General features: G+C 64.0%; 117 protein-coding genes and 2 tRNA genes (2 of these 119 only partly in view). 59 read left to right on the top strand and 60 right to left on the bottom strand.

Features of this window, described 5'->3' with window-relative positions; all coding sequences use genetic code 11:
- From P2T57_RS07295 to P2T57_RS07265, 7 genes are all read left to right on the top strand, one after another.
- Positions 1–432, top strand: the 3' end of a protein-coding gene (locus P2T57_RS07295; protein ID WP_276301824.1) for a Cdc6/Cdc18 family protein. It extends 798 nt beyond the left edge of the window; only the last 432 of its 1,230 coding nucleotides appear in the window; its start codon lies off the left edge, out of view; the stop codon is at positions 430–432.
- A 102-nt stretch (positions 433–534) separates the two neighbouring features.
- Positions 535–717, top strand: a complete 183-nt coding sequence (locus P2T57_RS07290) for a DUF7501 family protein (protein ID WP_420028515.1) — start codon at positions 535–537, stop codon at positions 715–717.
- A 578-nt stretch (positions 718–1,295) separates the two neighbouring features.
- Entirely contained in the window at positions 1,296–4,028 is a 2,733-nt protein-coding gene (locus tag P2T57_RS07285) for an AAA domain-containing protein (RefSeq protein WP_276301822.1), read from the top strand.
- Between the two features lie 467 nt (positions 4,029–4,495).
- Entirely contained in the window at positions 4,496–4,687 is a 192-nt protein-coding gene (locus P2T57_RS07280; RefSeq protein ID WP_135824321.1) for an LSM domain-containing protein, read from the top strand.
- Complete coding sequence (locus tag P2T57_RS07275) at positions 4,684–4,857, top strand: 50S ribosomal protein L37e (RefSeq protein ID WP_128476151.1); 174 nt, start codon at positions 4,684–4,686, stop codon at positions 4,855–4,857. Before P2T57_RS07280 ends, P2T57_RS07275 begins: the two co-directional genes overlap by 4 nt.
- A 466-nt stretch (positions 4,858–5,323) precedes the next feature.
- Positions 5,324–6,925 (top strand): amidophosphoribosyltransferase, encoded by a 1,602-nt coding sequence (purF, locus tag P2T57_RS07270; RefSeq protein WP_276301821.1) that lies wholly within the window; start codon positions 5,324–5,326, stop codon positions 6,923–6,925.
- A gap of 76 nt (positions 6,926–7,001) precedes the next feature.
- Positions 7,002–7,268 (top strand): hypothetical protein, encoded by a 267-nt coding sequence (locus tag P2T57_RS07265; protein ID WP_276301820.1) that lies wholly within the window; start codon positions 7,002–7,004, stop codon positions 7,266–7,268.
- A 187-nt stretch (positions 7,269–7,455) separates the two neighbouring features.
- Here the strand turns inward: P2T57_RS07265 and P2T57_RS07260 are convergent, their stop codons facing one another.
- On the bottom strand, positions 7,456–8,013 hold the full coding sequence (locus tag P2T57_RS07260; protein WP_276301819.1) for a DUF420 domain-containing protein: 558 nt from the start codon (positions 8,011–8,013) through the stop codon (positions 7,456–7,458).
- A gap of 219 nt (positions 8,014–8,232) precedes the next feature.
- Here P2T57_RS07260 and P2T57_RS07255 point away from each other — a divergent pair.
- Positions 8,233–8,317 (top strand) — tRNA-Leu (locus tag P2T57_RS07255).
- 362 nt (positions 8,318–8,679) lie between these two features.
- Here P2T57_RS07255 and P2T57_RS07250 read toward each other — a convergent pair.
- From P2T57_RS07250 to P2T57_RS07240, 3 genes are all read right to left on the bottom strand, one after another.
- Complete coding sequence (locus tag P2T57_RS07250) at positions 8,680–9,081, bottom strand: acyl-CoA thioesterase (RefSeq protein WP_276301818.1); 402 nt, start codon at positions 9,079–9,081, stop codon at positions 8,680–8,682.
- 72 nt (positions 9,082–9,153) lie between these two features.
- A complete protein-coding gene (locus P2T57_RS07245) occupies positions 9,154–9,930 on the bottom strand; it encodes a DICT sensory domain-containing protein (protein WP_276301817.1) in 777 nt (258 codons plus the stop codon).
- Positions 9,912–10,328, bottom strand: a complete 417-nt coding sequence (locus tag P2T57_RS07240; protein WP_276301816.1) for a DUF7344 domain-containing protein — start codon at positions 10,326–10,328, stop codon at positions 9,912–9,914. Before P2T57_RS07240 ends, P2T57_RS07245 begins: the two co-directional genes overlap by 19 nt.
- 122 nt (positions 10,329–10,450) lie before the next feature.
- Here P2T57_RS07240 and P2T57_RS07235 point away from each other — a divergent pair, with 122 nt between their 5' ends.
- The 8 genes from P2T57_RS07235 (at position 10,451) to P2T57_RS07200 (ending at position 17,194) form a co-directional block, all read left to right on the top strand.
- Positions 10,451–10,951 (top strand): helix-turn-helix domain-containing protein, encoded by a 501-nt coding sequence (locus P2T57_RS07235; RefSeq protein ID WP_276301815.1) that lies wholly within the window; start codon positions 10,451–10,453, stop codon positions 10,949–10,951.
- 137 nt (positions 10,952–11,088) lie between these two features.
- On the top strand, positions 11,089–11,283 hold the full coding sequence (locus tag P2T57_RS07230; RefSeq protein WP_276301814.1) for a hypothetical protein: 195 nt from the start codon (positions 11,089–11,091) through the stop codon (positions 11,281–11,283).
- 50 nt (positions 11,284–11,333) lie between these two features.
- Positions 11,334–12,302 (top strand): sugar phosphate isomerase/epimerase family protein, encoded by a 969-nt coding sequence (locus P2T57_RS07225; RefSeq protein ID WP_276301813.1) that lies wholly within the window; start codon positions 11,334–11,336, stop codon positions 12,300–12,302.
- 257 nt (positions 12,303–12,559) lie between these two features.
- The gene (locus P2T57_RS07220; RefSeq protein WP_276301812.1) at positions 12,560–13,732 is read left to right on the top strand and encodes a hypothetical protein; all 1,173 of its coding nucleotides are present in this window, start codon (positions 12,560–12,562) and stop codon (positions 13,730–13,732) included.
- A 230-nt stretch (positions 13,733–13,962) separates the two neighbouring features.
- Positions 13,963–14,742 (top strand): hypothetical protein, encoded by a 780-nt coding sequence (locus P2T57_RS07215; protein ID WP_276301811.1) that lies wholly within the window; start codon positions 13,963–13,965, stop codon positions 14,740–14,742.
- 30 nt (positions 14,743–14,772) lie between these two features.
- Positions 14,773–14,937: a hypothetical protein gene (locus tag P2T57_RS07210; RefSeq protein ID WP_276301810.1), complete on the top strand. Its 165-nt coding sequence runs from the start codon at positions 14,773–14,775 to the stop codon at positions 14,935–14,937.
- Positions 14,938–15,617: 680 nt separating this feature from the next.
- Positions 15,618–16,001, top strand: a complete 384-nt coding sequence (locus P2T57_RS07205) for a DUF7522 family protein (protein WP_276301809.1) — start codon at positions 15,618–15,620, stop codon at positions 15,999–16,001.
- Positions 16,002–16,069: 68 nt separating this feature from the next.
- Positions 16,070–17,194: a Gfo/Idh/MocA family protein gene (locus tag P2T57_RS07200; protein ID WP_276301808.1), complete on the top strand. Its 1,125-nt coding sequence runs from the start codon at positions 16,070–16,072 to the stop codon at positions 17,192–17,194.
- A 14-nt stretch (positions 17,195–17,208) separates the two neighbouring features.
- Here the strand turns inward: P2T57_RS07200 and P2T57_RS07195 are convergent, their stop codons facing one another.
- Both P2T57_RS07195 and P2T57_RS07190 read right to left on the bottom strand, forming a co-directional pair.
- Positions 17,209–17,664 carry a hypothetical protein gene (locus tag P2T57_RS07195; RefSeq protein ID WP_276301807.1) on the bottom strand — a complete coding sequence of 152 codons (456 nt, stop codon included), beginning with the start codon at positions 17,662–17,664 and terminating at the stop codon, positions 17,209–17,211.
- Positions 17,665–17,713: 49 nt separating this feature from the next.
- Positions 17,714–18,565: an eIF2B alpha/beta/delta subunit family protein gene (locus P2T57_RS07190; protein WP_276301806.1), complete on the bottom strand. Its 852-nt coding sequence runs from the start codon at positions 18,563–18,565 to the stop codon at positions 17,714–17,716.
- 120 nt (positions 18,566–18,685) lie between these two features.
- On the opposite strand from P2T57_RS07190, the gene P2T57_RS07185 reads away from it, so the two are divergent.
- Positions 18,686–19,027, top strand: a complete 342-nt coding sequence (locus P2T57_RS07185; protein WP_276301805.1) for a DUF7969 family protein — start codon at positions 18,686–18,688, stop codon at positions 19,025–19,027.
- 1 nt (position 19,028) lies between these two features.
- Here the strand turns inward: P2T57_RS07185 and P2T57_RS07180 are convergent, their stop codons facing one another.
- The 3 genes from P2T57_RS07180 to P2T57_RS07170 form a co-directional block, all read right to left on the bottom strand.
- Entirely contained in the window at positions 19,029–19,220 is a 192-nt protein-coding gene (locus P2T57_RS07180; RefSeq protein ID WP_276301804.1) for a ribbon-helix-helix protein, CopG family, read from the bottom strand.
- 120 nt (positions 19,221–19,340) lie between these two features.
- Positions 19,341–19,535 (bottom strand): DUF8015 family protein, encoded by a 195-nt coding sequence (locus P2T57_RS07175; protein WP_276301803.1) that lies wholly within the window; start codon positions 19,533–19,535, stop codon positions 19,341–19,343.
- Between the two features lie 223 nt (positions 19,536–19,758).
- Positions 19,759–20,019, bottom strand: coding sequence for a hypothetical protein (locus P2T57_RS07170; protein ID WP_276301802.1), 261 nt, complete (start codon positions 20,017–20,019; stop codon positions 19,759–19,761).
- Between the two features lie 125 nt (positions 20,020–20,144).
- Between P2T57_RS07170 and P2T57_RS07165 the strand changes: the two genes are divergently transcribed.
- Complete coding sequence (locus P2T57_RS07165) at positions 20,145–20,456, top strand: HalOD1 output domain-containing protein (protein WP_276301801.1); 312 nt, start codon at positions 20,145–20,147, stop codon at positions 20,454–20,456.
- Between the two features lie 270 nt (positions 20,457–20,726).
- Here P2T57_RS07165 and P2T57_RS07160 read toward each other — a convergent pair whose 3' ends face one another.
- Positions 20,727–22,205 (bottom strand): RtcB family protein, encoded by a 1,479-nt coding sequence (locus P2T57_RS07160; protein WP_276301800.1) that lies wholly within the window; start codon positions 22,203–22,205, stop codon positions 20,727–20,729.
- A 63-nt stretch (positions 22,206–22,268) separates the two neighbouring features.
- The gene (locus tag P2T57_RS07155; protein WP_276301799.1) at positions 22,269–22,682 is read right to left on the bottom strand and encodes an archease; all 414 of its coding nucleotides are present in this window, start codon (positions 22,680–22,682) and stop codon (positions 22,269–22,271) included.
- Between the two features lie 111 nt (positions 22,683–22,793).
- Here P2T57_RS07155 and P2T57_RS07150 point away from each other — a divergent pair, with 111 nt between their 5' ends.
- The 3 genes from P2T57_RS07150 to P2T57_RS07140 all read left to right on the top strand — a co-directional run bounded on the left by P2T57_RS07150 (position 22,794) and on the right by P2T57_RS07140 (position 25,560).
- Positions 22,794–23,297: a GNAT family N-acetyltransferase gene (locus tag P2T57_RS07150; RefSeq protein WP_276301798.1), complete on the top strand. Its 504-nt coding sequence runs from the start codon at positions 22,794–22,796 to the stop codon at positions 23,295–23,297.
- A gap of 151 nt (positions 23,298–23,448) precedes the next feature.
- Complete coding sequence (priS, locus tag P2T57_RS07145) at positions 23,449–24,606, top strand: DNA primase small subunit PriS (RefSeq protein ID WP_276301797.1); 1,158 nt, start codon at positions 23,449–23,451, stop codon at positions 24,604–24,606.
- 27 nt (positions 24,607–24,633) lie between these two features.
- Entirely contained in the window at positions 24,634–25,560 is a 927-nt protein-coding gene (locus P2T57_RS07140; RefSeq protein ID WP_276301796.1) for a hypothetical protein, read from the top strand.
- A gap of 205 nt (positions 25,561–25,765) precedes the next feature.
- Here the strand turns inward: P2T57_RS07140 and P2T57_RS07135 are convergent, their stop codons facing one another.
- Both P2T57_RS07135 and P2T57_RS07130 read right to left on the bottom strand, forming a co-directional pair.
- Complete coding sequence (locus P2T57_RS07135; RefSeq protein WP_276301795.1) at positions 25,766–28,033, bottom strand: CDC48 family AAA ATPase; 2,268 nt, start codon at positions 28,031–28,033, stop codon at positions 25,766–25,768.
- Positions 28,030–28,275 carry a DUF7127 family protein gene (locus P2T57_RS07130; protein ID WP_276301794.1) on the bottom strand — a complete coding sequence of 82 codons (246 nt, stop codon included), beginning with the start codon at positions 28,273–28,275 and terminating at the stop codon, positions 28,030–28,032. The genes P2T57_RS07135 and P2T57_RS07130 overlap by 4 nt, the downstream gene beginning before the upstream one ends.
- A 194-nt stretch (positions 28,276–28,469) precedes the next feature.
- On the opposite strand from P2T57_RS07130, the gene P2T57_RS07125 reads away from it, so the two are divergent.
- Both P2T57_RS07125 and P2T57_RS07120 read left to right on the top strand, forming a co-directional pair.
- Positions 28,470–29,249, top strand: coding sequence for an alpha/beta fold hydrolase (locus P2T57_RS07125; protein WP_276301793.1), 780 nt, complete (start codon positions 28,470–28,472; stop codon positions 29,247–29,249).
- 327 nt (positions 29,250–29,576) lie between these two features.
- The gene (locus tag P2T57_RS07120; RefSeq protein WP_276301792.1) at positions 29,577–30,179 is read left to right on the top strand and encodes a hypothetical protein; all 603 of its coding nucleotides are present in this window, start codon (positions 29,577–29,579) and stop codon (positions 30,177–30,179) included.
- An 11-nt stretch (positions 30,180–30,190) separates the two neighbouring features.
- Here P2T57_RS07120 and panB read toward each other — a convergent pair whose 3' ends face one another.
- Positions 30,191–31,003, bottom strand: a complete 813-nt coding sequence (panB, locus tag P2T57_RS07115) for a 3-methyl-2-oxobutanoate hydroxymethyltransferase (protein ID WP_276301791.1) — start codon at positions 31,001–31,003, stop codon at positions 30,191–30,193.
- Between the two features lie 444 nt (positions 31,004–31,447).
- Between panB and P2T57_RS07110 the strand changes: the two genes are divergently transcribed.
- Both P2T57_RS07110 and P2T57_RS07105 read left to right on the top strand, forming a co-directional pair.
- A complete protein-coding gene (locus P2T57_RS07110; protein WP_276301790.1) occupies positions 31,448–32,155 on the top strand; it encodes a hypothetical protein in 708 nt (235 codons plus the stop codon).
- Positions 32,156–32,236: 81 nt separating this feature from the next.
- Positions 32,237–32,473, top strand: coding sequence for a DUF5822 domain-containing protein (locus P2T57_RS07105; RefSeq protein ID WP_276301789.1), 237 nt, complete (start codon positions 32,237–32,239; stop codon positions 32,471–32,473).
- A 232-nt stretch (positions 32,474–32,705) separates the two neighbouring features.
- Here P2T57_RS07105 and P2T57_RS07100 read toward each other — a convergent pair whose 3' ends face one another.
- The 9 genes from P2T57_RS07100 to P2T57_RS07060 all read right to left on the bottom strand — a co-directional run bounded on the left by P2T57_RS07100 (position 32,706) and on the right by P2T57_RS07060 (position 42,454).
- Entirely contained in the window at positions 32,706–33,242 is a 537-nt protein-coding gene (locus tag P2T57_RS07100; RefSeq protein WP_276301788.1) for an HAD family hydrolase, read from the bottom strand.
- 41 nt (positions 33,243–33,283) lie between these two features.
- Positions 33,284–33,688: a DUF7522 family protein gene (locus tag P2T57_RS07095; protein ID WP_276301787.1), complete on the bottom strand. Its 405-nt coding sequence runs from the start codon at positions 33,686–33,688 to the stop codon at positions 33,284–33,286.
- 71 nt (positions 33,689–33,759) lie between these two features.
- Positions 33,760–34,887, bottom strand: a complete 1,128-nt coding sequence (locus P2T57_RS07090) for an acyl-CoA dehydrogenase family protein (protein ID WP_276301786.1) — start codon at positions 34,885–34,887, stop codon at positions 33,760–33,762.
- Between the two features lie 179 nt (positions 34,888–35,066).
- Positions 35,067–35,480 (bottom strand): DUF8215 family protein, encoded by a 414-nt coding sequence (locus P2T57_RS07085; RefSeq protein ID WP_276301785.1) that lies wholly within the window; start codon positions 35,478–35,480, stop codon positions 35,067–35,069.
- A 21-nt stretch (positions 35,481–35,501) separates the two neighbouring features.
- Positions 35,502–36,569, bottom strand: a complete 1,068-nt coding sequence (locus tag P2T57_RS07080; protein ID WP_276301784.1) for an mRNA surveillance protein pelota — start codon at positions 36,567–36,569, stop codon at positions 35,502–35,504.
- 274 nt (positions 36,570–36,843) lie between these two features.
- Positions 36,844–37,530 (bottom strand): DUF4013 domain-containing protein, encoded by a 687-nt coding sequence (locus tag P2T57_RS07075; RefSeq protein WP_276301783.1) that lies wholly within the window; start codon positions 37,528–37,530, stop codon positions 36,844–36,846.
- Positions 37,531–37,675: 145 nt separating this feature from the next.
- The gene (locus P2T57_RS07070; protein ID WP_276301782.1) at positions 37,676–38,431 is read right to left on the bottom strand and encodes a DUF4013 domain-containing protein; all 756 of its coding nucleotides are present in this window, start codon (positions 38,429–38,431) and stop codon (positions 37,676–37,678) included.
- Between the two features lie 152 nt (positions 38,432–38,583).
- On the bottom strand, positions 38,584–40,704 hold the full coding sequence (gene rqcH / locus P2T57_RS07065) for a ribosome rescue protein RqcH (RefSeq protein ID WP_276301781.1): 2,121 nt from the start codon (positions 40,702–40,704) through the stop codon (positions 38,584–38,586).
- 94 nt (positions 40,705–40,798) lie between these two features.
- Positions 40,799–42,454, bottom strand: a complete 1,656-nt coding sequence (locus P2T57_RS07060) for a tRNA uridine(34) 5-carboxymethylaminomethyl modification radical SAM/GNAT enzyme Elp3 (protein WP_276301780.1) — start codon at positions 42,452–42,454, stop codon at positions 40,799–40,801.
- Positions 42,455–42,872: 418 nt separating this feature from the next.
- Between P2T57_RS07060 and P2T57_RS07055 the strand changes: the two genes are divergently transcribed.
- The gene (locus P2T57_RS07055; RefSeq protein WP_276301779.1) at positions 42,873–44,207 is read left to right on the top strand and encodes an MFS transporter; all 1,335 of its coding nucleotides are present in this window, start codon (positions 42,873–42,875) and stop codon (positions 44,205–44,207) included.
- Between the two features lie 168 nt (positions 44,208–44,375).
- Complete coding sequence (locus tag P2T57_RS07050) at positions 44,376–44,510, top strand: hypothetical protein (RefSeq protein WP_276301778.1); 135 nt, start codon at positions 44,376–44,378, stop codon at positions 44,508–44,510.
- Between the two features lie 76 nt (positions 44,511–44,586).
- On the opposite strand, the gene P2T57_RS07045 is transcribed toward P2T57_RS07050, so the two are convergent.
- From P2T57_RS07045 to P2T57_RS07025, 5 genes are all read right to left on the bottom strand, one after another.
- Positions 44,587–46,668: a DHH family phosphoesterase gene (locus tag P2T57_RS07045; protein ID WP_276301777.1), complete on the bottom strand. Its 2,082-nt coding sequence runs from the start codon at positions 46,666–46,668 to the stop codon at positions 44,587–44,589.
- Positions 46,669–46,722: 54 nt separating this feature from the next.
- A complete protein-coding gene (locus P2T57_RS07040; RefSeq protein WP_276301776.1) occupies positions 46,723–46,965 on the bottom strand; it encodes a hypothetical protein in 243 nt (80 codons plus the stop codon).
- Positions 46,966–47,292: 327 nt separating this feature from the next.
- Positions 47,293–47,556 carry a hypothetical protein gene (locus P2T57_RS07035; protein WP_276301775.1) on the bottom strand — a complete coding sequence of 88 codons (264 nt, stop codon included), beginning with the start codon at positions 47,554–47,556 and terminating at the stop codon, positions 47,293–47,295.
- Between the two features lie 88 nt (positions 47,557–47,644).
- Positions 47,645–48,265: a YIP1 family protein gene (locus P2T57_RS07030; RefSeq protein ID WP_276301774.1), complete on the bottom strand. Its 621-nt coding sequence runs from the start codon at positions 48,263–48,265 to the stop codon at positions 47,645–47,647.
- Between the two features lie 9 nt (positions 48,266–48,274).
- Positions 48,275–48,859: a thymidine kinase gene (locus tag P2T57_RS07025; RefSeq protein ID WP_276301773.1), complete on the bottom strand. Its 585-nt coding sequence runs from the start codon at positions 48,857–48,859 to the stop codon at positions 48,275–48,277.
- Positions 48,860–49,234: 375 nt separating this feature from the next.
- Between P2T57_RS07025 and P2T57_RS07020 the strand changes: the two genes are divergently transcribed.
- Entirely contained in the window at positions 49,235–49,969 is a 735-nt protein-coding gene (locus P2T57_RS07020; RefSeq protein WP_276301772.1) for a competence/damage-inducible protein A, read from the top strand.
- Between the two features lie 26 nt (positions 49,970–49,995).
- Here P2T57_RS07020 and P2T57_RS07015 read toward each other — a convergent pair whose 3' ends face one another.
- Together P2T57_RS07015 and P2T57_RS07010 are read right to left on the bottom strand one after the other, a co-directional pair.
- Positions 49,996–51,015, bottom strand: a complete 1,020-nt coding sequence (locus tag P2T57_RS07015) for an NADP-dependent oxidoreductase (protein WP_276301771.1) — start codon at positions 51,013–51,015, stop codon at positions 49,996–49,998.
- A gap of 65 nt (positions 51,016–51,080) precedes the next feature.
- Entirely contained in the window at positions 51,081–51,668 is a 588-nt protein-coding gene (locus P2T57_RS07010) for an NADPH-dependent FMN reductase (RefSeq protein ID WP_276301770.1), read from the bottom strand.
- Positions 51,669–52,066: 398 nt separating this feature from the next.
- Here P2T57_RS07010 and P2T57_RS07005 point away from each other — a divergent pair, with 398 nt between their 5' ends.
- From P2T57_RS07005 to gdhB, 4 genes are all read left to right on the top strand, one after another.
- On the top strand, positions 52,067–53,182 hold the full coding sequence (locus P2T57_RS07005) for a PstS family phosphate ABC transporter substrate-binding protein (protein ID WP_276301769.1): 1,116 nt from the start codon (positions 52,067–52,069) through the stop codon (positions 53,180–53,182).
- Between the two features lie 126 nt (positions 53,183–53,308).
- Positions 53,309–56,203 carry a bacterio-opsin activator domain-containing protein gene (locus tag P2T57_RS07000; RefSeq protein ID WP_276301768.1) on the top strand — a complete coding sequence of 965 codons (2,895 nt, stop codon included), beginning with the start codon at positions 53,309–53,311 and terminating at the stop codon, positions 56,201–56,203.
- Between the two features lie 80 nt (positions 56,204–56,283).
- Positions 56,284–56,433, top strand: a complete 150-nt coding sequence (locus P2T57_RS06995; protein ID WP_276301767.1) for a rubrerythrin-like domain-containing protein — start codon at positions 56,284–56,286, stop codon at positions 56,431–56,433.
- A 3-nt stretch (positions 56,434–56,436) separates the two neighbouring features.
- Positions 56,437–57,726 (top strand): glutamate dehydrogenase GdhB, encoded by a 1,290-nt coding sequence (gene gdhB / locus P2T57_RS06990; protein WP_276301766.1) that lies wholly within the window; start codon positions 56,437–56,439, stop codon positions 57,724–57,726.
- Between the two features lie 148 nt (positions 57,727–57,874).
- Here the strand turns inward: gdhB and P2T57_RS06985 are convergent, their stop codons facing one another.
- Positions 57,875–58,882, bottom strand: a complete 1,008-nt coding sequence (locus P2T57_RS06985) for a sodium:calcium antiporter (RefSeq protein ID WP_276301765.1) — start codon at positions 58,880–58,882, stop codon at positions 57,875–57,877.
- 72 nt (positions 58,883–58,954) lie between these two features.
- Positions 58,955–59,899 (bottom strand): HhH-GPD family protein, encoded by a 945-nt coding sequence (locus P2T57_RS06980; protein ID WP_276301764.1) that lies wholly within the window; start codon positions 59,897–59,899, stop codon positions 58,955–58,957.
- 84 nt (positions 59,900–59,983) lie between these two features.
- Here P2T57_RS06980 and P2T57_RS06975 point away from each other — a divergent pair, with 84 nt between their 5' ends.
- Positions 59,984–60,229, top strand: a complete 246-nt coding sequence (locus tag P2T57_RS06975; RefSeq protein ID WP_276301763.1) for a hypothetical protein — start codon at positions 59,984–59,986, stop codon at positions 60,227–60,229.
- On the opposite strand, the gene P2T57_RS06970 is transcribed toward P2T57_RS06975, so the two are convergent.
- On the bottom strand, positions 60,226–60,480 hold the full coding sequence (locus tag P2T57_RS06970) for a YgaP family membrane protein (protein ID WP_276301762.1): 255 nt from the start codon (positions 60,478–60,480) through the stop codon (positions 60,226–60,228). The genes P2T57_RS06975 and P2T57_RS06970 overlap by 4 nt on opposite strands.
- Before the next feature lie 114 nt (positions 60,481–60,594).
- On the opposite strand from P2T57_RS06970, the gene P2T57_RS06965 reads away from it, so the two are divergent.
- Together P2T57_RS06965 and P2T57_RS06960 are read left to right on the top strand one after the other, a co-directional pair.
- Complete coding sequence (locus P2T57_RS06965) at positions 60,595–60,930, top strand: ribbon-helix-helix protein (RefSeq protein WP_276301761.1); 336 nt, start codon at positions 60,595–60,597, stop codon at positions 60,928–60,930.
- Between the two features lies 1 nt (position 60,931).
- Complete coding sequence (locus tag P2T57_RS06960) at positions 60,932–62,170, top strand: lactate racemase domain-containing protein (protein WP_276301760.1); 1,239 nt, start codon at positions 60,932–60,934, stop codon at positions 62,168–62,170.
- Between the two features lie 10 nt (positions 62,171–62,180).
- Here the strand turns inward: P2T57_RS06960 and P2T57_RS06955 are convergent, their stop codons facing one another.
- The 4 genes from P2T57_RS06955 to P2T57_RS06940 all read right to left on the bottom strand — a co-directional run bounded on the left by P2T57_RS06955 (position 62,181) and on the right by P2T57_RS06940 (position 67,163).
- Positions 62,181–62,348, bottom strand: coding sequence for a hypothetical protein (locus P2T57_RS06955; RefSeq protein ID WP_276301759.1), 168 nt, complete (start codon positions 62,346–62,348; stop codon positions 62,181–62,183).
- A 169-nt stretch (positions 62,349–62,517) separates the two neighbouring features.
- Positions 62,518–63,303 carry a helix-turn-helix transcriptional regulator gene (locus P2T57_RS06950; RefSeq protein ID WP_276301758.1) on the bottom strand — a complete coding sequence of 262 codons (786 nt, stop codon included), beginning with the start codon at positions 63,301–63,303 and terminating at the stop codon, positions 62,518–62,520.
- Positions 63,304–63,710: 407 nt separating this feature from the next.
- Positions 63,711–66,470: an ATP-dependent helicase gene (locus P2T57_RS06945; RefSeq protein ID WP_276301757.1), complete on the bottom strand. Its 2,760-nt coding sequence runs from the start codon at positions 66,468–66,470 to the stop codon at positions 63,711–63,713.
- 291 nt (positions 66,471–66,761) lie between these two features.
- Positions 66,762–67,163, bottom strand: coding sequence for an SRPBCC family protein (locus tag P2T57_RS06940; RefSeq protein ID WP_276301756.1), 402 nt, complete (start codon positions 67,161–67,163; stop codon positions 66,762–66,764).
- Positions 67,164–67,463: 300 nt separating this feature from the next.
- On the opposite strand from P2T57_RS06940, the gene P2T57_RS06935 reads away from it, so the two are divergent.
- Together P2T57_RS06935 and P2T57_RS06930 are read left to right on the top strand one after the other, a co-directional pair.
- Positions 67,464–68,201 (top strand): MBL fold metallo-hydrolase, encoded by a 738-nt coding sequence (locus P2T57_RS06935; protein WP_276302090.1) that lies wholly within the window; start codon positions 67,464–67,466, stop codon positions 68,199–68,201.
- A gap of 262 nt (positions 68,202–68,463) precedes the next feature.
- Positions 68,464–69,135: an alpha/beta hydrolase gene (locus P2T57_RS06930; protein WP_276301755.1), complete on the top strand. Its 672-nt coding sequence runs from the start codon at positions 68,464–68,466 to the stop codon at positions 69,133–69,135.
- 162 nt (positions 69,136–69,297) lie between these two features.
- Here P2T57_RS06930 and P2T57_RS06925 read toward each other — a convergent pair whose 3' ends face one another.
- From P2T57_RS06925 to P2T57_RS06910, 4 genes are all read right to left on the bottom strand, one after another.
- Positions 69,298–70,506, bottom strand: coding sequence for an alanyl-tRNA editing protein (locus tag P2T57_RS06925; RefSeq protein ID WP_276301754.1), 1,209 nt, complete (start codon positions 70,504–70,506; stop codon positions 69,298–69,300).
- A 58-nt stretch (positions 70,507–70,564) separates the two neighbouring features.
- Complete coding sequence (locus P2T57_RS06920) at positions 70,565–71,011, bottom strand: hypothetical protein (protein ID WP_276301753.1); 447 nt, start codon at positions 71,009–71,011, stop codon at positions 70,565–70,567.
- 325 nt (positions 71,012–71,336) lie between these two features.
- Complete coding sequence (locus P2T57_RS06915) at positions 71,337–72,668, bottom strand: aminotransferase class III-fold pyridoxal phosphate-dependent enzyme (RefSeq protein ID WP_276301752.1); 1,332 nt, start codon at positions 72,666–72,668, stop codon at positions 71,337–71,339.
- Positions 72,669–72,759: 91 nt separating this feature from the next.
- Positions 72,760–74,025, bottom strand: a complete 1,266-nt coding sequence (locus tag P2T57_RS06910) for an MgtC/SapB family protein (RefSeq protein WP_276301751.1) — start codon at positions 74,023–74,025, stop codon at positions 72,760–72,762.
- A 212-nt stretch (positions 74,026–74,237) separates the two neighbouring features.
- Here P2T57_RS06910 and P2T57_RS06905 point away from each other — a divergent pair, with 212 nt between their 5' ends.
- The 3 genes from P2T57_RS06905 to P2T57_RS06895 all read left to right on the top strand — a co-directional run bounded on the left by P2T57_RS06905 (position 74,238) and on the right by P2T57_RS06895 (position 75,988).
- On the top strand, positions 74,238–74,636 hold the full coding sequence (locus P2T57_RS06905) for a DUF7528 family protein (protein ID WP_276301750.1): 399 nt from the start codon (positions 74,238–74,240) through the stop codon (positions 74,634–74,636).
- Between the two features lie 69 nt (positions 74,637–74,705).
- Entirely contained in the window at positions 74,706–75,632 is a 927-nt protein-coding gene (locus P2T57_RS06900) for a DUF1028 domain-containing protein (RefSeq protein WP_276301749.1), read from the top strand.
- Positions 75,633–75,841: 209 nt separating this feature from the next.
- Positions 75,842–75,988 (top strand): hypothetical protein, encoded by a 147-nt coding sequence (locus P2T57_RS06895; RefSeq protein WP_168215828.1) that lies wholly within the window; start codon positions 75,842–75,844, stop codon positions 75,986–75,988.
- 671 nt (positions 75,989–76,659) lie between these two features.
- On the opposite strand, the gene P2T57_RS06890 is transcribed toward P2T57_RS06895, so the two are convergent.
- On the bottom strand, positions 76,660–76,944 hold the full coding sequence (locus tag P2T57_RS06890) for an amphi-Trp domain-containing protein (protein ID WP_276301748.1): 285 nt from the start codon (positions 76,942–76,944) through the stop codon (positions 76,660–76,662).
- 181 nt (positions 76,945–77,125) lie between these two features.
- On the opposite strand from P2T57_RS06890, the gene P2T57_RS06885 reads away from it, so the two are divergent.
- Positions 77,126–77,413 (top strand): PadR family transcriptional regulator, encoded by a 288-nt coding sequence (locus P2T57_RS06885; protein WP_135824403.1) that lies wholly within the window; start codon positions 77,126–77,128, stop codon positions 77,411–77,413.
- Between the two features lie 30 nt (positions 77,414–77,443).
- Here the strand turns inward: P2T57_RS06885 and P2T57_RS06880 are convergent, their stop codons facing one another.
- The gene (locus P2T57_RS06880; RefSeq protein ID WP_276301747.1) at positions 77,444–78,691 is read right to left on the bottom strand and encodes an AI-2E family transporter; all 1,248 of its coding nucleotides are present in this window, start codon (positions 78,689–78,691) and stop codon (positions 77,444–77,446) included.
- 136 nt (positions 78,692–78,827) lie between these two features.
- On the opposite strand from P2T57_RS06880, the gene P2T57_RS06875 reads away from it, so the two are divergent.
- From P2T57_RS06875 to P2T57_RS06865, 3 genes are all read left to right on the top strand, one after another.
- Positions 78,828–79,568, top strand: a complete 741-nt coding sequence (locus tag P2T57_RS06875; protein WP_276301746.1) for a DUF7117 family protein — start codon at positions 78,828–78,830, stop codon at positions 79,566–79,568.
- A 124-nt stretch (positions 79,569–79,692) separates the two neighbouring features.
- On the top strand, positions 79,693–80,049 hold the full coding sequence (locus P2T57_RS06870; RefSeq protein ID WP_276301745.1) for a hypothetical protein: 357 nt from the start codon (positions 79,693–79,695) through the stop codon (positions 80,047–80,049).
- 97 nt (positions 80,050–80,146) lie between these two features.
- Entirely contained in the window at positions 80,147–80,464 is a 318-nt protein-coding gene (locus tag P2T57_RS06865; protein WP_276301744.1) for an RPA12/RPB9/RPC11 RNA polymerase family protein, read from the top strand.
- Between the two features lie 69 nt (positions 80,465–80,533).
- Here P2T57_RS06865 and P2T57_RS06860 read toward each other — a convergent pair whose 3' ends face one another.
- Positions 80,534–81,427 carry a bifunctional methylenetetrahydrofolate dehydrogenase/methenyltetrahydrofolate cyclohydrolase gene (locus P2T57_RS06860; protein ID WP_276301743.1) on the bottom strand — a complete coding sequence of 298 codons (894 nt, stop codon included), beginning with the start codon at positions 81,425–81,427 and terminating at the stop codon, positions 80,534–80,536.
- Positions 81,428–81,628: 201 nt separating this feature from the next.
- Here P2T57_RS06860 and P2T57_RS06855 point away from each other — a divergent pair, with 201 nt between their 5' ends.
- The gene (locus P2T57_RS06855) at positions 81,629–82,279 is read left to right on the top strand and encodes a PKD domain-containing protein (protein WP_276301742.1); all 651 of its coding nucleotides are present in this window, start codon (positions 81,629–81,631) and stop codon (positions 82,277–82,279) included.
- A gap of 27 nt (positions 82,280–82,306) precedes the next feature.
- Here the strand turns inward: P2T57_RS06855 and glyA are convergent, their stop codons facing one another.
- Positions 82,307–83,554 (bottom strand): serine hydroxymethyltransferase, encoded by a 1,248-nt coding sequence (gene glyA / locus P2T57_RS06850; protein ID WP_276301741.1) that lies wholly within the window; start codon positions 83,552–83,554, stop codon positions 82,307–82,309.
- A 103-nt stretch (positions 83,555–83,657) separates the two neighbouring features.
- On the opposite strand from glyA, the gene P2T57_RS06845 reads away from it, so the two are divergent.
- On the top strand, positions 83,658–85,751 hold the full coding sequence (locus P2T57_RS06845) for a hypothetical protein (protein ID WP_276301740.1): 2,094 nt from the start codon (positions 83,658–83,660) through the stop codon (positions 85,749–85,751).
- A gap of 11 nt (positions 85,752–85,762) precedes the next feature.
- Here P2T57_RS06845 and P2T57_RS06840 read toward each other — a convergent pair whose 3' ends face one another.
- A complete protein-coding gene (locus tag P2T57_RS06840; RefSeq protein ID WP_276301739.1) occupies positions 85,763–85,897 on the bottom strand; it encodes a hypothetical protein in 135 nt (44 codons plus the stop codon).
- A 321-nt stretch (positions 85,898–86,218) separates the two neighbouring features.
- On the opposite strand from P2T57_RS06840, the gene tbsP reads away from it, so the two are divergent.
- The 4 genes from tbsP to P2T57_RS06820 all read left to right on the top strand — a co-directional run bounded on the left by tbsP (position 86,219) and on the right by P2T57_RS06820 (position 90,588).
- Positions 86,219–87,043 carry a transcriptional regulator TbsP gene (gene tbsP, locus P2T57_RS06835; RefSeq protein ID WP_276301738.1) on the top strand — a complete coding sequence of 275 codons (825 nt, stop codon included), beginning with the start codon at positions 86,219–86,221 and terminating at the stop codon, positions 87,041–87,043.
- 81 nt (positions 87,044–87,124) lie between these two features.
- A complete protein-coding gene (locus tag P2T57_RS06830) occupies positions 87,125–88,897 on the top strand; it encodes a YcaO-like family protein (protein WP_276301737.1) in 1,773 nt (590 codons plus the stop codon).
- A 239-nt stretch (positions 88,898–89,136) separates the two neighbouring features.
- Positions 89,137–90,093, top strand: coding sequence for a hypothetical protein (locus tag P2T57_RS06825; protein WP_276301736.1), 957 nt, complete (start codon positions 89,137–89,139; stop codon positions 90,091–90,093).
- Positions 90,094–90,414: 321 nt separating this feature from the next.
- The gene (locus P2T57_RS06820) at positions 90,415–90,588 is read left to right on the top strand and encodes a zf-TFIIB domain-containing protein (RefSeq protein WP_276301735.1); all 174 of its coding nucleotides are present in this window, start codon (positions 90,415–90,417) and stop codon (positions 90,586–90,588) included.
- A gap of 21 nt (positions 90,589–90,609) precedes the next feature.
- On the opposite strand, the gene P2T57_RS06815 is transcribed toward P2T57_RS06820, so the two are convergent.
- From P2T57_RS06815 to P2T57_RS06805, 3 genes are all read right to left on the bottom strand, one after another.
- Positions 90,610–91,737 carry a DUF63 family protein gene (locus P2T57_RS06815; protein ID WP_276301734.1) on the bottom strand — a complete coding sequence of 376 codons (1,128 nt, stop codon included), beginning with the start codon at positions 91,735–91,737 and terminating at the stop codon, positions 90,610–90,612.
- A gap of 66 nt (positions 91,738–91,803) precedes the next feature.
- Complete coding sequence (locus P2T57_RS06810; RefSeq protein WP_276301733.1) at positions 91,804–92,268, bottom strand: Lrp/AsnC family transcriptional regulator; 465 nt, start codon at positions 92,266–92,268, stop codon at positions 91,804–91,806.
- 74 nt (positions 92,269–92,342) lie between these two features.
- The gene (locus P2T57_RS06805; protein WP_276301732.1) at positions 92,343–93,137 is read right to left on the bottom strand and encodes an inositol monophosphatase family protein; all 795 of its coding nucleotides are present in this window, start codon (positions 93,135–93,137) and stop codon (positions 92,343–92,345) included.
- A gap of 100 nt (positions 93,138–93,237) precedes the next feature.
- Here P2T57_RS06805 and P2T57_RS06800 point away from each other — a divergent pair, with 100 nt between their 5' ends.
- From P2T57_RS06800 to P2T57_RS06790, 3 genes are all read left to right on the top strand, one after another.
- Positions 93,238–94,728, top strand: a complete 1,491-nt coding sequence (locus P2T57_RS06800; protein WP_276301731.1) for a GAF domain-containing sensor histidine kinase — start codon at positions 93,238–93,240, stop codon at positions 94,726–94,728.
- Positions 94,729–94,795: 67 nt separating this feature from the next.
- Positions 94,796–94,880: transfer RNA gene (locus P2T57_RS06795), tRNA-Leu, on the top strand.
- Between the two features lie 545 nt (positions 94,881–95,425).
- A complete protein-coding gene (locus P2T57_RS06790) occupies positions 95,426–95,692 on the top strand; it encodes a hypothetical protein (protein ID WP_276301730.1) in 267 nt (88 codons plus the stop codon).
- Here the strand turns inward: P2T57_RS06790 and P2T57_RS06785 are convergent.
- The 4 genes from P2T57_RS06785 to P2T57_RS06770 form a co-directional block, all read right to left on the bottom strand.
- Complete coding sequence (locus tag P2T57_RS06785; RefSeq protein WP_276301729.1) at positions 95,689–97,110, bottom strand: MATE family efflux transporter; 1,422 nt, start codon at positions 97,108–97,110, stop codon at positions 95,689–95,691. The two genes, P2T57_RS06790 and P2T57_RS06785, sit on opposite strands and share 4 nt — an antisense overlap.
- On the bottom strand, positions 97,107–97,754 hold the full coding sequence (locus P2T57_RS06780) for a TetR/AcrR family transcriptional regulator (RefSeq protein ID WP_276301728.1): 648 nt from the start codon (positions 97,752–97,754) through the stop codon (positions 97,107–97,109). Before P2T57_RS06780 ends, P2T57_RS06785 begins: the two co-directional genes overlap by 4 nt.
- A gap of 80 nt (positions 97,755–97,834) precedes the next feature.
- Complete coding sequence (locus tag P2T57_RS06775) at positions 97,835–98,614, bottom strand: PHP domain-containing protein (RefSeq protein ID WP_420028534.1); 780 nt, start codon at positions 98,612–98,614, stop codon at positions 97,835–97,837.
- Positions 98,615–98,760: 146 nt separating this feature from the next.
- Positions 98,761–99,432: a helix-turn-helix domain-containing protein gene (locus P2T57_RS06770; RefSeq protein ID WP_276301726.1), complete on the bottom strand. Its 672-nt coding sequence runs from the start codon at positions 99,430–99,432 to the stop codon at positions 98,761–98,763.
- A gap of 138 nt (positions 99,433–99,570) precedes the next feature.
- Between P2T57_RS06770 and P2T57_RS06765 the strand changes: the two genes are divergently transcribed.
- The 3 genes from P2T57_RS06765 to P2T57_RS06755 all read left to right on the top strand — a co-directional run bounded on the left by P2T57_RS06765 (position 99,571) and on the right by P2T57_RS06755 (position 101,765).
- A complete protein-coding gene (locus tag P2T57_RS06765) occupies positions 99,571–100,056 on the top strand; it encodes a DUF309 domain-containing protein (RefSeq protein ID WP_276301725.1) in 486 nt (161 codons plus the stop codon).
- A 169-nt stretch (positions 100,057–100,225) separates the two neighbouring features.
- Entirely contained in the window at positions 100,226–100,921 is a 696-nt protein-coding gene (locus P2T57_RS06760; protein ID WP_276301724.1) for a DUF7344 domain-containing protein, read from the top strand.
- Positions 100,922–100,964: 43 nt separating this feature from the next.
- Entirely contained in the window at positions 100,965–101,765 is an 801-nt protein-coding gene (locus P2T57_RS06755) for a M14 family metallopeptidase (protein WP_276301723.1), read from the top strand.
- A gap of 101 nt (positions 101,766–101,866) precedes the next feature.
- Here P2T57_RS06755 and psmA read toward each other — a convergent pair whose 3' ends face one another.
- Both psmA and P2T57_RS06745 read right to left on the bottom strand, forming a co-directional pair.
- Positions 101,867–102,610, bottom strand: a complete 744-nt coding sequence (gene psmA, locus P2T57_RS06750) for an archaeal proteasome endopeptidase complex subunit alpha (protein WP_276301722.1) — start codon at positions 102,608–102,610, stop codon at positions 101,867–101,869.
- 4 nt (positions 102,611–102,614) lie between these two features.
- On the bottom strand, positions 102,615–103,094 hold the full coding sequence (locus P2T57_RS06745; RefSeq protein WP_276301721.1) for an Rpp14/Pop5 family protein: 480 nt from the start codon (positions 103,092–103,094) through the stop codon (positions 102,615–102,617).
- Positions 103,095–103,224: 130 nt separating this feature from the next.
- On the opposite strand from P2T57_RS06745, the gene P2T57_RS06740 reads away from it, so the two are divergent.
- Positions 103,225–104,304 carry a Shedu immune nuclease family protein gene (locus tag P2T57_RS06740; RefSeq protein ID WP_276301720.1) on the top strand — a complete coding sequence of 360 codons (1,080 nt, stop codon included), beginning with the start codon at positions 103,225–103,227 and terminating at the stop codon, positions 104,302–104,304.
- Between the two features lie 125 nt (positions 104,305–104,429).
- On the opposite strand, the gene P2T57_RS06735 is transcribed toward P2T57_RS06740, so the two are convergent.
- The 4 genes from P2T57_RS06735 to P2T57_RS06720 all read right to left on the bottom strand — a co-directional run bounded on the left by P2T57_RS06735 (position 104,430) and on the right by P2T57_RS06720 (position 108,369).
- The gene (locus P2T57_RS06735) at positions 104,430–105,545 is read right to left on the bottom strand and encodes an MBL fold metallo-hydrolase (protein WP_276301719.1); all 1,116 of its coding nucleotides are present in this window, start codon (positions 105,543–105,545) and stop codon (positions 104,430–104,432) included.
- Between the two features lie 363 nt (positions 105,546–105,908).
- Complete coding sequence (locus P2T57_RS06730) at positions 105,909–106,523, bottom strand: class I SAM-dependent methyltransferase (RefSeq protein ID WP_276301718.1); 615 nt, start codon at positions 106,521–106,523, stop codon at positions 105,909–105,911.
- Positions 106,507–107,220, bottom strand: coding sequence for an RNase P subunit p30 family protein (locus P2T57_RS06725; protein WP_276301717.1), 714 nt, complete (start codon positions 107,218–107,220; stop codon positions 106,507–106,509). The genes P2T57_RS06730 and P2T57_RS06725 overlap by 17 nt, the downstream gene beginning before the upstream one ends.
- Positions 107,221–107,304: 84 nt before the next feature.
- Complete coding sequence (locus P2T57_RS06720) at positions 107,305–108,369, bottom strand: M20/M25/M40 family metallo-hydrolase (RefSeq protein ID WP_276301716.1); 1,065 nt, start codon at positions 108,367–108,369, stop codon at positions 107,305–107,307.
- A 323-nt stretch (positions 108,370–108,692) separates the two neighbouring features.
- Here P2T57_RS06720 and P2T57_RS06715 point away from each other — a divergent pair, with 323 nt between their 5' ends.
- Together P2T57_RS06715 and P2T57_RS06710 are read left to right on the top strand one after the other, a co-directional pair.
- Complete coding sequence (locus P2T57_RS06715) at positions 108,693–108,989, top strand: hypothetical protein (protein WP_276301715.1); 297 nt, start codon at positions 108,693–108,695, stop codon at positions 108,987–108,989.
- Between the two features lie 238 nt (positions 108,990–109,227).
- Positions 109,228–109,491 carry a hypothetical protein gene (locus tag P2T57_RS06710; protein WP_276301714.1) on the top strand — a complete coding sequence of 88 codons (264 nt, stop codon included), beginning with the start codon at positions 109,228–109,230 and terminating at the stop codon, positions 109,489–109,491.
- An 18-nt stretch (positions 109,492–109,509) separates the two neighbouring features.
- Here the strand turns inward: P2T57_RS06710 and P2T57_RS06705 are convergent, their stop codons facing one another.
- A protein-coding gene (locus tag P2T57_RS06705) for an adenine deaminase C-terminal domain-containing protein (RefSeq protein WP_276301713.1) crosses the window boundary here: on the bottom strand, positions 109,510–109,599 show its 3' end. The gene runs 1,647 nt beyond the window's last position; only the last 90 of its 1,737 coding nucleotides appear in the window; its start codon lies beyond the right edge, outside the window; its stop codon occupies positions 109,510–109,512.

Genomic DNA, 109,599 nt, shown 5'->3' with positions numbered 1-109,599 from the left:
CTCCGGAACGCGGGCCGAATCGCCACCAAGCAGGAGGACGAGGAGGTAACCGAAAAACACGTCTACGCCGCCAAGGAGAAGACCGAGGCCGACCGCTTCGCCGAACTCATCGAGGGTGCGCCCACCCAAGCCAAGGCAATCCTGCTGGCGCTCACCCTGCTGACCGAGAACAAGCCCCGCGACCAGTTCCCGACCCAGCAGATTTACCGCCAGTACCAGACCATCGCCTCGGACCTCGACATGGACGCCCTCTCGGAGCGCCGAGTGCAGGAAATCTTGCAGGAACAGGACTTCCTCAACGTCATCAACTCCGAGACGAAGGGGCGGGGTCGGGGCAGGGGTGTCCACACCAAACACCGCCTCCTCGAAGAACCCGAAATCGTCAAGAAGGTCCTGCATCGGGATTCGCGCATCGCTGACCTCGGTATCTGAAGCCGACCGCGCTATTGATGGAGGGATATTAGGAATATATTACCACAACAAAGGTATTTTAGAAATATTCGGGCAGAACTTATCAGTCAGAACGTCGCGCTAGTGGCTATGTCAACGACAGCGACGTGGAGCGACCCGAACGATTGCCCGTTCTGCGGGAACGAACTCCGGAATCCCGGCGCAGGCTTCATCGACCACATCCACGAGAATCCGGACTGCGAAGACGGCTTCGAGACGTGGCGGAGCAACGTCAACGACGACATCTGCGCTGGCTGGTCCGGATAGCCCGGAGCCGAAAGCCGATTTTTCGAGGGGAGTCACATGCTCTCTCGACCCACGTCAATATTAGGCGTCCTTATATGTGATACGAGAAATTAGTTCATCTTATAGGAAGGCTCTTACGTCCGTTTGGGCTACCGACGCTCACGATGAGATGCCCCCAATGTAGCGGCGAACTCGTCGCCGCGCGAGGCTACGAGACGTGTTCGAAGTGCGGTCACATTCCGCCCCGCGGTGCCGACTGACGGACCCGAACTCGGGCGTCGCTGAGTCGGAGATTCGGTCGGACCCGACTGCGACCTGACCGACACACTTCGCCACCGAAACCAGTATCGCTCGCCAACTGTTCCACATTTTCCATTCCGTGTTTTTCCTTCCGAGTTTCCCGTTCCGCGTTTTCTATTCCGTGTTTTCCATTCCGCGTTTTCTATTCCGTGTTTTCCATTCCGCGTTTTCCATTCCGCGTTTTCCATTCCGCGCTTCCCATTCCGCGTTTTCTACCCCGAGTTTTCCATACCACGTTTCCGTCGAACACCGAGTTCGACTGCGATGGTTTTTCTACCATCGGGCGCTACGATGCGTTCGTGAACGTTCGGGGAGAAGTCGTCGAGGTCGAGGACGTTCGGACCGTCAGCACCCAGTACGGCGAGAGCGACCTCGCCGAGGTCACGGTCAACGAGGACGAAGGTGCAAAGCGGGTCACGCTCTGGGGCAAGTGGACCGAGAGCGCAGACCTCCTCGAACCGGGGATGGAACTCCTCGTGACCGACGTAGAGGAGGATACGTATCAAGGCGAAACCACCTACCAGACGAGCAAGGATTCGTACGTCGTGGTCGAACCCTCCTTCCTCGTGGACGTGACCGACATCCGGTCGTGGGTCCAGTGTCCGCGGATGTACTACCTCAACAAGCTTTCCGGAATCCCCCTCGAATACCCCGTGGTCAAGGGGACAATCGTCCACGAGGTGTTCGGCGACCTGCTCCGGGGCCGCGATTTGGACGAGTCCATCGAGGAGCGCGTCGAGGAGGCCGGCCTCGAACTCGGCTTGCTCGGCCGAGAGCGCGACGAGGTGGCCGAGGAGGTCCGCCAGAACGCCGCCGCAATCGAGGGCTGGCTCGCCCAAGGCGCGCTCACGGAGGAGGATAACTGGCGAAGCGAGCAGACGCTCATCAGCGAGCGATTCGGCATCAAGGGTCGGGCCGACGCGCTCCGGCGCGGGATGCCGGTCGAACTCAAGACCGGCAAGAACCTCAAGCGCGACCCCCGGTTTCAGGACAAGATTCAGGCGGCGTGCTACGGTCTGGTCCTTCAGGAGAAGGGCGTCCCGGCCGACACCGGCACCCTGCTGTACACCAAGAACTCGGCGCTCGACCGGACCGAGGAGGACGGCGACCTCTCGCCCGCCAAGGAGTTCACCATCGGCGACGGTCTCCTCGATTTCGTGGTCCGAACCCGGAACGAAATCGCGGCGATGGAGTACCACGTCACGGAGTCCGACCACGACCCCGCCGAGAGAGGTGACGAGGGCGAACCGGACGAGTATCCGGGCGTCCCGACCGGCTACGAGGCCGACGCCACGTGCGAGTACTGCTTCGAGCAGGACACCTGCATGGTGGTCTCGGGCCGACTGAATCAGGAGTCGAAGGCGGGCCAAATCGGCACCGCGATTCCGAAGGCGGAGCGAACCTACTTCGACCGCAACTACCGACTCGTCGAGGAGGAACGCCGGGCGACCCACGCCGAGTACGCCAAACTCTGGGAGCAGACCGCCGCGGAACGGGCCGACGACGACCGGGCGCTCCTCGGTCTCGAACCCACCGACAGGCGTCAACTCGACGGCGGCCGATGGGAGATGCGCGCCGAGCGTTCGGGCGGGGCCGTGTCGAAAATCCGAGAGGGAGACGTGGTGCTAGCCAGCGACGGCGACCCGGTGAACGGCCACGCAGAACTGGCCAGAGTCGAGCGACTGGGCGAACAAGTCGTCGTCACGGCCGACGAACCGGTCGAACTTCGCCGTCTCGACGTCTACCCCTCGGAACTCTCCGCGGACCGGATGCTCACCGCGCTCCACGATTTCCTGCTGAAGGGCGACCAGCGCCGGAAGAACGTCCTGTTCGGTCACGAGGACGACGACGGCGAGGCCCCCGAACCCGCGTTCCGCGACGACCGCCGGACCTACATCGACAACAACGAGGCCCAGAACGACGCGGTGAACCTCGCGGTGAACGCCGAGGACTTCGCGCTGGTCCACGGCCCGCCCGGCACGGGCAAGACCTACACCATCGCCCGGACCATCCGAGCGATGGTCGAGCGAGGCGAGCGCGTCCTCCTGTCGGCGTTCACCAACCGCGCGGTGGACAACGCGCTGGAAGCCCTGCGGGACCAAGGTTTCGAGGACATCGTGAGGGTCGGCACCGAGAGCGGCGTCCGCGAGGACATGCAGGATTTGCGACTCGAACAGGCGGGCGACCCGAACGACCGCGTGGCGGAACTGCGGAACGCGAGCGTCGTCGCCGCCACGACGGCGACCTGCGGGTCCCGAATCATGCGCGAGCAGTCCTTCGACGCCGCGCTGGTGGACGAGGCCTCGCAACTCACCGAACCCGAAACCCTCTCGGCGGTAAATCTGGCCGACCGGTTCGTGCTGGTCGGCGACCACCAGCAGTTGCCGCCGGTCGTGCGGACCGAAAACGCCCTCTCGACCTCGCTGTTCGAGCGCCTCATCGAGGAGCATCCCGACGCGGGCGTGATGCTCGACCGCCAGTACCGAATGCGCCAGCGGATTCAGGCGTTCTCCTCGCGGGAGTTCTACGACGGCGACCTTCGGCCGGCCAGTGGCGAAGTCGCGGGCCAGCGACTCGCCGACCTCCCCGAGGTTACAGCGGACGACCTGCCCGACGACTTGCGGGGCAACGGCGGCGTCTCGTTCGTGGACCCCGGCGGGCACACCGACGGCAACACCAACCCCGTCGAGGCCGAGCGCGTGGCCGAGATAGTCGAGTCCTTCCTCGCGGTGGGCGTCGAACCCGCCGAAATCGGCGTCATCGCGCCCTTCCGTGCGCAGGTCGCCGAAATCGGCAGACGGGTCGGCGACGAGGTGACGGTAGACACGGTGGACCGCTTTCAGGGGTCGAGCAAGGAGGTCATCGTGGTCTCGTTCGTCGCCACCGAAAATCTCGAAAGCCCGATTTTCGAGGACTACCGCCGGGTGAACGTGGCGCTCACTCGCGCGAAGAAGTCGCTCGTGCTGGTCGGCGACGACGAGGCCCTGCGGAGCGACAACCTCTACTCGCGGATGGTCGAGTGGGCGCAGTAGCGGGGCCTTCACGGCGAGGACGCGGCCCGGCGCACCTGTCACTGCGAGCGCGCGGAGATTTCTGCCCGGAACGTCGCGGGTCGCCGAGCGACCGGTGAGGAGCGGCCTCGTGGTCGCGGACCGCCAACGAAACATAGCAGAACAAATCTTAGATAACTGTAAATATTGCTCTAAGAATTATTTTGTTTACTACGCTGTTCGGATGGTCTCCCGCAAGTGGTCCCAGCGCAAGACGGCGCTCGGTGGGGGACGAACCGCCGGTTCTCCTCGGTCCACAGCGCACTCCGCGTCGTCCGCTGGCCGGTGGTGGCGCTATTCGTCAGCGTTCGTCGCTGTTCGGGGGATTTGTGACGGTCCTCCGACTCGTCCGGTGTGGGACCGACTTCCATCCGCGGTTCGGTTCCAGAAACTTTCCTCGTTGAGCATCTTCCGGTACGTTTAAGCCGTTGACGGGTGCCGCTAATGATATGAGTGGACGACCGCTCGACGTGCTGGAAGCCTCCCTCGACGAGGAGGTTACAGTGCAGTTGAAAGGCGGCGACGAGTACGAGGGTATTCTCACGGGCTACGACCAGCACATGAATCTGGTCTTGGAGGACACCGAGGAGGAAGACACAACCATTATACGCGGCGATAACCTCGTGTCGATAAGCCCATGACTGGAGCAGGCACCCCGAGCCAAGGGAAGAAGAACACGACGACGCACACGAAGTGTCGTCGCTGTGGCGAGAAGTCGTATCACACGAAAAAGAAGGAGTGCTCGAGTTGCGGCTTCGGCAAGTCCGCCAAGCGCCGCGACTACGAGTGGCAGAGCAAGTCCGGCGAGTAAGCCGCGACGTATCTGCGGTTCTCCCTTCTCTCTGGAAATTTCGCCTCTTAGAGGTGAGTTTATCGGTCGGGACAGTCGAATTTTCGGTTCGATGAGATTCGATTTAGAGTCCGCGGAGACAGTCGTGGCGGTGAACGCTTCTGAAGCCCCCGGCCGCTCCTTCGAGCTAACGTGACCGTAACCGTGAACAGCAAAACCGAAGGGCGAATCTTTCTTGAAGCCCCCGCCCTGTGGTTTGGTCAACTGAGCCTTTGCGGGCGGTTGGTCAGTCGAGCGCACGCTGGTGGAAAATCCGCCGAGCGAGGAACCGCCGCGTTCCGACGCGGGCGTCGGAGTGCGGCAGAGATGCGAGTGTCCGGCGCGCTGGGATGATTTTATACACGAACGAGCATACTTTCAGCTTCTCTCGGAGAGAAGTCGGCACGATAGCGAGGGTTTTTACTACGGTGGCGCAGTACCCCGGAGTATGCCAGACGGCCGGGACGCGGCCCCCAGTGGTCCGACCGAGAACGCGAATCCGGGACGCTCCGAGAGTTCTTCGGAATCCCCCGAATCTCCCTCTGAACGCCCCGAGGAGGCCCTTTCGGGGCCGACCGAGAAGTGCGGCGTCGTCGGCGTCTCGCTCGCAGAGCGGGACGCCGCGCGACCGCTCTACTACTCGCTGTACGCGCTCCAACACCGCGGGCAGGAGTCGGCGGGCATCGTCACCCACGACGGGTTCCAACAGCACAGCCACGTCGAGATGGGTCTCGTCGGCGACGCCTTCAACCAGTCCGACATCGAGGAACTCCGCGGGAGCGCCGGCATCGGCCACGTTCGCTACCCGACTGCCGGGAGCGTGGACAAGTCCTGCGCGCAACCGTTCACCGTCTCCTTCCGGAGCGGTGCCCTCGGCCTGAGCCACAACGGCAACCTCGTCAACGCCGAGGAGGTCCGCGACGAGTTGGCCGCGCAGGGTCACGCCTTCACCTCGGACGGCGACACCGAGGTCATCGCTCACGACCTCGCCCGGAATCTCCTCGAAGCGGACCTCGTGCGGGCGGTCAAGCGAACGATGGGCCGGATTCACGGTTCGTACTCGCTGACCATCATGCACGACGACACCGTGCTGGGCGTCCGGGACCCGGAGGGCAACCGCCCGCTTTGCATCGGCGAAGTGGACGACGGCTACGTCCTCGCCAGCGAGAGTTCGGCCATCGACACGCTCGACGGCGAACTCGTCCGGGACGTGCGCCCCGGCGAACTCGTCGTCCTCCAACCCGGCGGCGAGGGCTTCGACTCCTACCAACTGTTCGAGCGCGAGAACACCGCCCACTGCTTTTTCGAACACGTCTACTTCGCCCGGCCGGACAGCGTTATCGACAGCAAACTGGTCTACGAGGCCCGCCGTGATTTGGGCAGAAAGCTCTGGGAGGAGAGCGGCATCGACACCGACGTGGTGATGCCGGTGCCCGACTCCGGCCGGGCGTTCGCCTCCGGATACGCCGACGCCGCCCAAGAAGATAGCGAGGCGCGAAGCGCCTCGGAAAACGCGAGCGGTGAAACCGCGAGCGCCAGCGTCGAGTTCGCCGAGGGCCTGATGAAGAACCGGTACGTGGGCCGTACCTTCATCATGCCGACCCAAGACGAGCGAGAGCGCGCGGTCCGCCTGAAACTCAACCCCATCAAGTCCACTGTCGAGGGGAAAACGGTCACGCTCATCGACGACTCCATCGTCCGCGGGACCACCTCGACCCAGTTGGTCCAACTCCTCAAAGACTGCGGTGCCGAGGAGGTCCACATGCGAATCGGTGCCCCGCCAATCGTCGCACCCTGCTACATGGGCATCGACATGGCGACCCGCGAGGAACTCATCGCGGCCGACAAGTCGGTCGAAGAAATCGGCGAGGAAATCGAGGCCGACAGCCTCGCGTACCTCTCGACCGAGGCGGTCGCACAGGCCCTCGATTCCGAGCAGTCGGACCTCTGCATGGGATGCGTGACCGGCGAGTACCCCTACGACATCGACGGCGAGGAGACCGACCGCGACGTGTCCCGGCCCGAAATCGGGTCCCCGGCCGACGACTGAATTTCTCTGCTGTTCGGCTTTTCGACGGTCGAGACGGGCAAAACGGTTAATCTACCCGACACCGTGAGTCACGAGGATGGCCGAGAGTCACGACCACCGGGACCGCCGCGCGACCCGCGAGGAGGACGGCGAGGCCGACTCCGAGAAAGAGACCGACCCCGAGAGAGAAACCGGGGACGAAAACGAGAAATCTCGCCCGCAGGCCCACCTCCGATGGGTGCAACTCCGAACGCCGAGACACGCCGTCGAAATCGGGCAGAACGGCCGGGTCCTCGATAGCTACTTTCACGAGGGGCACGATGCGTGGGCGGTCCTGCTGGAGACCTACGAGGGCGAGGTCTGATTTCGTTCGCGAACGGGTCGTTCGGACACCCGACCGGCGGTCCGGTCACGCCTGTTCGAGACGGACGCCCGCGAAGCAAACGTGCGTATTCCTTTGGAAATTGTATATGCTTCTTTAAGACTCCTTTAGTTTGCTGGAGTCAGCTGTCTCCGACTGTCGAGACCGAGCGGCCCGAATCCTACCCGCCTCAGAACAGGTACAGCATCGCGTAGACCACCACGCCGAGGCCGAACGAGGTCAGCCATAGCGTGGCCGCGACCCGGCCCACCGTCGGGTGCTTGGTCTCGCCCAACTCCGACGCCGGGCGGGTCAGCCCCAACAGCAGGACGTAGTAGAGCAGGGGGATGCAGACCACGGCGAGGAGGATGTGAATCGCCAGAATCGGGTAGTAGATAAACTGCTCCACGAACGCCGGTCCCTCGAAGGGGGTCGGCCCGAGGAGCGCGACGCGGTAGAGGTACAGCACCAGAAACACGGCGAACAGGCCGACGCCAGCGAGCATCCCGGTGCGGTGGCGCTCGACCTTCCCCTGTCGAATCCACCGCCACGAGGCCCCAATCGTTCCGAACGCCACGACGCTGACGACGGCGTTGACGTGCGGGATGGCCGCGAGGACGGCATCGGGAGCGCGCGGGAGCGTGCCGGCGGGCACCACCCGGAGCGCCGCGGCGAACACCAGTGCGAGCGAAACGACGGTCAACAGCCCGGTTACTGCGGGGACGTGACGCTCGACGAATCGTTGCATGGTCGGGGGTAGGGAGCGAACCGAAATACGCCTTGCTGTGTCGTCGCCCTGCGGCGCGTCAAGTACGGTCCTCTGCTCGGCGATAGCACCGAGTCGAGTTGGCCGTAATACATATACCGGCTCGCTCGTCCCGTGTTGGCCCGTGCCGTCCCGGAGTTGAAACGAAAGGCATTTTATTCGGGTAGCGTCTACGTGTGAGTGCAGAGAAAGACACCGCGAGCGTGGGTAGCCAAGCTAGGCCAACGGCGCAGCGTTGAGGGCGCTGTCCCGTAGGGGTCCGCCGGTTCAAATCCGGTCCCACGCATCGCAAGATGCTAGGTGATTTCCCTTCGCGGACATCACCCACGCACAATTCCTTCCGAACGCTAATCTTCGAGCGATGGCTTCATTCTCTGGTGCCTAGGGGTCCGCCGGTGAGCAGTCGCTACGCGACTGCGAACGTCGTCACGGAGCGAAGCGGAGTGACGGAAGTTCAAATCCGGTCCCACGCATCGCAAGATGCTAGGTGATTTCCCTTCGCGGACATCACCCACGCACAATTCCTTCCGAACGCTAATCTTCGAGCAGTAGCTATGTCCTCGTCTCTTTCGGGGACGTAGCATCTCAGCGGCTAAATCGGCGAGCTACTGCTGTAGACTGATTCTCGAAAAATCGGGCGAAAAGCGATTAGAGTCCCTCAAACTCTCGAATGTCCTCGCGCCAGTCGTCGGGAATCGGCCGCGAGGACTTGGTTTCCCTATCGACCGCGACCTGCACCGTCTCGCCGGTCGCCGCCACGGTATCGTCGGCGCGGACCTCGTACTCCATCGGGAGCGAGGAGTCGCCCAGTTCCGGGACGCGCACCGCCACCGTCACGTCGTGGTCGATTTCGACCGGTCGCCGGAACTCGATTTCGAGGGTCGCCAGCACCGACTCGATTTCCCGGAGGGGCACGTCAAGCACCTCGTCGAAGTAGGCCACGCGGGCCTGCTCGAAGTAGGAGGCGTAGACCGCGTTGTTCACGTGGCCCATCGTGTCGAGGTCCCGGTAGCGAACGTCCACGTCGGTCGCAAAGGAGTAGTCGCTCATCGTCCCCACTCGTCGGTCGCGGTAGTTCGGTCTGTCGTTTCCGGCCGGGTTTGTCCCTTCGAGACCACCGGGTCACTTCTCGCCGTAGGTCTCCCGGAGGTAGGCGTCGATGTCGCCGACCAGTTCGGCGTCGTAAGTCCAGAACCCTCGGAACGCCTCCGAATCGGGTTCGTTCTCCTCGGCGAGGAGCGCGCAGGCCTGCCGGGTGTCGCCCCCGCCGTCGAACACCACGAACCAGAACGCGCCGATTTCGTCGCCGACTGCTTCGGGGTCGCCGACTGCCTCCGGGTCGCTGACTGCCTCGTCGTGGACCGTCACGCCGGGCAGGTCCGGCGACCAGTCGCGCTCGCCGTAGACGTGAACGTCGAGGTCGGTCTCTCCGGCGAGGGCCTCGTACACGTCTCGCTGGGGCTTCAGCGCCGTCAGTGTCTGGAATCCGGTTCGGAGCGTGCCCCGGCCCTGCCGGTAGGCCCGGTCCTCGATTTCGCGGGCCATCACCAGCAGTTGGCGCTTGTCGAACGAGACGAAGGTGGTGTCGGCCAGCAGGTCGAGGAGGGCGCGAGTGGCCTCGTCCGGGCCGGTGTCCGCCTCGGAGAACGTCGGCGAGACGAGGTTGCGGACTGCTGATGCGCCGACGCTCCCGACGAACTCGCCGTCTTCGGTCACGACGACGAACCCGCCGGACCCGTCATCGGGGAGGGCCTCCTGTTCGACCGCCACGTTCCGGGTCTCGAAGTGGGATTCGAGCGCGTCGTAGTACTCGGGCGCGAACACCGTGACCGTCTTCCGGCGGTCGGACACCCGGTCGAAGAACTCGCGGAGGCCCATCGTCACCGCCCGGCGCGCCAACCGAAACGCCGCTTCTCGGGTCTGCCGGGCGCTTCGCGTTGCTGTGCGAGCGAGAGGTTGAGTGCGGTCTCGACGACCTCGGGGAGCGAGTTGAGAGACACGTCGCCGGTTACCGAGTCGTACCTGACGAGGCCCGCCGCGTCGAGGTCCGGGAGGTGAGCGTGGTGGAGTGCCACCAGCAGTCGCTCGCGCTCCTCGGGGGTTATCACCGTGTTGGCGTCGTCGCGCGCGCCGAGCCAACTGGCGAGGACAGTGGCCAACTCCTCGAGGTTCGTGGTCTCTCTGTCCCGCAGGTAGTAGAGCGCGTACCGCCGGTGAACGTCTGAGAGGACGCGGAACGCCGAATCGACCTCGGACGGGTCGGTCGAAGGGTCGGCGTCCGGTCCGTCGCTGGACATCGTATCTCTCTCCGATAAGCGACGAACGATTATTAACTATTCGGCAGTGGCGAGCGGTCGGCCGACGGGATGTGAACGACAAGCGGGGTATTCAAATGCGTCGTGCCCTAACTGGTTCCCATATGGCTAAGTACTCGACCGGCGGGTCGTCCGGCGGCGGTGGCGGCGGCGCGTGCGAACTCTGCGGGAAGTCGAGCGACTCACTGACCGAGGCCAACGTGGCCGGCGCGCAGTTACAGGTCTGCTCGGAATGCGCCTCGCACAACGACAACGCCGAGACCGACTCCGAGTCCGACCGGGAACGAGAGCGCAACCGCAAGGCGGCCCAGAACACCGCCAAGGCGAGTGGCGTCTACGACGGCGATTCGAGTCGCTGGGAGGAGGAGGGCACCAACTACGACGACGACCCGCTTCCGTATCTGGTCGCGGACTACGGCGAGACTGTCGAACAGGCCCGCCAAGACGCCGGCCTCCAGCGCGACGAACTCGCCGAGGAACTGGACGTGCCGGAGAACGACCTGCTGGCGGTCGAACAGGGTCGCGCGAATCAGGCCAACGTCGCCGGGTCGCTTGTGGAAGCGCTCGAAGACCACCTCGGCGTGGACCTCGCCGAGGACCGGTGAGGGGCCGAACGAACCACGCGACTCTCCTCGGCGAGAGCTACGAATCGACGGCGTATTACCGAATCGAATACTACGATTCGGATTCATAATCCGTTCGCTATACAACTTTTTTACGTGATTGGGGCGTCCCGTCGAACATGGTCGCCAACGACTCGCCGCCGATTGGCCTCAGTCATCCGACGGTAGACCCCCGGTCCGACGCCGGGCAGGTCGAGCGCACGGAGTCGGGACGTTGCGAGTGCAACGACTGCGGGTACACCGTCGAAATCGGCGGGGACTTGCCGCCGACGTGTCCCGACTGCGGCGGGGCGCTGACCCGAGTCCCGTCGTAGCGCATCTACCGCCCCACAATCTTATTCACGCCGTCCGTGGTGGAGGGGATATGGACATCGGTGTACTCACAGTCCCGCTCGGCGGACAGTCGCTCGACGACGCGCTGGCGTACCTCCACGGCATCGGCGTGGACGCGGTCGAACTCGGGTGCGGCGGCCACCCCGGCGACGACCACCTTCCCCGCGACGAGTACCTGAACGACGACGAGGCCCAGAATCACCTGTTCGACCTGCTGGACGAGTACGAGATGGAGATTTCGGCGCTGGCGACCCACAACAACCCGCTCCATCCCGACGAGGAGGTCGCCGACGAGGCCGACACCGAACTCCGGGAGGCCATCGAACTCGCCGACCAGTTGGACGTGGACGCCGTGACCTGTTTCTCGGGGCTTCCCGCCGGGAGTCCGAACGACGAGACGCCCAACTGGGTGACGGCCCCGTGGCCCGGCGAACACGCCGAGGCCCACCAGTACCAGTGGGAGGAGGTCGCCATCCCCTACTGGTCGGACATCGCCGACCACGCGGCGAACCACGGCGTCAACGTCGCCATCGAGATGCACCCCAACATGCTGGTCTACGAACCCTCGGGGATGCTCCGCCTCCGCGAGGAGACCAACCACCACATCGGCGCGAACTTCGACCCCTCGCACCTCTACTGGCAGAACATCGAGATTACCGACGCCATCCGATTCTTGGGCGAACACGACGCCATCCACCACTTCCACGCCAAGGACACCAAGGTCTACGACGCCAACGCGCGGTACAAGGGGGTCCTCGATACGGTGCCCTACGACGAGGAGGCCGACCGCTCGTGGCTGTTCCGGTCGGTCGGCTACGGCCACGGCGAAGAACACTGGAAGGACATCGTGAGTACGCTCCGCATGGTGGGCTACGACGGTGCGCTGTCCATCGAACACGAGGACTCGCTGACCAGTTCCAACGAGGGACTGGAGAAGGCGGTGGCGATGCTCCAGCGCGCCGTCTTCCGCGAGCAACCGGGAGAAGCCTACTGGGCCTGACAGGAGGCACTTAGAACAGAATTCAGATACCGCGCCTCGCTGTTTCTCCGAGTTCAACAATCGGCTCTCTCTGTCAGCGATTCGGACCACTTCACTCGTTTCTGACTCCGAAACCTCCGTCTTCCGGGCCTCAACTCGATTTAAGTTCTTTAACTATTCCACTCACAAGATACATGTTAGAAGGACTCCACTCGTATAAAATTTATATATGATAAAATTAGAAAAGTATAAGCTAAGATAGTAAAATTTTATATTTGATGTCTGGAAACAACCGGCCATTGAACCGAAGAACAGTATTAAAGACACTCGGTATCGGTGCGGCCAGTCTCACGACGACTGCCGGAACAACGATCGGCGCGAAAGGGTCCATCCCTCACCAGTCACTCCGGGGGACGGTCAACAACCCGGTTAAAATCGGTCAGATTGCGGCCCTACGAAAGCGATTCTCGAAAAAGCATTCTTCAAAGGAAGAGAGGGAACAGGCCTTCCTCGGAGCCGGAGAGGCTTTTGGTGACGATCAGGTTCTCGCGTATAACGTTGTGGTCGGCGCAGACGGAACTCCACGAGAGCAGTACGTGACACGAGGTGGTTCGAGTGCAACCATGCCGGAACGAGCCGAGAACCCGCGTGCAGTCACGAACCGTCTGCACAAGAAAGCCGACGAACTCCTTGCGCAGGTGACCACCGACCAGACCGCTTCCACCGACGGTGTGACTACGCAGGGTAGCTACGACATCGACTGGGCCAACTGGAACAAGTACGGGAGTACTGACGTGTATCACGAGTTCGCTCCCGACCCCGAATACGACACGCGACCGGGCGCAGTGAAGTTCGTCAACGAAGTTCGACGCTCGCCGGACGACCCGCGAATGGGGGCACGGTCGAAGGTACGGATGGAACCCGGTCGGCAACTCTGCAACGACGGGTTCGATGAGTACTGCACTCCGACAGTCCAGACCGGTTGGACGAACCGCAGTGCTACCGTCAATATCGACTGGGACCAGTACGTGAACGAAACCGCGACGGAAGAACTTATCGTCGGAACCGACCCCGCAGGTCAGATTAGCGATGTGAACACGACGCGGACTGCGTCGATTGGCCTCGAACTCTCTAGAGACCCCTCGCTGTCGGTCGGCTATAGCAGTAGCGTTACGCTCCCCGGTGCGGAACTCGTGGATAAGACATCCTTGAAAAGTGGTCGTTCCGAACACGAGTTCTCGGTTAACACTCCGTCGAGCAACTCCTCGAAGAATAATGCGATCTTCGAGGTCGGTAGCGCGGCTACGTACCAGACGACCTGTGGTAGCTTCAACAAGTCCCGAATCGTGGATATTAGCGTTGACCTCGCTTGGGGACTGGATTCCCCCATTGGAGGGTGGGCGAACAAGACTACTAACAATAAAACGTTTTATTACTACACCTACTGCTAGCTAAGAACGTGTCGCCTAACCAACTCTCCCGCCGGTCTGCCCTCGCTTCGGGTGGGGCCCTAATCGGCCTCGGAATAACCGGCGTTTCGGCCGTCAAACTCAGAGCAGACGACGACCAAACGCCCGGTGCCGACGGTTTCACGGCCAAGACAGTACCCGCAGGGAGCGACCCGCTCGTGTTGATTAATCCTGACAGCACAGCGCAGAACGATGTAGCACGGGACGTGGCTATGACGTTGCTCGGCGCACGGCAGTTTGAGGACCTTCCCGAGGCACTCGTCGGAGCGTTCGAGAGCGAGTCGAAATCCGTCGTGGATTTGGACAGCGTCGGGAAGTTGGTACTCGCTGGCTCGAAAGTAACCGAAGGCGGCGGCGCAGTCGTCTGGGCCGACTGGACCGACGACGAACTCGTCGCTGTCCTTAAGTCGTCCGGCAAGACCGAGATTACGACGGAGTCGTACGAGGAGCGGACGTTGTACACAACCGGCAAAATAAGTGCCGCGGTACTCGGGGACGACCAGTTTGCGCTCGGCACACCCGAGGTAGTTAGAGATATCGTGGATGTCTGGTACGGCGATGCCGAACCAGTCGGAGGAACGACGCTTGACTCATTCGAACGAACACCTCAAGAGGCATGCGTCCGGTTCTCGTTCGAGAAACTACGATTGGCATGTGACGGTCTCGCGGCACAGTCGGAGGTGTACGATTCTGTAACACAGATTTACGGGTCGGTTCCTCCCGAGGGCGACGAAGTCCGATTACGTCTCCGAGTGGAGTCGAGCGCCGCCACCACCGAGGTGGCGACTGCCGTGAGCGACGCCCTCGGACTCGGTAATAGAGACGGGTCCGAAGTCAACACGATACTTCCGCCGAAGGCCCGCGACGACGTTACCGTCGGGCACGAACACGACTTTGTCTCCGTCGAGTACACTCAGAACGCCGATGAAGATGTCACGTCTGCTGGCGGCATCATCGAAACAATCGTCTGTATGACCGGGCATTCGAGATAACGTTAATTCCCGGCGCGAGTCGCCTCCCGCATGGCCGGTCCGAACCCCGTGGCGTTTTTCGTCCCGATGCTCGCGCTCGGTGGATTCGGGTCCGTCCTCCTCGGCCCCTTCGGGGGCGTGATGGGTGTCGTCGTCGGCATGCTCCTCGGCGCAGTCGCCAACGTCACGGGCACGGACGAGGCAGACGGCGAGTGAACGGGCTCCGGCGACTACTTAGACAACTTTATATTTATTAGATATTTATATGTGTTTCTTTAGAGTATGTAGAGGATTCTATCCGTTCACATTGCCGTCACGGCTTCGCTTTCGTCGCTAGCTCCTCGGATTTTCTGAGTTTTGCGACGAAGTTACGCCGACAACCTCGGATTCTACGTCATGCGGGTTTCAATTCCGGTGTGGGTTTTCTGAGTTCTGCAACCGAGGTGCCGGTGTCGTGTTTCGTCGGCGGAGACGAGTTTCAATCCCGATGTGGGTTTTCTGGGTCCTGCAACAGTGCTCTCGGCGTCGGTCTCGTCCGCGGTCTCCGTGTTTCAATCCCGATGTGGGTTTTCTGGGTCCTGCAACCTTCCTCGCTGTTGGCGGTTGCCACGTACTGCCACGGTTTCAATCCCGATGTGGGTTTTCTGGGTCCTGCAACAGGGGGTGAAAATCCGGCCACAGCCCAAATAAACCTTTCTCCATCGTTCGTTTGGTACACTCGATTCGTGGACCGGGGCCGTACAGAGACTTTAAAAAGGTCCACGAAGATAGTGCCGGAATTTGATTACTCCTCTCCAGTCGCGCGTTCGGTCGCCGCCGTCAAAACAATCTAGGTCGGTTCCCGAACCCCTGTGACGCCAGTAGCACTTTTCCCTTAGTCCGTGGTAGTGGTCCCCATGTCCGAGTCAGCACCCGCAGACCTCGCCGACCAACTCGTCAGCGCCTGCCGGACCGCCGTGGGCGACGAACTCCGGAGCGTGACCTACTTCACTGACGACGTAGAGGACCAAATCTACCTCCGCGAGGACCTCGAATCCGACGCCGACCTTGTGGGGTTCGCCGACAACGAGCGGTTGGGATTCCACTCCCAGTCGCTGTATCAGGAGACCGAACTCGGCCAGTACCACTTCACCATCCGGGTGTTCGACCGGGGGTACCTCACGCGGGTCATCGTCGGCGACCACGGCGCGTTCGTGACCACCGACGCGATGGAGATGGACCGATTCAAGGAACTGGCCTCGGCGGTGGAGTCAGTCCTTGAAGAGGAGCAACCGGTCTGACCCGTCCCGACCTCGCAATTTTTCTCGCCGCCTGAAACACTAAACCCTTCGCCGGAGTACGTCCCACGATGTCACTCAAAGTCGGAGTCCTCGGCTACCGGTTCATGGGCAAGGCCCACGCCAACGCGATGGCGCGATTACCGATGTTCTTCCCCGACGCGCCCGAAATCGAGCGCCACGTCCTCGTCGGACGCGACGAGGAGGCCCTCGCCGACGCGGCCGACCGCCTCGGATTCGAGACCACCGCGACCGACTGGGAGGACGTGGTAGACGAGGTAGACGCCTTCTACAACCTCGGGCCGAACCACGTCCACGCCGAACCCTCGATTGCGGCGCTCGACGCCGGAACTCCCGTCCTCTCGGAGAAACCCCTCGCAAACGACCTCCAGTCGGCCGAGCGCATGGCCGAGGCCGCCGAGGAGGCCGGCGTCCCGACCGCGACCGCGTTCAACTACCGGTTCGTCCCGGCGCTCCGGTACGCGAAGAACCTCATCGACGACGGCGAACTCGGGGAGATTCGCCACTTTCGAGGGACCTACATGCAGGACTGGCTGGCCGACCCCGAGGCCCCGTGGTCGTGGCGCAACTCCGAGGAGATGGCCGGAAGCGGCGCGCTCGGGGACCTCGGCGCTCACACCATCGACCTCGCCAGATTCCTCGTCGGCGACGTAGAGCGCGTCTCGGGCCACCTCCGGACCTTCGTGGACGAGCGCCCCGTCGAGGGAGACGGCGGCGAGGCCGAAATGCGCGAGGTCACGGTGGACGACGCCTACTCCGCGCAGGCCGAGTTGGCAGGCGGCGCGATGGCCACCTTCGAGGCCTCGCGGTTCGCCACCGGGCACAAGAACGACCACAGCATCGAGGTTCACGGCTCGAAGGGCAGTCTGAAGTTCTCGCTAGAGCGCCTGAACGAACTCGAAGTACTTCGGGAGGACAACCGGGGCTACGAGACGATTCTGGTGACCGACCCAGACGACCCCTACGTCGAACACTGGTGGCCGCCGGGCCACGTCCTCGGGTGGGAACACACCTTCGTCCACGAGAACTACGAGTTCCTGCGCGCGGTCGATTCCGCGGCGTCGGGACGAGGGTGGGAGTACCATCCCGACTTCGAGGACGGCCTCGCGGTCCAGCAGGCGCTGGCGGCGATTCAAGAGAGCGACGAGACGGGGGAGTGGGTCGCGGTGGAGTAGGGGCCGGGAACCAGTCAGTCCGACTCGTCTAACCCCTCGCCGAACCGGGTCGCTCGCACGAATCGCTCCGAGAGAAAGTCCTCCAGTAGGAGCAAGACGTTGTACAGAACCGTCGCCTGAAACCCGACCAGCGGGAACGCGAGCCATCCCGGCGTCGAGGAGGTAACGACGAACCGGACCAGCAGGTAGGCGAAGACCAGATTCCCGAGCGTCGAGACGACGTGAACCATCGAGGTCACGACGAGGTGGGTGTCGTCCTCGGTGGGTTCCCGCACTATCTGTTGGAAGGCGATAGCTCCGAGGACTGCGAAGCCGAGTATCGCGCCGAACGCCAGCAGGAGGATGTGAAACAGGTCCGGCGTCTGGACCTTGTAGATGAGCATCGCACCCGACCCCCAGATGGTGAGGGTGTAGCCGTAGGCCTCCGACTCGGCGGTGAGGTTGTGCGCGAGTCGGTGTTTCGGGTCCATCGAGAAGGATAACGACGGCGAGGCCCTTCGGCCTGCTGGCTGAGACGCCTCAGAACTCCCGGACGCCTTCGTCGGTCACGACCGAATCCAGCAGGTCGGTCGGCGTGGCGTCGTAGGCCGGGTTCTCCACAGAGAAGCCCTCGGCGGGTTCCCGGAGGACCTCGCTGGGCGACCGGAAGTCGTTCTCGAATCGGAAGCCCTCGCCGACCAACTTCGCCGACGACCCGACCACCGTGACGGGCACGTCGGTCTGGTCGGCGGCCGCGGCCAGCGGGAAGGTCCCGATTCGGTTGTAGAGGGTGTCGTCCACGATGCAGTCCATCCCCAGCAGAACCCGGTCGCACTCGGGCAGGTAGTGACCGGACGCCCCGTCAACGACGAGGTGGGCGTCCACGCGGTCCATCTCGGCGAGGGCGCGGGCGGTCTTGCGACCCAAATACCGGGGCCGGGCCTCGGTGACGTAGACGGTGACGTACCGCCCGTCGGAGACCGCCTGCTCGATGGCCTCCAACACCGTCGAGGAGTAGTCGTGGGTCAGGATGGTCGCGCCGTCCTCCACGAAGTCCACGGCGTTCTCGGCGGCCCGGCGCTTGGCCGTCTCGACCTGTTCGACCACGTTGTCGATGGCCTCCGAGAGACCGGCCTTGGCCTCCTCGGCCGTTCCGGCGTCGGCGTCCTCGACCATCGAGACGATGGCGCGCTGAGTCGTGACCAGCGAGGCGTGTGAGGGGTTGGCACGCCGGAGCGCCGACGAGTTGCGTTCGAGGTCACGCTCGAAGTCCTCGACCGAGGCGAAGTCGCGTTCGAGCAGGTCCTCCAGCGCGCGGGCGGCCTTCACCGCGACGACTGAGGAGCTATGGGTCTGCATCTCGCGTATCTCCTCGACCGTCTCGTCTATCATACCCGAAGGGTCTCCTCGGCGGGCCAAATGTCTTGCTTATCTGGGCGCGAACCGGGAGTTCAGCGTCGAAACGACCACGTAGTCGTTAGTGGAAAGTACGCCCGCCCCTTACAGCGGACCATGACCGCAGTTCGCTACTACTGCCCGCGGTGCGGTGCCATCGCCACCCTCGACCGCGAGGGCTATCTCGCCGACAAGTGCGTGACGCCCACGCCGCTCGACGGGTGGGAGTACGCCGACGCCTACGACGACTACGAGGAGGCCGACGGCGTGAAACTCGTCTGCGGGGCCGACGAAACCGAGGGCGAGGGCTGTGGCGAAGTCTACTACCTGAGCTTCGTGAAATACGAGGAAGGCAGAGAAATCGACCCCAAAGACCGGTCGTTCGTGCCGCCGTCGGTCGAGGGACCGTCGATAGACGATTCGGACGACGACGGCCCGCGGTTCGACTTCAAGCCGTAGGTCACTCGCCGCCTGATTCGTCGGCCTTGGCGTCCGCTCGCTCGCGGTCTTTCAGCCACTGGTCGAGGAGTTCCCGAATCGCGGCCTCGCGGTTGTCCCGGTGGTCCGCGAACGCGATGTCGTCGATGCGCTCGAGTTCCTCCTCGGAGAGTTCGAGCGTGACCGACTCCATATCGAGGTGGTCTTGGTGCATATTGAAAACTCACCACGGAGCAAACACAAATAGATACGTCAGACGAGCGGCCGACGCCCGTCGAAGGTGTCAGAAAAAGCCAAAACGAAACGAGGGGTATTGAGAAAAGAACTAGTCTATTTACTGCTGGACGACGGGCGCGGCGGGCGCGTCGGTCGGCGTGCGGACGAACATCGCGTGGCCGATCATGCCGGCCGAAATCGTGCCAGCGAGCGGGACGGCGGTGGTGAGTGCGAGGCCAGCGGTAGTGAGGACACCGGTCAGACCGAGGAGAGCGAGCGGGATGAGACCGAGAACAAGGTCGTAGTAATTCATACTATATACTATGCACTATAGGTATATAAATATGCACCATATCTAATCTACATGGTGTGTGAATAATACGCATATGTTTTATTGCCTCCTATTTGGAATATCCCTTCCAGCCGAGAACGGTGCGTATCCACCTACTCAAACCCTATACAAATGAAATTCTATATTAAACATATAATTACAATTCTCTATCAGTCGCGCGCGTTCGCTCGGAGTGTCGGCGCACTCAGTCGCTCGCTCCTCGGCGCTCGACCACCGCTTTGGTCTGTTCGGCGTCGATGCCGAACAAAAATCCCGAGATGAACAGGAGTTCGTTGCCGACGTAGTACTGCTGGAGGACGTGGTTGAGGAGACCAATCTGGACCGTAGTGACACCGAGGACCACCAGAACTAGCGCGACGAGCGCCGCGAGGCCGGCGAACCACCGGACGACGGTGCCCGAGACGAATCCGACGACGAACACCGCGAGAATTTCGAGGAGGGCCATCGCCTCGGAGTTCGGCGGGGGAGTACATCAAAGCCCGTCTACACCGACGTCTCTACCTCGACAGAAATATTAAAGAATTGACAAACTGAGCAATGTATATTACGCTTCAGGTTGCATAATCAGGTATGAGTGAGGAGGGTGGGAAGACTCCGCCGGACGCCGATGATTTCATCGTCCATCGCGAACTTTTCGAGGGCGACGAACCCGACGCTACCGACGAACCGGAAATCGACATCGCCAAAATCGTCGCTGACCTCGAAGGCAAGGAGGCGACGGACATCTCGTCGCTGTACGACACCATCGACCACGTGGTCGAACATCTCTACTCGAATCCGCCGCCAATCGAGGCCCAAGCCGAACTGGAGTTCACTTACGAGGGCTACCGCATCGAACTCTCACAGGATGGGAGGGCGACGTTCATGAAAATCGCCGACTAGGCGCATACGTTATTTTTCGCTCACGTTTCGTCGCGGCAGTCGAGACTTGTCAGAAACTTCGACCCGCGAAAGCGATTGCGACGGTGAACGTCTATTGAAGCCCCCGCCTGCTCGCGGCCGCTGGCCGACATATCCGACGGACATCGTTGCGACGGATAGGGGCCGACCACCGGCCGCGACCCGGCGGCCCCTTCACCCCACCCACGGAGGCTGTGTCATCGAGCGTTCGCTGGTGGTCTGTTCCCCCGAGCGAAGTCGGGCGCTTCGGCGCTATCCCTTGATGTTGCAGACCGGGAAGGTCCGGGCCACCTTGTCGCCGATGCCGAGGGCGTCCGAGACCCGGACCACCTCGTCTACGTCCTTGTAGACGCCGGGGGCCTCCTCGGCCACCGTGGCACCGCTCTGGGCCTTGACGTAGATGTGTTCCTGTTCGAGTTCGTCCTGCACGTCGCCGCCCCAGTAGTCCTGCTTGGCCTGCGTGCGACTCATCGTCCGGCCCGCGCCGTGGGCCGTCGAACCGAACGTGAGGTCCATCGAGTCCTCGCCGCCCCGGAGGACGTAGCTTCCCGCGCCCATGCTTCCGGGGATGATGATTGGCTGGCCCACGTCGAGGTACGCGCCGGGGACCTCCTCGTGGCCCGCCGGGAAGGCTCTGGTCGCGCCCTTCCGGTGGACGTATAGTTCGCGCTCGTCGCCGCCTTCGACCGTGTGGGTCTCCTTCTTGGCGATGTTGTGCGCCACGTCGTACAGCAGGTCCATGCCCATCGACTCCCAGTCCGACCCGAAGACCTTCTCGAACACCTGCCGCGTGCGGTGCATGATGAGTTGGCGGTTGACCCACGCGAAGTTGATGGAGGCACACATCGCGTCGTAGTAGTCTTCCGCCAACTGGCTTCCGGCGGGGGCGGCCGCGAGTTCCTTGTCCGGTAGTTGCGAGAGGAGGCCCGCGTGAGCCTTCTCGATGTCTCGCAGGTAGTCGTTGCAGACCTGATGGCCCAACCCGCGACTCCCGCAGTGGATGAGAACCACGATTTGGCCCTCCTCCAGTCCGTAGGCGTCGGCCACGTCGTCCAGATACGTGTCGGTCACGCGCTGGACTTCGAGGAAGTGGTTGCCCGACCCGAGGCTTCCGATTTGGTTCTTGCCCCTGTCTTTGGCCTTCTGGGACACTTTCGAGGGGTCGCTATCGTGGCGCACGCCCTCGTCCTCGCAGTGGGCCAAGTCCTCCTCGACGGCCCACCCTTCTTCGAGCGCCCACTCCATCCCCCGGTCGAGGATGGCCTCCACGGTGTCGATGTCGCCTTCGACCACGCCGCCCCCACCGAGGCCCGAGGGAATGTTGGCGAACAGGGCGTCGAGAAGTTCCTCCTCGCGGCCTCGGACCTTCTCGTAGGTCAGGTCGGTCTTCATCATTCTTACGCCGCAATTGATGTCGTAACCAACTGCTCCCGGCGAGATACAGCCCTCCTCGGCGTCGATTCCGGCCACGCCGCCGACCGGGAAGCCGTACCCCTGATGGCCGTCGGGCATGCAGACGTTGTACTTGCGGACGCCCGGCAGGTGGGTCGAGTTCTTCAACTGTTCGAGTGTCTTGTCGTCGGCGATTTGGTCCAGCAGGTCCTCGCTGGCCAGCACTCTGGCCGGGACGCGCATGTCGCCTTGCTTGGGAATCTCCCAGACGTACTCGCGGACCTTTTCGAGCGTGACATCGCCCGCCTCGTAGGTATCTCCCGCGTCGTTGTCGGTCATACTCGTCAGTTGGTCGTCCTGCCGGAATACGTTTCGCCATTCGTCTCTGGGCGTGACGTGTCGTCACACGTCGAAGACGACGTAGGCCCGCCACCCCGAATCGGTCTCCTCAAGCGCCATCTCGGAGTAGGTCACCGCCTTGATTTCGCGGGCCGAAACGTCTGCCAGTGGGACGCCGCGGGCGCTCGCTTCGAGTACCCATTCGCCGCCCTCCTCTCGAATCTCGACCTCGTTGTCTACTGGGAGAACCGACCGAACGTCTCGCTCGTAGATGAGTTGGTCCAGATAATCGAACAGCAGGGCCTCGCGGGCCTCGGCGCGGACCTCGAAGTCGAAGCGGTCGCCGACCGATTCGGGAATCTCGTCGCACATCGCGCCGGCGAGTCCGTCGCCCGCCCCGGCAAACACCGATTCGAGGGTCGGCCCGGTCACTTCGACGGCCACGTCGGCGGTGTGGTCCCGGAGTTCGTAGCTCATACCGAGTCCTCACGGAGCGACGGCGGAAACCGTTTCGCCATCGCTTCGAAGTACCGTCGCCGACGCGCGCGGGCGGTGGAATTATATTGACCACGGGCCTACGGCAAACTAGTGAGCGTCAACGTCGATTTCGAAATCGCCCGGCCCGGCGACGACAGCTACGTCGAGCCGGCGTGGAAGCTCAAAGAGCGCATCCGGAGCGAGGAGGACGTGCTGAAACAGCGCAAGGGCTTTTTCACCGACGCCTACCGGCGCTCGACGGTCCATCTCCTCGTGACGCGGGAGGCCCACTCGGGGGGCGAGAGCGACGAGAAACTGATGGGGTTCGCGGCGGTCCGGCGCGACGGCTACATCCTCTTTCTCGCCGTCAGTCCGGAGTTCCGCGGCGAGGGGGTCGGCAAGCGCCTCGTCGGACAGGTCGCCGAGAACCACGATAGCGTCACCTGCCACGCTCGCGCCAGCAACCAGAACGCCCTCGGATTCTACGAGCATCTCGGGTTCGAGGTCGAGCGTCACATCGAGAACTACTACGAGGACGGCGGCGACGCCTACTACCTCAAACTCGGCGGGAACGGCGGCCTGACCCAGAAGATTTCGGACTTCATGCGGGGGTGAGGCGGGGGCGAGGGCGAGACTGAAGCGGGGCCGAGCGAGACTGAGGAGGGCGCTTCGACTGGTCCTGTAGCGCGTCCGAAATGTGGGGCAGGCTCCCGACCGAGGCTTCGATAGGTAGCATTTTAGTGTCGCACCGAGACCCACCAACAGCATGGAAGAGCGCACCCGAGCGTACCTCCGCGGTCGGTTCCGCGACCACTACCGGCGGAGCGAACTGACGCCGCCGCCCTACCCCCAGTCGCGGGAGTGGGGATACATCCCGTGGAGTTCCGGGCCGACGACGATGGTCCGCCACCAGTCGCTGTTGGAACTCGGGGAAATCGGCGACTTCCTCCGGCGAGAGCGCCCGCGCCACGTCTACTTCTCGGCCGGGCGCTACGATGACCCCGGCGCGGACGACATGGACGCGAAGGGGTGGCGCGACTCGGACTTGGTGTTCGACATCGACGCCGACCACCTGACCGGCGTGGACCCCCAACGGGACTCCTACGGTGAGATGCTCGCTGAGGGGAAAGGCGAGGTCCTGAACCTCGTGGCCCTGCTGGAAGACGACTTCGGCTTCTCGGACCTGACGGTCGTCTTCTCGGGCGGTCGGGGCTACCACGTCCACGTCCGCGACGAGGACGTTCGGGACCTGAACCGGGACGAGCGCCGGGAAATCGTGGACTACATCCGGGCCGACGGCATCGAACTCGACGCCATCCAGCGCACCGAGATGGGCGGCACCGCGACCCGGCGCGTGCTGAAGAAGGACGGCGGGTGGGGTCGGCGCGTGCATCGGGAACTCCTCTCGCTGGCCGACGAACTGCTGGAACTGGACGACGAGGACGCCCTCGACCGACTCAAAGAGTTCGACCGCATCGGCGACGGGCGGGCGAAAACCATCCTCGGGGCGGTGTCGGAGGACTACGAGAAGTTGGAGAGCGGGAACATCGAGCGGGGCGGGCCGGGCATCCGCCAACTGGCGAAGGTGATGACCCGGAAGGTGGTCGAAGAGCAGTCGGCCGCCATCGACGAACCCGTCACGACCGACCTCCGGCGACTCATCCGCCTGCCGGGGAGTCTCCACGGGGGGACCGGCCTCGAAGTCACCCGAATCCCGCGAGACGAAATCGAGGCCTTCGACCCACTCAGCGACCCGGTTCCGGCGACCTTCGAGGGCAACGAGGTCGCAATCGAAGTGACCGACCCCGGCCCGGTCGAACTGAACGACGAAACCTTTAGGCTCCCTGACGGTGACGTATCGGTTCCCGAATACGTGGCCGTCTTCCTGATGGCCCGCGGCCGGGCCGAGAAGGGGCGCGAATGACGACGAGACAACGATGACAGGACGACGATGAATCTGGACGAACTCCGCACGGTACAGAGCAAGGAGCGGTCGAAAGACAGCCTCCAGCACCTGCGGGAGTCGTTTTACGCCGACGTGGCCGACTACATCGCCGACCTGAAAGACCAGCGCGAGGAGGCGGCCGACCGGGCAGAAAGCCCATTCGACGACCCCGAGGTCAACCGCCTGACCGACGAAATCAACACCGCCGAGGACGTGGTGGAGGCGATTTACGAGCGCCGCGTCGGCAAAATCGTCAAGCGCGCGAGTCTCTCTGCGGCGGGAATGCCCGCCGACGAGGAGGGCCTGACAAGCGAGGAGCAGGACCTGTTCGAGGGACTGGTAGAGCGCATCGAGTCCAACAAAGACGAGGTGCTGGACATCCTCGCGGGCGAGACCCAACCCGAATCGCCGACGCCCACGCCCGCCGACGAGACGACAGCGAGCGCAGGCAGAGACGCGACGCCCACAGCAACCCCCAATCCCGGCGACCCGCCGAGTTCCAGCGACTCGACCGCTCCCACTGCGAGCGAGGGCGACTCCGGCGAGGTCAGCGCCGCGGACGTGATGGGTGAGACCGGCGGTAGTCCGGCGACTTCGGACTCGGCGGGGTCGCCCGCCGCGGAGTCGTCCGGGAATTCCGACGGCGCTCGCCCGGCGGCCGCCGAGGCCGCCGCCATCGCAGACGCTCCCGGCGAGGGGTCGTCCGAGGCGGACGCTGGGACCGACGACGAGTCGAGCGCCGAGGGTGGCGAAGACGACGGCCTCGTCGCTGGTCTGGACGAGCGCACGACCATCCGCATCACCGACGACGTGGGCGAGATTTTCGGCGTGGACGAGCGAACCTACGACTTGGCCAGCGAGGACGTGGTGACGCTCCCCGAGGCCAACGCCGCACCCCTCGTAGAACGGGGCGCGGCCGAGAAATTGGAGTAGCGCTGTGCAATCCGGGCAATTTTCCTGTCGGAGTCGGACTGCGTAGCGGCCCCTTCGAGAAATATTTAGAAGTGTCTAGGAAATATGAATACTGTCTAAAGAACGGAAATTGGTCTTCTGCCGAATCGTACTCGGGAAGCCCTTCCACCGTTTTGCCAGCGGATGAATCGCGGCGTGGCCGCGATTCACCGCACAGCAGACGCTTCTACTGGAACGTGCGTCCCAGCGTGTCTTCGTCCGTCGCGGGTTCCGCGGAGTCGAACTGCTCTTCGATTTCCTCGTAGCGTTCCTTGGTGTCCTCGGTGACGCTCGGGGTCACCTCGTCCAAGGCCTGCTCGAAGTGGTCCTTGCTGATGCGGACGTTGCCCACGCTGTCGCCTATCTCCTCGGGGTCCACGCTGTTGATGAACTCCCGACTCGCGGCCATCGACGCCTCGCGCGTGACGGCTTCGATGTCGGCACCGACGTAACCCTCGGTCTCGCTGGCTAGCCAGTCGAGGTCAACGTCGTCGGCGACGGGCTTGTCGCGGGTGTGGACCTCGAAGATGGCCTTGCGGGCGTCCTCGTCGGGCACCGGGACGTGGACGTGGCGGTCCAAGCGTCCGGGCCGCAGGAGCGCCGAGTCGATGAGGTCCGGCCGGTTCGAGGTGGCGACGACCACGACGTCCTCCAGTTCTTCGAGGCCGTCCAACTCGGTCAACAGTTGGGAGACGACGCGCTCGCTGACCTGCGTGCCGCCACCGCCGCCGCTTCCGCGCTCGGTGGCGATGGAGTCGATTTCGTCGAAGAACACCACTGTCGGGGCGTTCTCCCGAGCCTTGCTGAACACCTCGCGGACGCCCTTCTCGGACTCGCCGACCCACTTCGACAGGAGTTCGGGACCCTTGATCGAGATGAAGTTACTGTCGCTCTCGTTGGCGACGGCCTTCGCCATCAGGGTCTTGCCGGTGCCGGGCGGGCCGTACATCAGGACGCCCTTGGCGGCCTGCATGTCGAGTTCATCGAAGACCTCGGGGTAGTCCAGCGGCCACTGGATGGTCTCGCGGAGGCGTTCTTTGGTGTCCTCCAAACCGCCGACTTGGTCCCACGTCACGTCGGGGACTTCCACGAAGACCTCGCGGAGCGCCGAGGGTTCGATGCCCTTCAGCGCCTCCTTGAGGTCTCGCTCGGTGACCTTCAGCGACTCCAGCACGTCGGCCGGTATCTCCTCTTCTTCGAGGTCGATTTCGGGCCGGATGCGCCGGAGCGCGTTCATCGCGCCCTCCTTGGCGAGGTTTTCGAGGTCAGCGCCGACGAAGCCGTGGGTGTTGTCGGCGTACTCCGCTAAGTCCACGCCGTCCGAGAGGGGCATCCCGCGAGTGTGGACCTGCATGATTTCGAGTCGGCCCTCGCGGTCCGGCACGCCGATTTCGATTTCGCGGTCGAATCGGCCGGGACGCCGGAGCGCCGGGTCGATGGCATCGACGCGGTTCGTGGCCGCGATGACGGTGACCTCGCCGCGGGATTCGAGGCCGTCCATCAGCGAGAGGAGTTGGGCAACGACGCGGCGTTCCACGTCGCCGCCGGCCTCGTCGCGCTTCGGCGCGATGGAGTCCAACTCGTCGATGAAGATGATGGCCGGGGCGTTCTCCTCGGCGTCCTCGAACACCTCACGCAGTTTCTCCTCGGACTCCCCGTAGTACTTCGACATGATTTCGGGGCCCGAGATGGTCTGGAAGTGGGCGTCGATTTCGTTGGCGACGGCCTTCGCCATCAGGGTCTTGCCGGTCCCCGGCGGACCGTGGAGCAGGACGCCCTTCGGCGGGTCGATGCCGAGCCGGCTGAACAGCTCGGGGTGGCGCATCGGCAACTCTATCATCTCGCGGACCTGCTCTAACTCGCTTTCGAGGCCGCCGATGTCCTCGTAGGTCACGCTGGGCGTGCCCTCAGGACCGCCGGCACCGCCGCCCTGCGCTATCTCCTCGGCGGCGCGTTCGCTGATGTTGATTTCGGTCGAATCGGTCACGACCACCGTCCCCTCGGGGTCGGTGCTGGCGACCTTCAGCGGGATGGACTGGCCCGAACCCATCCCCATCAGCCCGAAGCCGAACGGGACGTTCTGGCCCTTGGTGATGGCCTGTCCGCTAAGCTTGTCCCGGACGTGCGGCGTGATGTCGCCCCGAATCTGGAGATTCTGGGGGAGCGCGATGGTGACGGAGCTGGCGGGCTTGACGTCCGCCTTCTCGATTGTCACCTTGTCGTCAATGCCGACGCCGGCCTCTTGGCGTAGCTGTCCGTCGATTCGGACGACTCCTCGGCCCTCGTCCTCGGGGTAGCCCGGCCAGACGCGGGCGACGGCCCGACCCTGACTCTTGCCCTCGATGACGATGTAGTCGCCGTTCTCGACGCCGAGTTCGTGCATCGACTGGCGGTCGATGGCGGCGAGTCCGCGACCGGCGTCCTTCTGCTTTAACGGCTTGACAGTAAGCTTCATAGTCCCACCTCGATAGTGAGGACGCCGTTGGTGATAAACGCTTGTGCCCCGCCGTCTGGCAGTTCGAGTTCGAGCTGGCGAGCGCCCTCGTCGTCCTCGAAAACGACGATTGCCGTGTCGTCCAAGAGGTCCACGGAGGCATCGCCCGCGACGCCGAGGTCAGCGACGAGGACCTCCTCGTCGCCGTAGTCGTAGCGTCGGGCGAACACGTCGTCTCTGTCGGCGATGTGCTTCAATGACATTTTGATGCTAACTATAGGTTAGGGATTATAGTATATAAATCTTTCTCCAAATAATCGCATGAGGGCGTCGGGATACCCTGATTAGAGCTGAATTGCGGTTCAGGAAGTGGTCGGTCGAACGTCTCGACTCCGGGGTCTGCTCGACTGCGATTCCGACCGGAGGTTTGTTGTCTCGCGCACGCGAACGACCGGTCATGCAAACGGTCACGCACCACGGCAGGACCACGGCCTACCGCGTCGCCGACCGAGGAGCAGAGGGGTCAGCGCTCCTCTGCGTCCACGGTTCGGGCGGTACCCACGAGGTCTGGAAGGGACAACTCGGTCGGTTGGCGGGCCAGCGCCCGGTCGTCGCGCTGGACTTGAGCGGCCACGGCGACTCGGCGGACTTCGACGCCGACCTCGGGTGGGAGACCATCTCGGCCTACGCCGACGACGTGCTGGCGGTCGCAGACGAGACCGACGCGGGCGTGCTGGTCGGCAACTCGCTCGGCGGCGCTGTCGCGCTCCACATCGCCATCGAGCGCGACCACGACTTCGACGGACTGGTTCTGACCGGCACGGGCGCGAAACTCCCCGTGCTGGCCGACCTCCGGGAGTGGCTCGAATCCGATTTCGACCGGGCGGTCGAGTTCCTCCACGGCGAAAATCGGCTGTTTCACGACGCCGACTCGCGGTACACCCGACTCTCGACCGAGGCGATGAAGGCGGTCGGCCAGCGCGTGACTCGCCGGGACTTCGAGTCCTGCCACGTCTTCGACGTGCGCGACAAACTCGGCGACGTGGACGTGCCGACCCTCGCGCTCGTCGGCGAACACGACCACCTCACGCCGCCGGACTACCACGAGGAGCTAGCCGACGCGATTCCGGACGCGCGCTACCGCGAGGTGCTGGGCGCGGCCCACCTCGCCATGCTGGAGGAGCCTGAGGGTTTCAACGCGGCGGTTCGGGACTTTCTGGACGAGACGGGCATCTGACTTCGCCGCGGCACTTCCGGAGGCGACGGACGCAAATCTCGAACTTCAATCGGCGCGCGCCGGCGAGCGTTCATCGCTCGCCATACCGCGCGAGGGAGTCGGCCACCGGCGGTGGCCGACGAGGTTGGGGAGGTGTGAGGCCCGCGGTAGCGGTGCGGTTGCGGGGCGGTTGCGGTAGACGGCGTTGTTCAAGCCTGTAGCTAGCTCCTTCCCACTTTTAACCATACTGAAGATTGCTTGAGAAACGCATAAATTGCTTAGGAAAACAAAAACACGTCTTTCCTGCCGAACCCAACGCTCATATCCCCGGCGTGAGCGACACTCGACATGAACGATTCAGGACACGAGCGGTTCGCCTACGCCCTCGCGCTGTTCGCGCTCGGGGTGGCCCTCCTCGGGCACGGCATCGCGGCGACGGTGTACGCCGACGGACCGACGCCCGTGACCCTCGCGCTCCCGCTGGTCGGGTCGATAGTCGCCTACCGGAGTTTCGTGACCCTCCTGCCCCCGGAGTCGTCGCTGTCGGACGCCGGGTTCCTCGGCCTTCTGGGCGCGCTGACGACCGGACTCGTGAATCTGGCCGTTCCGGCGGCGACGGCGGCCGCGAATCTGGGGCCGGCCTCGGTGACGCCGCCGAACCATTGGACCGGCCTCCTCGTCGGGTTCGCGGGGTTCACGACCCTCGGCGTCTACGAACTGCTGACCGACCGCGTTCCGGGCCAGTCGGGAGGACACGCGCTGGCGAAGTCGGTCGGGGCGGGTCTCGTCGCTGGCGCAGTCGGGGTCGGCCTCCTCGTCGCTCCGGCCCGACCCGCGGGATTTCTCACCCCGGTCGAAGCGATGGCGGGCCTCGGCGGGGCGCTGGTCGCCGTCGCGCTGTTCGACTACGTGAAGGCCGACGAGACCACCGACGCCATCGAAAGGGCCTGAAACTCCGAAAATCAGTAAATGTCGTCGATTTCGGCTTCCTCGTAACTGTGCTTCTCGGCGGGGAACTCTCCTGACTCCACCGCGTCGCGGAACCCCTCGACCGCTTGCTCCATCTCACTGCGCACGTCGCCGAACTGCTCGGAGAAGGAGGGACTGCGCTCGCTCATGCCGAACACGTCGTTCAGCACGAGGACCTGCCCGTCGGTGTCGGGGCCAGCGCCGATGCCGATGGTCGGGATGTCGAGGGCGTCGGTAATCTGGCCCGCGACGTTCGAGGGGACGTGTTCCAGTACCAGCGAGAAGGCCCCGGCGTCCTCGTGGGCCTTCGCCAGTTCCAGCATCTCGCCCGCGCTCTCCTCGTCGGTTCCCTGCCGGAAGTAGCCGCCCAACTGGTTGACGCGCTGAGGAGTAAGCCCGAGGTGGGCCATCACGGGAATCCCCAAGTCCACGAGTCGCTCGGTGAGTTCGACGGTGTGGGGACCGCTCTCGATTTTGACGGCGTTGGCGTCGGCCTCCTTGAGCATCCGGCCGCAGTTCTCGACGGCCTCGCTCCGGTCCACGCCGTAACTCAGGAAGGGCATGTCAGCGACCACCAGCGCGTCGTCGGCCCCGCGAGCGACCGAGGCGGTCCGACTCTGCATCTCCTCGACAGTCACGGGGAGCGTCGAGTCGTGGCCCATGACCGCGTTGCCCATGCTGTCGCCGACTAAAATTACGTCCACCCCGGCCTCGTCCACGATTCCGGCGGTGGGCGCGTCGTACGCGGTCAGCATCGTAATCTCCTCCTCGCCCGCCTTCTCCGCGAGGTCCTGAACGGTCGTCATGTTCGTGGACTGGTTCGCGGTATGTTAAACCTGTTCGGTTCCACAATCGATACGTCCCAAATAGCGTATCTTAAGATCGAGATATGATTATTTCTCCATATATGTTAACAGCTCAAAGGTATTGTGTAGTGAAATGATAAGACAAAATAGGCCAAGAGTAAGGCCAACAGCCATATTTTCTAACGTTATTGGCCACTCTACACCTAGAAGAACCAATGCCTGCTTCCCAATCGACCAATAAATCTTATATAGTATTGGAGTTATAAATAATAAAAGTAGCACAGATTCCCCTATCAGCTTTAATAAATTTTTCTGATACTGTGTTAACATCGGTGATTCTGAATATACAAGCCAGAATAATAGTCGTTTATGTAGATAATAAAATGTTTATATTCTATCTTATTGAAAACATATTTAATCACCCTGTTACTAGATATAGTTGCGATGTCAAAAGATAATAATAAATATGGCGAACACAGCCGTAGAAAAGTGGTCTCCTACGGACTTTCCTCCGCTCTGGGACTAAGCTTTGTTGGAAACACTCTTGCAAAAGAGTCAGTGAAGTCCCCATCTGAAAACCACGAGAATATTGATCTGCGGTTCAATCCTACTGACCGCGGCGAATTAAAGGAATTCATGCTGAAATTCCATGAGTACGAAGAAGACGAACAAGAGGCCATTTTCCAAGAGTTGACCCCTAATCGACAGGAGGCAGTTCTGGAATCTCAGAAAGTGACGAAAATAGGTAGAAAGAGAGTTACCAACTCTGGTGTTAGCACCAGTTCTTCTGGAGAATCAAGCGACGAAATCGTCTACCCAGCAAAAACGTGGTACGGAACAAACGCTTGGAAGTTCCACCATCAAGTTAATTGGAGTTGGGACGATCTAAATACAGTGGATAGCATTTCTCATAGTGCATACGCTACGGATGTAGATTTTGCGTGGACTTATAAAGGAGTCCAAAACGGGTCAAAGAACAAGGATACCGGAGAGTACAACGGAACTGCGCAACTTCAGGGACACTTCGTCTACGGAGCAGCTAATCTGGCTGAATTAATCAATGTCTACCCCTACTCTAAACTAGGTGTTCAGCCCGGAGACTCCGAGGCATACGTAATAGACAACAACTGTGACTGTCCGAATATAAACTAAAATTCTCTGCTGTCGGTCTCGACTACTTCTGGAGGGCCTAAGACTGCAACGTTTAAGCCCCGAGCGTCCCGCGTTCCAGACGTGCCCGAACCAGTCGAGTCCCACGACCCCGAGGGCGTCGATTACGCGTGGGTGATGCAGACCACCTTCGCCCTCACCATCGTCGTGGGCGCGCCGGTCGTCGCCGTCGTCTCTCTGCTCGTCGGGGTCTCGCTCCCGACGTGGGCCGCGAGAGCCGAGTTTGCGATTCGGGTCGGCGCGCTGGTCTGGTTCGTCGTCGCAGTGGGCGTGTTTCTGTACGCTCGGAGTCAGGAGTGAATCGTCTCCTCGGGTTCAGTCAAATCAGTAGAACGTGAGCCTGCAGTGATGACGCTTTAGAAATCCCCCGCCCGCTCGCAGTCGCTCAGCAGGATATTTCGCGGGCGCAGTTCTGCGCCCGCGAAATACTGGCCGTGCTGAGACGACTACAGTAAATGCGAGCTCGCGGCCCCTTTCAGTCCACCCAGACTGGTCGTCGGTATCACCGAACGCGTCCCGACGAAACTTCGTCTCACTCCACCCACTCGAACTTCGTCCCGGCGCGTTCGGCGGTCTTCTCGTCACTCGCCGAGTCGCCGACGAACAGGACGTTCTCGGGTTCGACGCCCAACTCCTCGATTGCCGCCAGCAGGGGGCGCGGGTGGGGTTTTCGCTCGGGCACGGTCCCCCGGCCGACCACGCTCTCGACGTGTCGGGTCAGGTCGTGGCGGTCCAAGGCAATGCGGACCGCCGACTCGTGGTTGAGCGAGCAGACGCCGACCGGAATCTCGCGGTCGGTGAGAGCGTCCGCGAGTTCGAGTCGCCGGGAGTTCTCGGCCCCCTCGCGCTCGGCCTCGGCGACGAGTTCGTCGGCCTCGTCGCCCACGCCGGCCTCTTCGGCGGCGTCGAGGTGTTCCCACATCGTCAGGGGGTCGGTATCCACGCCCTCGCGTTCCAGCAGGGCCACCAGTCCGGCGTCTACCGCCTCCCAGTCCACGTCGAGTCGGACCAGCGTCCCGTCGAGGTCGTAGACCACCGCGGCCAACTCGTCGGCGTCGTCTCGGGTCACGACTCGCGGTAGGGCCACCGCCGAAAAAGAGGTGTCGGTGGTCAGTCCAGTTCGTCCTCGACGGCCTCCACGAGCGCCGTCACCTCGGCTCCGGGGTCGGTCGAGAAGAACAGGCCCTGCTGACCCGAGAGGACCCGAACCAACGTCACGTGGTCCATCTGGGCGACGAACGACCGGACGCCGCCCGCGCCGACGAACACGTCTTCGAACAGGTCGCGCTCGGTGAAATCGACGTGGACGTAGGAGTGGACCTCCTCGAAGTGGTCGGCCATCTGCTCGCGGTCGCCGTAGAGCGCGAGCGTCGTCTCGTCGGCGTAGAGGGTGTGGAACTCGTCGGCGGTGTACTCCACGCAGAGGCGAATCTCTCCCTCGAACTCCTCGCGGGCAGAAGCCAGCGCGGCGTCCGCGTCGAAATCGACTAGCTTCGAGTCCTCGGAAACGACCATAACGTTTTCTCCGGTTTAAATAGCGAGATAATAAGTGTAGCGGTGGTTCGAGCGGTCTCGTGGGGTTCGGACTACTCCAGCACGTTCCGCGCGATGACTTTCTTCTGAATCTCGGAGGTCCCCTCGTAGATGGGCAGAATCTTCGAGTCGCGGTAGAGTCGCTCCACGTCGAAGTCGGTGGTGTAGCCGTACCCGCCGTGAATCTGGACCGCCTCGTTGGCCACATCGACCGCGGCCTCGCTGGCGAAGTACTTGGCCATGCTGGCGGCCATCTCGACATTCTCGCCCCGGTCGTCGCGCCGGGCGGCGTCCCGAGTCAGCAGGCGGGCGGCCTGCAGTTGGGTCTGCATGTCGGCCAGTTTGTGGCGAATCGTCTGAATCTCCGAAATCGGCTGGTCGAACTGCTCGCGGTCCTGCGAGTACTCGACTGCCTCGTCCAGCGCCGACTGGGCCAGTCCGACCGACTGGCTTGCGATGCCGATGCGCCCGCCGTTCAGGATGTGGAAGGCCGCCGAGAGGCCCTTGCCCTCCTCTGTCAGGCGGTTTTCGGCGGGGATGCGCACGTCCTCGAAGATGAGGGTCGTGGTGTCGCTGGCGCGAAGGCCCAGTTTGTCTTCCTTCTTGCCGACTTCGAGACCGTCGGCGTCCTTCGGCACGACGAACTGGGTGACAGACCGCGGGTCGTCGCGGTCGGTCTTGGCGAACAGGACGACGACGCCAGCGCGGTGGCCGTTGGTTATCCACTGCTTCTTGCCGTTGATGACGTACTCGTCGCCCTCGCGTCGGGCCTCGGTGGTCATCTCGGCCGGGTTGGAACCGGCTTGGGGTTCCGAGAGCGCGAACGCGCCCACCGGGCGACCCTCGGCCATGTCGGGAAGCCAGCGTTCCTTCTGGTCCTCGTCGCCGAACTCGGCGATGCAGGAGGTTGCGAGGCTGTGGACCGACAGTGCGGTCGCAACCGCGAGTTGGCCGTAAGCGACCTCCTCGTTGACGATGCTGTAGGTCAGGCGGTCCACGTCGAGGCCGCCGTACTCCTCGGGCACCGTGAGACTGGTCATGTCGAGGTCGGCGAGTCCGTCCCAGACCTCCTCGGGGAAGGTCTGTTCTCGGTCGCCTGCTTCGGCGGTCGGGCGGATTTCTTCGACCGCGAACTCCCGCACCACGTCGCGGATGGCCTGCTGTTCGTCCGAGAGGTTCATACCGGATTTGTAGGGTAGCGGGTGGAAAAAGTTGCCTGTTCCGGGGCGATTCGGAGCGGTCGAAGCTCAGGGTCGGAGGTAGCGACCGACGATTACGCGAGAGAAGTACCTTTAGAAGTGCTAACCAAATAAAATACAATCGAAAACGATGATACGTATTGCCCGCGGTCGTCCTCGGTTCAGACTGACTGAAGGCGGTCGGCCAGCGAGGCCACGCCGCCGAGGACGCGGGGGAGCGCGGCGGCACCGACGACCGAGACGAGCGCCGCGATTGCGATACCGGCGACCGGCGTGTCAAGCGCGACGAGGCCAGCGGACCCCAGATAGGCCGCCCCGGCGATGGTCGCGCTATAGTAGGCCGACCGGACCGGGATGGTGTAGGGGTCGCCCGGCGGCGGCCAGTCCCGCGAATCGAACCACCCGCCGCGGAGAGTGCCGACGGCGCAGGTCAGCGCGCAGACCGCGGTCAGCGCGGCCAGCGAAATCGGACCCTGCGGGGTGGCGAACAGCAGGATTACGAGCGCCGGAATCGACAGCACCGAGACTTCCAGACCGGCGAAGAAGACGTAATCCAGCCAGCGTTCCAGATTCATGGGTCGGGGGTCGTCTTTCGCTTACTCCAACCGGTAGCGCAGGAGCGCGGCGATGCCGCCGAACCCTTCGAGTTGGTCGCCCGGCGCGAACTCGCTGGAGAAGACGGTCACGTCGCCGCCCTTCTGCTCGGTCGTGGTGATGAGGTCGTTCACGTCGAAGTCCCACTCGCCCTCGTTGCCGCGCTCGACCCGCAGGCGCTCGTCCAGCAACAGGAGATGCTCGATGGCCCCGAAGTCGGCGGCCTTCTGGACCTGCTCGGCACCGTAGGCCGCTCTGGCCCCCTCGCCGATTCGGCGGGTGAGTTCGTCGATGAGTTCGGCCTCCTCGGCGATGCGGGTCTCCTTCTGGACCTCCTCGACCGCGCCGCGCTTGAGGACCTCGTGGACTCCTCGGTCGCCGACCGCGCTGGTGTCTACCGTGGTTATCTTCTCGGTCAGGTCGGGGTGTTCCTCCTCGATGTAGTCGTAGGCGTCCTGCTTGGTGAACCCCGGTCCGGCGAGGACGATGGCGTCCACGTCGAGGCGCGAGACGGCATCGGTGAGTTCCGCGAACAGTTCGTCCCGGCCTCGGGCGTACTCGCCCTTCCCGGTCGTGCCGGTGAACTCGGCGCGCTCCTCGGCCCCGTACTGGGCGACGGTGTGGATGTGGGCTTGGCCCTCCTCGACCGTGACGATGGCCACGTCGGGATTGTCGGTGGCCTCCTCGGCCTCCTCCAAGCGGTCGAGTTGGTCGGGCTTCCAGACCTTCTCGATGGCGAGTTCCTTGTTCTCCTCGAAGTTGATGGTGTGGTGCTGGCCGAGTTGGTCCTCGCGCGAGCAGTTCTCGATGACGCCGCCGACCCGGAGGCGGTTGGCGAACTTGTGGAACTCGACCGATTCGACCTCGATGGTGACGTGCATGTGTTCTCGCTCGCCGCCGGTGTCGCGCATCTGGTCGTCGTTGCGCTGGATGCGCCGGGTGGTGTCGCCCGACACGAGGTCGCCGGGTTCGAGGACGTAGGTGAGATGCCAGAGGTCGTCCAGACTCTCGGGGACGAGCGTGATGCGCTCTCCGCCCCCATCGACCCGCTGGCGGTTGCTGATTCGCATGTCCGGAAATGGGTCGGCAGGCGATAAGTTACCTGCGGTCGAACGTTGGACGACGGCCGTGACAGGCTATCGAGTCGCCGCCGGTCACCGGGCCGGCGTATCGGAGGTGTTTTGTACCGACAAAAGAAAGCGAGACGTAGACGGCACGGTCGGCCAGCCCCTTTCAGCCCGCGTGGTTTCCACGTGTGGTACCGCTGGTTTACCTACCCCGTCTGTTCAAGACCCTGAGCGACTGCTACTGCGGTAGTTAGAATACTCGACAGCCGACGATTCCTCATCGAGCGACTCCACGACCCAGTAGCCGAGCGACCGCGACCAGCGCGTAGAACGAGAGCGCGAGCGCCGCCACCTCGCCGGGCCGACCCAGTGCTGTCAGCGACCCGAGGAGGACCACTGCGCTCGCCCCGACCACCAACGCTCCGACCGACCCGACGAAGTAGCCACCGTCGCCGGCGAGGCGGCGGAGTCGCCCGCGGTCGAAGGCCCCCGAGAGGTCGCCACGCCGGGCGACCCCGGCCAGCGCCGCGGGCAGGAGGTAGGCGAACGCCAGCGAGACCAGCAGGACCGTCGTACTTGCGCCGAGGACGAAGACGGTCGCGCCCAGTCCCGCCGGCCCACCGCCGGCGGCCGCGCCGCGAACCGTCACTGCGAGGCCGACGGCCGGCACCAGCAGGAAGCTACCCGCGACGACCAGCGCCCGGAGGCCGTCGCCTGCGAGCGCCCGGAAGTCGCCGAACCGGGGCGGCGAGTCCTCGCGCAGTGACGCGGTGCTACCGCCGGACTCCGCGGTGGCCCGGACGACTGCGAGGGCATAGCCTGCCAGCAGGACCACGGGAACGACTGCGAGGAGCGCGAGGACGCCGAGTCTGGCGAGGAGACCGACCGCCAGCGAGAGAATGACACCGACGAGAAGGGTCTCGTGGTCTCCTCGGACCGGATAGGTCAGGGCCTCGCGGAACACGGTGGAGGATTCGCGCAGGCGGAGTTAGTTCTGGCGTCTCGGCGTCGGCCGCGGTCGCCCCGGTGACTCCGCCGACAGAAACTAAAATCGTTCTCAAAGACAAGAAAATACTCCTTTAGAATATGTAAATACTTCTAAAAGCTGGTTAGGCCGAGGTCTGGCGCTCGCCTTCGACCGACTCCCGACGACCGGTCCCGGTCGCATCGCGGTAGCCCTGTCCGTAGAGCGAGAACGCGACGGCGTTGAGGTAGAACGACGCGAACGGAATCAGCGCCCACCCGAGGAGGGGAATCGACGCCAGACCGCTCACCAGCGCGCCGCCGACCACGAGGACCACCAGCGCGATTAGCCACCCGGTCGCGTAGGCCTCGCTCGTCAGAACCGGCCAGAGCCGTCCGAACTCGAACGCCGCGCCGAATCGGTCCTCGACCGCGAGGCGGTTGAGCGCGGCGGGGAGGGCGTACCACGCGACCAGCGACGTGATGCCGGCCAGCGCCAGTCCGCCGAAGACGATGACGACGGTCAGAAGGTCGGGACCGACGTTCGTGACGGGTTCGGCGACGGTGGCGGGGTCGGCGACGGTCTCCTCGGCCGTCACCGTGGTCTCGACCGAGAACACCACCAGACTCGCCAGTACCGCGGTCAGCAACACCACCGGCACCGCGAAGTAGGCTACCGTGACGCCGATTGCCTTCAGGCCGTCCCAGAACAGGTCGGCCCAGTCGTCGAACGACGGCGCGTCCTCGCCGGCGTTGGTCCGCGCGAGAACTCGCTGGAGGTAGCCCGCGACCAACACCGCCGGAATCAGGAGCCACCCCAGAAGGGTGAGGAGTCCGCCGACCAGAATCGTCTCCACGCCGTCGTCGCCGTCCACGAGGTATCTGAGTGCTGTTTCGAACATGATGGTTTTCGAATAACCCCCTCTATCGGAAGCGGCTTCTTCAACACATAGACACTTGCCATCGTCTTAAATTGGCGTGTGACCGAGGGTAGCTCAGAACTGAGGTCGAAAACAGTAGCGTTGGAACGCGAAACGAGGAGTCTCGGTATCTCCTACTCGTCTTTCATCCGACTCCCGCCGGGCGGCAGGAACTCCTGAATCAGGTCGGCGCTGGCCACCTTCCGGACGAACGAGGTGTCCTCGAACCGCTCGCGGAACTCCCGGTAGATGCGCTTGGCGATGTCGTTCTGGGCGTACCGGCCGGGTTCGACCGCGACGTGGGTCTCGACCTGCGGGACGATGGCCGAGGGCGGTCCGCCTAGCACTCGGGTGTGGGGTTCGCACGAAATCCCGACTGCGACGCCCACCTCGATGTCACGGAAGTAGTTGCGGTCTCCTCGGATGGCAAACCCGCCCTTTTCGAGGTACTCGCCGCTCTCTGGGGTCTTGCTCACTTGGTCCGGCGTGACCATGTAGGCGTCCCCGGCGAACCGGCCGTCCTTCCAGACCGACGAATAGGAGACCGCGAACTGGGCGGCCTCGCGCTTGCTCTGGTCGGGCACGTCCACGTCGCGGGAGGGTTCGCTCGGGTCCGAGGTCTTGAGGACGGTCACGGGGCCGCCGTGGGCTTGGGTGTGGAAGAACAGGTCGTTACCTTCCAAGTACTTCTGTACTAACTCCTCGTTCTGGTCGGCGTTGCGCCCGCCGATGACCAGAAAGCCGTCGCTGGTCCGGAACCACCGGAACCGCTCGTACCACTGCTCCTGCTTGCGGACCGGAATCGAGAGTTCCGAGAGCCAGTCGATTTCCTCTTGCTCGTCTTCGTCGCCCTCGCCTCCGTCTTCGCCGCTGTCGTCGGGTTCGGCCTCCCACTCCTCCTTTCTGCGCTTGGCCTCGTCCAAATCCTCGCGGGTGTCCTCGATGGCGGCCAGCGCGCCCTCTTTTTTCTCCTCGATGCGCTTGGCCTCGGTGTAGAGTCGGTCGGCGTTCTTCTCGACGCCCATCTCGGCGTCGAGGGGGACGTTCGTCCCGTCGATTCGGACCGTTATCATCCCGTTTTCGGGGTCCACGCCCTGCACCGCCTCGGCGGCAGAGATACCCTGCTCCGCGCCCTCGTCGAAACGCTGTTCGATTTCGTCCCACGAGGTCCCCTGTTCGAGAGCGCTCTGGACCGTCTTCAGAATCTCGTCGGCCAGTCCGTAGTGGCCGTAGAGGAGTTCGGCCTTCTCGCGCTCCTGTTCGGCCTCTTGCTCGAAGCCTTCGATGGCTTGCTCCTGCTGTTGGATGATGCGCTTTTGCTTCTCGATTTCGGCCTCGAAGTCGGGGCGCTGGTCGCCGGCCCCGCTCTGGTCGCCGGCGTCGTCGCCCTCGTAATCGACGTTGGCGAAGTAGAAATCGACCGCTTCGTTGAAGGTGTCGAACGCCTCGGAGTCGAGGCCAGCGTACTCCTCGAGGGCCACCGGGGTCACGTCCACGAGTCGGTCGTCCTCGCGGTAGACGCGGGGGTCGAACTCGCGCTGGCGGACCTGCTCGGCGAGGCGCTGGATGGCGTCGAAGACGGCCTCGTAGTCCTCCTCGGTGGCGTCCGCGATGTCCTTGCCCTTCTCGACGCCTGCCCGAGTGCAGACCTCCTCGGCGTAGAGGCCCCCGAAGTTGAGTTGGGTGGCGAGGGTGCGCACGATGTCGGTGTCGGACTCGTCCATGTAGGCCGCGAGGGTCTCGTAATCGACTTCGAGGGGGTTGACTCGCTCGTCGGGGAACTCGTACTGGCTTCCCGGCGCGACGGTCCGAGATTTCAGGCGCACGGTGTCGAGCGAATCCACGACTTCGTTGGTCTCGTCCAGCACCGCGACGTTGCCCTGCCCGAACAGTTCGGCGACGACGGTGGTGTCCTCGTCGCCGCGCTCGAAGTGGAACTGGAGGATGCGGTCGAAGCCGTACTGCTCGACGCCGGCGAAGTCAGCGCCCGAGAGCCGATTCCGGAGCATCATGGCGAAGTTCGGCGGTCGTCCCGGTGCGTCGGGGACGTTTTCGGGGTCCGAGACGTGGGCACGCTTCAGGTCGCCGACTTCCACGAGGAGTTCGACCCGTCCTCGGTCGAAGTCCCGCATCTTGAACCGCAGAAGGTCGTCGTCGTAGAGGTAAGCCTTGTCGAGTTTCGCGCCCTCGTAGGTCCCCAACTCGGAGACCACGGCGGCGAGGTCGATACTCGACAGTTCCCGCTTCTGGTCCATGCTCCGTGATTGCTCGTTCTGGCGGAAAGACCTATCGCTACGGCGTCTCGACTCGTCACGCCACCACTCGCCGCGATGCAATCGCTCCGCCGGTTCAGAGCCGCTTGCTCACGTACGGCCCGTCCTGATAGTAGCCCAACTTCTCTCGGTAGTACTCTCGCGCACCGATGCCGGAGATGACGCTCAACTTGTCGTAGCCCGCGTCGGCCGCAATTTCCTGTGCCTTCCGAAGGAGTTTCTTTCCGTACCCCTTGTGTTGCCAGTCGTGGCTCTGGTCGCCGACCTCGACCATCGGGCCGTAGACGTGGAGTTCGCGGACCAGCGCGGCGTCTTGGAGTTCACGGCGAACCGGGTCGCCGGGGAATCGCAGTCGGCAGAACCCGATGAGGAGGTCCTTGTCGGGGTCCTCGTAGCTGATGAAGTGTTCGGTTCCCCCGGCGGCCTCGTAGGTCATCACGTCGAGTTCGACGGTTTCGGGGTCCTCGTCGTTCATCCCGACCTCTCTGCACCGGATGCAGTCACATTCCCACCCGTGGTCGTCCATCTTCTGGCGAGCGAGTTGCCGGAGGTTCGACTTCCAGACGCCGGCGTCGATGAAGTCCGCGGGGATGTCGCGCTGGACGCGCTGGAGGCGGGTGTACTTTGGAATCATCGACTTGATTTCCGCGACGAGTTCGGCGGCCTCCTCGTTCTGGAGGGGTTCGTACTCGTCCTGATACCACCAGTCGTAGGTCGCGGTGCCCCGGACCACGAGCGTCGGGTAGATTTTGAGGTAGTCCGGTTTCCACTTCTCGTCTTCGAACAGTCTGCGGAAGTCCTCCAGACACATCTCTTTGGACATGCCGGGTTGGCCGGGCATCATGTGGAACCCGACCTTGAACGCGGCGTCCCGGAGGCGCTGGTTGGCGTCGATGGAGGCCTGCACGCCGTGGCCGCGGTGCATCTCGCGGTTGATGCGCTCGTAGGTGGTCTGGACGCCGACCTCGACCTTCGTGCCGCCCAAGTCGAGCATCCGGTCGATTTGCTCGGGGTCACACCAGTCGGGCTTGGTCTCGAAGGTGATGCCGATGGCCCGGATGTCGTTTTGCTCGTTCTCGGCGATGACATCTTCGAGGTAGCGGAAATCGACGTTCTGTGGGTCCTCGGCGAAACTGACGCCCTCGGCGGGTTCGGGCGACTTGTCGGTGTCGTAGTCGTTCATCGCCTCCAGCGCGCGCTTGACGAACCACTCCTGATAGTCGTGGCTCCGGGCGGTCATCGTCCCGCCCATCAGGATGAGTTCGACCTTATCGACCGGGTGGCCGATTTCGCGCAACTGCTCCAATCGGAGCGTGACCTGCCCGTAGGGGTCGTAGTCGTTCTGCACCCCGCGTGCCGCGGCGGGTTCGTGACCGGTATAGCTCTGCGAGGACGAGAACTCCGACCCCGGTCCGCCCGGACAGTAGAGACACTTGCCGTGAGGACACTGGTGGGGACTCGTCATGATGGCGACCGGTGAGACGCCCGAGGCCGTCCGGACTGGTTTGTTCTGGACGACCTCTTGGAGGTCCTCGCGGCGCTCCTCGGGGGCGTAGTCCAGCAGTTCGGAGTTCTTCGGGACCTTCGGCGACGAGTATTTCGAACAGACCGATAGCTTTTCGCTCTCCAAGTCGTCGCGCTCGATGTCGCCGTCGAGGATGCGCTCGACTAGCTCCTCGCAGACTCGCTCGAACGCCTCGGTCTCGGTGGCGTCCGGCGTCTCGGTACTCATTACCTGTTTTTGGTCGGTTGGTCGGGAAAAGGGTGTCGTCTATGGGTGCGAGGTTGGTTCGATAGATTGGTCTCTTTTTCTGCTGTCCGGATTCTCGACGGAATCGTCAGAATGGGGGTACTGAAGATGTCTTCCAAAGCGACCGGCCCCTTTACCCCACCCATGGCGGTTGTGGAAAGTCACGAAACCGCCGAATCCGGTTCTGCGCGCAACTCCCGCCGGTCTGCAACCAGAACGCGCCGACCGCGACCCCCGCGGTATCGAGTGCGCTCATGTCGAACCCCGATACGCCGTCGCGTCGGAAAACCGCAATGGCAGAGGTGGCGGCGAGGACCCACGCTGGTTTCTCCGTGAGAGTGTGTGACGGTATAACGTCTCGGAGAAGCTTCACGTCGCTGTGTGATAATTGTCACACTACATGCCGGGACCCGCCCGAGACAGCGAACCCTTCGAGTCGGTTGCCGACCGCCTGCCGTCGCGGCCGGTCGGCGTATTCTACCTCTACGTCGTCTCGCGGTCGCTTGCGTTCACGGTCCCCATCTACGTCGTCTTCTACCAGTCGCGGGGCCTCTCGCTGGCCCAGTTCGGCCTGTTGGAAGCGACGTTTACCGTGGCAGTCCTCGGGTTCGAGTTCCCGACGGGCTACCTCGCGGACCGCATCGGTCGGCGCAACGGCCTCGCGCTGGCCAACGCGCTCGGTGCCGCCGGAGCAGTAGGCTACGCGCTGGCCCACTCCTTCCCGGCCTTCCTCGTCGCGGTGGTGGTCCGGGCCGTCGGCGCGACGTTCTCGTCGGGCGCGTCAGATGCGTGGCTCTACGAGATGCTGGCCGACGCTGACGCAGAAGCCGAGTTCGCGCGCGTCTCGGGCCGCGCCCGCGCGCTCGGCCTCGCGGGACAGGCGGGCGCGGCCCTCGTCGGCAGTCGCGCCTACGCCGTCAGCCACGTCCTGCCGTGGGCGCTCGACGCCGCCGCGCTCCTCGGCGGAGCCGCCTTGCTCCTCGTGGCGGTGCCCTCGGAGGATGCCGAAAGCAATCAGAAGAACGCGAAAGGAAATAAAAAAGAGGTCCAAAAAGCGGAAAACGATTCCGACCCAGACTCCGACGGTTCGGACTACCTCACCCCCTCAGAGGCCGTCGCCGTCACGCGGACCGCGCTGGCCCGGCCCGGTCTCCGGGCGTTCGTCGCCTACACCGCGCTGTTCCTCGGGGTGGTCTCGTCGGCGCTCCTGTTCGTCCAACCGGTCAGCGTCGAGGTCCTGTCGATTGCGCCCGAGCGCCTCGGCACGATTTACGCCGGTCTGACGCTGGTCTCGGCCGCCGCAGTGAGCCAGACCGGCAGAATCGAGGAGGTCGTCGGCGTCGAAGACTGGTTCCGGGTCGCCCCGTTTCTGGCGGGTGTGGGTCTCGTCGCCCTCCTCGCGGAACCGTGGCTGGCGCTCCCGCTCTTTTTCCTCCTGCGGGCGCTCGGCGCGACCTCTCGGCCGCTCGCCGACGGCCGCATCAACGACGGGATTCGGTCCCGAGGACGCGCGTCGGTCCTCAGCACCGTCTCGATGCTCCGGTCGGTTGCGGTCGCACCGCTCAAAATCGCCGCCGGCGCGCTCGCCGTCGCGGCGCTCCCCCGGATGTTGGCGGCACTCGGCGCGGTGCTGTTGGTCGGCGGGGGTGCGCTCGCACTCTGGGCCGCGCCGCTCTCGGTGGGGCGTGAGTCGGAGGCAGTGCGAGCGTCTACTCCCGCGGACGGCGAGGGGTAGACCCACAGGCGATTCAAAGTAGCGCATCCGCCTCTAGTTTCAGCCGGCGCATCATCAACTCTCCTTGGCGGGCTTTCGAGACCCCAATCCCGGTTTCGCCTGTTGACCTGAACACTACCCAGAGTTCTCACCGAGACTACTTCCCGAAGTGAAACGAACTCCCGAGTCATGAGCAACGGCCACGTTACCAAGCCGAACCCCTCGGCGTTCGACGACATGCACCTCGTCCGGAAGCTTTTCTGGGTGGTCGTCGGCGCGTTCCTCGTCCTGTTCTGGACGACGGTGCTGTTCGGCATGCTCTGAGGAGGCTCCCCAGCAGTCGCTCGTGACGAAAACGGCCGAAAGAAGCGTCTTCTGCGCTGTCCGCAGTGGTCGCAGTTCAGAGCCGGTCGCTGATGGCGAGGACCACCGCGTCGAGGGCGGCCTCGCGCTCGCCGGAGAGGAACTCGATGGCTCCGTCTCGGGTGCCCTTCGCCGAGATGCCGGCGTCGCCGACCTCCTCGCTGGCGGACTCGGCGATTTCGCGGGCGTTGACCCGGCCGTCGCTCCGGACGTGAATCTCGTCTTCGCCCACGCCGAGGGTGACGTGGTTGCCGTCGGAAGCGCCTTCCGCGCCGAGTTCGCGCCGGTGAATCTCGTCCAGCAGGAGACCCGTCGGCGGGAAGTCGAAGCGGTGGGTGAACGCCTCGGTGTCGAGGACGGTGAACGAGACGCCGTTAGCGCCCCGAACCGAGAGGTTCGGCTCCACGGTGTCGAGTTCGTTCTGGAGCTTCTTGCTGAACTGCTCGCTGACGTGTTCGGCGAGGTCCCGCTTCTCGTGCTCGAACAGGAGGTCCGTAATCAGTTCGCGCTTGTCCTCGTAGGACTGGTAGTAAGCTTCCAGCGCGACTGCCTCGCGGAGCGCGGTGGTGTGGGCCTCGTCGTAGCCCGCATCGCTGGCGAGGTCGGTGTAGGCCTCGGGGGTCTCGTCCCAGTAACTGACCGCCGGGAGGTGGGCGACGCCCTCGCGCACGTCGTCGTTGACGTGGGCCGCGAGGTTCGTGCCGAGGACGCCCGCGGTCACGTCGTCGGCCTCCTCGCCTTCGAGGTAGGGGTTGACCGCCACGTCCGCGAGGTCGGCCACGTCCTCGTCGGGGTAGCCGGCGTCCACGACGACGCGGGGCGCGTCGTAGATGTCGAGCAGTTCGAAGCCGTCGCGGGACTCGTCGGTACTCCCCGCGGAGACGACGACGAACAGCGGAAGCTTCTCGTCGTGGCGCTCGCGGTTGTCGAGCATCGTCGTCACGTCCTTGGTCGCGTCGGCCATGTCGTAGTCGCCGTCCTCAAGCGGTCGCCGGTCGAAGAAGTGGTACTCGGCGTCGCTCTTGGCGTGTTCGTCGCGGACCAGCGGGAGGACCGCTCGCTCGATTGCCGCGCCGGCGACGTAGCCGTCGGCGGTGGCGTTGTGCCGGACGATGACCGGGCGCGACTCCATGACCGCGCGTCGAATCTCCTCGGCGGCGTCACGGATGCGGTCGTGGACCGCGGACACCGACTCGTGGTCGGCCAGCAGGTCCACGTCGTCGGGGCGGGCCTCGGCGCGCAGGGCGTCTTCGAGGCGAGTCTCGACGGTCTCGTAGTCGTCGCCGTCGAGTTTTTCGAGGTCCTCGGTCTCGACCTGCAGTTCGTTGTTCCGGAGTTCGACCTCGCCGTCGAGTCGCACGAGGTCGCCCGTCTCGGCCTCGGGGTACGCCCGGACGCCTGCCTCCACGAACGCGGCGCAATCGACGGTCGCGGTCTCGTCGCGGACCTCGAAGACGGTCGGGCCGCTGGTCTGGCGCGCGCCGACGATTTCGCCCTCGATGCGGACCGTCTCGCCCACGCGGTCGCTCAGCGTCTCAATTTGGACACGGGCCGGTTCGTCGCTCTCGGCCTCGCTCGCGGCGTCGTCGGTCTCACTTTCGGACTCGTCGGCTTCCGCGTCGTCGGTGTCTTCTTCTTCTTCGGCCTCGTCGCGCTGAGTCTGGGGGTCAACCGTTCCAGCGCCGTCGGTCGTGGCCTGCTGGTCGTCGCCGTCGTCGGTCTCAGAGTCGTCAGCGTCCTCGGGGAGAATCGCGCCCTTCTCGGGGTCGTCGATTAGCTTCCCGCGGAACTCGCGGTCCGACTGGCGGATGGACCAACCGAGGTCCACGTTGCCGTTGTCCCGGACGCCGGTGACTTGGACGTACACCTCGTCACCCTCGTCCCAGTCGAGCGAGTCGAGTCGCTGGTCGAGTTCGCTCTTGTGGAGCAGACCAGTCACTCGGTCGCCGATGTTGATGAAGACGCCGAACTCGGCGAAGCCGTCTACCGTTCCTTTGTAGTACCGTCCCGGCGTCAGTTGATTCGGATTACTGCCGGTAAACTCGAAGCGAACGTCCTGCTCGTGGCTGTCGCAGATAGCGCCGTCAGCAGGAGCGCCGCAGATGATACACGAACCCATCTTATACGCGAGAAATATAGCCCCGGCCTAAAACTGTTGTCGAAACTGGTTTGACTACTCGTCGGGCGCGTCCCCGTCAGCGAAGGCCTCGACTCCCGGCAGGTCGGCCACGCCCTCGTGGGTCCCGACGTACTCGGAGTCCTCGACGGTCCGCTCGAAGTCCTCGACGCTCTCGTACTCCTTGATAGTCAGCACGCGGTCCTCCTCGACCGCGAAGACGATTTCGTCGCTCCCGTCCCAGTGGCGGTAGTGGTCGGCCTTGCTCGGGCCTGACCCGTCCTCGTCGTCTGATGCCATCCGGTAGAAACCCGACGCCGAGCGTCTTGAAAGTTGACCGCTCTCCCGGTCACGCGACTCGACTGCTTTCCTGTCGAAGGACTACGTTTCCTGTCGAGGGACTACGGTTACTCCACCGGGCGCGCGAAGGGAACCAGTCCACGGGATGCGCCGCACGAGCGCCGACAGGCGCGAGGAGGCGGGGAGGCACGGGGCGCGGTGGCGTGCGGTCTCCGTCGTCCCAGCAGTCGCTCGCCGCGCGTCAGGAAAACAAATATATTTGTCTACAATCTATTTTGGAGCCTCTGAGACATCTAATTACTTCCTAAGGACAACTCTCGAAGTCCGTTACTCGAACACGGGGCTATCGTCTTCCAACGCCTCGATGTCGTTCGCAATTTCCCGAACCTGCTCGGGGAACAGCGCGACTTGGACCTCGTTGCCCTCGTCGTCCTCGCAGACGATTTTGACGCGCTTGTCGCCGAACTCGCGGGCCTCGGCCGACTCCACGTCGAACAGTTTCGCGGTGCCGGACTTGTTCGAGGGACCGACGTTCTTGATGGCTCCGTCCTTGAGTTCGAGCATGAAGTCCTCGAGGATGAGGTTGAGCATGGACCGACCTACGCGAGCCGCCGTCTTATAAGGGCCGGGAGTAACTTCGGGTGACGACCGACCGTCAGCCAGTTCGCCGAGACCCGATTCACCCGAGGAGGGTGCCCAACTCGACGCCGTACTGCGCGAGGAGGTCCTGCCACGCTGTGAACCCGCGGAAGGCGTAGCCGAACACCAGCGCGCCCGGAATCGCCCCGGCGACGAGCGCCCGGAGGAACGACGTGTCGTGGACCGTCCGGAGGCCGACGACGAACAGGCCCGCGCCGTAGAGCGTACAGACCGCCCGGATGGTCGGTGACGGAATCCCGGCGAGGACGCACGGCGCTGTCGCGTAGGCGATGACTTGGACCGTCTCGCTGGTCCCGGCGCGGTCGGGGACGACGGCCATCAGCAGGACGGTCTGGAGCGCGGCGGTCAGGTGGAGGACGGCGGGAGCGATGAACACCGCGGCCAGCGCGAGGCCGAACAGCGCCGAGAGCGCAGGCTGACCGCCGAAGGAAGGTGCCGCCCCCGAGACGAGTGCGAACCGGGTGGCCTCCTCGACCAGCACGACGGTCATGGCGAAGACGAGGCCCGGCGCTTGGTCGCCCGGCGCGATACCGCGCTCGAAGAATCGGCGGGGATTGGTGAGGACTTCGACCCACGCCCGAGCGAGCGCCACCGGTCCTCGGTCACGTCCGCCGGTCGGATTCTCGACCCACTGGGTCATTACTCGAAGCTAGTCGGTCCGGAGGGTATGACAGTTCCGACATCGGGCCTCGTAGGACTCGGTTGCGCCGACCATGATTGTCGGGTCGTCGGCGTGTGCGGGTTCGCCGTCGATGAGTCGCTGGTTCCGGGTCGCGGGTTCGCCGCACCTCGCGCAGATGGCCTGATACTTGTCCACGTACTCGGCGAGGGTGATGAGTCGCGGGAGCGGTTCGAAGGGTTCGGCCCGGAAGGTCTGGTCGGTGCCCGAGACGATGACCCGCCGGTCGTCGTCCGCGAGGAACTCGCAGACTTCAACGAGGTCCGCCGAGAAGAAATTGGCCTCGTCTACTGCAACGACCTCCTCGCCGTTTAGCTCCTCGGCGATGTCCCAGACGCCTTCGTCGGGGTCTACCACGGTCGCGTCCCACTGGCGGCCGTTGTGCGACCCCACGGTCCCCTCGCCGTACCGGTCGTCCAGCGAGGGCTTGAAGACGGCGACCTCTTGGTCCGCGATTTCGGCCCGCCGGAGTCTGCGAAGTAGCTCCTCGGTCTTGCCGGAGAACATGCACCCTGTTATCACTTCAACCCACCCACTGTTCGTTATCTTGTGCATGTCGGTTCTGCGCTCAAGGGAGCATCAAAAGGGTTGCCGATTCGGGTCGTACAGTGGTGGATGCCACTCGTGGAAAACCACCGCACGCCGGCAAGCGGAAAAACAGGTCACGCGACTGCCGGCGTCGGGTCGTCGCGCTCCAGAATCTCGTCCACGATTTCGCCGAAGTCCGGTGCGCCTCGCTCGCGGTCCGGTTCGTCCGAGGGGTAGTGCGGCACTGCTGGCATGGGTGACCACCCTTTCATCCGACACTAGCGAAACCGACCAAAAAATCGTTTACTATCCGTTTCGTGATGGGCGACCCGCTTAACGTTTCGCGTGGACCTCGTCCGCCGACCGCTTCCCTTTTGTCCGCGAGGAGCGTCCCTCTGTCCGATGGAAGTCGCCATTCTCACCGTCGGTGACGAGGTCCTCGCGGGCGACACCGAGAACACGAACGCGACGTGGCTCGCCGGCCGTCTCACCGACGCCGGCGCAACGGTCGCTCGCATCCTCACCGTGCCCGACGACCGACAACTCGTCGCCGACACCGTGCGCGAGTGGTCCGAGGCCTTCGACGCGGTACTCGTCACGGGCGGCCTCGGCGGCACGCACGACGACGTGACGACCGACGCCATCGCCGACGCGTTCGACCGTGACCTCGTGGTAGAGGAGACGGTCCGCGAGGACGTGATAGCGACTGTGGCGGCCTACCGAGACGAGAACCCCGAGACGGTCGAGGCCCACGACCTCGAAATCGACGTGGATGCGTGGGCGGCGCTCCCGTCGGGGAGTCGGCCGCTCCGCAATCCCGAGGGGTTGTGTCCCGGTTGCGTCCTCGAAAACGTCTACGCCTTTCCGGGCGTTCCCGGCGAGATGCGGGCGCTGTTCGAGGAGGTGGCCGACGAGTTTGGCGGCGACGCGGTGTCGGTGACGCTCTACACGACCCAACCCGAGGCCTCGCTGTTAGACGCCGTGTCGGGCGTCAGAGAGCAGTTCGACGTGACCGTCGGAAGCTACCCCGCGGTCGAGGACCGGAATCGACTGAAAGTGACCGGGACCGACTCCGCGGAGGTCGAGGCGGCCGCCGACTGGTTGCGCGAGCGAGTCGAAGTCGTCGAGGAGCGGTAACTCGTCGCCGACCGCGGGTCACCGACTCACTCGTCGCGCTCGCCGACCTTCACGAGTTGCTTACCGATGTTCTCGCCCTCGAACAGGCCGAGGAAGGCGTCTGGCGCGCTTTCGAGGCCTTCGGTGACGGTCTCGCGGTACCGAATCTCGTCGGCGGCGACCCACTCGGCGAGTTGCCGGGTTGCGGTCTCGAATCGCGGGGCGAAGTCGCCGACGAGGAAGCCCTCGACGCTGGCCCGCGATTCGATGAGTTTCCCGAGCTTTCGGGGTCCCGTGGGTATCTCCTCGGCGTTGTACATCGAAATCTGGCCGCAGACAGCGACCCTCGCGTCCACGTTGAGTTTCGAGAAAACGGCGTCGGTGATGGGACCGCCGACGTTGTCGAAGTAGCTATCGACGCCGTTCGGGGCGGCCTCGTCCAGCGCCGCGGCGTAGTCGTCGATGTCTTTGTAGTTGATTCCCGCGTCGAATCCGAGTTCGTCTTCGAGGAACGCGACCTTCTCGTCTGACCCGGCGAACCCGACCACTCGGGCACCCGACCGCTTGGCTATCTGGCCCGCGACGGACCCGACAGCGCCCGCCGCGCCGGTCACGACGAAGGTGTCGCCCGCTTTGGGTTCGGCGACTTCTCGGGTGCCGAAGTAGGCGGTCCGGCCCGGCATCCCGAGGACGCCGAGCGCCGTCGAGACGGGGCCGAGGTCAGGGTTGACCGCTTGGAGGTCGCTCCCGCGGGCCGTCGCGTAGTCGGCCCACTCCAGATTGCCCGTCACCACGTCGCCCGCGTCGAACTCCGTTCCGTTGGATTCGACCACTTCGCCGACGACGCCCGCCTGAAGCGGGTCGCCGACCGCCCACGGGTCGGCGTAGGACTCCCGGTCGTCCATCCGGCCTCGCATGTAGGGGTCCACCGAGAGGTAGAGCGTCCGAACCAGCACTTCGCCGGGGCCGGGTTCGGGAACGTCTTCTTCGACCAGTTCGAAGGTGTCGGGGTCGGGTTTGCCTTCGGGGCGCTTCGCCAGTAGGTACTTCCGGTTGGTCTCCGGCATGGTCACGACGACGAGTCGCTCGGAAAAGGGACCTGCGGTCGGGGCAGAGTTGGTCGATATAAATCCTATTCAACCGCGCCGACGTTCTCCTCGCTCTCCATCGTCGGCGGGCAGGGTTCGATGAAGGCGTAGTTGACCACCTCTCTGCCGAGTTCCCGGACCCGCTCGGCTAACTCGTCGTCGGTGAAGGTGCCCTCCCGGACCGAACTGTGCGACCGGGGGACGGCGGCCTGATACGGCAGGACCCACGCGTCGAGTGCCCGGCAGACCGACCGGAGGTGTTCGAGCGCGGTGATGGGGAAACTCCCGCCCGAGACGCCCAGCAGGCCCACGGTTTTGTGTTCGAACTCGTCGAACCCGCAGTAGTCGAGCGCGGTCTTCAGGGTCGAGGAGTACGACCCGTGGTACATCGGCGTCCCCAGCAGGATGGCGTCGGCCTCGCGGACCTCGCGGGCGAGTCGGTCAGCGTCACCCGCGTCCTCGGCGTCCACGTCCGGGTCGTAGGCCGGGAGGTCGTAGTCGCGCAGGTCGAGGACGACTCCCGTGCCGCCCTCGTCCTCGACGGCCTCCAAGGCGTGTTCGAGCGCGACTCTGGTGACGCTCTCGTCGCGCAGACTGCCGCAGATGCCGACGATGCGTGGCGAATCTGGCATACGTCGTGGTCGTCGGCGAGCGACAAATAGGTAGTGCCGTGCAGGGGGTGACGGTGCGGTGTGTCTGTCGGTGGCACGCTCGTCGCCGACGCCAAGAGAAACACGACTATTTGTATAAGAAACAATAATATTGCTGAGAAAATTGTAGCGATTTGTCTCGGTCGAACTGACGTGACCGAACCGCGAGGCGTATTCTCTAGCCTGACACGTCCGGTCGAACGAACCTCCCGACCGCCCGCGGGAAGCGACGACGCAACGTCCGGACGAAACGACAACTCGGACAGGTGGGTCATTCTGCTCTGTTTCCTTCGTACCGGTCCCCCGTCGTCCGTGGAGCTAAAACAGCTATATGGCACTCATAGCAGTCGATTTACGGGGAAACGTCGTCGTCCTACTCGATGACGTCAGACACGTCAGAGAACGGGGGACGGGTTTCGCGGCGGAAATACCTCGCGGCTGTCGGAGCGGCCGGAAGCCTCGCTGTAACCGGGACGGCAACGGCACAGGACGGTGGTAACCAAGGACCGCTGAAAATCGGCGGCTCCTCGACGGTGTACCCGATTACGAGTCAGGCCGGGGCGGTCTGGAACTCCAATCCGCCGGCGAGCGACGCGGAGTACTGGGGACCGGGAGAGTGGAACATCGACACCGAGATGAACTACGCCGACTTCTGGGCTAGCCGATACGGCTTCGAGTCGGGTCAGGGCCTGCCGTTCAACGTGACGGTCGGCCTGAGCCACTCCGGGACCGGACTGGAGAAGCTTCGGGGCGGCGTCCTCGACATCGGTGACGCGAGCGCGACGGTCGCACAGGAGTTCCCCGACGACAGCGAGGAGGAACTGAACAAGTTCGTAGACCACGTGGTCGGCGTGGACGCCCAACCCCTCGTCGTCAGCAAGGAGATTTACGACGCGGGCGTCACCGAACTCACGCTACAGCAGGTTCAGCAAATCTATCGGGGCGAACTCACGAACTGGTCGGAACTCGACGCCTACGACGGCGAGGACAAGGAGATTCAGGCAATCGGTCGCGCCGAGGGGTCGGGCACCGACACCTCCTTCCGCGCCAACGTGCTGGGCGGTCCGAACGCGCCGATGGAGGGCGTAGACGTGCGGAAGGGCCAGAACCAGCAGGTCCAGACGCTGGTCGCAAACTCCAACAACGCCGTCGCGTACATGGCCTTGGCGTTCGTGGACGAGGAGCGGGTTCCGCCGGTCGCGCTCACCATCGAGGACACCACCTACGAGTACGGCAAGAACCTCGGCGCGAAGGACTACCCGCTCAACCGCGACCTGCACTGCTACACGTGGGAAGACACCTCGCCGAAGGAAGCGGCGTTCATCCTCACGATGCTCTCGGACATGGGCCAAGAGCGGTACGTCGCCGCGAACAACTACGTGAAACTGCCGACGAACCGGCAGGAACAGCAGGTCGCCAAGCTACCCGAACCGGAGCAGGGCACCCTGCAGGACTACATCGGCGCGAGCGACCAGACGACAACGACTTCGGAGTAACCTCGCTACTCCGAGCGGGACCGCCGAATCGGTCCTCCCCGGCCCTCAGTCGGGAATTTTTCGACCGACGCCATCCGCCGCCACACAACGAAGACTCTTATCGGCGAGCGCGCTAACACCGCCACGATGGATACTACTCGGTCACGAACCGCAACCGAGCGCGTCCGGGTCCTCTTGGCCGGTCCCGACTCGTGGCGCGACCGACTCCGACCGAAGTTCTCGGCCAGCGACGGGTTCTCGGTGCGCCCAGCGGGGTCGGCCGACGAGGCGGTAGCCACTGCGACCGACCGAACCGGCGTCGATTGCGTCGTCGCCGCGCGCCGATTCACCGAGGAGACCGACGCCGGGACCACCGGCCTCGACCTGTTGGCCGACCTGCGCGAGCGCGGCGTCACCGCCCCGTTCGTCTTGGCCCCGACCGACGGGAGCGAATCGCTCGCCAGCGAGGCCATCGCGGTCGGTGTGGCCGATTACGTCCCCGCCGATTCGACCGGCCTCCCGAACCGATGCAGAGCGGCGGTCGAGCGCCACGCCGACGAGCGCCGCCGTGACGAGGACGCCGCCCGGTTCGAGTCCTTCTTCGCCACGCCGGACCAGTTCAGCGCGGTCCTCGACCCCGACGGGACCGTCGTTCGGGTGAATCAGGGGGCGCTCGACGCGCTGGGGGCCGACGACAGCGCGCTCCTCGGCAAGCGATTCTGGGGCCTCCCGTGGACCGACGACTCGCGCCGGGACCTCCAGCGGGCAGTCCAGCGCGCCAGAGACGGCGAGTACACCGAGTTCGAGGCCGGACTGGCCGACGCCGACCGGGAGGTCCGATTCGAGTTCACGGTCCGCCCCGTCGCCGAGGACGACGGGGACGAAATCACTCGCCTCCTCGTGGCGGGACACGAGGTCGGCGAGCGCGTCCGGTTAGAGGAGGAACTCCGCCGCTCGGAGGAACTCCATCGCGTCACGCTGAACAACATGACCGATACCGTCCTCGTCACCGACGACGACGGCGAGTTCACTTACGTCTGCCCCAACGTTCACTTCATCTTCGGCTACAGCGCCGAGGAGATACACGACCTCGGCACCATCGACGCCCTGCTGGGCGAGGACCTTTTCGACCGGGAACGCCTCGACTCGGAGGGCGTCCTGACCAACGTCGAATGCACCGCGACAGACAAGCACGGCCGGGAACACACCCTGCTGGTCAACGTCCGGCAGGTCTCGATTCAAGGCGGGACCACCCTCTACAGTTGCCGGGACATCACCAAGCGAAAACAGCGCGAGCGGGCGCTGACTCAACTCCACAAGACCAGTCGAAGCCTGCTCTACGCCGAGACGAAAGCCGAAATCGCCGACCGGGTGGTCGCCGACGCGGCCGACATCCTGCCGTCGGCCGCTGGGGCGGTCTATCAGTTCGACCGCGACCAGAACGCCCTCGCTCCGACCGCGGCCTCCGACGAGTTTGCCGACCTCGCCGGACCGCTCCCGCTCCTCCGCCTCGATGGCCGGAGCGCGGTCAGCAGGGCCTTCGTGGAGGACGAGACCCGAACCCGGAACGACGACCGAGGAGAGGGCCGGAAGGTCCTGCTCTCGTCGCTGGGCGATTACGTCGCCGTCCCGCTCGCTGACCACGGCGTCTTCGTGGCCGCCGCGGCCGACGGCGAGACCTTCGACGAGGTGAGCGAGGAGGTCGCAGAACTGCTGGCGGCGACGACCGAGGCGGCCTTCGACCGCGTAGAGCGCGACGGCGAACTCCGGGAGCGCGACCGGGCGCTCCAGCGCCAGAACGAACGCCTCTCGAAACTCAACCGGGTCAACGAGTTCATCCGCGAAATCGACCAAGCCCTCGTCGGTGCTGAGTCCCGCGAGAACATCGAGTCTGCGGTCTGTGAGCGCCTGACCGCCGACGACCGATTCCGGTTCGCGTGGGTCGGCGAGACGACCGCCGTACGTCGGTCGCTCCGACCGCGGGCGTGGGCCGGCGACGAGCAGGGCTACCTCGACAGCGTGTCGCTGGAGTTCGGTCCCGACGCCGGGGAACCAAGCAATCGAGAATCGAGCCACCGAGAACCGAGCGTCCGGGCCGCCGACACCCGCGAGGCCGTCCTCGTCTCGAACGTCGCCGACCTCCTCCGGACCGACCCGTGGTGCAAGGAGGCGGTGTCGCGGGACTTCCAGTCGGTGCTGTCGATTCCGCTGGTCTACGACGACGTGCTGTTCGGCACGCTGAACGTCTACGCCGACCGGCCCGACGCCTTCGACGAGATGGTCCGGTCGGTGCTGTGCGAACTCGGCGACACCGTGGCCGCGGCCATCAACGCCGTCCAGCGCAAGGCGGCGCTCCGGAGCGACACCGTGGTCGAACTCGAATACCGCATCCGGAAGCCGAGTTCGGTCCTCCACCGACTCGCCAGCGAGACCGGCGCGACGCTTTCGGTCGAGGGCGACGTGCGAAGCGACGACGGGACGACCCTCCTGTTCGCCGCCGTCGAGGAGGCGACCCCAGACAGCGTGGTCACCACCGCGGAGGAGTTCGTCGGCGTCGCGGACGCCGAAGTGATTCGTCGGACCGACGACGGTGGCCTCGTCGGCCTCCGGATTCGAGACGAGTTCGTGACCGGCGTCCTCGCCGACCACGGGGCCGTCCTCCGACACCTGCGGGCGACCCCGGAGGGCCTCTCGCTGACCGTGGACGTGCCCGATTCCGTCACGACTCGCTCGATAGACCAAGTGGTCTCGAACACCTACGACGCCGCCGAACCGGTCGCCCAGCGCGAACGAACTCGGGCGCTGGACACCGCGGGTAGGCCGGGCCGACTCATCGAGGACCTCACCGAGCGCCAACTGGAGGTGGCCCAGATGGCTTACCACACGGGCTTTTTCGACGCCGACCGGGACGTGACTGGTCGGGAGGTAGCGGAGGTGCTGGACATCTCTCACACCGCGTTCTACGACCACATCAACCGAATCGAACGGAAACTGTTCTCCTCGCTGTTCGAGAACCGGCCGAGCGCGTCCGAGGTTGAATAGTAACCCTCGAAGCTCCTCCTCACGGTTTACTATTCAACAACACAGTCGAAGGCGGCGGAGTCCGTAGCAAATTTTACCGAATGAGCCTCCGCGACCCTGACTACGACTCGGATGCCGACCACGAGTACGAATGCCTGCGGTGTGGAACGACGACGCGCACCGACAGCCATCCCGGCGAGTGCGACGACTGCGGAACCGCGATGCGCAACCGAGGGATGCCCTTCGAGTAATTCATGGCGACGAACACGCTCGACGACTCCGAGGCGGACGACTACTCCGAGACCGAATCGGCGCTCGAAACGGCCCTGCGACAGCTATCGGCGGCGGCCACGCAGGTCGATGTAGACGACGGCGTTATCGAGCGTCTCAAACATCCGACCCGAGTGGTCGAAGTCGGCGTGCCTCTCAAGCGCGACGATGGCTCGGTCGAGGTCTACACCGGCTATCGCGCCCAGCACGACGACGTTCGCGGCCCCTACAAGGGTGGCCTGCGATTCCACCCCGACGTGACCGCCGAGGAGTGCGTCGGTCTCTCGATGTGGATGACGTGGAAGTGCGCCGTCATGGACTTGCCCTTTGGCGGCGCGAAGGGCGGCGTCGTGGTGAATCCCAAAGACCTCAGCACCGAGGAGAAAGAGCGACTGACTCGGCGCTTCGCCGAGGAGATTCGGGACACCATCGGCCCGAAACAGGACATTCCAGCCCCCGACATGGGCACCGACGCCCAGACGATGGCGTGGTTCATGGACGCCTACTCGATGCAGGAGGGCGAGACGACGCCCGGCGTGGTCACGGGCAAACCGCCGGTCATCGGCGGGAGCGAGGGCAGAGAGGAGGCCCCCGGTCGCTCCGTCGCTATCATCGCCCGAGAGGCCCTGCGATACTACGACACGGACATCGACGAGGCCACCGTCGCGGTGCAGGGCTTCGGCTCTGTCGGCGCGAACGCGGCCCGCCTGCTGGACGACTGGGGCGCGGACGTGGTGGCAGTCAGCGACGTGAACGGCGCGGCCTACGACACGACCGGTCTCGACACCCATGCGGTCCCCTCCCACGAGGAGGAACCCGAGGCCGTGATGAGCTACGACGCGCCCAACACCCTGACGAACGAGGAGGTGCTGGAACTCGACGTGGACGTGGTGATTCCGGCCGCAATCGGCAACGTCCTCACCGCCGACAACGCCGACGACGTGCAGGCCGACATCGTGGTCGAGGGCGCAAACGGGCCGACGACCTCTGCTGGCGACGCCATCCTCGAAGAACGCGGGATTCCCGTGATTCCGGACATTCTGGCCAACGCGGGCGGGGTGACGGTCTCGTACTTCGAGTGGTTGCAGGACATCAATCGCAGACAGTGGTCCTTGGAGCGCGTCAACGACGAGTTGGAAGAGCACATGCTCTCGGCGTGGAACGACGTGCGAGAGGAGGTCGAGGCCCGCGACGCGAGTTGGCGCGACGCGGCCTACGTCGTCGCGCTGGAACGGGTCGGCGCGGCGAAAGCCAGCAGAGGACTCTGGCCGTAATCGAATAGCGCGACCAGCACGCAAGCGAAGCGAACTCCGGAGACGGCGGGCGCATCGGGTTCGCTTCAAACTAGGGATTTGCTTGCACGGACGAAAACCGATGCGCCGGGTCAGGGGCGGGTACCGCTGTCGATTTCTGTACTTGCAGTTAGATACCTCGAACGGTCTCGATGACGCCGACCGATTCGAGCGTCATCCAGACGAGAAACAGCGCGTACAGGCCGAGGAAGCCGTACGCTTCCCGGTCGGTGAGTTCGAGGCCGGTGCGGGTGAACACGATGAACACCAGCGTTGCGAACGCCAGAAAGCCCATCGTCGGTATCGCCGCGAGGAAGTTGATGGTCGCCGACCCGGCCAGCAGGACGCCGAGGGGGATGGCGACGAGGAGATTGAACGTGTTGCTCCCGAGAACGTTCGTGAGGCTGGTCACGCTGTCGCCGCTCTGGGCGGCGCGAATGCTGACGAATGCGTCGGGCAGACTGGTCCCGGCGGCGATGACCGTCAGTCCCCACAGGAAACTCGGCGTGTCGAAGATGTCTCCGAGCGAGAGGGCGGCCCGGACGATGCCCTCGACGCCGACTGCGATGACCAGTAGCGACACCGCGAGGACGGCCCACTCTCTGGCCGGGCGCACGTCGAGGGCCTCGTCGGCCACGTGGTCGCTGGCGTCCTGTTGGTGGAGGAAGACGTAGATTCCGTAGGTGGCAATCGGGACGAGGGCCAGCGCCGGCGTCAGGACGGCGGCGGTGTTCGTTCCGCCGGGGACGTAGGTCGCTCCGAGCGCGAAGACGATGAACAGCACGAGGACGCTGATGATGTAGAACTGCGCGTCCTTGTGAACGATGTCCCGAGTCGATTCGAGTTCCTCGCTGAACAGCGCCGAGAACGCCGGGATGACCAGCAGGTTGAAGATGGCGCTCCCGACGATGGCTCCGACCCCGAGCGAGAACTCGCCGTGGAAGACGGTGCTGATGACGACCGAACTGATTTCGGGGAAACTCGACCCCACCGCGACCACGATGGCACCGTGGACCGCGACCGGCAGACCGTAGTGCTTGCTCAGGCGCTCGGCGGCCCCCTCGAAGTACGTACTTCCCTTCCAGATGACGAGCGTTGCGACGACGACGAGAGCGAGGGAGACGAGCAGTCCCGGCATCGCCGGTCAGTTAGCGACACGCAGTGAAAGATGTGTTTCCTTCGAGCGCGGGACTCCCGCGCGACGAGGAGATTATCGGCGGAGTCGGACGACGAGTTCGTCCTCGTCGCTCGTCTCGACCAGTCCGTCGTCGGCCAAGTCGCTGACGAGGCCCTTCAGCCACTCCGTGCCGTACTCTCCGCCCGGCGCGTAATCGACTCGGACGCGAGGACCGAGTTTCGACAAGGGGAGTTCGTCGTACTCCTGCAGAATCGAGACGACCTTCCCGCGGAACTGCCTGCGCGACCCCTCGAAACTCGGCTGAGTGGGCACGTCGGGTGCAGTAAAATCTCCGGTCTCGTAGGCGTGACACCACTCGCGCCACGGGCACCCCGCCGAGTCGCACTTGGGTTTCTTCTCGCAGGCCACGCCGCCCAGTTCCATGATGGCGTTATTCCAGACCTCGGATTTGCCCTCGGGCATGGCTTCGCTGGCGGCGTTTTCGAAGGCGGTGTCGTCGTCGGGCACGTCGAAGGCGCGGTGGAGGACGCGCTTGACGTTGGTGTCAACCACGGCGTCACCGTTGTTGAACGCGAAGGAGGCCACCGCGTTGGCGGTGTAGGGACCGACGCCCATGAGGTTCTGGAGTTCGTCGGGCGTGTCGGGAAACTCGCCGTCGTACTCGGAGACCACTTGTTTCGCCGCCTCGTGGAGGTACTTCGCCCGGTTGTTGTAGCCGAGGCTGTGGTCGGTCCAGAATCCCACCACGTCGGCCCGGTCGGCGTCGGCGAGGGCTTGGGGCGTCGGCCAGTTGTCGAGGAAGGATTCCCACGCCTCCACGACTCGGCCGAGTTGGGTCTGTTGGCTCATGATTTCCGACACCAGAATCTCGTAGGCGTCGTCGGTCTCGCGCCACGGGAACTGGCGGTGGTCGGCCTCATACCACGAAATCAGGGCGTCGCGGACCGCCGGGAGGTCCTCCGAGAGCGAGTAGTCGGCGTCGGAGTCGGATGCGGGGTCCGATTCGGCGTCGCTCATTGGCGCGAGGTTAGGACGAGTCGGGTAAATGGTCGGCGGTTCGCCAGCGGTGGAACTATCAAATCCCGCGACGTTCTGGCTCGCATGCACAGGTTGGCCTCCGTGACGGTTCTTCTCGGTGCGGCGCTGGCGTCGGTCGGTGCGGTCCTCGTCGTATTCGGTCCGATAGCGTTGCTCGCGGTCGGCGCTGTCCTGCTGGTCATCGGTTCGGCTATCGGGTTCGCGGACTACCTCGGACGAGACGACCGGTATCGGGTCTCGTGTCCCGACTGCGGGACGAAAAACTGGGCCGAGCGCGCCACCTGTCGAGACTGCGGCGCGTCCCTCTAGCGCGGCGTCTCAGCCGTGCGCTCGTCCTCGGTGTCTCCTCGACCCAGCGTGTTCATCCCGAGGAGACTGTTGGCCGGGCACTTCTGGGTCAGGCCGGTGACGGTCAGGATTGTACCGACCAACAGGACGACCACGGCGAGCCACAGGTCGAGCGCGATTGCGCCGAGCAACCACGCGAGGACGACCAGCAGGAGCGCCGGGCCGAGAATCAATCGGGCTGTTCTGTCGAATCCACCCACGTTTTTCTCCATTCGTATCCCCCAACGTAGAGATAGGTTTCCCAGATGCTTGAGTGTTTCCTGCAAGATTGAGTCGATTCCCGACCAGTCGAAAGGCGTTTCCGGCCCGCAGTCCACACTCCGGGCATGAGTCTCGACGACCTACAGGACGACCTCGAAGGCGGCTATTCGGACCTCGGCGACGAGGTTTCGATGTCGCTCGACCGCGAGACGCGCAACGAACTGGCGATGCTCGAAGCCGCGTTCAATCCCGACGAGACCGACGAACTGCTTCGGCGGGCGGTGCATCTCCTCTTTCAGCAGACGGTCGATACCGGGAATCTGGACTTCCACCTCCGGAGCGAGTACGACGTGACCTACGACGAGTACCTCTCGGGCATGACCTTCGACGAGATGCGCGGCGGCGGCCAGCAGATGGCCCAGCAACAGGACGACCGAGACAACCGGCGCTACCAGTTCTGAGATGGAACTCCCCTACGGCGACGCCGGAATTTCGGTATCGCTGGCCGACTGCGACGTGACGGTCGCAGAGCCACCGGAGGCAGAGGCGGTGGACCCCCGCGAGGCCGCCCGGAAAGCGATGGCGAACCCCCACGGCCCGCCGCTGAGCGAGCGCGTGTCTGCCGACGACGAGGTGGCAATCGTCGTGACCGACGTGACCCGCGCCACGCCCGACGACGTGCTGGTCGAGGCGCTGGTGGCCGACCTCCGGGAGGCCGGCGTCGAGCGCGACCAGATTTCTATCGTCGTGGGTCTGGGCCTCCACCGGCCGATGACCGACGACGAGTTACGGACCGCACTCGGCGAATACGCCGTCCTCGCGGAGAATCACGACGCCGAGGAGGCCCACCCAATCGGTACAATCGACGGCCCGGACGGCGAACCGGTCGAAATCGAACTCAATCCCACCGTCGCGGACGCCGACGCGGTGATTTCGACCGGGATGGTCGAACCTCACCAGTACGCCGGCTTTTCGGGCGGCGCGAAGACAGTCGCCATCGGCGCTGGCGGCGAGTCGCTCATCCGCTACACCCACGGTCCCGAGATGCTGGCCCGCGAGGAGGTTCGGCTTGGGCGCGTCGAGGGCAACCCCTTCCGCGAGACGCTGGACGCCGCGGGCGACCTGATTGGCCTCGATTTCTGCCTGAACGTCACCCACGCGCCAGCGGGCCTCCTCGGTGCGAGCGCGGGCGACCACCGCGAGGTAGTCAGCGACCTTGCAGAGTTATGCAAGGAAACTGTTTCTGTTGCTTTAGAAAATAAATACGATGCCGTAATCGGGGGCGTCGGTGCGCCGAAAGACGCCAATCTCTATCAGGCCACGCGGGCAGGGACCTACCTCGCGCTCGGGGACTACGACCCGCTCCGCCCGGACGGCCGCATCGTCGTCCCCGCCCGCTTGCAGGAGGGCGCTGGCGAGGGAACCGGCGAACGGCGCTTCTACGACTGGTTGAGCGAGGCCGAGAGCGCCGAGGGCCTCTACGACGAGATGCGCCGGGGCTACGAACCCGGCGCACAGCGGGCGTTCGTCGTGGCGCGCGTCCTCCGGGAGTACGACGTGTTCGTCACCAACAGCGAGCATCCGGAAATCGTGGACGACTGCCTGATGCACGCCCGCGAATCGGTCGCGGACGCCGTGGAACCCGGAAGCGACGTGCTGGTGGTGCCGGACGCGCTGGATACGTTGCTTCGAAAAAACTGACCGGAGGGCCTCAGACTGACGCCGACGCGCCGTCTCTGAAGTAGACGTACCCCAGCGAGACGAGTCCGACGGCCATCAGTACGTAGTACAGCAGGTTCCCGTGTTCGAAGCCGCTGAGGTAGACGGCCGAAGCGGTGACCGCGGCGACCAGTGCGACGACGAGGGCGGTTGTGTTCATGGGTCCTAGTGGTTGGTACGCGCCGCCTTAGGATTAGGTGTTGCAATCGATACAGGCCGTGCAGGAGTCCCCCGACGCGCCGCACGTCGAGACGAGACAGCGCGCACATCCCGGTCCGACCGCCGAACACGCCATCATAATATCTTTCCCGACGCGAACGGCCTCGCACCTACGGTTGCGGTTTCGGTCGGTCGAGTCCGATTTCCGTGGCGTCGCCCCGAACCGCTCGGAAGGTCGAGACGGCCCACTCGTGGAGGTCGCTGTCAGTCGAGTGGAGACACGACTGGAGTCGGCCCGCGTCGTCGTACGCGCCGAGGAAGACGTTCTCGTCGAACATCGAGAGACCGTATCCGAAGGCCTCGGGCGAGATGAACAGCGACAGCGAGTCGAGCGACCGGGCCTGCTCGAAGTCGTCGGGGTACGACTCTTGGGAGGTCTTGCCCGCCGAGGGCGAGAGGACCAACTCGACGGACGCGCCGTCCTCAATCAGCGGTTCGCACGCTCGATTGAACATCGGCACGACGGTCGGTAGAAGCGCCCGGAGTTGCGACGCGTCGGTCGGGATAGACGAGACGAAGTACTCCGCCGCGGCGTGGGGGTCGCCCCGACTGGCCGTCACGATGTCGTAGTCGTCCAGCGGAAGCGGGAGTTCTCGGGCGCACTCGAACTCAGTCAGGAACTCGCTCAGCGCATCGACCTCGGCCGCGGTGTCGCGGACGACTTCGAACCGTTCGAGGACGAGTCGCCCGGCGGCAGTCGCCACGTACTCCCCGTCGGTTCGTCGGACCCACCCGTACTCCTCGAAGGAGTCGAGTACGCGGTGAATGGTCGCTCGGGACACCGCCGCCCTGTCGCGTAACCCCGCCGGCGAGAACGACTCGTCTGCGAGCGAGTGGAGGATTTCGACGCGATGTTCCGACGCTGCGAGGAATCGGACTCGTTCAATCGCCGTCATACCAATGTACGTATCGCAGATATGCTTATAATTTCGGAGTTTTATAAAATAAACAATCACTATATCGAACGACTACTCCCGGAGGTTCGACCTCCCGAGTGCCTGTTTCGGACAAATAGGGCGGTCAGTCGTCTCGGGACGGCAGAAAGTATGTGAAATCTGTAACGAATTGGCGTCGGGAGTACAGCGACCGGTTTCCCTCCGGCGACCGACGAACCGGGCGCTGGACAGGTAGCCCCTCGACACCGCAGAAGGTAACGATGGAGTCGCGGCGCAGTTTATCCAGGGTCGCCACCGACCGAGTACGCATCGGTCGTAATTCGTTCCCGATACGAACGAGACGGCGGTTCGTTTCGGACCGTGAAACGATACGTCCGATGAACCCGCCGTGGACGAGGACCGGCGCGTCACTCCGCGGCCGACGCCCCACTCGCGTCTCCAGCGTCCCCACCGCTTCCGTCACCAATTTCGTCCAGTACGCGGTCGTGGAACTCCTGCAAGACCGCGCTCTCGTCCTCGGCCAGCACCACGTCGCTGGCCATCAGCGTGGCGAGACCGAACGCTTTCGGCGTCGGGGTATCGACCCGGTTCTGCGTGATTTCGACCGCGCCGGCCTGCACGTCGGCCATCACGTCCTCGATTGCCGAGACGGCGAGTTTGTCCTCGATTATCTCCCGGTAGGTCTCCTCGATGACCGCGAAATCGTCGAGGTCCTCGGCGAACCCCAGCAACATCTCGCTGGAGACCTGCTGTTCGCTGGCGGACTTCTCGTAGCCCTTGTACCGCTTGAGAATCATCAGCGACCGGGTGGCGTTGATTCGGAAGTACCGCTGGAGGAGTTCCGTCCCGTCGAGGGCATTTCGGAGGTCCGGTCGGACCTCCTCGGGCGAGATGTCGCGCAGAATCTCGGCCACGTCCACCTTCCGGTTGAGTGGCATCGAGACGGTGAACCCGTGGTCGGCGACAGCGACCGAGACGTTGGTGTTGGCGGCGTTGGCGCACCGGTAGGCCACGACCCGCGAGAGGCCGTCGTTGAACTTCCGGCCGTAGTTCGAGTGGACGTAGTAGTGGCGCTCGTACTCGCTCCGGTCGAGTTCGACCTCCACGGCCAGTCGCTCGTCGGTGCTGACGCTCTCGGGACCGGCGTAGCGGACCTGCTCGTCGAACATCCGGGCGATGGCCCGGACGCTGTTCTCGTCCAGCGGGAACTCCCTGAGCCAGACTCTGACCGCTGGCTTGCCGCGCTTCTGGAACTTTTCGAGCAGTTCGCCCTGAAACTCCAGAATGCCTCGGCCGAGGTCGTAGGAGAGGGGCAGGCGCTCGGAGAACCACGAGGGGACCGTGGGTCTGGCGTTGGTCCGGTCGGCGTAGACCTTCGACCCCCGGCGGTACTTGAACTCGAAGTTCTGGCCTCCCAAGACGAACACGTCGCCCTTTTCGAGGGTGTCGAGATAGCTCTCGTCCAAGTCGCCGACCCACTCGTTGTCGCCGCGGGTGAACACGTCGCAGGTAAAGGAGTCGGGAATCGTCCCGATGTTGGTCATGTAGATGACTCTGGCCAACTTGCCGCGCTTGCCGATTAGGGGTCGGCCCACGTCGTACTCCGGATAGTGGTACTCGCCGTCTGGCGGGTCGTTCTCGTCGCGCCAGATTTTGGCGTAGACGTTCTTGTCCTCCAAGCCCTCGTAGTCCGAGGTCAGGTAGCGAAACAGCGTCTCGAACTGGTCGGCCGAGAAGTTCCGATAGGGGTACGCTCTTTGGAGCGTGTCGCGGACCTCCTGTTCGGGGCGGACCGCGTTGATAGCCATGCCGTAGACGTGCTGTGCCGCAACGTCGTAGGCCTCCTCTGGGACGAACACCCGGTCCACGAAGCCCTCCTCGGCCTTCTTGAGCATGACCGCGCACTCCACGAGTTCGTCCCGGTCGAGGGCAATCACGCGCCCCGTGACGGTCTGGCCGAGTTGGTGGCCCGCACGGCCGACGCGCTGGAGGAGCGACGCCACCGATTTTGGCGACCCCACCTGTACCACGAGGTCGATGTGGGGCATGTCGATGCCGAGTTCGAGGCTGGTCGAGGTCGTCACCACGTCGAGGCTCCCATCTTTCAAATCCTGCTCGATGGACTGGCGGGCCTCCTTGGAGAGGCTTCCGTGGTGGCATCCGGAGTTCTCCTCGTCGTATTCGGCGAATCGCTCTCGGAGGTTGTGCAGAACCCGCTCCGCGCCGGACCGAGTGTTCGTGAAGACCAGCGTGTTGGTGTGGTCAGAAATCAGGTCGCCGAGTTGCCCGTAGAATCGGTCGTTGACGACCTCTCGGGGCGTGTCGATGAGGTCGTCGGTCGGGCACTGGAGTTCGATGTCGAACTCGCGGACGAACCGGGTGTCCACGATTTCGCAGTCTCGGGGCGTCTCCCCGCCGTCCTCGCACCCCACCAGAAAGTCCGCGATGTCCGAAAGCGGTTCGACTGTGGCCGAACACCCGATTCGGGTCGGCGACGAGTCCGCCATGTTCTCCAGTCGCTCCAGACTCACCGCGAGGTGGGTGCCGCGTTTCCCACCTGCGAGGCTGTGAATCTCGTCCACGACGACGTACTCGACGGATTCGAGTTTCTTCTTGAACTTCGGCGAGTTGAGCAGAATGGCCAGCGTCTCGGGCGTCGTGTTGAGGATGTGGGGGGTCTCCCTCAGCATCCTCTGACGCGCTGAATCGTCGGTGTCGCCGTGGCGGATGGCGTGGCGGACTGCCGGGTCGCCGTCCATCTTCTCGGCGATGCCTTCGAGGGGGACCTCCAGATTCCGGTGGATGTCGTTGGCCAGCGACTTGAGCGGCGAGACGTAGAGGCAGTAGACCGAGTTGTCGAGTCCGCCGTCCTCCTCGCGCTCGCGCCGGAACAACTCGTTGAGGATGGCGGTAAACGACGCTAGCGTCTTGCCGCTCCCGGTCGGCGAGGCAACGAGCGCGTTCTCGCCGTCCCGAACCAGCGGGATGGCCTCCTTCTGGGGCGGGGTAAAAAAGCCGCCGTTGTCGAGGACGTACGCGCCGAACTCCTCGACCCACCACTCGCGGACCTCGGGTTCCAGCGATTCGATGACCGCGGCGTCGTCGAGTTCGACCTCCTCGGCGTCGAAGTCGAAGTCCTCGCGCGCCAACAGCTCGCGCGCTCCCATTTGGGGCACCGTTGGCACCGCCCGCTTAAGACGGTTTGGCCCCCGGAGTGAAAGTGAAATCCGCCGGCAAACGCTCCGCTGACCAACCGATAGGTTACGCTCGGCAGGCGGACCACCACGGGTGGTCCTCGTGAGCGAAGCGAACGAATGGCTCGGAAGACGCGGTTTGTCTTCCGGTGGATGAAGGGGCCGTCCGGTCGCGTTCAGTTTAGTCGCTCCGCGGTTCCTAACTCCGACTTCTGCTGGCCAATTAGCAATAACTACAATTTCTAAACAAATACAAAGGAGTACCTAAGACATCTCTTTCAGGTTCCGAAGCGCCACGGCACAGACCGGCGAGTACCCCGCCGCTAAGAGCGGGACCTCGAACACCACCCGGCACCCGCCGTCCGCTACCTCCTCGACGCGGTGGCCCGTCGCCGTGATGCCCGCGACTTTCCACGTCCAGCGGCGGTCCTCGCAGGTCGTGATTCGGAAGAGGAGGCCCACCCCGAAAGTCGTCTCGACCTCGCCGGTCGTGCCCGCCCGAATCCGGCGGTCCGGACACCGGACCTCCTCGACAGAGGGACCCCATTCGGGCCACCGCGTCGTGTCGGTCAGCAAGTTCCAGAGGAGGCCGGCGGACGCGGCGAACTCCTCGCTGACTTCGAGGCGTCTGCCGTCGGGTGTCCGGCCGAAGCGCATCGTGACCATGCCGAAGCCACGCCGGCCAGCACCAAAATTCCGATGCTCGGAATCAAATTTAAATCTTTGGCACCTGTCGGAAGTGAAATACCCGCCGACAAGTCCCGTCGGACCGACGCAGAGCGATTACGCGAAAGTAGCCCTAATTATAAACCAACGCGCGGACGCACGCTCGCGTTGCTCACTCGGACGCACTCGCTGGCGCGAGCGCGAGGACTCCCGCACCCCCGGTCACTCGGCCTGTTCGTCGGCCGGGGTATCTGTCTCGCGTCCAAAGCCATTAACACCGTCCGGGCCGGCGAATCCGACATGGAAGTCACCTTTCTCGGAACCGGAAGCGCGATGCCGACCGGCGAGCGCTATCAGGCGGGCCTCGTGGTCGAACGCGACGACCGGCGAGTGCTGGTGGACTGTGGAAGCGGGGTCCTCCACCGCCTCCAGCAGTCGTCAATCGGCTACGAGAACGTCTCGACCGTCCTGCTGACCCACCACCACCTCGACCACGTTTCGGACCTCATGCCCCTGCTCAAGGCCCGATGGCTGGCCGGCGAGGAGTTCCTCGAAATCGTCGGTCCTTCGGGAACCAAATCGCTGGTGGACGACCTGCTCTCGGTCCACGACTACTTGGAGGGGCGCATCGACCTGCGAATTCGCGAGGTCGGTGCCCACGAGTTCGAAGTCGCCGGGTTCGAGGTGGAGGGCTACGAGACGCGCCACTCCCTGCCCTGCCTCGCGTACCGATTCGGCGACAAGTTCACCTTCAGCGGCGACAGCGAGGCCTTCGAGGGACTCGCCAACTTCGCCGATGGCTGTGAGGCGCTGGCCCACGACTGCTCGTTCCCGGACGAGGTGGACGTGGACAACCACCCGACGCCGACCCAACTCGGTGAGGCGCTTTCGAGGTCCGAAACCGACGTCGGCACGGTGTACCTGACCCATCTCTACCCCCACACCGAGGGCAGACACGAGGAGATGCTGGAATCCATCGGGGCGGTGTACGACGGTGACGTGCGGTTCGCCGACGACTTGCGGACGGTCGAGTTGTAAAACGAGATATAATCGCAAGTTGTCCGCGGAGGATGATTTGCAGACGCTCGAACTGTAGCACCAGATACGTCCCGAACCCAGTTGTGGCCGGACTCCGCAGTCGCGTTTCGGCTTCTCTCGACTCGGCGACCAATCGGTTACGGGCGCGTCACCTGCTTACCTCTCCGTCCGACAAGGCTCAAGGCCGTAGTCCGGCTAGACGAGCTATGACCGACACCGAGACGCCGGGAAGCGAGTTCGCGGAAGCACCGGAGGACGACTGATGGCGAATCGGAACCCCCACGCTGGCGACTCGGACCCCCACGCCGGCCAGCAGGTCGCAACCGCCGGTACGGGCCTTGAATCGGCCGAGACCGCCGTCGTCTTCGTCCACGGCCGAGGAGCGACTGCGCAGGGCATGCTGGAGATGGCCACCGAGTTCGACGCCGAGGACGTGGCCTACCTCGCGCCGCAAGCCACGGGCCGGACGTGGTACCCCAACTCCTTCCTCGCGCCAATCGAGGACAACCAGCCGAGTCTGTCGTCGGCGCTCGACTTTCTGGGAAGGGTGCGCCAGCGAGTTGCCGACGCCGGTATCCCGGCCGACCGGACCTGCTTCGTCGGGTTTTCGCAGGGTGCCTGCCTCGCCAGCGAGTTCGTCGCCCGGAACGCGGAGCGATACGGCGGACTGGCGGTCCTCAGCGGCGGACTGATTGGCCCGGACGGGACGCCGCGGGACTACGACGGAAGCCTCGACGGTACGCCGGTGTTTCTGGGATGCGGGGACCGCGACCCCCACATCCCGGTCGAGCGGGTTCACGAGACGCGGGACGTCCTCGACTCTCTCGACGGGGACGTGACCGAGCGCATCTACGAGGGGATGGCCCACGGCATCAACGACGAGGAACTTCGCTACGTCGTGAATCTGGTCGAGGACGCGGCTTCTGTGGCGTGAACGGCATCGTTCGCGTCGCACACCCATCGCCCGTTCGGTGAATCAGGTGCGGTCCTCGGCGTCTACGACAACCTCGCCGCCAGCGCGCCCCGACTCCGGAAAAATATAAACAATTGCGAGAGAAATATAGCTGGTTCTAAAAGACGGGATTACATTTGCTTATCACTTCTCTAGATATTCGGTGACCTCCTCGGGGTCGGCGTCCAGACCGCCGCCCTGCGCGAACTGCGGACTGCCGCCGCCTCCGCCGCCGAACTCGGCGGTCACGTCGTCTACCACGTCGCCCGCGTCGGGATTGCCGTCGGTCGCGGCGACCACGAACGTCGCACCGTCACGGCCCGACAGAACCACCGCGTCGGCATCGTCACCGGCGAGTTCCCGAGCGCGGTCGGCGACTTCGTTCGGGCCGAAGTCGTCCACGGTGCCGACCACCCACTCGCCGCCGTCGCGCTCGACCGGGTTCTGGGCGAGGTCCTCCAGTCGGGCGCTCAGAACCTGCTCCTTGGCGTCGGCGAGGTCGGCTTCCAACTCCTCGACCTGCCGACTCACGCGCTCGGCGGCCTCCGGGAGTTCGGCCACGCCCACGTCCAGCGTTCGGGCGGCCTCACGCGCCGACCGCACGTCCTCGGCGCGGCGCTCGATTGCTGTCGGGCCGACTGCGAACTCGACGCGCGTCAGGCCCTCACCGGGATTCGACCGGTCGAGGAGCGTCACGGGACCGATTTCGCGGGTGTTCGAGACGTGGGTCCCGCCGCAGGCCGCCCAGTCGAAGTCCTCGATGGTGACGATGCGAACGGTATCGGAGTCGCTCATCACGCCCTCCTCGGTCTTGGCGTTGAACGCGATTTCCTCGCGCTCGCGGGCCTCGGACTCGGGAATCTCCTCCCACGAGACCGGCCGGGAGTCCCAGACCGCTCGGTTGGTCAGGCGCTCCAACTCCGCCAGCGTCTCGTCGGTGATGTCGGTCGAGGTGGTGAAATCGACCCGGACCTTCCGTTCGCCGATGTCGAACCCGCCGTAGCCCAATTCGTCCAGAATCTGCCGTCCGGCACCGTAGAGGACGTGACTGGCGGTGTGAGCGCGCATCGCGTAGGTCCGGAACTCGTCGTCGATTTCGGCTTCGACCGTCTCGCCGACCTCGAAACCGGGGGTGTCTGCGGGGTCTTCTGCGAGGAGATGCACGATTTCGCCGTCCTCGCGCTTCTGCACGTCCTCGACTTCGACGCCGCCGACGAGGCCCCTATCGGCAGGCTGACCGCCGCTCTCGGCGTAGAAGTACGTCTCGTCAAGTGCGACTTCCCGGTCATCGACGCTCGTGACGGTGGCCTCGAAGCTCCTCGTGTCGGGGTCCCGTGCTGGCAGTTGACTCATATCAGGGGAGAGTCGGCGGGCGGACTAAAACGTCACGCTGGCGACGACCGAACCAAAATTACGCCGAGTCGCCGGCCAGCAGGTCGGCCTGCACGCGGTGCTTGAGGTAGTCGAGGCCGGCGATGGCGGCGGGACCCGACAGGCAGAACGCGGCCAACAGCGCCCGGTCCCGCGGCCCGAGGTCCACTCCGAGCGCGGCCATCGCAATCACGAACAGCGCGGCCGTCGCGGCGACCCCGCCGACCTTCCGACTCGCCCGCGCCCAGTCGAATCCCTTCGCGGGCCGCCACATCAGGTTCTCGGCCGCGATGGCCAGTCCGATGCCTTCGACCGCACCGAGGACCGCGTAGGCCTCGGCGGGATACGCCGGGAGCGGGTCGGGGAGCGCGACCACCGCGAGGACCGCGACGACGCCGAGCGCGCCCGCGAACCGACTGCGGAGAACAGCGAGCAGGCGCGCCACCAGCGAGGGGTCCTCGCGGAGCGAATCGCTGAGCTGATACATACCGACCAATTGGGCGATTCGCGTTATCAATCTTCTCGGGGATTTCGGGCGAGAGGGTCGAGATACTGGGATGGAGCCGTGGGTTTGAGTCTAAAGAATTGGTCTTCGAAAGCCCTCCCGCGGTTCGCGGTCGCCCTTTCAGTCCGCCGAGGACCGTGAACAAAGCCGCCACCGTCCCGCACCGCAACAGCACCGCGCCCCGTGCCTCCCCGCCGCCCTCGCGCAGGACTGCGCGAGGGCGGCGCATCCCGTGGTCGGTGGCAATTCGAGGACTCAGCCGAGAGCCGAAATCCGCAAGAGGAGAACCGAAAGACGCCGAAACTACTCAGGCAACGTCTTCCACGGCGGCGGCGAACAGGTCGAAGCCGAGTTCGATTTCGCGCTCGGTCACGTCGAGCGGCGGGAGGAGTCGCAGGGTCTTGTAGCCACACCCGAGGGTGAGCAGGCCGCGCTTCAGCGCAGACTTGACGACGGCCTCGCGGCGCTCCTTGCTGTCGAACTCGACGGCGAGCATCAGGCCGCGGCCGCGAACGTCGGTGACGTTCGGCAGGTCGGCGTCCGCGAGGAGTTCCCGCATCTGCTGGCCGCGCTCGGCCACGTTGTCCAGCAGGTCGTACTCGTGGATGGCGTCGATGGTGAACACGCCCTGCATCGAGTCCACGATTTTGCCTGCGCCCCACGTCGAGGACAACCGAGCCTTCTCCTTAGGGAACATGTCGGAGTTGGCGACGGTCGCACCCGCTCGGAGACCCTTCGCGGAGGTAATCACGTCGGGTTCGAGGTCGAGGTGGTCTACGCCCCACATCTCGCCGGTCCGGCCCATGCCGGCCTGAATCTCGTCGCTGATGACGTTCACGTCGAAGCGTTCTCGAATCTCGGCGAGGTCGCTGACGAACCCGTCGTGGGGGACCCGGTAGCCACCTTCGCCCTGCACGGGTTCGAGGATGATGTAGGCCACTTCGTCGGGGTCGATGATACCCTGCTCGGGGTCGAGTTTGTCGGCGACGACGTTGCCGCCGGGACCGTCCGTCAGCCAGTCCTTTCGGTAGGCCTCGTCGGTCGAGGGGTAAGGCACCGAAATGACGCCGCCGACCTCGGGGTAGCCCTTCCGGTGGTTGACCTTCGAGCGATTCAGCGAGAGCGCGCCGAGCGTCCGGCCGTGGAAGGCCCCGTCGAACGTGAACGCGCGGTGGCCGCCCTGCGCGTAGCAGATTTTGATGGCGTTCTCGACCGCCTCGGCCCCCGAGTTCGACAGGAACACGGTGTCCATGTCGTAGTGGCTGGTGAGGTCGGTCAGGCGGTCCATCAGTTGGGTCGGGCCGGGAAGTTCTGGCTCCTCGGGCGGCCAGCCACCCGCGGCGTAGAAGTCCTGTCCCGCGATTTTGGTCGGGTCAACGAGGTCGAACTCGTCGAACTTGTCCATGATTTTGGGGTTGTTGTACCCCAGCGGCGCGGCGGCGACGTGACTGGTGAAGTCCATCAGGACGTTGCCGTCGATGTCGGTACAGAACGGACCGGCGGCCTCCTCGGTGAAGTCCCAGACGAAATCGTAGACGTAGGTACTGGGCGCAGAGAACTGGTGATGGTAGTCGGCCCACTCTTGGGCCCGTTTTCCGGGCATCTCCTCGACGGTCGGTTCCGCGGTATCTCGGTTCATGAAACCCGGTTAGGAGGGGGACACTTTAATTGAATTGGTTCGTTGCGCTTCGGGCAATACTTGCAACAGATTCGAGGCTCGGGGACGGAAGTTAGACGACAGCCAGCACCGCGGCCAGCGCCGACCCCGCCAGCAGGACGCCGCTCCACGCCGCGACCCGATAGCTGAACGACCGGTTGGGTGCCGAGAGGGTCAGCGCGGCCTTGACCGTAATCGAGGAGGCCGTCGCCAGCAGAATGCCGAACACCGAGGTCTGCTGGTCGATGGTCCCGCCCATGTAGAGCAGAACTGCCGACGAGGTGGCCCCGGCGCTGGAGACCAGTCCCGACAGCAGGGCAGTCACGTAGAACCCGGCGGACCCGAACTGCTCTTGGGCGACTGCGCCGCCGACGATGACCAGCAGGAAGATGGCTCCGAACCCGAGGGCGTTCCGGAGCGAGAAGGGGCTTTCGAGGTCGATGTCCACGTGTTCGGACCAGTCGGCGGTGTAGGCCGCGATGGCGACGCTCCCCAGAATCACCGCGCCCAGAGGCAACACTGCGCCGACGAGAATCGGCTTGGAACTCGGCAGGGTGAACGCCAGTGCGATGGCGAGGTTCCGCACCGCCATCGCGGCGTCGGCCAGTAGGATGGCCGCCACGCCGTAGGACGCGGCCTCGGGGCGCTGGCGAACGTGGTCCAGCATCGTCCCGACGACTGCGGTCGAGGACGCTAGACCGCCGAAGAAGCCCGTGACCGCGATGCCCCGGCCGCCGTAGGTCGTCACGACCGCGTAGTTGACGATGCCGATGGCCGCCACCGTGACCACCATCAGCCAGACCGTCCGGGGTTGGATGCCGAACGCAAACTGCTCGTTGGGGAGCAGGGGGTAGATGACGAACGCGAGGATGGCGAACTCGACCGCCGACCGAAGCTCTTGGCGCGACATCCCCCACGCGAAACTGTGGAGTTCGCGCTTGAGGACGAGTAGAAGCGACGACAGCACCGCCACTGTGACGCCCACGAGGATGTACCCCTCCATGACGAGCGCACCGACGCCGAACGCGACCAGCATCGACACGGAGGTTGTGAGCGAGAGACCAACGTCCTCGTCGTCGTCGGCCAGCAGGCCCTGTATCCCGAGCATGATGCCCTGTACGATGACAAGCAGGCCGCCCAGAAAGAGCAGAACGTCGCGGTCGAGGATGGTGAAGACCGCCCCTAACAGGCTGATGAGGGTGAACGTCCGAATCCCGGCGGGCTTGTGTGACCACTCGCGCTCCAACCCGAGGAACAGTCCGAGCGCGGCGGCGAGCGCGACTCGGACGACCTCGCTGTCTAGGGGGACTTGGGTGAGGAACTCGACGATACCCGGCACTTTCCGCACTATGACTATGTAGGTATAAATATCTCTCCCCAAAACGCATTCGCCGGTCCGACCACCACCACGATTTATCACCCCGTTTGCACTACACGCAGACGCAATGTCGAGCCATCGCCTCACCACCGAGGATAGAGTAAGTCGCCAGTCGGCGGCTGGTCGAGAAATTCTGCGCCGAGAGTCCTCCTGCTGATTCTGAATCAGTCACCGTGACGGTTGCGGGTGAGACGCATCTCCTCACCAGAGCCGAGGCCGACCAACTGCACGAGGAGTTGCGCGACGCCCTGACCGAGCGCCGGGAGTTCGTGCGGACCGTCGGCACCCACCGCGAGGACGGAAGCTACGTGGTCGAGCGTCGAGGAGCCGACTCGTCGGGCCACCGGAAAGTGTTCGAGGGCTTCGCCGAACTCCGTCAGCTCTACGACCGCCTGCCCGAGCAGTTCACGGCCGAGGACGTAGCGCAGTCGGGGCTGACCGGCGGGCGCAGGCACATGCTGGTCCACCACCTCGCCGAGCATCCAGCCTTCGACTGCGAACTCGAAAAGCGCCAGCCCTTGACCGCCGAAAAAGTCCGCAGAGAATCGTCGGGAGGTGGAACCGGGGACTGAGAGCCGGGAGAACCGGAGACCCACGCCGCCGGGCGAACGCTTTTCGGCGTCGCTTCCGACGATTCGGGCATGGAACCGCGACCATCCACCTTCTCCATCGTCGCACGAGACCCGGAAACCGAGGCCGTCGGCGTGGCGGTCCAGTCGAAGTTCGTCAGCGTCGGCTCTGTGGTCCCGTTCGCCAGCGCCGACGCGGGGGCTATCGCCACCCAGAGCTTCGCCAACGTGGCCTACGGACCGGACGGGTTAGACCTTCTGCGCGAGGGGAAGTCCGCCGAGGAGGTCGTCGAATCCCTCACCGACGACGACCCGGAGGCCGCCCAGCGGCAGGTCGGCGTCGTCGGACAAGATGGCTCCGTGGCGGCGTTCACGGGCGAGGAGTGCTTCGACGTGGCGGGCGACCGGCAGGGCGAGACCTACACCGTGCAGGGCAACATCCTCGAAAACGAGGCCACCCTCGACGCGATGGCAGACGCCTACGAGGAGACTGACGGTGGGCTTCCCGAAAAACTCCTCTCCGCGCTCCACGCGGGCAACGAGGCCGGCGGCGACAAGCGCGGCGAGCAGAGCGCGGCCCTCTACGTCGTCAAGCCCGAAGGCGGCTACGACGGCAAGAACGACCGCTGGATAGACGTACGAGTGGACGACCACGACGCGCCCATCGAGGAGCTAGAGCGCGTCTTCAAGATTTACGACGTGACGCTCCTCGAACGCGAGGAGCCAGACGACGTGCGCGAACTCTCGGGCGAGACCGCAGAGGAGGTCACCGCCACGCTCGCCGGCCTCGGATTCTACGACGCAGAGCCGACCCGGACCTTCGGCGACGACGAGCGCGACGCTCTCGAAGCCTTCCGCGGGATGAACAACTTCGAGAACCACGACCTCGTGGTCGTCGAGGACGCGCTGGCCCGCGGATGGGACGACGCGGAGGGCGAGGGCGAAGACCGGATGGTCGATGCGATTTGGCACGGCCTGTCGCGCTTGGACCGGAAATAACTCTACATTGCTCAAAATATTATATTTGAGTGTTAGAGAAATGATTTAGTTTCTGGAGAAGGCATAGATATTTTCGACCCTCGTCGGCGCGTGTGAAGCGGCCGAGGTGCTGTCGGGACTTCGCCCGCGGTCCGACACCGCGAACAACCGCCCACAACCCGAATTCCGTTCCCACCGAACTCATTACGCCCGAAACCTAACCGACGCCCATGAGAGACGAGGAGGAAATCCGCGAGCAGTACGAGTTCCTCAAGGAACACTTGGACGACGAGGACATGCGCCACGAGGGCGTCCGGGAGATGTTCACGTACTACAAGCGGGCGCTCGGGTGGGTTCTGGAGGAGGAACACATCTAGTCAGTCTAACGTTACCGAAAATTTCGACGCTGTGGTTCTGAAACTGATGCTAACTCCCGATACCGGCACAAGATTCTGGCGGCGTTAGGTTTAAGTTGTTAGGGCGATTTGGTTCAGGTGACGCTTCGCTTGGAGGGCCGAAGCGTCAGCGGGGACCAATTCAGGGCGGCAAGCGGTTCGCGGGGCTTTTTCACCCCCGCGCTTTCCGCTTTCCTTTCCATATTCCTTTCGAGTGAGTACGAATCGAGCAGTGTTGAGTATATTCGTGGCATCGCGTAGTTTCTCACAGTAGTTCGCCTAGTCGGAACTCCTACCCAGTCAGCTACCAATCTAGATGAGTCTGTGAACACTTTTGAAGCCCCACCCGGTCGCGGTCGCTCAGACGACTAAACTGAACGCCGGGAGACAAACGTGTCTCCCGAGGTCACACTCGCTTGGCTCGCGGTTCCACCGCTCGCCAGTCGCGGCGCGGAGCGCCGCGCACCGCTCGCGTGACCGGCCCCTTCATCCACCCAGACAGTACAGAATCTCCTCCGGGCGCATCCCGGCGGTTGGTCAATTGGGTCTTCGCTGGCGGTTGGTCGGCCGAGCGTTCGCTGGTGGATTGGGTCACCGAGCGCGTCCCGGTGGTCGTCCGACGGAGCGCGAAAAATTGAACGCAGACCGACGCGCTACTCGATGTTGAGCGAGGAGTCCCCGCCCTGTTCGCCGCCTTCGTCCCACTCCAACTCGAACTCGATGCTCAACTCGCCCTGCCCGCCGCCCGAGGGCGTCTCGCGCTCGGCTTTGACCTCGAAGGTCGGTTGGGCGGGCGGCGTGAGCGTCACCGACTGGTCGCCCGCCGACAGCGTGATGTCCTCGCCCGACTCCAGTTTCTCGGCGACTGTCCGGAGGTAGGAGGCGATTTCGGTCTGGTCCATGCGTCGTTCGGTCTCGAACAGCACTTCTTCTGGCATGTTTGTACAGACGGTGGCGAGCGGCTTAAGTACGCCGCCCGTTGCATTTGACGCCGCCCGGAGAAATCCGAGCGCGTCGTGGGTCGTCTCGCCGACGTACCGAGACGATTACACACCGAGAGTCGGAACCGAAAGGGCCGTTATCTTCATTTTCCTCGCTATTCTAGGTGATACGTTACCGATGCACGACTTGACAGGATTCCAGAGAGACCTGCTGTACGTCATCGCCGGACTGGACGAACCCCACGGTCTCGCTATCAAGGACGAACTCGAATCGTACTACGAGAAGGAGATTCACCACGGTCGGCTTTACCCTAACCTCGATACGCTCGTAGACAAGGGACTGGTCGAGAAGGGCCAGCGCGACCGGCGGACCAACTACTACACCCTGACTCGCCGGGGCAAGCGCGAAATCGAGGCCCGCAGGGAGTGGGAGCGCCAGTACGTCGAACTGAGCGTCGAGGCCTGACCCACACCGCGCGACGGTGGTCGCGTCCAGTCAGCGGTCGCTCTGGCCCGGCGGCGTCTCCGCGCCCGTCTCTCCCTCCGGGCTTCTCTCCACATCGCCAGTCGCTCCGGCGGTGTTGTCTCCCCTGTTCCCGGACGTCTCGGTCTCGTGGTGGAACTCGTCAGTTTGGGTCGTGGGCGTCTCCGGTTCGAAAAGGTAGGTCGGGTCCACCGCCCACGGTCGGATGGGTTCGCCCGCAACCAGTTCCGGCAGGACGATGCGGACGAAGTGGACCACCAGCACCAGAATCATCGGCCCGAGGAAGATGCCGTACCACCCGAACAGTAGCGGACCGAAGATGTACGCCAGCATGACCAGTCCGACGTGGAGGTTCCGGCCCGAGACGTAGGGTCGCAGAACCAAGTCCGGAATCGTGTCCACGACGACCAGAGAAACCGCGAAGAACAGCGCCGGGAACCAGAGGAGCGCCGGGTCGTTCATCGCGGTTTCGAGTCCCAGATACGCCGAAATCGGGAAGTAGACCAGCTTCATGCCGACGATGGGGATGAGGCTCGCCGCGCCGGTCAATAGCCCCACCAGCGTCGGATATGGGATGACGCTCCCCGGCGCGACGAGGTTCAGCGTGTTGTATGCCGCCGCGCCGATGGTCCCGGTCAGCAGGGCGTTGAGGATGTTGCCGAAGAAGATGCTGTTGAAGTCCCTATCAACCGCCCGGCCGTAGGCCTCCACGACGCCGCCCTCGTCGGAGAACTGTCGGCGGACGAACCGCGAGAAGCGGTGGTCGTCCCGAAGCAGGTAGAACGCGATGGCTATCATCACGAACAGGTGCAGGACGGCGTTGCCGATGAAGCCCAGATATTCGAGTGCCGACCGGCCGATTTCCGACACCAGCGCGGGGTCGGGGTTCGCCAGCAGTTCGCCGGGGCGCTGGGCCACGCTCGACACGTCGAGGTAGGGCTGAATCGTGGTCTGAAGCCCGTCGATGTCGGTCTTCTTGGCGATGTTGTTGAACTCCTGTAGCGCGATGGCTCCGGTGTAGGCCATCAACAGCAGGACCGGGAGCGCCAGCGCCAGCAACGCCGTCCCAGCGGCCAGACTCGCGGGGCGCATCCGTCGCCGGAGGCGCTTGTACACCGGCCGGGTCGCGTAGTAGAGGAAGATGCCGAAGACGAACGTGCCGATGAAGGAGTAAACGACGTACAGCACCGCCGCTCCGAGTGCCAGTCCGACGAGCCACCAGCCGAGACGCGAGCGGTCGATGCTCATACCGCCGACCATACCCGTGGCACGGTAGCGCTGGGGTAAAAATGTTCGCAGTCGGGATATTCCGGTGTCGCCGAAGGGTGGCCGCGAGTCCGCATCGAGGACGGCCCGGAGTCCGCATCGTTTTGTGTCGCGCGGTCGAAGTGCCGATATGAAGATTCGCGGCCAGCGGGAGTGTACCGACTGCGGCGCGCGGTGGTCCTACTACGACACCGGGAGCGTCGAGTGCCCCGACTGCGGAAGCCTTCGGAGCGTCGGCGTCGAGGACGACCGTCGCCTCCACACCGATAGCCCCGCCGAGTTCGACCTGACCGAACCGCGCGAGGCCGTCGATGCCCGGCCGCTCCGCGAGGTCGCCAACACCGCCGGGGACCTCGCCAGAGAGTACGTCCGCAAGCGAGGCTTCGTCCGGGGCGGCGACCTCCAGCGGTTGGACGACACCTATCTCTCTGCGCAGGAACTCCGCCATACTGCCGACGTGGTGGGCCGGGGCCTCGACCTGAACGACGACGAGGAGTGGTACTTCCTCGCGCTCCTCCGGGGCGCGGACGCCGACCCGGAGACCGACCCCGAGACGGACCGGCGGCCCGCGCCCGGCGAGGTTCCCGAGTCGATGCACCCGGTTCGGGGGTTGGCCTACGCCGAGGCCGTCGCGGAGTACCGCCGCGAGATGGCCGACTGGGCCGACGAGAACGAGGTCGCCGACGCGGGCCGGGACGCGCTCGAAACCCTCGGCGACCACGTGAAGCGCGTGCAGGCCCTCGACGGCGACGTGGACGCCGAAACCGCAGAACTGCTGGTCTCGTCAGCGCGCGACGTGGGCGAGTACCTGCGGACCGGCGACGACGACGCGCTGGTCAGCGCGCGCGACCGGTTCGGCCGGTTGGCATAACGCTACGTTTTCTTCACAATTAGTATCGTTTCCTTAGAATGCAGAGAGATTGCTCCAGTAGCATCTCGGCCGTTCCCGGCTTCCGCGACCAATCTTTTTGTCAATTGATAACGTACCACTCGATATGCCGACCGACGGCACCTCGAAACTCCGGTGGGGACTGAGACTCCTGTTCGTCGTCGCGCTCCTCGCGCCCGTGGCGGTCCCGTGGCTGGGAATCGCCCAGATTCCGGACCTCGGGTCCGAGACGCTGGTGCGACTCGTCGGCCTCGTCGTCGTCTCGCTCGCTGGGGCGGTGCTGGTCCGCCAGAAGCGCCTGCGCCGAGGACAGTCGCGCGAAACCGACGTGGAAGGCTCCGGCGACCAGTATCACACCTACGCCTACACCAGTCAGACCGACGCCGCCAAGGAGGGCGACCGAATCACCGACGAGGCCGAGCGTCTCGCCGAGGCCGACCGAAATCGCCGAGAAAAACGCTGACCATCGTCGGTAGCGCGGTTTTATTTCGAGTTGCCCATCAACCGTTGACGAATCGGAAGTTAATACATATATCCGACACCGGGTATCCCTACTACATATGCAATTCTGTGACGAGTGTGGTTCGATAATGCACACGGAGGACGACGCGTGGGTGTGTCGCACCTGTGGGAACGAGGAGCCACGGGACTCGCAAGCGGAAGCAGAGATGACGACCCAAGACGGCCAGCGGGACGACGGGGCACCCGACGTGGCCGACGCGACCCAAGACGCCAACGAGACGATGCAGGAACCCTGTCCGGCGGACGACTGCGACAGCGACCGGGCCGCCTACGAGATGATGCCCAAGCCGGGTGGCTCCTACGAGGTTCGACTGTTCACCTGCGTCGAGTGCGGTCACAAGTGGCGCGAGTCCTGACGGCGCGTCTTGGGACCCCTCGCCGCCCAAATAGGCACAGACCGCCGCATCCGGCCTCGAATATCGGGATTACGGCAGGTCAACGTCCACGCCTTCCTGCCGACCGGCGGCCTTCACAGTGTTGTAGAGGAGCATCGCGCGGGTCATCGGGCCGACGCCGCCGGGGACCGGCGTGATGGCGCTGGCCGTCTCTTTGGCGCTGTCGTAGTCCACGTCGCCGACGAGTTCGTAGCCCTTGTCGGTGTCCGCATCGACGCGGTTGACGCCCACGTCGATGACCGTCGTGTCCTCGGAGAGCATCGACCCGTCTATCATCTCGGGGACGCCGCAGGCCGCGACTACGATGTCCGCCTGTCGGGTTTTCGCTTCGAGGTCGTCGGTCCGGGAGTGACAGACCGTCACGGTCGCGTTGCCGTCGTCGGCCTTCTGCATCAGCAGGTTGGCCAGCGGTTTGCCCACGATGTTCGACCGACCGACGATGGTCACGTCTGCGCCCTCGATTTCGACGTTCGCCGATTCGAGGAGTTTCAGCACGCCGTGGGGCGTGCAGGGCCGGTAGCGGGCGTGGCCCGCGACGAGGCGACCCACGTTCTCGGGGTGGAAGCCGTCAACGTCCTTCTCGGGGTCGATTGCCCGGAGGACTTCGCGGTCGTCCACGTGGTCAGGGACCGGCATCTGGACGAGGATGCCGTGAACGTCCGGGTCGTCGTTGAGGTCCTCGATGGTGTCGTGGAGTTTTTCGGCGGGGGCCTCGGGGTCGATTTCGACGTGGATGCCCTCGATGCCGACCTCCTCGCAGTCGCGCTGTTTCATCGAGACGTAGGTCTCGCTGGCGGGGTCGTCGCTCATCAGCACGGTGGCGAGTCCCACTTCGACGCCCTCGTCGGCGAGCGTCTCGATGCTGTCCTGCAAGTCCGACCGGATTCGCTCGGCGACGGCGTTGCCGTCGATTACCTCTGTCATCGTCCGAACGTCGGTCACCGAGGACCTTCAACCCTCGGGTTCGTGCCTATTTCGGGCCGAGAATAGCCAGAAATACGCACATACTTGTAACATACTACGGACCCGGAAACGGAAACCAGCCATTACCGACCGGTTACGTCGGAACCATCGCGATATAGTTAGCCAAAAAGAATATAATTAGTAACTTTTTATCCCGAAGTGATGTCTGAGAAAAACGAAACGTCGTGGAGTCGTCGAGACACGCTGAAAGTAATGGGTACGACGGGCGTCGGTCTCGTTGGTGCCTCTGCGGCGACCGGGAACGCCGCCGCCGCAGGGCCGACCGCAGTCATCAACACCACCCCGCTCCCCGCCACGGAGGGCACGTCGATTACGTTCGACGCGAGCGAATCGACCGGCGACATCACCAAGTACGAGTGGTACCGTAACGCCGCTGGAAACGGTCTGACCGGCGTCGATGGAACCGGAAAGACGTTCTCCGAGTCGTTCGCGGCGGGCGACTTCACCATCAAACTCAAGGTCACGGACAGCAACGGAAACACCGACACGAGCAAGTTCTCGTTCAAGGTCTACAGCGACGCGACTGTCACCGAGCCGACCGCCCGAATCGACATGGTTCGGAACGGCGACGGTGAGATAACGTTTGACGGCACTCGTTCGACCTCGCCGCGAGGAGACATCGTGAAGTACGAGTGGTGGCGGAACGCCGCCGGAAGCGGACTGACCGGCGTCGATTTCACTGGTCCCGGCTTCTACGAACACTTCGCCGACGGAAGCGACTTTGACATCAAACTGCGCGTCACTGACGAGAACGGTCAGACCGACGAGAAAGTGATTACAATCACTGCCTGAGGACGCCTCAGACCCTTTAGCTTCTCCTTACTCGTAGAGCGGATTGGCCTCGCAGAGTTCTTGGACGTCCTCTGCGACTTCGCCCAGCACGTCGTCGTCGTCCACGTTGTTCACCACGCGGGCGATGAGGTCACCGACGTACCGACAGTCGTCCTCGTCGAATCCGCGAGTGGTGAGGGCGGGCGTCCCGGCCCGAATCCCGCTGGTGACGAAGGGCGAGCGCGTCTCGCCGGGCACGGTGTTGGCGTTCAGCACGATGCCAACGTCTTCGAGGGCCTCCTCGGCGTCCTTGCCGGTCACGTCCGGATGGGACTCCCGCAGGTCCACCAGCACGAGGTGGGTGTCGGTGCCGCCCGAGACCAACTCGAAACCGTGTTCCTGTAGGCTCTCGCCGAGGGCCTCGGCGTTGGCAGTGGTCTGGGCCGCGTAGTTCTCGAACTCGGGTTGGAGGGCCTCCTCGAATCCGACCGCCTTCCCCGCGATGTTGTGCAGAAGGGGACCGCCCTGCATCCCCGGAATCACGGCCGAGTCGATGGCGTCGGCGTACTCGTCGTCGCACATGATGATGCCGCCCCGGCCCGCCCGGATGGTCTTGTGGGTCGAACCAGTCACGAAGTCGGCGACGCCGACCGGCGAGGGGTGTTCCTCGGCGGCGACGAGACCCGTGATGTGAGCGATGTCGGCGAGGTGGTAGGCGTCCACCGCGTCGGCGGTCTCCTGAATCGTCTCCCACTCGACCTCTCGGGGATACGCGGAGTAACCCGAGACGATGATGTCCGGGTCGAACTCCTCGGCGTGGTCGCGGATGGCGTCGTAGTCGAGATAGCCCGTCTCGGGGTTCACCTCGTACTGTTCGACCTCGTAGAGTTCGCCGGTGAAGTTGGCGTGATGGCCGTGGCTGAGGTGGCCGCCGTGGGTCAAGTCGAGCGACAGAATCTTGTCGCCGGGTTCGAGCATGGCGAAGTAGACGCCCATGTTGGCCTGCGTGCCCGAATGGGGCTGGACGTTGACGTGTTCTGCGCCCCAGAGTTCCTTCGCGCGCTCGATGGCTAGCTCCTCGACGGTGTCGATGTTCTCGCACCCGCCGTAGTAGCGCGAACCGGGGTAGCCCTCGGCGTACTTGTTGGTGAAGACGCTCCCTTGGGCCTCCATCACGGCCTCGCTAACGTGATTCTCACTGGCAATCATCGCCAGCGTGTCGCGTTGGCGCTCTACTTCGGCTTCGAGGGCATCTGCGACCTCCGGGTCGGCATCGCGGACGCGGTCGTACTTCATATCAAAATTCGGTGCGCCCCGGAGTATAAGCTTACCTTTCGCGGGGAACTGGCCGGGCGACAAAAATATAAAGTCCCGGTGAGACACGTTGTACAACGCCGACATGATTGAGTGGGAGGAGACGGATTCTGGGTTGCGCGTATTCGACCGCACGAAGACGGAGGTGTCGATAGAGACCGTTGGCTGGAAAGCGACCGACGCGGGCTACGACATCGACCGCCCGCTCGACGAGACGGTCTCGGGCTACGTCTCGGAGCTACGGCTTCCCCCGGCGCTCGTGAAAGCCAACAGTCTCACGTCTAACGAAGAGTTCAAGCACGGCGGCGACGCCGAAGCCATCGACCTTGACGCCGACGAGTATCTCCTCAACGTCAGCCTCAACATCAAGACCTACGTGCGGTTCTCCGGTCCCGCAGTCATCTCGAAGAACGAGGACTACACCGAACTCCACGTCTCCTTTCCGGACCGGACCCTCGTGACCTTCGGCTTCCGAAGCCACCACGAGGAGCCGGTGGACACGATTACGGTGCCCCCGACGACCGAGGGCATCGCCACCGCCATCACCTACTCGTCGTCGTCGCACAAGACGACCGGGGCCGACCGGTCGTACCCGACGCTCCGAGGCCACCCGCCCAAAATCGAACTCGGTGGACAGACCGAGATTCCGGACCCCGTGCGCGAGGAGCAATTCGACACGGGCATCGAGATGGTCGTCCCCGACAGCTTCGAGTACGTCTTCGTCGCCGGTCCGCTGGCCTACTACCTACAGGCCGAGATGACCGTCGAGGACAGACGCTCGCCGGTCCTGCGAGCGCCCGACGCTGGCGTCGAGTACCCCTTCACGCCACTGCCGGGCTTCCAGCACGAAGTCGTGAAACTCCTCCGGCGGGTGTTCTTCCTCGACTGTCTCGTCCGGAACGCCGGTCCCTACAGTTGGGACCTCGCCGAGATGCCGCTCCTCGACCGGGTGGACATCGACGCCGAGGCCACCTATGCGTCCTCGCCCGGCGAGCAGTTGGCGACGTACCTCGACGCGCCCTACGAGCGCATCGACGACGAACTGCCCGAGTGGCATCTGGCGATGCACGTGGACCCGATTCCGGACAACGCGACTTCGCTTCCGTACTTCCTCGACAACCTCGGGTTGGTCTACCTGTCGGAATCGACCGACTTGGAGAAAGACGAACTGCTGAACAAGTCCATCGGTGACTTCTACCGGGCAGGCAAGCCGCCGAGTCATCCGCCGAGACCGGCCGTATCGACTGCGCGGAAGGGTCCCGGACCGGTCAAATCAGTCGATAGGCGCGACCCGGTACTCTACGAGGGGAAGGTGAATGGATGGCTCGCCGACGGCGTGCCCATCGACGTGTTCAAAGCAGTTCCCGAAGCCTACCAGAACCGATTCAAGTACCTCGACCCAGAGGGCGGCGACATCGACGTGACCGTCATTCTCAACGACGAGGAGATGGTTGACGAACACGAGACGGCCGCCGAGATTTACGAAAACCGGGCGAAAGACCTCCCGATAGACGTGACTGTTCACGAACATCTCCCGAAGGACGAACTCGCCGACGTGTTCGAGTCTCCTCACGACTTCGTTCACTACATCGGTCACTGCGAGGAGGACGGCCTGCGGTGCCGCGACGGAAATCTCTCGGTCTCGGACATCGAGGAGAGCAACGTCCAGACGTTCTTCTTGAACGCCTGCGGGTCGTACTACGAAGGCCACGATTTGATAGAGAAAGGGAGCGTTGCGGGTGCAGTAACCTTCACAAAGGTCTTGAACAAACAGGCGGCGAAGGTCGGTGTTGCGTTCGCCCAGTTACTCATCAACGGCTACGACATCGCGCACGCAATCCAACTCGCCCGCCGCCGCATCATGATGGGGAAAGACTACGCGGTTGTCGGAGACGGAACCCACCAACTCACGCAGGCCGACAACCGAATTCCGTCCCTCGGTTACCTCACAGAAACAGATGATAAATACGAGATAGAAATAAACTCCCTCACGATAGACCAAATCGGCGGTTGCTACCAAGTGTACTTGCCGGGGTCCGATGAACTACAACTTCACGGAAACGACTCTATTGTCGAAGTATCCGAGTCAGAACTTCGCTCGTTCCTCGAACGGGCAAAAATGCCCCTTATTTATGACGGCGATCTCTACTGGTCAGAGGAACTCAGTAAAGAAATATAAACAAACTGTTTCTACGGCCCCATCGTACTGCCTGTGCCTTCTTGGATACTCAACTCGAAGAAGATGGAACTACCGAGCATCAGCGAAAACGCGTAGTCCATCGCTCGCGGGTTGTCAGCGAACCACTGTCGAATCTTACCTTGCATGGCTTGATTCGTGTTAATCAGCAACACTACTTTATTGTTTCGTATCTTTCATGCGAGCGCAGGGGATGAATAACAGGAGAAATCTGACGTTAAACCTACTCGTGGGCGTCTCGAATCTGGTACAGCCGGCGAAAATCACAGTTACGTCTTTCGATTTCGGTCGGACACGGTTAATTGGTCCGAAATTTTCCATGGAACCCAAACTCCACACCCATACCGGATTAGAATTGTATGACTGACTCCCGATACCGGTCGTATAATCCGTGATTTCCCCCCGTTACTAACGTTAAAATTAAGTAGGGGTAAAACGTTTGTCGGTACATGGAGACCGAATCGAATTTACTCGACCAAGAAATCGCCGAAATCCTCCGGACCGTCCTCGACGAGGCCCCGGAGACGATGCTCGTCGTCAACCCGTCGAAGGACGCTATCGAACAGCTAATCAACGTCGCCACCAAGTTCGAGGGCGACCTCCCGGAACTGCGCATGCTCGCGCAGTCCGGCACGCTCAAAGACGTGATGGAGGACTTCATCGTCGCCAGTAACGCCGCCGACCTCATCGACGCGGGGTCGCTGTCGCTTCGCACGACCGACGAAGTTCCGAGCAACTCCCTGCTCGTCACCGAGGAGGTCGTCATCGCGCTGGTCACCGCCGACGACCGCGTTGGTGGCCTGACGGCCGACGACTCCGAGTTCGTCTCGGAGGCCTACAACTCGTACTCCGCGCAGTTCGAGTCGGCCGACGACTTCTCGCTCCGCACGCCGCCGCTCTCGCGCGTCCGGGACACGCTCGGCGACGAGATTAGCGGCAACGCCCAGCACGACTTCGATGAGGTCCTCTCGTCGATGGAGACCGCGCGTGGCGACGGTGACGGACTGGACGAAGTTACCATCAGCCTGCTGGTCGCGGCGAAGAACGAGGCCCTGCTGTACGACATCAGCAAGTGGGGCGAGGACGTCGGCATCGCCAGCAAGGCGACGTTCTCGCGGACGAAGACCAAGCTCGAGGACATGGGCCTCATCGGCACGGAGAAGGTCCCCATCGACGTTGGACGACCGCGCCTGCGCCTGAAGCTGGCCAACGACGACCTGCGTAACGCCGACACCGACCAACTCGCAAGCGTCGCCCAGAGCCTGCTTCACTGACGACCGACTCCCGATTTCTTCGCGCGATAGCTCCCGAGCGATAGCACCGCGTTTTTCCGGTCTCCCCGCCTCGGTAGCGCCATGAACTCACCGACCGTCGGACTCGTCGGGACCGGCCCGACCATCGACGCGGTAGCGGCGGCGCTCGCCGACGTGAACGCCGAAACAGTCGAGTGTTCCCCCGAGCGAATCGGCGCGACCGACTTCGCCGTCGTCGCGGGCGAGGCGGGCGCAGACGTGTTCTCGGCGGCCGACCTCGCAGTCCGCGAGGCCGGAACACCGTGGCTCGCGGTCGAACTCGGCGGCGTCGGCGGTCGCACGCTCGCCGACGTGGACGCCGCAGTCTCGGGATTCGCGCCGGCGACCGCCTGCTGGGAGTGCCTTCGCACCCGCGTCACGGCGAATCTTGACGAGGAGGGCGGGAACGAGAACGGGGACGCTTCGGACTCCGACGCCGGAAGTGCGCGCTTCGCCGGCGCGCTCGCCGGACGGGAGGCCGCGACCTTGCTGTCGGGCGGCGAGTCGCCGGTCCTCGGCGGCGTGGTCGAGGTCCCCCACGCCGAGCGCACAGTCCTGCCGGTACCGGGGTGTGAGGTCTGTGCCGACGACTCCGGGGCGGACTCCGACACCGGCCTCGACCGCGAGTACCGCGACACCGACTTGGAGGAGACCCTCTCGCGCGCCGAGCAGGCCGTGGACGAGCGCGTCGGTGTGGTCTCCTCGATTGGCGAGGCCGAGTCCTTCCCCGCGCCGTACTATCTGGCGAATCTCTCCGAGACCATCGGATTCAGCGACGCGCAGGCCGCCGAGCAGTCGGCGGGCGTGGCCGACGACTGGAACGAGGCGCTGATGAAGGCGCTCGGCGAGGCGCTGGAACGCTACGGCGCGGGCGTCTACCGGACCTCGGACTTCGAGAGTGCGAGCGCGCCCGAGTTGGAGTCGATGGTCGGGGATTCGTCGGTCGTTCGGCCCGAGGAGTTCGTCCGGCCCGACGAGTGGCCCGACCCCGCTGGCGACGAAATCGCGTGGGTCGCGGGCGAGAAGTTGCGGACCGGCGAGGCGGTCCACCTGCCCGCCGAGTTCGTCCAGTTCCCGCCGCCGGAAGCCCGGTACAAGCCGGCCATCACGACCGGTCTCGGCCTCGGGAGTTCGACCGTCGAGGCCCTGCTATCGGGCGTCTACGAGGTTATCGAGCGCGACGCGACGATGCTGGCGTGGTACTCGACGTTCGAACCGCTCGGCCTGTCGGTCGAGAGCGAACGATTCGACACCCTCCGGTCTCGCGCACGCGCGGAGAATTTAGACGTAACTGCCCTACTGGTCACGCAGGACGTGGACGTGCCGGTGGTCGCCGTCGCAGTCCACCGCGAGGGCGAGTGGCCGCGGTTCGCTGTCGGGTCCGACGCCGACCTGAACCCCGAGTCCGCGGCCGAGTCGGCGCTGGCCGAGGCCCTCCAGAACTGGATGGAACTCCGGTCGATGGGCGAGCAGGACGCCGCCGACGCGGAGGGCGCAATCGGGCGCTACGCCGACTTTCCGGAGGAGGCCCGCGAGTTCGTCGCTCCCGAGACGACGGTGCCGAGCGCGAGCGTCGGCCCGGCCGACGCCCTCGCCGGAGAGGCCGAACTGGACGCCCTCCGCTCCCGACTCGCCGACGAAAATCTCCCGGCCTACGCTGTCCGCCTGACGCCCCGCGACGTGGCCCAACTCGGGTTCGAGGCGGTCAGAGTGCTGATTCCCGACGCCCAACCGCTCTTTACCGGGGACGCCTTCTTCGGCGAGCGCGCTCGTGGGGTTCCCTCCTCGCTCGGATTCGAGTTCCGCCCCGACCGGGAACACCACCCCTACCCCTGATTTTCTAGTTCGTCTGTCCAGCGACCGATTTCGGCCGGTGAATCAGCCGCACCCCTCGGCGTCTGCGCGAGCAAAGCGAGCGCAGGCTCGGAGGACGCGGTTTGTCCTCCGGCGGACTGAAAGGGCGACCGCGAACCGCGCGAGGGCTTTCGAAGTCTCGGTTCTTCCATCGACAACTCCATCTCCGAACGTTTCCGGAACCGCAAGCAACAACAGGAGTCACTAAACTACCCATAGTCGTGTACCCGCCGACTCGTCTCGCAGGCTACGCCGTCCTGCTGGTGACGCCCGCCGCGCTCCTCGCCCGCGCGCTGGTCTCGACCGGCGTCTCGGCCCCTGTCGCCGGTCTGGAAGTCGGATTGGTCCTCGCCGGAGGAGTCGCCGTGGTCGCCGAACACGAACAGGCGCTGGTCGCGCCCGACGGCCTCGAACTCGACCGGGGAGACGCCGCCGACGCGCTGGCAGTCGTCGCCGCGGCCATCGTCACCTACCTCCTGAGCGTCCACGCCGGACTCGGCCCGGTGATGTCGTCGGCGCTGGTCGGTCTGGTGGCGGGCGTTCTCGCCGACGACATCGCCGTCGCGGCCTACTGCGGGTCGTTCGTGGGGATGGCCTCGCCGACCCTGTTCCCCTCGGTGGGCTACCTCGCGGTGGCGGGCCTCGTCTCGGGTGTCGCGTTCGTCGCCGCCGAGCGGGCGTTTTCGGGGTTCGGCGGGAAGTTGGGCACCCTCGCGCTGTTCGGGTGCGCGACCACGGCGGTCCTGACCGACGCGACCTACGCTGGCGGGAGCGCGCTCGGTCCGACCACCGCCCTCCTCGTGGTGCCGATTTCGGTCGCGGGCGCGGTCGCCGCAGTCGTCCTGAGCGTCCGCCTCGAACTGGGCGCGGTCGTCGGGTCCGCGGTGGTGGGTCTCGTTGCTGGTCTAGGACTTCCGGCGCTCCCGTCCCTTCCGGGCGAGACGCTGGCCGCCGCGGCGTTCTGCGCGTCGTTCGTCGGGATGTCCTCGGCCGAGCGCCTCGACGGCGAGGCCCGCGTCGGTCTCGCCGGGGCCGTCTGCGGCCTCGTCTTCGTCGCCGTCGCGGCCGTCTTCGCCGGGGCGGGCGGCAAACTCGGCACCATCGCGTTCGTCGCCTGCGTCACGACTGCTGGTGCGGAGCGGCTATTCACCGCCCTCCCGACCGTTCTAGATAACTGATTATTTCTTTCGCAATTTTCCTTGTTTCCTTTCCATTTCCACATATGTGTCAAATACACAAACTGCTAAGTTGCCCTGCCTCGAATCCCGACCATGGAACGCCAAGCCCTCGCGGACCACTTCGAGTGGTTCGCCGACTGGTGCGTCGGCACTTCGCCAGCTATCACCCACGGCGCGTGGATTGCGTGGAACGACGAGTAGGAGGCGAAAACATACCGGGACCTTCGCCGGGTTGCATAAACAGGGGTTTTATATCGAAGTCCGTCGTGCGTGCTAACGTATGACATTCTCGAACAGCACTCGGTATCGGGTGGTACGTCGATGACTTCGGAGTACGACCTCGGGTGCGCTGTCTGCGGGTCGTCGCTGACCCGCCGCGAGGTCACGGCGGAGGCGCTCGGGTTCTCGTCGTTCGACTCGCTGGAGGTCGCGGAGTGCCCGGACTGCGGGGGCCGGTACTTCCCGGAGACGACCTTAGAGCGCCTGCAAACCTGAAAAGAGGAGCAGGGGAGCGATTCAGACGCCGAACGTCGCCCGGAGCATGTCTCGCGTGCCGGGGCCGAGACCGACCGCCACGATGGCCACCAACAGCAGGATGGCGTAGCGAGGACTCTCCTCGAAAATCTGCTCGTCGAACACCCACACCACCAGCACCGCGGCCACGATTTTCACCACGAGGAAAGGCCACGCCGTGCCGATAAGGTCCACGACTGGTTCGGGGAACTGCTCGCCGACGCCGATGAGCGCGCGGTTCACGGGGTGCTTGGGCACGAGGTCAGCGGGCAGACCTAACTCCTTGGCCCAGTCGATGCCGACCACGTTTGCCACGCCGTCTACGGCGTGCGCCCAGAGGACGACGATGCCCATCTTGCGGGTGCCTTCGTTGACCTCCGGCGCGTATCGCTTGACCGCCTCCCACGTCAGCCACGTCACGAGCGTCGCGCCGACGAGGACGACGACCGATATTTGGGGGAACAAATCGACGTACTCGGTCGTGAACGCGAGGTAAGTCAGATAGCCGACCGAAGTCGTGAGGAGGGCGGTGCCGACTCCCGCCAGCGGGTAGAGGTAGGTGTCGGTCACGTCCGACCGGTGAAGCCAGACGCTTCCCAACAGCGCCGTCAGCGTGATGGCGAACATCGTGAAGTAGATGACCGGACTGATGATGAGCGTGTTCCACGGGAAGGTGATGGCGGCGTCGGCGGGCGAGAGACCGTCGAAGGCGTCCTCGACCACCCGGAGCGCGCCGCCGAACAGCATGAACGGGAACAGCGCGTAGAACAACTCGCGGTCCTGTCCGACCCCGAGTCGCCGGAGCATGAACACGACGCCCAACAGCGCTAACAGCATCGTGAGGGCGTATCCGACCTCCGAGACCAGCGTGTATCCGGGGTAAGCGACTGGTTCGGCCGCGGCCGAACACGCCGCGGCGTCGTAGAGGTACGTCACCGACCCGTCTGCGTAGGCCGCACACTGGGCGCTCTTGGCGTCTGCCAGCACCGGCCCCCAGAAGTAGTGCCAGATAAATCCGTAGTAGACGCGCTCCGGGAAGACGAGCGCGCCGGCGACGAGCGCGACGAGTATCGCCGTGACCGCGCCGCCCCAGAGGCGTTCGTTGTCCGTACTCTCGGTTGCGGTACCCATGTTTCCCAAGGCGGAATCGGACGGTTTTACGGTTCCGGTCTCGCCCCGGTCGCCCGCACGACAGACTTATATCTCCTCGTCGTCGATAGGCAGTTCTTCGGTCTCGTAGGGCGTGCCGAGGATAACCATCGTCTGGGACCGGGCGAACCCGTCCATCTGGGCGATATTCTCGAACATGAGTTCGCGGAGTCGGTCGGCGTCCTCGGCGTATACTCGCATGAGAACGTCCCACGAACCGGTTGTGAGGTGGACTTCCTGCACGCCGGGGATGTCTTCGAGTCGGCCGAGGGTGTTCTGCTCTTGGCCCTGTTCGACTTGCAGGCCGACGACCGCCGAGATACCGTAATCGAGCGCCTTGGGGTCTACCTTCGCGTGGTACCCCTCGATGACGCCCGCCTCCTCCATTCGGTTGACTCGGTCGTGGACTGTCGCGCTCGACATATCGATTCGGCGCGCGATTTCGCTAAACGGCGTCCTCGCGTTCTCTTGCAGTGCTTCTAAGATTTCACGGTCGGTATCATCGAGTTCCATATCCTACATCAGATTCTTTCAGACTATATATCCTTAGAATTCTTCTCGTCAGCGCCGAGTGATTCTGTGTCCGTTCACTCGACACGTTTCGTGGCTTCGACCAACTCGTCGTGGGCCTCACCGTTCGAAGCGACGAGGCTCTCGGAGTCGTGACGCCACGGGTCGCCGTGGAGGTCGGTGACGGTGCCGCCCGCCTGCCGGACCATGTGGACGCCCGCCACAGTGTCCCACGGGTTAGGGTCCACGTTCGTCACGGTGCCCTCCAGCGACCCGGCCGCGACCATGCCGAGGGTGACCTGCGCCGACCCGAACCGCCGGATGTCGGCGAACCGCTCGACCAGTTCTCTACACATCGCGCTGTACTCGTCGCGGCGGTCGAACCCCCACCAGAAGGTCGGCGCGACGGTGAACGTCTCGGGGTCGGTCCGGTCGCTGACCGTGACCGATTCGTCGTCACGCCGGACGCCATCGGGTCCCGCGACGAACGAGTCGCCGAGCGCCGGGCAGTCGTTGACCGCCGCAATCGGTTCGCCGTCCCGGACCGCCGCCACGCTGGTCGTCCACACCGGAATCGACCTGACGTAGTTGTTCGTCCCGTCGATGGGGTCGATGACCCACGCATCGCCCTCGTCGGGGACTTCCTTGAGTTCGTCTTCCTCCTCGCCGACGATTGCGTCCTCGGGGTACTCGTCGCGGATGACCTCGATGACTCGGCGCTGGGTCGCGCGGTCGGCCTCGGTCACGACGTCGGTCTTCTCGGATTTGGTCTCGACTTCGATTCCCTGCTTGAAACTCCGGCCAGCGACCTCGCTTCCGGCTTTCGCGGCGCTCTCGGCGACTGCGAGGCGCTCGTCGGCGTCTTCGGTCATGTTTTCGTCGTCGGTTGTCGCAGAAAAAGCGTTGTCGGTTCGTCGGCTCTGGTTCCGTTCTGTGGGACTTTTATGTTCCTCGCCGAACTGTTTCTAACCGATGAGCGACCGGGGTTCAGACGGCCCTCCAGACGACGTTTCCCAGTCGGAAGTCCACGAGCGAGTCACAGACGCCGTCTTCGCACTCGACGACGAGTGGCGATTCACCTATCTCAACGAAGAGGCCGAGGAGGTCCTCCAACGCGACGAGGACGACCTGCTCGGGGCGGTCGTCTGGGAGGCGTTTCCCGAAGCGTCCGACTCGACCTTCCGAGACGCCTACGAACGAGCGATGGCGACCCAGCGGCCGGTGACGTTCGAGGAGTTCTACCCGCCACTCGACACGTGGTTCGAGGTCCGGGCCTACCCCTCCGAGACGGGACTGTCGGTCTACTTCAGCGACATCACCGAGCGCGTCACTCAGCGAAACAGACTCGAAGGGCGCGAGGCGGCGCTCCGCCGGGCCTACGAGGTCATCGCCGACCCCGACCGGGCGCTGTCCGAGCAAATCGACGCGCTCCTCGAAGTCGTCCGAGACACCGTGGACACCGACTACGCGACGCTCTCTCGTGTCACCGGCGACACCTACCGCTTCGAGGCGATTGCCGCGCCCGACGACGCGGACCTGTCGCCCGGCGACACGGTACCGCTGGAGACGACCAACTGCGAGCGCGTGGTCGAAACCGAGGAGACGCTGGTCCTCGACGACGTGGCGGAAGACGCCCCGGAACTCGCCGACCGAGCGGGCAACGCCGAGTGGGGCATCTCGCGTTACCTCGGCGCGCCGGTTTCGGTCGGCGGAGACGTGTACGGAACGTTCTGTTTCTACGACACGGAAGCCCGCGAGGACGACTTCTCGGAGTGGGAAGTGACGTTCGTGGAACTGCTCAGCAACTGGGTGAGTGCCGAACTCGAACGAGAGCGCCAGCGCGACCGTCTCGAATCGTTCGCCGGGATGTTGGCCCACGAACTCCGCAATCCGCTGGCTATCGCGCAAATCTACCACTCGCGGGCCGCTGAGGGCGACGACGACGCCGCCCGCGAGGTTGCCACCGCGCTCGACCGCATCGAGGAGTTGATAGACGTTCTCCTCGTTATCGCTCGTGACACCGACTCGTCCGGCGAGCGAGAACCAGTCGCGCTGGCCGACGCCGCCGGCGAGGCGTGGGCCGACGTGACCGCGCCGGACGCCCGACTCGTGGTCGAAACCGACCGCACCGTCGAAAGCGACCCGGTACACGTCCGGCATCTCCTCGAAAACCTGTTCTCCAACTCGGCGGAACACGGTCACTCGGACGTGACCGTTTGGGTGGGTGACCTCCCGGACGGCTTCTACGTCGCCGACGACGGGCCGGGCATCCCCGAGACCGAGCGCGAACGGGTCTTCGAGGCCGGATACACCACCGACGACGACGGCATCGGCCTCGGTCTCACCTTCGTCGGGCAAATCGCGGACACCTACGACTGGGGCCTCCTCGTCACCGAGAGCGACGAGGGCGGGACCCGGTTCGAGTTCACCGGGGTCGAACCGGTCGGCGACGACACACCGTAGGAGGTTTATATACCCACCTCTTTAGGGAGAAACGTCAGGCGAGAACCCCGATTGGAAGCAAGCGCGTGCGAGGGTAGCCAAGCCTGGCCAACGGCGGCGGACTCAAGATCCGCTCCCGTAGGGGTCCAAGGGTTCGAATCCCTTCCCTCGCACTCTGCGTGGCTTTGCCACGTTAAAAACGAGTGCAGGAAGACCGCTTCGGAGCGTTCTTCCCTCGCAAATTACGGCCCACGCGGGCCCTCGCAACATTCCTCGAAATACTGTCCTCGTAGCTACTGCAACGGCGGCGGACTCAAGATTCGCTCCCGTAGGGTCCTGCTGAGCGGAGCGAAGCAGGGCAGGGAAGTCGCATGCCCGCGGAGGGAGCGTAGCGACTGAGCAGGACCGTCTTCCCGTGGTCCAAGGGTTCGAATCCCTTCCCTCGCACTCTGCGTGGGTTTCCCACGTTACACAGCGTGGCTTTGCCACGTTAAAAACGAGTGCAGGAAGACCGCTTCGGAGCGTTCTTCCCTCGCAAATTACGGCCCACGCGGGCCCTCGCAAACTTCTGCGGTGACGCTAATTCGATAGCGACTGCGTTTCGGTCTTCCAGCAATGATTAGTGGTGTTAAGAGATTGTAGAGATGCCTTTAATATGTGTGATTGTTTCTTAACTGCCGGTCAAGACCTAACTCCGTGCGCACCGTGAACACGCCGTATGAACTGGGAACGACGCCGTGACCTCGAAGGCGGCAAAGAAATCGGCATCTGGCTCCTCGTGGACGACGACGGGAGTGTCGAGCGCGAACTCTACGTCGAGAGCCACGAGTACCGCGGCGGGAACTTCGACGTGTACACCGCCACGCCGGACGACGAGTGGAACCACGAAGGCGAGTTCGAAACGAGCGAGGAGGCCTTCGGCCGAGCGCTAGAACTCCTTTCGGAAAGTCCACACCCGGTCGAAGGCGACCGGTCGCAGGATTAGTCGTCGGAGGGGACGCCCGCCGCCTCGTCGTCTCGCACGTCGGCCTCGCGCCACGTCCCGCGCTTGAACCACAGCAGGGCAACGATAGCGCCGACGACGTTCGAGACGAGGAAGGCCACCCAGATGCCGGTCTGGTCCATGCCCGCGAACTGGGTGTTGTACCACGCCAGCGGCAGGCGGACGATGCCGAGCATGAAGATGGAGATGGCCGCGGCGACCATCGTCTTGCCTGCGCCGCGGAACCCGCCGGTGTAGGCCCGCATCACGCCGATGAACCCGAAGGAGGGCGCGACCCACCGGAGGAAGTTCGCGCCGATTTCGACCACTTCGGGGTCGTCGGTGAACACCGCGACGACGGGTCCCGCGCCGACGAAGATGACGACGCCCATGACCGCGAGGACGCCGAACATCACCTTCGCGGCGAAGTCGTTGGCTTGGGCCGCGCGGTCCGGTTTGCCCGCGCCGATGTTCTGGCCCGACATGGTTTCGACGCCGCGAGCGACGGCGATGGCGGGCAGGAAGATGACCGAGAAGACTCGCGTGCCGATGCCGAACGCCGCGACCACGGTGGTCGGGAATAGGCCGACCACGTACAGCAGGAGGTTGACCGACAGCGCCCGGCCGGTGCCCTCGATGGAGGCCGGAATCCCGATTTTGAGAAGCTTCTTGAAGAAGTCGAGGTCCGGGCGCATCTGCGAGAGGTGAATCTGGACGCCTCGGTTGCCCCGGAACATGATGCCGAGGCCGACTACCATCGCCAGCGCCCGAGAGAAGATGGTGGCGACGGCCGCGCCCTCGATGCCGAGCGTGGGGAACGGTCCCCACCCGAAGATGAGGAAAGGGTCGATGACGACGTTCACGACCACGGTGCCGAACATCACCAGCATCGGCGTCACGGTGTCGCCGTAGCCTCGCATCAGCGAGACGAAGACGAAGAAGCCGAACATGAACGCGATGCCGAGCGAGATGACCTGCATGTAGGCCTCTGCGCGCCACAGCACGTCGGGCGACGCCCCGAGGAACTGCAGGAAGTCGCCGACGAAGACGTACCCGATAGCCCCCAGCACGACCGACGCGATGAGGGAGAAGGTGACCGTCTGTGACGCCGCGTACTCGGCTTTCTCTGGCTCCTCGGCCCCGGTGTGTTGAGCAACCAGAATCGACCCGGCGACCGACAGGCCCATCCCGAGCGAGATGAGGAGGAACACCATCGGGAAGGCGAAGCTAATCGCGGCCAGCGCCTTCGTGGAGTACTGGCCGAGCCAGAAGGTGTCGGCGAGGTTGTAGGCGGTCTGGAGCAGGTTGGTGATGACGATGGGGAACGAGAGGAAGAACAGCGGCCATCCGACCGCGCCCTCGGTCAGGTCCAACTCCGACTGGTCTTTGAACAGACTGCCGACGCGCTCTCGGACGCTCATTCGAAGTCGACCTCCCGGTCTACGCCGTCGGCCAGCAGGTCGCGCTCGACGAACTCCGCCAGCGAGCGCCGCGCTCCCGAGAGGGGTTCGTCGGTCGAGATGGCGCGAGTGTGAGCGCCGTCGAACACCGTGGCGAAGAACTCCGCGACCTCCTCGGGGTCGGCGTCGTCCCGGAAGATACCGGACTCCACGCCGTCAGAAACGATGCCTCGAATGGACTCCTGAACGTGGCGGTCGAACTCGGCGAGGCGCTCCCGAAACTCCTCGTCGTAGGGCGCTTGGGCCTTGATTTCCAGCATCGCGGTCCGGAAGTCCCGGCGGTCCTCGGCGTCGTCCTCGTCCAGCGCCTCGTCCACGACTCCGGCGAGTCGGTCGAGGGGGTCTGCGTCGGTCTCGCCGATTTCGCCAGCCTCGTCGGTCTCGCCGCCCCCGAATCGGTCGGCGAACTCGTCGTAGAGGTGGTCGAGGAAAGCGAGCAAGAGGTCGTGTTTGGTGTCGTAGTGGTAGTGGAGCGACGACTTGCTCGCGTCGGTCCGGTCGGCGATGTCCTGCATCGTCACCTCCGCGTAGCCGTGTTCGCAGAGCGCGCAGTAGGTCGCCTGCATCATATCGTCCGTAGTCTCGTCAGTCTCGCTGGTAGTCACTACCGGAAACTAACTGACTGGTCAGTCAAAAGGGTTCGGGAAGCGGTCGCCCAGTCCTCGACCCGCCGAAGAAGAACCATTCAGTCGAACAGTCGGACCGGTTCGGTCTCGCGCCCGGCGAAGTGGTCGTCTAGTTCGTCTTTCCGGTTCCTCACCTCGGCCGGTTCGTGCGAATCCGACCCCGCGACGAATCGAACGCCGCGCTCGCGGAGCGCCGCCCGGAAGTCGCTCGCGGGGTGGAACTCGCCGTAGTCCCGGCGGACCCGCCCGGCGTTGATTTCGGGCACCGTCCGGGAGTGCCGGAAGGCGTCGGCGACGAGTTCGTGGTGGTCCGGGGTGGTGTAGCCCCGGAGTTCGGGCGTGCGCTCCACGAGGTCCGGGTGGGCCGCGATGGCGAACAACTCCGATTCCACGAGGTCAACGAGTCGGTGGTAGTAGTCGTCCACCAGCGCGCGGCGCTCTCGCTCGGACATGTCGGTGAAGGGCCGACTGCTCTGGATATTTGTCCCATCCACGCGGTGAACGCTCCCGATGGCGTAGTCGAAATCGGCCTCGTCGAGGAAGGCTGAAATGTCGTCCTCGTCGCGGGGGTCGTAGTCGAGTTCCACCGCGTCGAAGATGCGAACGTCGGCCTCCTCGCGCATCGACTCGATGGCCTCGCGCCGCAGGGGGTAGGTCCGGTCCAAGTTGAAACCGAACTCGCGCTTGGCCCGCTGGAGCGATTCGCGGGTGGCGACGTTGCAGTGGTCGGCGAACCCCACCGCGCGCAGGCCGGCCTCCTCGGCGGCAGAGACCATCGACGGCATGATTTCGCCGTCGGAGTAGTTCGTGTGGACGTGGTAGTCGTAGGCGACGGACACGCTTGTCGGTTCGGCCTCCGGAAGCGTATCTGTTTGGGTCCCGAGAGTCCCATCGCTCGGACGCCGAACTGCCCGGACGCGCCCCGACGGTTCACCGAAATCGGGCACAGATTCGTTCGTCTCCTCCGGGTCCTCGAATACCGAGTTCACGTACTCGCGTCGGCGTCACCGCCAGTTTCGAGCGCGTTCCGGACGAGGTTCGTCTGACCGCGCCGGAGTCGCGCCGAGAGGACTTGCTCCGAGATACCAAGGTCGTCGGCCAGTTTCGACAGCGTGGTTCGGCGCGGCACGTCGAAGTATCCGGCCTCCAGCGCCCGGACGAGGGCCTCGCGTTGCGGGGCGGTGATACCGTATCGCTTTCCGTCTGTCGGGTCGTCCTCGCGGTCGTACACCCCGAGGAGGCGGAAAGTGAGGTCTCGCTCGCGGAAGGCGTCGCGGTAGGCGACCAGCGCCGCCCTGTCGGGGACACGCGCTTGAACCCGCGACTCGGTGTCGTCGGCGGTCACGTCCAAGACGGTGACGTCGTGTTTCGCGGCGACCGAGCGGGTGGTCCACTCGGCCGCTGACTTCGAGAGCGTCGCGCGGTAGAGTCGCCGGTCGCCCACGTCCACGAGGCGAGTGTAGTCGGTCGCTGTCGGGTCGGCCGCGACGGCCTCCTCGAAGGCCTCGAAGTCGTCGCCGTCGGCCCAGAAGGCGTACTCGTGTTCGCCGTCGGGCATCTGGCGAACGTCCTCGATTTGGAACTCCATGTCGGGGACCGCTCTCCGCGCGTCCCGGAGTATCGGGGACTCGACCGCGAACTCGACCACCAAACTCATAGCGGATACTCGGACGTACAACAAAAATGCCTTTCGTAAGTAAGCATCTCGGGCGCTCCTCGCTGGCGGTCAGCGTCCCGATTCCAGACAGTGGACGCCACCGACGACGTTACCCGCCTGTGGGCCGACGTACCCGATATGGACGACCACACCCGCGACGAGTCGGTCGGGCCGCCGCGGGCGGGAACCCCGACCGGGTGGCTTCCGGCCGATGCCCGATGGGAACACGACACGCTCCGCCGGGCGACCGCTCACGGGATTCGCCTGTTCAACTCTGCGGAGTTCCACGAATCCCACGACTGCTTCGAGGACGAGTGGTACAACTACGGGAGCGGGACCACCGAATCGAAGTTCCTCCACGGAATGGTGCAGGTCGCGGCCGGTGCGTACAAGCACTTCGACTTCGAGGACGACGGCGGGATGCGCTCTCTGTTCGACACGGCGCTCCAGTACCTCCACGGCGTCCCCCGAGATTACTACGGCGTGGACGTGCTGGACGTGCGTGAGACGATGACCCGCGCCTTGGACGACCCGACCGAACTTCACGGGTGGCAGATAGCACTCGACGGAACGCACCCGGTCGCCGACAAATCGGACTTCGCCTACGCCGAGTCGTTGGAGTGAGTTCGATTTCGGCCGCCTCCAGCGATTTCGTCGTCGATTCGATAGTTTGCCTCGGATTCCGGATTCGTAATCAAATATATCGACAACTTATATAGCTAGACCGACGAAGATGTGATAGAGCGGTCCCCGACTGCTCGCACAGCGACCCCCGCCCAACAGGAGGCTACAAATGACTACGACCGACTCTTACCGAGACGCGACGGCGGACGCCGGCCCGCACAGTTCCGAGAGCGGTGCCCCGCTCGACGCGACTTTCGACGCGCTGGCTAACCGGCGGTGTCGGGTCCTGCTCCGGCACCTCGCCGAGAGCGACGACGCCCTCGTCGTGAACGACCTCGCTGGCCGGCTCGCCGACGAGTTGGACGACGAGGCCGCCACCGAGCGTCGCCTGCGAACGTCCCTCCATCACACTCACCTGCCGAAACTCGCCGACGCCGGACTGGTCGAGTACGACCTCGACCGCGGCCTCGTCCGGTTTTGCGACGAGTCGCGCTTCGAGGAGCTAGCACCGACCATCGACTCGCTCGAATCGGGCGACCCGCCGGTTTCGACCGACGCCCTCCTCGAACTCCTGTCGGAGTTCCGGCGGCGTGAGGCCCTGCGCACGCTGGTCCGCCACGACGACCTCTCGCTTCCGGACCTCGCCGACGAGGTGGCCATCGAGGAGCGCGACGAACTCCTGCCGAACATCGACCCCGACGACGTGCTGGAGGTCTACCTGTCGCTGTACCACACCCACGTCCCGAAACTCGCCGCCGGGGGCCTCGTGGACTACGACCAAGACGACGACTACGTGGCGCTGACTCCGGCCGGCCGGGCGCTCGAATCCCCGGTCCGGTCGCTCTGTGAAGTCGCCGGCCGATAGGAGTCGAAACGCTCAAAAGGGAGCGTTGCCGCTTTTTCTTCAGATGCGAATCGAGCAGTTAGGAGACGGGACCCCCGAGATAGCCGTGGTCGCGGCCATCCACGGGGACGAGCCGTGTGGCGTTCGTGGCGTCGAGCGACTGCTGGCCGAGTCGCCCGCGGTCGAGCGCCCGGTCAAATTCGTCGTCGCCAACGAGGCCGCGCTGGAACGAGACGTTCGGTACGTGGACGAGGACCTCAACCGGGCCTTCCCCGGCGACCCCGAGGCCGACACCCACGAGCGTCGACTCGCCGACGCGCTGGCCCGCGAGGTCAGGGACTGCACCACGCTGTCGCTTCACTCCACCCAGTCCTACGCCGAACCCTTCGCGCTCGTGGACACAATCGACGAGGTGGCGCGGTCAGTCTGCCCGTACCTCCCGGTGTCGGTCGTAGTCGAGACCGAGGCCGAGAGCGACGGGCGACTCATCGAGTACCCCCACGTCGTGGAAGCCGAGTGCGGCCTCCAACACTCCGAGCAGGCCGCCGACAACGCGGTTGAACTGATTCGCGGGTTCCTGACCGCGACCGGCGCGCTGGCCGACGACGCCGAACCGGTCGCGGGCGACGACCTCTGCGAGGTCGATGTCTTCCGCCTCGGCAGTCCGGTGCCCAAGACCGAGGGCGACGACTACGAGATATTCGCCGAGAACTTCGAGCGAGTCACCGAAGGCGAGGCGTTCGCCGCCGCCGACGGCGACGAGCTAGTCGCGTCCGAACCCTTCTACCCGGTGTTGATGTCGGCCTACGGCTACGAGAACGTCTTCGGCTACCGGGCCGAGCGCGTCGGCGTGCTAGACGGGTAGCCCGCACTGGCGGTCGTCCTATCGGCAATCGAATCCCTTCCGACGAGGGACACGAAAAGGAGTTTTCGGTCTGTTCGACGCCCGCGTGGCGAGGAGTTCGGTTACTCCTCGTCGGACGCGAGGAGGTCGTTCTCGCTGAGGTAGGACTCGATTTCGTCGGTGTCGAGCGTCTTGTACTGCTCGGTTTCGACGTCCACGGTCGCAATCGCGGCACCCTCGGGTTCGAGCTTCTCGTCTTTGGCCTGCGCGAGGGCGTTGAGCGAGAGCGAGATACCGGCGTCGAGGTCGAGGTCCTCGGTGTAGTTGTCCTCGAGGTACTCCTGAATCTCGCCGCGGTCGGCACCGATGGCGAGTGCCTTCCACTCGTTGGGGGTACCGCTCGGGTCCGTCTCGTAGAGTCGCGGCTCGCCGTTGGCGATGCCGCCGATGAGGAGCGCCGCGCCGAACGGTCGCGCGCCGCCGACCTGCGTGTACTGCTGGATGTGGTCGGTAATCTCCTTGGTCAGCGTCTCAAGCCCGATGGGTTCGCCGTAGCGCAGATAGTTGACCTGCGCCTGCTTGCGAGCGAAGTCGATAAGCTGGCGCGCGTCGGCGACGTGGCCCGCCGAAGCGATGCCGATGTGGTCGTCGGCCTTGTGGAGCTTCTCGATGCTCTGTTTCTCCATGAGCTTCGACCGGATGTGCTTGTCCACGGTGAGGACGACGCCGTCCTTCGTCCGGACGCCGACACACGGCGTGCCGCGCTTGACCGCTTCGCGGGCGTACTCGACCTGATAGAGCCGTCCGTCCGGGGAGAAGATGGTAATCCCGCGGTCGTAGGCCTGCTGTTGGGTTTGTCCCTGCATAGTATCACTCGAAATCGAGTTCCGTCGCGCCCGTGAACGTCCCGTCGGTCCGCACGTCGAGGAGTCCGTCTCGCTCGACGGCCGACTGTTGGGCGTCCTCGAACACGACTTTTCTCTCGTCCCGAATTTGGCCGTCTGCTCCTAAATACTTTTCTTCACAGGCACGGACCGTACCGCTTATACCTCGGACGCGCAGGCCTACGGGGTCGTTTCCGATTTCGTCCACGCAGGCCAGCGCCGCGCGGGCCTGCTGGGCGTGGCCGTGGCGTGCCCGGACGATGGCCTCGCCGGTGCCCTCATCGAACTCGAACTGGAGGACTTTCAGGTCGGCGTCGGCGCTCCCGGCGTCACCCAGCAGGTTCTGGGCCGAGAACCAGATGCTCCGCTGGAAACTCCGCCGGTCTACGTCCGCGTCGGGCCACGTTTCGAGGCCGACCGCGAGGTAGCGCCACCGCGGTCGGAGATGCTTGGGGAGATGTTTCATCGGTCAGTTGGCGGTGATTGGAGCGCAGATGGCTTGAAAGGTGGGTTTCAGTATATACTAAAATTCCTCCGGACACTCCTACCAATAGAAAAATATAAAAAAATAGCCTTTTTGGTTAGGAATACTGACTATGAAGATTGAACAAGATTTTGGAGATGGTGAAGTCTATGAGATTGATGTTCGTTTAGAAGAGAAAAAGAATCTCAAGCATATTTCCCATTACCCTTTAAAAAGTGGTCCAAAGACGTATAAATCGCTTAACGTCTTCTCGATAATGGCGAAAGATGAGGATAAATATTTACTCTCTTTTTGGAAGGCTAGAAAAAAGAGTTCTAAATATCTTAATCAAGTGGATGAGACACAGTTCAAATGCGAAAAAAAGGAGGTAACACGACTACTTGACTTTCTTGAGAATTTGTACGAGCTTGAAGGATTAGACCGGGGAGATCATGTGATTTTAAGAAAAGACTCTCCTTCTTCTGAAGCGGCCGCATCAGCAGTAGAGGCGATTAAATCCTGTGATGAAGAATTAGAGTCTGTTTTGTTAAACCTGATCGGAAGTCTTTCTGATATGGATGCGGATATTTCTGATCTTGACTTGTCGGAAAACGCCATTGAACAAGATGCTATTCGAGCAGAGTATGCGATTAAACATGCACGAACTAAAAAGAAGCTTGAGGAGTTCGAGAACCTCATTTCGGATAAAAAGAAAGAACGGAAGTACCAAAGTTTTCTAGAGGATAACCCTTGGCTGTTTGGACAAGAATATGTGACACATTTAGACCTTCGAGAACTAACTCGTGATGAGGAGGTTGATTTCTGCCTTGAGTCGGTTGATGGATACTATGATGTAATCGAAATTAAAACTCCTAGTAAAACAGTTCTTGTGGAAGATGGCTCACACGATACGTATAAAGCTAGCGCTGACCTTTCAAGTGCGATTGCACAAGTCGAAAATTATATCCATCAAATAGAAGCTAATGAGGGGGATATTCTACGACGCGATAAAATTCACGCGCTTAAGCCTCGTGGCATAATCGTAATCGGGGACGAATTAACTGATGAAAAGAGAGAATCACTCCGAGTATTAAATAGCCATCTTAATCGAATCACCGTATATACTTTTTCCGACATTAAGAGACTAGGCGAGAGAATGGTCAGCAGATATGAACAGGATGGAGGCCTTCCCACAATCTCACCACCTAAGTAATCTTCGTCTATTTCGGAAAACCCTCTATTAAGTATTTAAGTGTAGATGTATTTTTCTAACTCTGATAAAGTATATAATTCAAATATTCTATATATGGGATAAAACTATTAAAAGGCTGTTCTCTTTCAGTTCGCCGCGCAGTTGTTCGGGCCGAGTTCGAGGTCCGCGGCGTCGTCGGTCAGCGGCTCCTCGCCCCAGTTGATGGCCTTGATTTGGTTGTAGTTGGCCGGTTCGTCCGACAGACTCTCCACGATGGTTTCCACGAACGCCTCGCGGTCGTCCTCGCCGAACAGGTCGTTGCTGTCTTCGAGGTCACCGAGCGTGGTGGCGAGGGGGCGAATCTCCTCGTCGCTGAAGTGGCCCGGCAGGACCACGGTGTCGTCCGGCAGGTCGGCAAGGCGTTCGAGGCTGTCGAAAAGCTCCGACGCTCCCTCTCGCACGTCAGTCTCGGTGTCGCCTTCGAGGTCAGGTCGGCCCACGCTGTCGATGAACAGCGTGTCGCCCGACAGCAGGCCGCCGTCCACGCGGAGCGAGACGCTCCCCGGCGTGTGGCCGGGGGTGTGAAGCACTTCTAGTTCCCGGTCGCCGACAGCGATGGTGTCGCCGTCGGCAATCGGCTCGTAGTCGTCCAAGTCCCCGCCGTCGTCCTCGTGGAGGTAGTAGGGCACGTCCAGTTCCGCCGAGAGCTTTCGCCCGCCGCTCACGTGGTCGGCGTGGGCGTGGGTGTCGATTGCGCCCACGAGTTCGACGCCGCGCTCGTCGGCGAGGTCCAGATACTCCTCGATGTAGAGACTCGGGTCCACGACGACGGCCTCGTCGCCGTCACCGACGAGGTAGGAGACGCACCCTGTGCCGGGGCGGACGACCTGCACCACGCCGTCGAGGACTTCGACCTCGTAGGGGACGTGGACGCGGCCCCACCCGTTCATCCCGTCGGCGACGGACTTGGCGTCGTAGCCCTCGTCCTGCAGGAATCCGGCCGCGTCGTCGGAGGTGACGCCGGCGACGCAGACGACCGCGATTTCCTTGTCGTCGGGAATCTCGTCCAGCGCGTCCGCCAGTCCGGAGAGGTCGCCGTCGAGGAGTTGGTCGTAGATGGGGAGGTTGTGACTGCCCTCGATTGCCCACTCGTCGTAGTCGTCTTCGTTGCGAACGTCGAGGACGAATAGGTCCTCGTCGTCTCGTCGGTCGGCTACCTCGTCGGGACTCATCGTCGGACTCGCTTGGTCTATCTTGCTCATTCTGGACAATACTACTGGGCCAATGCTGATAAACCTGATGGGGTCGTCCGCCAACCGGCGTTCCGAGACTGCTTCAGATACGGCCGGAATGAACCAACTTCTGTGGCCTCCTCGTGGTATCTGGTCCCACGGAATACGAAAGCGTCCTCGTCGGCGACGGTTCGCCGACTGATTTAATCTTGCAGGACGAATTCAATACGAGTGTGTTCGACTGCTGACCAGTGAGTCCGACGAACACCGGACTCTGGGACCATCCCCGCCCCAATCGAGACGAATTCACTCGTACCTCCCTGAGAAATAAAAAACCACTCTAAAGAATGGTATCTATTTCTATTTCAAACAAAATTATTTCCTTCTGCGGGGTTACTCGGATTCGCCGCGTTCGGCCACCAGCACGCCGACCTGCTCGTGAACGCGCTCGACCGCGGTCAGCGCGAATCCGGCGTCGGTCAGCGCGTCCGCGAGGTGGCCCACCGTCGAAGGGTCGTCAACTTCGGGGCTGTAAAACGGTTCGTCGGGGTTCGGTTCGCCGAAGAACATCACGTCGCCCAGCACGAACTTCCGCGGTCCCAGTTCCGCGATGGCGTCGATGGCTTCGGCCTTCTCGTCGTCGCTAAGGTGGTGCATGGCGAAGTTCGAGACCACCACGTCGGCCGAATCGACGTTCGGGTCTCGGAAACGCCCCTCGCCGAACTCGACGTTCTCGATGCCCTGCTCGGCGGCCTTCTCGCGGGCCTGCTCCATCATCCCCTCACTGATGTCGCGTCCGACGACTTCCCCGGCGTCGTCGGCCAGCGAAAGCGCGATGGCTCCCGTGCCGGTGCCGAGGTCCGCCACGGTGTCGTCCGAGTCGGGGTCGGCGTGGTCGATGACGAGCGAGACCGATGCCCGGTACTCGTCGGTGTTGTTCTGGCTCTCGTCGTACTCTCCGGCGATGTCGTCGAAGCGCGAGGAGTGCTCCTCAAGGCTCTTCTTCATACCGTCTGCGTTTGACGCCCGGTGCAATGAACTCGTCGGACATCCGCTCGCGGTTGCGCTCGGCCAGCACCGACCACTCCGCCAACCCCGCCCGAATCTGGTCTTCCGAGAACCCAATCGCCTCGCCGACCGCCGCGAGTTCTCTGGGCGCTCGCAGTTGGAGGTGCGAGCGCGGATTCGCGCTGACGACGAAAGGCGCGTCGTACTTCTCGACCAGTTCCCGGAGTTTCCGGAGGTCTTGCAGGGCCTGCACCCGCGGCCCGCCGTCGTTCCGGAGGACGCGCGAGAGGTCGAACTCCACGCGCACCTCGTGTTCGACCGCGGCCTTCGCCAGTACGTGGTTGAAATCCCCGCGATTCCGCATCGGGTGGGCCAGCACGTCCACTCGGTCGGACTCCACCGCAAACCGGTTCAGGGCGTTGGTTCCGCCGTGGAGCGCCAGAATCGTCTGTTTGGGTCGGTAGTTGCCGACGTGGCCCGACGCCACGTCGGGGTCGTCGGCCCGAATCTCGATGGCGTCCACCACGTCCACGCCGTACTCGTCGCCGATGCGGTCCGGGTCGTAGTCGTCGGCGCTCGCGTCGCTGTGACTGCGCACCACCACGCCGTCGAAACCGTAGTCGGCGGCGGTGGCGGCGACGCGCGCGACGGTGCTGTCGCCGTCGGGATGGGCGTGGACGCCCTCGTAAACAGGCATGAACTGCTCTCCCGAGGATATTTTCCCGGCGGCGTTTTGGGTCTGTCCCTTCGACGCCGGGCCGCGAAACCGCTTTTCGACCGCCTAAATCTCGACCGAGAACTCGTCGCGCCCGGACGACTCGTCGGCGAAGGCCGCCAGCAGGTCCGCGGCGGCGTCCAAGTCGTCGGTGTCGATGACCTCGACCGGGGTGTGCATGTAGCGGTTCGGCAGGCCGAGGTTCAGCGACGGAATCCCGCCCTGCGAGGTGTAGAAGGCGTCTGCGTCGGTGCCGGTCGAGCGCCCGGAGGCCTGCAACTGGACCGGTAGGTCCTTGGCGTCTCCGGCCTCTCGGACCGCGCGGACGACCTCGGGGTGGTTCGAGGACCCCCGTGCCACGACCGGCCCGCCGCCGAGTTCGACCTCGCCGTGTTCGTCGTCTTCGCTACCGATGTCGGGCGAATCGACCGCGTGGGTCACGTCCACCGCGACGGCGGCGTCCACCGGGAGGTCGAACCCGACCATCTTCGCGCCCTGTTTGCCTAACTCCTCTTGGACGGTGCTGACCGCGTAAATCGTCGCGTCAACGTCGGCCTCGGCGGCGCGCCGGGCGGCCTCCGCAGAGACCCAGATTCCAACCCGGTTGTCCATCCCGCGGGCCGCCATCCGGGTGCCCTGCAGGTCCCGGACCGGCGTGTCGAAGGTGATGGGGTCGCCCACGTCCACGAGTTCGCGGGCCTCGGCCTCCGACTCCGCGCCGATGTCGATGTGTTGCTCGGACACGTCCTCGATTTCGTCCTCGTCGGTGTCGCGCAGGTGGATTGCGGTCTGGCCGACGACGCCACGGACGACGCCCTCCTCGGTGTGAATCTCGACGTGCTGACCCTTCGTGACGGTTCGGTCGGTGCCGCCGACCCGCGAGGGGTGGATGTAGCCGTCGTCGTCCACGCTGTTTACCATCATCCCGATTTCGTCGGCGTGCCCGGTGAACGCGACGGCGGGGTCTCCTCCCTCTACGACCGCCACGGCGTTCCCGTACTCGTCGGTTCTGACCTCGTCGGCGAACTCCGAGACGTACTCGACCCAGTGGCGCTGTACGTCGGCCTCGAATCCGGACGGACTCGGGGTGGTTAGCAGGCGTTCGAGGAAATCGCGGTGTGGTTCGTCCATACTTCCGACGAATCAGTCGCATGGTAATGAACGTCACGGAAGCGTTCTCGAATCGCGGGACTCGACGGGGTGCGCTCGGCCCAACAATCCACGTTTGGGTGGACTGAAAGGGGCCGGTCGCTGGCGTTTGCGTGGTCGTCTCGGACGGGCTACTATTTCGCACGCGCAGTTCTGCGCGTGCGAAATATCCCGCCGAGCGACCGCCAGCGACCGGGGGCTTTCTACCCGGTCTTTGCAGGAACTGCATTCTCCTCCCGTTCCGACTCCGTAAATCAACCTAACCGCCCCAACCGCTAAGTCTCCGCTCGGCGAAGATACGGGGCATGGGAATTCTCGAAATCCACTTCCACGATTCGGAGTTCAGTTGGAGCATGAACCCCGGAAGCGGCGAGGAGCGCTCGTTTTCGCTCGGGTCCGGGAGCGAGTCGGAGGCCGCGACCACCGACGGGGGCCAACCCGACCGACCGGCAATCGCGCCGAAACTCCGGTCGCTGGCGATTATGGCGCTGGTCGTCGGCGCGGGCGTCGCCTACAACCGACTCAAGGACCGGCGGGCGCGCGAGGCCGCCGAGGCCGAACAATCGGCCGGCGGTCGCCTCTCGCGCATCCGGTCGCGGTAGTCGCCGCGCTCGCCGTTGTCGGTGTCGTCCTCGGACCGGTATCGGTCCGTGCCCCGCGGCAGACGCATGCCCACTTGTAGAAATAATTTCGATTTCATAGGAAACATCTATATATTTCTTAGACTTATTTGGATTGCTTTTGTTCGTCTGCCGTCGAAGACGGTCGGGTTCCCGTTCGAAAATATTCCTTGACACTCACCCTCACACTTTTCCTGTCGTCCGTGGAACCTCCGGTTGCATGCCCGAGAGTATCTACTCCGTGTACCTCGTTCAGGGGTCCGGCGAACAGGGCGGTAAACGACAGGTCACGTCACCAGTTGGGGGTCACGAACTGGAGTTCTACGACACCGGCGTCTGGTTGGACCGCGAGACGGGACGCAACTTCTTCCCCTACGAACAGATTCGGACCATCCGAGAGCATCCCGAGGGAGGAGTCGAGACGACCGGTGGGACTGCCGAGACCGACTCGGGTTCCGACGCCGAGACGGCCGAAGGAGAGTAGCGACGAACCGCGGGAGTCTCAGGGCGTCAACCCGACGATTTCTCGATGCAAGATGTCGGCGTACCCCGAGAAGGAGAATTTGAGTTGCGGGACGCCGGGGAAGGTCAG

The sequence above is a fragment of the Halorussus lipolyticus genome (assembly GCF_029338375.1).
Lineage (GTDB): Archaea > Halobacteriota > Halobacteria > Halobacteriales > Haladaptataceae > Halorussus > Halorussus lipolyticus.
The sequence above is the reverse complement of the archived record's forward strand: the minus strand, read 5'-3'. Positions and strand labels throughout refer to the sequence as shown.

Bases quoted from the DNA above. Each gene is read 5' to 3' on its own strand.
- P2T57_RS07280 (WP_135824321.1), top strand. From the start codon at position 4,496: ATGAGTGGACGACCGCTCGACGTGCTGGAAGCCTCCCTCGACGAGGAG.
- P2T57_RS07275 (WP_128476151.1), top strand. From the start codon at position 4,684: ATGACTGGAGCAGGCACCCCGAGCCAAGGGAAGAAGAACACGACGACG.
- purF (WP_276301821.1), top strand. From the start codon at position 5,324: ATGCCAGACGGCCGGGACGCGGCCCCCAGTGGTCCGACCGAGAACGCG.
- P2T57_RS07265 (WP_276301820.1), top strand. From the start codon at position 7,002: ATGGCCGAGAGTCACGACCACCGGGACCGCCGCGCGACCCGCGAGGAG.
- P2T57_RS07260 (WP_276301819.1), bottom strand. From the start codon at position 8,013: ATGCAACGATTCGTCGAGCGTCACGTCCCCGCAGTAACCGGGCTGTTG.
- P2T57_RS07250 (WP_276301818.1), bottom strand. From the start codon at position 9,081: ATGAGCGACTACTCCTTTGCGACCGACGTGGACGTTCGCTACCGGGAC.
- P2T57_RS07240 (WP_276301816.1), bottom strand. From the start codon at position 10,328: ATGTCCAGCGACGGACCGGACGCCGACCCTTCGACCGACCCGTCCGAG.
- P2T57_RS07235 (WP_276301815.1), top strand. From the start codon at position 10,451: ATGGCTAAGTACTCGACCGGCGGGTCGTCCGGCGGCGGTGGCGGCGGC.
- P2T57_RS07230 (WP_276301814.1), top strand. From the start codon at position 11,089: ATGGTCGCCAACGACTCGCCGCCGATTGGCCTCAGTCATCCGACGGTA.
- P2T57_RS07225 (WP_276301813.1), top strand. From the start codon at position 11,334: ATGGACATCGGTGTACTCACAGTCCCGCTCGGCGGACAGTCGCTCGAC.
- P2T57_RS07220 (WP_276301812.1), top strand. From the start codon at position 12,560: ATGTCTGGAAACAACCGGCCATTGAACCGAAGAACAGTATTAAAGACA.
- P2T57_RS07215 (WP_276301811.1), top strand. From the start codon at position 13,963: ATGACGTTGCTCGGCGCACGGCAGTTTGAGGACCTTCCCGAGGCACTC.
- P2T57_RS07210 (WP_276301810.1), top strand. From the start codon at position 14,773: ATGGCCGGTCCGAACCCCGTGGCGTTTTTCGTCCCGATGCTCGCGCTC.
- P2T57_RS07205 (WP_276301809.1), top strand. From the start codon at position 15,618: ATGTCCGAGTCAGCACCCGCAGACCTCGCCGACCAACTCGTCAGCGCC.
- P2T57_RS07200 (WP_276301808.1), top strand. From the start codon at position 16,070: ATGTCACTCAAAGTCGGAGTCCTCGGCTACCGGTTCATGGGCAAGGCC.
- P2T57_RS07195 (WP_276301807.1), bottom strand. From the start codon at position 17,664: ATGGACCCGAAACACCGACTCGCGCACAACCTCACCGCCGAGTCGGAG.
- P2T57_RS07190 (WP_276301806.1), bottom strand. From the start codon at position 18,565: ATGATAGACGAGACGGTCGAGGAGATACGCGAGATGCAGACCCATAGC.
- P2T57_RS07185 (WP_276301805.1), top strand. From the start codon at position 18,686: ATGACCGCAGTTCGCTACTACTGCCCGCGGTGCGGTGCCATCGCCACC.
- P2T57_RS07180 (WP_276301804.1), bottom strand. From the start codon at position 19,220: ATGCACCAAGACCACCTCGATATGGAGTCGGTCACGCTCGAACTCTCC.
- P2T57_RS07175 (WP_276301803.1), bottom strand. From the start codon at position 19,535: ATGAATTACTACGACCTTGTTCTCGGTCTCATCCCGCTCGCTCTCCTC.
- P2T57_RS07170 (WP_276301802.1), bottom strand. From the start codon at position 20,019: ATGGCCCTCCTCGAAATTCTCGCGGTGTTCGTCGTCGGATTCGTCTCG.
- P2T57_RS07165 (WP_276301801.1), top strand. From the start codon at position 20,145: ATGAGTGAGGAGGGTGGGAAGACTCCGCCGGACGCCGATGATTTCATC.
- P2T57_RS07160 (WP_276301800.1), bottom strand. From the start codon at position 22,205: ATGACCGACAACGACGCGGGAGATACCTACGAGGCGGGCGATGTCACG.
- P2T57_RS07155 (WP_276301799.1), bottom strand. From the start codon at position 22,682: ATGAGCTACGAACTCCGGGACCACACCGCCGACGTGGCCGTCGAAGTG.
- priS (WP_276301797.1), top strand. From the start codon at position 23,449: ATGGAAGAGCGCACCCGAGCGTACCTCCGCGGTCGGTTCCGCGACCAC.
- P2T57_RS07140 (WP_276301796.1), top strand. From the start codon at position 24,634: ATGAATCTGGACGAACTCCGCACGGTACAGAGCAAGGAGCGGTCGAAA.
- P2T57_RS07135 (WP_276301795.1), bottom strand. From the start codon at position 28,033: ATGAAGCTTACTGTCAAGCCGTTAAAGCAGAAGGACGCCGGTCGCGGA.
- P2T57_RS07130 (WP_276301794.1), bottom strand. From the start codon at position 28,275: ATGTCATTGAAGCACATCGCCGACAGAGACGACGTGTTCGCCCGACGC.
- P2T57_RS07125 (WP_276301793.1), top strand. From the start codon at position 28,470: ATGCAAACGGTCACGCACCACGGCAGGACCACGGCCTACCGCGTCGCC.
- P2T57_RS07120 (WP_276301792.1), top strand. From the start codon at position 29,577: ATGAACGATTCAGGACACGAGCGGTTCGCCTACGCCCTCGCGCTGTTC.
- panB (WP_276301791.1), bottom strand. From the start codon at position 31,003: ATGACGACCGTTCAGGACCTCGCGGAGAAGGCGGGCGAGGAGGAGATT.
- P2T57_RS07110 (WP_276301790.1), top strand. From the start codon at position 31,448: ATGTCAAAAGATAATAATAAATATGGCGAACACAGCCGTAGAAAAGTG.
- P2T57_RS07095 (WP_276301787.1), bottom strand. From the start codon at position 33,688: ATGGTCGTTTCCGAGGACTCGAAGCTAGTCGATTTCGACGCGGACGCC.
- P2T57_RS07090 (WP_276301786.1), bottom strand. From the start codon at position 34,887: ATGAACCTCTCGGACGAACAGCAGGCCATCCGCGACGTGGTGCGGGAG.
- P2T57_RS07085 (WP_276301785.1), bottom strand. From the start codon at position 35,480: ATGAATCTGGAACGCTGGCTGGATTACGTCTTCTTCGCCGGTCTGGAA.
- P2T57_RS07080 (WP_276301784.1), bottom strand. From the start codon at position 36,569: ATGCGAATCAGCAACCGCCAGCGGGTCGATGGGGGCGGAGAGCGCATC.
- P2T57_RS07070 (WP_276301782.1), bottom strand. From the start codon at position 38,431: ATGTTCGAAACAGCACTCAGATACCTCGTGGACGGCGACGACGGCGTG.
- rqcH (WP_276301781.1), bottom strand. From the start codon at position 40,704: ATGGACCAGAAGCGGGAACTGTCGAGTATCGACCTCGCCGCCGTGGTC.
- P2T57_RS07060 (WP_276301780.1), bottom strand. From the start codon at position 42,454: ATGAGTACCGAGACGCCGGACGCCACCGAGACCGAGGCGTTCGAGCGA.
- P2T57_RS07055 (WP_276301779.1), top strand. From the start codon at position 42,873: ATGCCGGGACCCGCCCGAGACAGCGAACCCTTCGAGTCGGTTGCCGAC.
- P2T57_RS07050 (WP_276301778.1), top strand. From the start codon at position 44,376: ATGAGCAACGGCCACGTTACCAAGCCGAACCCCTCGGCGTTCGACGAC.
- P2T57_RS07045 (WP_276301777.1), bottom strand. From the start codon at position 46,668: ATGGGTTCGTGTATCATCTGCGGCGCTCCTGCTGACGGCGCTATCTGC.
- P2T57_RS07040 (WP_276301776.1), bottom strand. From the start codon at position 46,965: ATGGCATCAGACGACGAGGACGGGTCAGGCCCGAGCAAGGCCGACCAC.
- P2T57_RS07035 (WP_276301775.1), bottom strand. From the start codon at position 47,556: ATGCTCAACCTCATCCTCGAGGACTTCATGCTCGAACTCAAGGACGGA.
- P2T57_RS07030 (WP_276301774.1), bottom strand. From the start codon at position 48,265: ATGACCCAGTGGGTCGAGAATCCGACCGGCGGACGTGACCGAGGACCG.
- P2T57_RS07025 (WP_276301773.1), bottom strand. From the start codon at position 48,859: ATGCACAAGATAACGAACAGTGGGTGGGTTGAAGTGATAACAGGGTGC.
- P2T57_RS07020 (WP_276301772.1), top strand. From the start codon at position 49,235: ATGGAAGTCGCCATTCTCACCGTCGGTGACGAGGTCCTCGCGGGCGAC.
- P2T57_RS07015 (WP_276301771.1), bottom strand. From the start codon at position 51,015: ATGCCGGAGACCAACCGGAAGTACCTACTGGCGAAGCGCCCCGAAGGC.
- P2T57_RS07010 (WP_276301770.1), bottom strand. From the start codon at position 51,668: ATGCCAGATTCGCCACGCATCGTCGGCATCTGCGGCAGTCTGCGCGAC.
- P2T57_RS07005 (WP_276301769.1), top strand. From the start codon at position 52,067: ATGACGTCAGACACGTCAGAGAACGGGGGACGGGTTTCGCGGCGGAAA.
- P2T57_RS07000 (WP_276301768.1), top strand. From the start codon at position 53,309: ATGGATACTACTCGGTCACGAACCGCAACCGAGCGCGTCCGGGTCCTC.
- P2T57_RS06995 (WP_276301767.1), top strand. From the start codon at position 56,284: ATGAGCCTCCGCGACCCTGACTACGACTCGGATGCCGACCACGAGTAC.
- gdhB (WP_276301766.1), top strand. From the start codon at position 56,437: ATGGCGACGAACACGCTCGACGACTCCGAGGCGGACGACTACTCCGAG.
- P2T57_RS06985 (WP_276301765.1), bottom strand. From the start codon at position 58,882: ATGCCGGGACTGCTCGTCTCCCTCGCTCTCGTCGTCGTCGCAACGCTC.
- P2T57_RS06980 (WP_276301764.1), bottom strand. From the start codon at position 59,899: ATGAGCGACGCCGAATCGGACCCCGCATCCGACTCCGACGCCGACTAC.
- P2T57_RS06975 (WP_276301763.1), top strand. From the start codon at position 59,984: ATGCACAGGTTGGCCTCCGTGACGGTTCTTCTCGGTGCGGCGCTGGCG.
- P2T57_RS06970 (WP_276301762.1), bottom strand. From the start codon at position 60,480: ATGGAGAAAAACGTGGGTGGATTCGACAGAACAGCCCGATTGATTCTC.
- P2T57_RS06965 (WP_276301761.1), top strand. From the start codon at position 60,595: ATGAGTCTCGACGACCTACAGGACGACCTCGAAGGCGGCTATTCGGAC.
- P2T57_RS06960 (WP_276301760.1), top strand. From the start codon at position 60,932: ATGGAACTCCCCTACGGCGACGCCGGAATTTCGGTATCGCTGGCCGAC.
- P2T57_RS06955 (WP_276301759.1), bottom strand. From the start codon at position 62,348: ATGAACACAACCGCCCTCGTCGTCGCACTGGTCGCCGCGGTCACCGCT.
- P2T57_RS06950 (WP_276301758.1), bottom strand. From the start codon at position 63,303: ATGACGGCGATTGAACGAGTCCGATTCCTCGCAGCGTCGGAACATCGC.
- P2T57_RS06945 (WP_276301757.1), bottom strand. From the start codon at position 66,470: ATGGGAGCGCGCGAGCTGTTGGCGCGCGAGGACTTCGACTTCGACGCC.
- P2T57_RS06940 (WP_276301756.1), bottom strand. From the start codon at position 67,163: ATGGTCACGATGCGCTTCGGCCGGACACCCGACGGCAGACGCCTCGAA.
- P2T57_RS06935 (WP_276302090.1), top strand. From the start codon at position 67,464: ATGGAAGTCACCTTTCTCGGAACCGGAAGCGCGATGCCGACCGGCGAG.
- P2T57_RS06930 (WP_276301755.1), top strand. From the start codon at position 68,464: ATGGCGAATCGGAACCCCCACGCTGGCGACTCGGACCCCCACGCCGGC.
- P2T57_RS06925 (WP_276301754.1), bottom strand. From the start codon at position 70,506: ATGAGTCAACTGCCAGCACGGGACCCCGACACGAGGAGCTTCGAGGCC.
- P2T57_RS06920 (WP_276301753.1), bottom strand. From the start codon at position 71,011: ATGTATCAGCTCAGCGATTCGCTCCGCGAGGACCCCTCGCTGGTGGCG.
- P2T57_RS06915 (WP_276301752.1), bottom strand. From the start codon at position 72,668: ATGAACCGAGATACCGCGGAACCGACCGTCGAGGAGATGCCCGGAAAA.
- P2T57_RS06900 (WP_276301749.1), top strand. From the start codon at position 74,706: ATGGAACCGCGACCATCCACCTTCTCCATCGTCGCACGAGACCCGGAA.
- P2T57_RS06895 (WP_168215828.1), top strand. From the start codon at position 75,842: ATGAGAGACGAGGAGGAAATCCGCGAGCAGTACGAGTTCCTCAAGGAA.
- P2T57_RS06890 (WP_276301748.1), bottom strand. From the start codon at position 76,944: ATGCCAGAAGAAGTGCTGTTCGAGACCGAACGACGCATGGACCAGACC.
- P2T57_RS06885 (WP_135824403.1), top strand. From the start codon at position 77,126: ATGCACGACTTGACAGGATTCCAGAGAGACCTGCTGTACGTCATCGCC.
- P2T57_RS06880 (WP_276301747.1), bottom strand. From the start codon at position 78,691: ATGGTCGGCGGTATGAGCATCGACCGCTCGCGTCTCGGCTGGTGGCTC.
- P2T57_RS06875 (WP_276301746.1), top strand. From the start codon at position 78,828: ATGAAGATTCGCGGCCAGCGGGAGTGTACCGACTGCGGCGCGCGGTGG.
- P2T57_RS06870 (WP_276301745.1), top strand. From the start codon at position 79,693: ATGCCGACCGACGGCACCTCGAAACTCCGGTGGGGACTGAGACTCCTG.
- P2T57_RS06865 (WP_276301744.1), top strand. From the start codon at position 80,147: ATGCAATTCTGTGACGAGTGTGGTTCGATAATGCACACGGAGGACGAC.
- P2T57_RS06860 (WP_276301743.1), bottom strand. From the start codon at position 81,427: ATGACAGAGGTAATCGACGGCAACGCCGTCGCCGAGCGAATCCGGTCG.
- P2T57_RS06855 (WP_276301742.1), top strand. From the start codon at position 81,629: ATGTCTGAGAAAAACGAAACGTCGTGGAGTCGTCGAGACACGCTGAAA.
- glyA (WP_276301741.1), bottom strand. From the start codon at position 83,554: ATGAAGTACGACCGCGTCCGCGATGCCGACCCGGAGGTCGCAGATGCC.
- P2T57_RS06845 (WP_276301740.1), top strand. From the start codon at position 83,658: ATGATTGAGTGGGAGGAGACGGATTCTGGGTTGCGCGTATTCGACCGC.
- P2T57_RS06840 (WP_276301739.1), bottom strand. From the start codon at position 85,897: ATGCAAGGTAAGATTCGACAGTGGTTCGCTGACAACCCGCGAGCGATG.
- tbsP (WP_276301738.1), top strand. From the start codon at position 86,219: ATGGAGACCGAATCGAATTTACTCGACCAAGAAATCGCCGAAATCCTC.
- P2T57_RS06830 (WP_276301737.1), top strand. From the start codon at position 87,125: ATGAACTCACCGACCGTCGGACTCGTCGGGACCGGCCCGACCATCGAC.
- P2T57_RS06820 (WP_276301735.1), top strand. From the start codon at position 90,415: ATGACTTCGGAGTACGACCTCGGGTGCGCTGTCTGCGGGTCGTCGCTG.
- P2T57_RS06815 (WP_276301734.1), bottom strand. From the start codon at position 91,737: ATGGGTACCGCAACCGAGAGTACGGACAACGAACGCCTCTGGGGCGGC.
- P2T57_RS06810 (WP_276301733.1), bottom strand. From the start codon at position 92,268: ATGGAACTCGATGATACCGACCGTGAAATCTTAGAAGCACTGCAAGAG.
- P2T57_RS06805 (WP_276301732.1), bottom strand. From the start codon at position 93,137: ATGACCGAAGACGCCGACGAGCGCCTCGCAGTCGCCGAGAGCGCCGCG.
- P2T57_RS06800 (WP_276301731.1), top strand. From the start codon at position 93,238: ATGAGCGACCGGGGTTCAGACGGCCCTCCAGACGACGTTTCCCAGTCG.
- P2T57_RS06790 (WP_276301730.1), top strand. From the start codon at position 95,426: ATGAACTGGGAACGACGCCGTGACCTCGAAGGCGGCAAAGAAATCGGC.
- P2T57_RS06785 (WP_276301729.1), bottom strand. From the start codon at position 97,110: ATGAGCGTCCGAGAGCGCGTCGGCAGTCTGTTCAAAGACCAGTCGGAG.
- P2T57_RS06770 (WP_276301726.1), bottom strand. From the start codon at position 99,432: ATGAGTTTGGTGGTCGAGTTCGCGGTCGAGTCCCCGATACTCCGGGAC.
- P2T57_RS06765 (WP_276301725.1), top strand. From the start codon at position 99,571: ATGGACGACCACACCCGCGACGAGTCGGTCGGGCCGCCGCGGGCGGGA.
- P2T57_RS06760 (WP_276301724.1), top strand. From the start codon at position 100,226: ATGACTACGACCGACTCTTACCGAGACGCGACGGCGGACGCCGGCCCG.
- P2T57_RS06755 (WP_276301723.1), top strand. From the start codon at position 100,965: ATGCGAATCGAGCAGTTAGGAGACGGGACCCCCGAGATAGCCGTGGTC.
- psmA (WP_276301722.1), bottom strand. From the start codon at position 102,610: ATGCAGGGACAAACCCAACAGCAGGCCTACGACCGCGGGATTACCATC.
- P2T57_RS06745 (WP_276301721.1), bottom strand. From the start codon at position 103,094: ATGAAACATCTCCCCAAGCATCTCCGACCGCGGTGGCGCTACCTCGCG.
- P2T57_RS06740 (WP_276301720.1), top strand. From the start codon at position 103,225: ATGAAGATTGAACAAGATTTTGGAGATGGTGAAGTCTATGAGATTGAT.
- P2T57_RS06735 (WP_276301719.1), bottom strand. From the start codon at position 105,545: ATGAGCAAGATAGACCAAGCGAGTCCGACGATGAGTCCCGACGAGGTA.
- P2T57_RS06730 (WP_276301718.1), bottom strand. From the start codon at position 106,523: ATGAAGAAGAGCCTTGAGGAGCACTCCTCGCGCTTCGACGACATCGCC.
- P2T57_RS06725 (WP_276301717.1), bottom strand. From the start codon at position 107,220: ATGCCTGTTTACGAGGGCGTCCACGCCCATCCCGACGGCGACAGCACC.
- P2T57_RS06720 (WP_276301716.1), bottom strand. From the start codon at position 108,369: ATGGACGAACCACACCGCGATTTCCTCGAACGCCTGCTAACCACCCCG.
- P2T57_RS06715 (WP_276301715.1), top strand. From the start codon at position 108,693: ATGGGAATTCTCGAAATCCACTTCCACGATTCGGAGTTCAGTTGGAGC.
- P2T57_RS06710 (WP_276301714.1), top strand. From the start codon at position 109,228: ATGCCCGAGAGTATCTACTCCGTGTACCTCGTTCAGGGGTCCGGCGAA.